The sequence below is a fragment of the Microbacterium sp. B35-04 genome (assembly GCF_010634885.1).
In the GTDB taxonomy this organism is placed as follows: Bacteria; Actinomycetota; Actinomycetes; order Actinomycetales; family Microbacteriaceae; genus Microbacterium.
In genome coordinates, this window is sequence record NZ_MWLP01000013.1 from 1 (window position 1) to 92,522 (window position 92,522).

Consider the following 92,522-nt stretch of genomic DNA (forward strand, 5'->3'; position numbering starts at 1 on the left):
CCTTTCGCGTATCCGGAATCGGTGAAGCCCTGGCGGGCGGTGCTCCTGACCGCGAGGATGACCCGCATGGGTCGGTTCCTGCTCATCGCCATGCCGTTCACCGGACACGTCGCGCCACTGACGGCGGTCGCGCGGCAGCTGGTGGAGCGCGGGCACGATGTGCGCTTCTACACGGGATCCCGGTTCCGCTCTCGGGTGGAGGCGTCGGGCGCGCGCCTCGTGCCGTGGCGCGAGGCGCCCGACTTCGACGAGAACGACGTGTCCGCCACCTTCCCGCGCCTCGTCGGCAAGAAGGGCATGCGGCAGCTGTTCATCAACGTGATCGACTGCTTCATCGGCACCGCCCCCGCGCAGGTCGCCGACCTCACGGCGGAGTGGGAGCGCGAGCCGTGGGACGTGCTCGCCGCCGACGAGATGTCGCTCGGCGCGGTGCTGTTCAGCGAACGCCATCGGATGCCGTGGGCCACGGTCGCCGTGCTCCCGCTGAACCTCCCGGGGCCGGCCGGGCCGCCGAGCGGCATGGGGCTGCGACCCGGCGCGAACCCGGTCACGAAGGCGCGCGACGCCGCGCTGCGGGGGCTGGTCCCGCTCGTCTCGCGGCCGCTCGTCGCCGCGATCGGTGACGCGGAACGCGCGGTGGGGCTGCAACAGAGCGGCCGGACCATGGACCGGATGGTGTTCTCGCCGACGCTGATCGCGGCGAGTGGTTCCGGGCTGCTCGACTATGGACGCACGGACCGCCCCACGCATCTGCATTTCGTTGGGGAGCTCGCGGAACAGACGGCCGCGTCGAAACCCGCCGACCTGCCTTCGTGGTGGGACGAGCTCGACGGCCGGCGCATCGTGCTCGTGACGCAGGGCACGGCGAACATCGATCCCGACGACCTCGTGCGACCGTCGGTGACGGCACTGGCCGACCGCGACATCCTCGTGGTCGCGACCACCGGTGTTCGCGGGAGAGACGCGTTCCCATTCGCGGTGCCGTCGAACGCGCGCGTCACCGGTTTCGCGCCGTTCGGCGCACTGCTTCCGCGGGTCGACCTGGCGATCACGAACGGCGGCTGGGGCGGCACGCTCGCGTCACTCGCCCGCGGTGTGCCGCTCGTGGTCGCGGGCGGCGACCTCGACAAGCCCGAGGTCGCGTCGCGGGTCGCGTGGAGCGGGGCGGGCGTGAACCTGCGCACCGGCACACCGAAGGCGTCGGCGGTCGCCGCGGCGGTCGATCGCGTCCTCGGGGAAGCGTCGTTCCGGGATGCCGCAGCCCGCGTCGGCGCGCAGCTCCGATCGCTGGGCGGCGCCGCCCACGCGGCGGAGCTCCTCGAGGGCATGCGCTGACCTTCGCGCTGTCGCTTCCGGCACTCGCTGCGGGGAGTCCGGACAGCGGATGCCGGTTCGGGGCGCGCAAGCGGAACGAATGGATGCCGCGCCCACGGGTTGCACGCCGCGCGCGGGTTGCGGCATCCGATGTTCGGACGTCGCTCACCCGCGCAGCGGCTGATCGTGGCACGCTGGCGTCATGGGTCAGAGCGACACGGGAACCATCTCGCACACCGTCACAGAGGAGATGCGCGCCACGATCGCGGCGGCGGGGATCACCGACAACGCCGATCTCATCGCACGGATCCTCGCGACCGGCATCGGGTTGGGGATCGACGGCGCCGACCGGCTCGATCTGAAGATCGCGAGCTCCGCGCTCACCGAGATGCGAGCGGCCTTCCGGCTGTTCGCACCCTATGAGGACGTGCCGAAGGTCACGATCTTCGGCTCCGCACGCACCCTCCCCGAGGACGCGCTCTACCGGCAGGCGTCCGAGGTGGCGGCGGCGCTCGCCGAGCACGGCTGGATGGTCGTCACGGGCGCCGGTCCCGGGATCATGCAGGCCGCGGCGGAGGGCGCGGGACCGCACAACTCGCTCGGGGTCTCGATCCGGCTGCCCTTCGAGGAGAAGCCGAACGCGATCGTCGGCGAGAACGCCCGCAACGTCGCGATGAAGTACTTCTTCACGCGAAAGCTCATGCTCGTGAAGGAATCCAGCGGCTTCGTCTGCGTGCCGGGCGGCTTCGGCACGCTGGACGAGATGTTCGAGCTGCTGACGCTCCAGCAGACCGGCAAGGCGGACCCCACGCCGATCGTGCTGTTGGATGCGCCCGGCGGCACGTTCTGGTCGGGGCTGCGGCGATTCATCGATGACCACCTCCGGCCGGGTGGCGTCATCTCCGAGGGTGACTTCGATCGGGTGCTCGTCACCGATTCGGTGACGGCAGCCGTCGAGGAGCTCTCCGGGTTCTACCGCAACTACTCGTCCTTGCGGTGGGTCGGCAAGCGGCTGGTGCTGCGGCTGAAGGCCGAGCCGACGGATGCCGAGGTCGAGGCGCTCAACGCCGCGTTCGGCGATCTCGTGATCGAGGGCCGCATCGAACGGCGTGGACCGCTGCGCGTCGAGGTCGAGGACGACGACCAGCTCGAGCTGCCCCGGCTGGTGCTGCGGCTCAACCAGTTCCGCGTGGGCGAGCTTCACCGCCTGATCCGGGCCATCAACGCGCTCGCGTCGGCGCCGAAGGACTGAGCTGCCGGCACGTTCACCTCTGCCTCGGCATCCGTCGTCGATGAGTCCGTTCTCATGCGCTGGTTGCCCGTCGTTCATCTGCGGTTACCGCGGGTGTCGCCCCACCGGAACAGGCTGGCGCCACCCCGACCGACCGTCATGCACGCAGAGAGGACGATCGTGAGCATCGTCGAAGGATTCCGCCGTCCACTTCCCATGGCCGACCATGTGCGCGGCAAGCGGCTGGCCGCGACCTGCCAGTACAAATGCGCCAACGCGTGCCTCGGCCCCGAGTGCAACTCGTCGCACAACGAGACCTTCCAGGAAGTCGCCTCGGCCGCACTGTCGCGCCGCGCGCTGCTCGGTCTCGGTGCGGCCGGTGCCGTTGCGATCGCCGTGGGCGGTCTGCGGCAGCAGGCCCCTCTGTCGGCCCCCGGCTCGGCCGGTGTCGGCGGCGCGGGAGCCGCGTTCGCGCGCCCGGCCGGCGGCAGCCTCCCGTTCGACGCCATCGCGCCGGTGAACCGCTTCGTGGACGACTTCGTCGTTCCTCAGGGGTACAGGTGGCAGCCCATCATCCGCTGGGGCGACCCGCTCTTCTCGAACGCCCCGGTCTTCGACTTCAACGGCCAGACCCCCGCCGCGCAGGCGCTGCAGTTCGGCTACAACGCCGACTACCTCGACATCGTCGCCGATCCGAGCGGCAAGACCGGCGTGCTCGTGAACAACCACGAGTACTGCAACCCCGGCATCATGTTCCCGCCGTCGAGCGACCCCGCCGAGCTCCAGCGGCGCGGAGACATCTTCAAGGCGGCGCAGGGCATGTCGGTGGTCGAGATCACGCGCAAGCGCACCGGTGCGCCCTGGTCGTACGTCGTCGACGGCAAGCGCAACCGCCGCATCACGGTCGAGACCGTGTTCGAGCTCACCGGCCCGGCCGCCGGCAGCGACCTCGTCAAGACCGCCGCCGACCCGGAGGGCCGCTGGGTGCACGGCACTCTCGGCAACTGCGCCGGCGGCACGACCCCGTGGGGCACGATCCTCTCGGGCGAGGAGAACTTCAACGGCTACTTCGCGTGGGCTGCCGACACCGCCGCGCAGAAGCGCTACCAGTCCACGTCCTCGACCTCCACCGAGACGGGCTGGGACAAGTACGACCCCCGCTTCGACGCGCACAACCCCGACTTCGTCAACGAGCCCAACCGCTTCGGATACATCGTCGAGATCGATCCGCAGGATCCCACCTCGACGCCGCGCAAGCACACCGCGATGGGTCGGTTCAAGCACGAGGGCGCGAACGTCATCGTCGCCGAGGACGGCCATGTCGTCGCCTACATGGGCGACGACGAGCGCAACGACTACCTCTACAAGTTCGTGTCGAAGAACAAGATCTCGGGCTCGCGCAAGAAGAACCTCGAGCTGCTGAGCGAGGGCGACCTGTACGTCGCGAAGTTCAAGGGCAACTCGCCGGCCGGTGAGATCCTCGGCACGGGCGCGCTCCCCGCCGACGGCGCCTTCGACGGCTCGGGCACGTGGATCCCGCTCACCCGCAACGGCGAATCCGTCGTCGCGGGCTTCACGACGGAGCAGGTGCTGGTCTACACACGTCTCGCAGCGGATGCCGTGGGCGCGACGAAGATGGACCGCCCCGAGGATGTCGAGCCCAGCCCCAAGACCGGCAAGGTCTACCTGGCGCTCACGAACAACTCGGCGCGCTCGGTCGCCACCCTCGACGAGGCCAACCCCGTCACCGGCAACCGCTACGGCCACGTCATCGAGCTGACGGAGACCGCCGGCCAGTCCGGCACGACGTTCGGCTGGAGCATCCTCCTCCTGTGCGGCGACCCCGCGGTGTTCGCGAACACGTACTTCGCGGGCTTCCCGAAGGAGCTCGTCTCGCCGATCTCGTGCCCCGACAACGTCGCGTTCGACTCCGCAGGCAACCTGTGGGTCTCGACCGACGGCGCGCCCAGCACGATCGGCTACAACGACGGCCTGTTCCTCGTTCCGCTCGAGGGTGCGGAGCGGGGACACGTGCAGCAGTTCCTCGCGGTCCCGCGCGAGGCCGAGACGTGCGGCCCCGTGATCCACGACAAGGACGGCATGGTCTTCGTCGCGGTGCAGCACCCGGGCGAGGGCGGCACGTTCGCCGCACCGACGTCGCTGTTCCCCGACTACGGGTCGGCAGAGCCCGGCGATGCGCCGAACGCGCCCCGCCCGTCGGTCGTGCAGGTCTATCGCGCCTGACCTCGCCTCGGCCGCACCTCGTGACGACGCCGCGCCGCCCCTCACCCGGGCGACGCGGCGTCGTTCGTCGGGACCCGGTCGCGAGGGAGGCGAAGTGCTTCGGTGTCGGCCGTGCGGGCGCAGCCCGGCGTCAGGACTCCGGGTTGGGATCCCCGAGGATCCACGGCGGGCCGAGGGGCACTACGCGGCGCCCGATGGTGCGCCAGTAGAACTTCTCGACCAGCAGGTACGCCGCGAGCGCCGACGCGACGAGGAGGATGATCGAACCGGTGATCGCGAGGGCTTCGGTGTCGGCGAATGCCGCGACGGACTGGAAGCCGAGCCCCAATGAGACGGCGAGCAGGGTCACGGGCAGCACGGTGTTGTGCACGGCGCCCGCGGGGGTGAACAGCAGGGCGAGGATTGCGAACACGAGCGAGAAGAGGCCCCGCGCCTGGGCGGTGACCTCGAAGAAGCCCAGCTCCTCGCCGAGGAGGAACCCCGGCACGACGATCCAATACCACCCGAACGCGTTGTAGACGATGAAGTGGAAGTTGTCGCCGGCGAAGTACGACAGCATGCCGGCCGTCACCTGCACGACCCCGCCGAACACGGCGCCCACCCAGAACACCGGGGCGTCGTCCTGCAGGCCGAGGTGAGCGAGCTGGGCGGTGACCGTGGCGATCACGAAGCCCAGCAGTCCGATCAGCCCCGGATCGGCGACCCGCAGGCCGCCGCCGGGAGGCACGCGCAGGGCGTCGGTGATGGCGATGTTGGTCGTGCCGTCGGTCATAGTGTGCCTCCCGTGCTCGCCACCCGCGTCTTCGCCCAGTATGGCGAGGACGCGCGGGGCTGCGCCACGTCCGATCGCGACGGCGGCTCGCGGCCGCCACCGGCGACGTCCGCTCGGTGTCAGCAGCTGACCCTGCCGTGCGACATCGTGTCGTCGGGCGTGTCCTTCGTCACCAGGGCCTTCAGCATGCCGGCCGCCGCGACGAGCTTGCCGTGCTTCGGCTCCCAGAACTCGCACTCCACCGGAGTCACGCGCAGCAGCACGATCCCGGGGGTGTCCAGGCCGTCCTCGAACCAGATGTCGAGGTCGGGGGAGTAGAGCTCCTTCATCTTCGCGTCGTCGCGGACCACCTCGGCGCGACCCGCGACCGAGACGTAGCGGTGCCCTTTGGCATCGAGGTAAGACAGGCCCACGTCGTGCTGCGGGTCGGCCTGAGCCTCGGCGACCTTGGCGGTTCCGGCGAGGGTGAAGAACCAGATGTCGCCTGCTTCGTCCATCTGTCGCGTGCTCATCGGCCGGCTCACGAGATTGCCGGCGGCGTCCCGGGTGGTCAGCATCGTGAAGTCGATGTCTTCGACGAGTTCCTTGACCCTGGCGATCGCCTCGGGACCGGTGACGAGATCTTCTTCTGTGTGCGTCATACCCCCAGCCTCGGTGCCGCCGCGTGCCCTGGCCAGACCATTGACAGCACGGATGCCGCGCCGTAACGCCGTTCGAGCGCGCGATCACATCTGCGCGAAGCGCGCGCGGGCGACTGTGAAGACGCCGTACGCGATGAAGCCGAGGCCGACCATCCAGGCGAGCGCAGGACCCAGGAACAGGTCGAGGAGCGCGTCCACCGCGCCGTCCAGCCCGCCTGCGGCGTCGGAGTCGGTGCCCACCGCGGCCACCAGGAGCAGCACGCCCACGATGATGAGCGCGATGCCCTTGGCGACGAAGCCGACGATCCCGAGCACCGTGATACCCCGTCCGAACTTGCCGTCGGGAGTGCGGATGCGGTTGCGGAAGCTCCGCCGCACCCCCATGACGACGAACGAGATCCCGCCGATGCCGATGCCGAGCCCGATGAGCCCGAGCACGATCGATCCGCCCCAGAGCCGCAGCAGCACCTGGCTGGCGCCCTCGGCGGCCTCCTCGCCGTTCGGGCGCGCGCCCATCGCCACCGCGGCCGAGATGGCCCCGAGCGCGACGAAGACGAGGGCCTGCCCCCAGTCGGCGAGTCGCCGCCCCCACTTGCGCGCGGCGCCCTTGACGTCGCCCGACAGGTCGCGGGCGAGGAGCCCCTCGGCCGCGCGCCACACGGCCAGCGCCCACAGCCCGATCGCGACGAGCCACAGGACGACGAAGCCGGCAGGCGCTCCGGCGACCGCCTTCATCGCACCCGCCTGGTCGCCCTCGCCGTCCCCTCCTGCCGCGACCACGATGACGATGACGCCGATCAGGATGTGGATGATGCCGTTCGCGACGTACCCCGCACGAGCCATCGCCTCGAAGACCGAGCTGGCCTCCGCTTCACGAGCCAGGTGCTTCGCGTTCGCTTTCACGCCCTCACGCTAGACTGCGCGGGCGCCGGAGAGAGGGGGTTGACGCGGACCGCGCGTGACGCGCGGGGGTCCGTGTCGGCACGTCCGGCCGGTGAAGGGCGTGCTCACGCGCCCCTCGAACGCGCATCTATGATGGGGCGGATGATCCGCGAGGGCCGTCGACCTCCCGTCTCCGGGTGGAGCGTGGTGCCGCGACTCGTGCGCGGGGCTCCTCCGGTCGTGCTCGTCGTGGTGGGTGCGCTGGCGCTGCTGGTCGGTCTCCTCATCGTCACCCGGCCCCTCACGTCGCTGGTCCTGCTGACGGTCTATGTGGGACTCAGCGCCATCTTCTCCGGCATCGCACGGATGCTGGCCGCCCCCGAGACCGCGCTGTGGTCGCGCGTCGGCTTCGGCGCAGTGTGGATCGCGCTGGGCCTCGCGATCCTCCTCGGCCTCGGCCGCACCCTGGAGCTGCTGCCCGAGATCATCGCGGTGCTCCTCGTCCTCGGCGGCCTGGCATCGATCTACGACGCGGTGCGTCGCGGGAGCGTCAGCCAGCGTGTGCTGGCCGGCGTCTGGGGCGGAGCGCAGATCGCGTTCGGCATCCTGTCGTACGCGTGGCCGGATGTGACCGTGCTCCTGGTCGCCCTCATCTTCGGCGTCCGCACCGTGATCTTCGGCGCGTCGCTGCTCGTCCGCGCGGTGCGGGCCTTCGTCGAGGGGCGGCGATCCGTCCCGGCCACCGGCGAGCCCGCTCGGGACACGGCGGGGACGGATGCCGCGGCATCCGCTTCCGGGTCTGCGGCAGCCGACGCAGCCCGGCGTGGTCGGGCGCGCGCCGGCTGGCTGGCCACAGGGCGCTACGCCCTCGCCTCGCTGCTCGTGGCGCTCGCCGTCGGCGGGTGGTGGGCGAACTCGTGGTTCCAGGACGGCGCCCAGGTCGTGGACGCGTTCTACGATCCGCCCTCCGTCGTGCCGTACGAGCACGGGCACCTCATCCGCACGGACGACTTCTCGGGGCAGAAGCCCGCCGGCGCCGACGTCCGGCGGATCCTGTACACGACCCGCGACGCCAACGGTCAGCCCGCGGTGGCGAGCGCGCTCGTGATCACGCCGCGAGAGGCGCCGCCCGGGCCTCGGCCGGTCGTCTCGTGGAACCACGGGACGACCGGCGTCGCGCGCGGCTGCGCGCCGAGCCTGCGTGACGCGTCGGCCACCAAGTGGGCGATCCCGGGCCTCGACGAGGCGATCGCCCGGGGATGGGTGGTCGTCGCCTCGGACTACTCCGGTCAGGGCGCACCGGGCGTGTTCCCGTACCTCATCGGTCGCGGTGAGGCGCGATCGTCTCTCGATGCGGTGCTGGCCGCGCGCGAGGTCGAGGGCCTCAACCTGTCCCGCCGCACCGCTGTGTGGGGGCACTCACAGGGCGGGCACGCCGCCCTGTGGACGTCGCAGATCGCCGGCGACTACGCGCCTGACATCGATGTGCGCGGCACCGCGCTGCTGGCGCCCGTCGCCGAGCCGATCGCGCTCGCCGAGGAGCTCACCAGCGGGGATGCGAACGCCATGCTGTCGATCCTCATCTCGTGGGTGCTGGTGCCGTACGCCGACACCTACGACGACATCGACCTCACGCGCTACATCGCGCCCGGCTCCGAGGCGATCGTCCGCGAGATGACGCAGCGCTGCCCGTCCGAGCCAGGCGTGATCGTGTCGGTGGCGACGGCGCTCGGCGTCTCGGAGGACCGCCCGCTGTTCGTGGGCGACCTCACCGCGGGCGCGCTCGGCCGCCGGCTGGCGGACAACACGCCGACCGGTCCGTGGGGCCAGCCGATGCTGATCGGCTGGGGGGACGAGGACGAGGTCATTCCGCCGCATCTCCAGCACGAGTTCGTCGAGCAGCTGTGCGCCGACGGCAACCAGGTCCGCTTCCTCGAGTACCGCGGCTACGACCACCTCGGCATCCTCCTGCCCGGATCGCACTTCGTCCCCGTGCTCATCGACTGGACCGATGCGAGGTTCCGTCACGCCGACACGCACGTCGACGACTGCCTGAACTGATCGCGACCACCGGCGCCTGCAGGGCCCGAAACCGTGCGCCGCGGCATCCGGTAATGTTGGAGGGTTCCGGCGTGCGTCGACGCGCCGGTGAGAGCTGAATACGGAGGCCACTGTGGACATCGATCTCGGACTGCTGCGGACTGTCGAGCGCGAGAAGGAGATCCCCTTCGAGGAGCTCGTACGCATCATCGAACAGGCGATCCTGACCGCCTATGCCAAGCACACCTCGCCCACCGGCGAGCTGCCCGACGGCGCGCGCTCGGAACTGGATCGCAAGACCGGTCACGTGGCCGTGTTCATCCCGCTGCTCGACGACGAGGGCGCGGTCATCGGCGAAGAGGAGTCGACCCCCGAGGACTTCGGCCGTATCGCGGCGTTCGCCGCGAAGCAGGTCATCAGCCAGCGGCTGCGCGACATCGCCGACGACGCCGTGCTGGGGGAGTTCCGCGGCAAGGAGGGCGACATCGTCGCCGGGATCGTGCAGCAGGGCCCCAACCCCCGAATGGTGCATGTCGATCTCGGCTCGGTCGAGGCGATCCTGCCTCCCGAGGAGCAGGTGCCCACGGAGGACTACGCGCACGGCGCCCGCCTCCGGGTCTACGTGACGTCGGTCGCCAAGGGCGCCAAGGGGCCCCAGATCACCGTCTCGCGCACCCACCCGGGTCTCGTGCGCAAGCTGTTCGCGCTCGAGGTTCCCGAGATTCCGGCGGGACTCGTCGAGATCGTCTCGCTCGCCCGCGAGGCCGGCCACCGCACCAAGATCGCGGTGAAGGCCAACGACCCGTCGATCAACGCCAAGGGCGCGTGCATCGGCGAACTCGGCCGCCGCGTGCGGGCCGTCACCGAGGAGCTCGGCGGCGAGAAGATCGACATCGTCGACTACGACCCCGAGCTGGCGAAGTTCGTCGCGAACGCGCTGTCGCCCGCCAAGGTGACGTCGAGCTTCGTGCTGGATGCCTCGAACAAGGCCGTCCGGGCGCTCGTGCCCGACTACCAGCTGTCGCTCGCCATCGGCAAGGAGGGCCAGAACGCCCGCCTCGCCGCCAAGCTCACCGGCGCCAAGATCGACATCCAGCCCGACAGCATCCTCGAGGAGAGCTGACGCGGCCGCGCCGCCCTCAGTAGCTCGGTGTGAGGAACGGGTCCGGGGCACAGGCCCTGAGGCGTAGACGAAGGAGGTCCGGGGCATCAGGCCCCGGGGTGTAGAATGGAACCTGTACGAACGTGCGTCGGATGCCGCACGCGTGCTCCCCGGTCCGCCCTCCTCAGGGTGGTATCCATCGATTCCGTCCTCGTCCTCGACGAGCGCGCATCGATGCCCGGACGAGGCGCGTGGGTGCACGAGACGCCGGAGTGCATGGATGCCGCCCTTCGGCGCCGTGCCTTCGTACGAGCATTGCGTGTGTCAGGCCCGCTTGACACGCAGACCATCGACCAGTACCTACAGCGAACAAAAGGCTGAACGGCTATGGAAACAAAGTGAACGGCTCGAAATGAGACCCGTCCGCGATTAACGGTCTGCCCTGTCTGGGTGGACCCAGACAGGAGAATTTGTGGCTGCCAAACCACGCGTGCACGAGATCGCTTCCGAGCTCGGCGTCGACAGCAAGGTCGCGCTCGAGAAGCTGAAGGCGCTCGGCGAATACGTCAAGAGCCCCTCGTCCACCATCGAACCCCCCGTGGCGCGAAAGCTTCGCGCTGCGCTCGAGGCCGACGGCCAGAGCAAGTCGGCTGACGCCGCACCTGCGGCCAAGCCCGCGGCGGCGCCCGCCGCAGGCGGAGCGAAGCCCGGTGCATCCGCGGCCAAGCCCGGTCCCGCGGTGAAGCCCGGTCCGGCGCGCCCGGCTGCCGCTCCGGCGGCGCCCGCCGCACCGGCGCCCGCCGCGGCACCCGCTCCGGCTCCCGCAGCGAAGGCTCCGGCCGCTCCGGCCGCTCCGGCGGCTCCGGCAGCGGACGCCCCCGCCGCTCCGGCTGCTCCCGGCGCTCCCAAGCCCGGCCCCGGCGCACCGACGCCGGCCACGCCCGCGTCGCAGGCGCCCCGTCCCGGTGGTGGAACGCCGCGCCCGGGCAACAACCCCTTCGCGTCGTCGCAGGGCATGGGTCAGCGTCCCGCCGGCCCCCGCCCGGGCAACAACCCCTTCGCGTCGGCGCAGGGCATGGGTCAGCGCCCGAGCCCCGGCAACATCCCGCGTCCCCAGGCTCCGCGCCCGGGTGCTCCTCGTCCCGGCGCTCCGCGTCCGGGTGGGGCGGGTCGCCCCGGTGGCGGCGGTCGTCCCGGTGCCCCGTTCCAGCAGCGTCCCGGCGGTCCCGGCCGTCCCGGCGGCGCCGGCGGCGGTGGCTTCCAGCGTCCCGGCGGCGCTCCCGGTGGAGCGCCCGCGGGCGGCTTCGCCGGTCGTCCCGGCGGTGGTGGCGGTCGTGGCCGTGGCCCCGGCGGTGGCACCGCGGGTGCCTTCGGCAAGGGCGGCGGCAAGTCGAAGCAGCGCAAGTCGCGTCGTGCGAAGCGGCAGGAGTTCGAGATGCGGTCGGCGCCGGTCGTCGGCGGCGTCAACGTCTCGAAGGGCAACGGCGAGATCATCCGCCTGCGCCGCGGCGCATCCATCGCGGACTTCGCCGACAAGCTCGAGGCGCTGCGCGGCTACACCGTGCAGCCCGGCACGCTCGTCACCATCCTGTTCAACCTGGGTGAGATGGCGACCGCGACCGAGTCGCTCGACGAGGCCACCTTCGAGGTGCTCGGCGCCGAGCTCGGCTACAAGATCCAGATGGTCTCGCCCGAGGACGAGGACAAGGAGCTCCTCGAGGGCTTCGGTCTCGATCTCGAGGCCGAGCTGGAGGCGGAGAACGAGGAAGACCTCGAGATCCGGCCTCCGGTCGTGACCGTCATGGGTCACGTCGACCACGGTAAGACGCGACTGCTCGACGCCATCCGCCAGACCAACGTGGTCGCGGGCGAGGCCGGCGGCATCACGCAGCACATCGGTGCGTACCAGGTGTGGACCGAGCACGAGGGCATCGAGCGCGCGATCACCTTCATCGACACCCCGGGTCACGAGGCGTTCACCGCCATGCGTGCCCGTGGTGCGCAGGTGACCGACCTCGCGATCCTGGTGGTCGCCGCCGACGACGGCATCATGCCGCAGACGGTGGAGGCGCTCAACCACGCCCAGGCGGCGAACGTGCCGATCGTGGTCGCGGTGAACAAGGTGGACAAGCCCGACGCCAACCCCGCCAAGGTGCGCCAGCAGCTCACCGAGTACGGGCTCGTGGCCGAGGAGTACGGCGGCGACGTCATGTTCGTGGATGTCTCTGCTCGTCAGAACACCGGCATCCAGGAGCTCCTCGACGCGGTCCTGCTGACCGCGGACGCGGGTCTGGACCTCACGGCGAACCCGAACAAGGACGCGCGCGGTGTCGCGATCGAAGCGAAGCTCGACAAGGGTCGCGGTTCGGTCGCCACGGTGCTCATCCAGTCCGGAACGCTGCGGGTCGGCGACGCGATCGTCGCCGGCACGGCCTACGGGCGCGTGCGTGCGATGGCCGACGAGAACGGCGACGCCGTCGAAGAGGCCTACCCGTCGCGTCCCGTGCAGGTGCAGGGTCTGAACTCGGTGCCGCGAGCCGGCGACACGTTCATCGTGACCGAAGAGGACCGCACGGCCCGCCAGATCGCCGAGAAGCGTGAAGCGGCCGAGCGCAACGCCCAGCTGGCCAAGGCCCGCAAGCGCATCTCGCTCGAGGACTTCACCCGTGCGCTCGAAGAGGGCAAGGTCGAGTCGCTCAACCTCATCATCAAGGGTGACGTCTCGGGTGCCGTCGAGGCCCTCGAGGAGTCGCTGCTCAAGATCGAGGTCGACGACTCCGTCCAGCTGCGGATCATCCACCGCGGTGTGGGCGCGGTCACCGAGTCCGACATCAACCTCGCGACGATCGACAACGCGATCGTCATCGGCTTCAACGTCCGTCCCGACACGAAGGCGCGCGAGCGCGCCGCACGTGAAGGTGTGGATGTCCGGTTCTACTCGGTCATCTACAACGCGATCGACGATGTCGAGCAGTCGCTCAAGGGCCTGCTCAAGCCGGAGTACGAAGAGGTCCAGTCGGGTGTCGCCGAGATCCGCGAGGTGTTCCGCTCCTCGAAGTTCGGCAACATCGCCGGTGTCATCGTCCGCTCGGGCACGATCACGCGCAACGCCAAGGCGCGCGTCATCCGCGACGGCGTGGTCCTGGCCGATGGCCTGGCCATCGAGTCGCTGCGCCGGTTCAAGGACGACGTCACCGAGGTCCGCACGGACTTCGAAGCCGGTATCGGCCTCGGCAAGTACAACGACATCCAGGTGGGCGATGAGATCGAGACCACCGAGATGATCGAGAAGCCCCGCGGCTGAGTCCGCGTGTCTTGATTCCGGATGCCTCTGTTCGAGGCATCCGGAATCATCCCCTTAAGGAGCAATCATGGCCAGCGAACGTCAGGCCCGGCTGGGCGACCGTATTCGCGTCATCCTCGCCGAGCGGCTCGAGAAGGGCCTGCGCGACCCGCGGCTCGGATTCGTGACCATCACCGATGTGCGCGTGACGGGTGACCTTCAGCACGCCTCCGTGTTCTACACGGTGCTGGGTTCCCCCGAGGAGCGCGAAGGATCGGCGGCGGCGCTGAAGTCGGCGACCGGGATGCTCCGCTCGGAGGTGGGCAAGCACCTCAACGTGCGTCTCACCCCGTCGCTCGAGTTCATCCCCGACGCGATCCCCGAGAACGCCGGTCACATCGCGGACCTGCTCCGCGAAGCGCAGGAGCGGGATGCCGCGGTGGCAGGTCTCGCCTCCTCGGCGACGTACGCCGGCGAGGCCGACCCATACGTCAAGCCGCGCGAGCTCGACGGCGAGGACTGACTCCTCGTCGCATTCGACACGCCGCGACCGGTCCGCCGGTCGCGGCGTCTGTCGTCTGCGGTACTCACGGCCCGCTGCTCAGTGCTCAGAGCGGCAGCCGCAGGAGACCGTCGGATGCCTCCGCCAGCCCGTCGGCGATGAGCGAGTCGATGGCGCGGTCACGCTGGAGGGGGTCCGGCCAGTCGGGCACCACCTCTGCCAGCGGGATCGCGTGGGCTGCGGCATCCCGCAGCGTCTTGAGCACCGCCCCGCGCGCCTGCCGGTCGCTGCCTTCGTAGCGTGCCTGCTTGCGGCGGTCATCGCCGGTGTCGGGATACCCCGCCGCGCGCCATGCGCACTGGTCGCCTAACGGGCACACGTCGCAGCGCGGTGTACGGGCGATGCAGACGACCGCCCCGAGCTCCATCGTCGCCGCGTTGACGACGGCGGCCGTCTCGCGCGCCCGGGGGAGCACCATCGTCATCGCCTCGAGGTCGCGCCGCGAGGGCGGGCCGGGCTGAGACCGGCCGTCGATCGCGCGTGCCAGCACCCGCCGGGTGTTCGTGTCGACGACCGGATGACGGTCGCCGTACGCGAAGACGGCCACCGCGCGTGCGGTGTAGTCGCCGATGCCGGTCAATGCGAGGAGCGCGTCGACGTCACGCGGCACGACCCCGTCGTGGCGGTCGCGGATCTCGACGGCCGCGCGGTGCAGCCACAGCGCGCGCCGCGGATAGCCGAGGTTCGCCCACTGCCGCACCGCGTCTGCGGGCGCGGCGGCGGCGAGGTCCGACGGCGTCGGCCACCGGGCGAGCCACGCCTCGAGATGGGGGATCACGCGGTTCACCGGCGTCTGCTGCAGCATGAACTCGCTCACCAGCACGCCCCAGGCCCCGAACCCCGGCCGCCGCCACGGCAGGTCCCGGGCATTCGCCCGATACCACTCCGCCAGTGGGCGGGCGAGATCGGGCGGGGTGGCGAGGTCGGGCCCCGTCGCGAGCTCGGGCGGCGTCGCGAGATCCGGATCCGGCGGCGTCGCGAGCTCGGGCATGCGCTCCAGCGTACGTGCGGAGATCTACCCTTTCGCGCCTCCGGGAACCGCGAAAGGGTAGATCTCCGCCGCGCGGGGCGTGCGGTCGCGGCCCGTAGGCTGGATTCATGCGCCTTCCCGTCACGCCGACCACGACGCTGTGGCGCGGACTGCGCGACCGTGTCCGGCGGCGCAATGCCGGGGGCCGCGTGATCGTGGCGATCGACGGGCTGGACGGCGCCGGCAAGACGGTGTTCGCCGACGGGCTCGCGGAGGTGTTCGCCGAGACCGGCGACGCGGTGTTCCGAGCGGGCATCGACGGCTTCCACCGGCCCCGGAGCGAGCGCTACCTCCGTGGCCGCAACAGCCCCGAGGGCTTCTACCGCGACTCGTTCGACTATGCGACGTTCCGGCGCGTGCTGATCGACCCATTCCGCGACGGCGCCCAGACCGCCGGGACCACCGGCTTCCAGCTGGCGGCCTTCGACGTCGTCCGCGATGCTCCCGTCGAGTCGCAGTGGGTCACCGCGCCGCTCGACGCGGTGCTGGTGGTCGACGGCATCTTCCTCCACAGGCCCGAGCTGCGAGGCCTGTGGGACTGGTCGGTCTGGCTCGACGTGCCTTTCGACATGACCCTCGCCCGCATGGCGTTGCGTGACGGCTCCGACCCCGACCCGGAAGCACCCTCGAACGGGCGGTATCGGCAGGGGCAGGAGATCTACCTGAGCGCGGCACGACCGCGGGAGGCGGCATCCGTCATCGTCGACAACTCGGATCTCGCTCACCCGCGGATCGTCGGAGGCGGCTGATGGCGGCACCCGGACTCCTCCTCGTCGACAAGCCCGGCGGCATCACCTCGCACGACGTCGTCGCACGAGCGCGCCGCGCGCTGGGCACGCGCAAGATCGGCCACGCCGGCACGCTCGACCCGATGGCGACCGGGCTGCTCGTCCTCGGCGTCGAGGGCGCGACGCGGCTGCTCACGTTCATCGTCGGGCTGGACAAGACCTACGAGGCGACCATCCGGCTGGGCGTCGCGACCGACACCGACGACGCGGAGGGGCAGGTCGTCGCGGTGACGGATGCCTCGTCCCTGGAGTCCCCGGCCATCACGGCGGGCATCGCGGCCCTGACCGGTCGCATCTCGCAGGTTCCCAGCACGTACTCGGCGATCAAGGTCGACGGGCGCCGGGCCTACGACCTCGCCCGCGCGGGGGAGGAGGTGCAGCTCAAGGCCCGGGAGGTGACGGTGTCGCGGTTCGAGGTCCTCGCCGAACGGCGCCTCTCGGCGGGCTCGCAGGCCACGGAGGCCGGGACCGCGACCGCAGGCTCGGCGATGCCGGGCGTCATCGACCTCGATGTCGTCGTCGACTGCTCGAGCGGCACGTACATCCGCTCGCTCGCCCGTGACCTGGGTGCCGCGCTGGGCGTGGGCGGGCATCTCACCGCGCTGCGGCGCACCCGCATCGGCCCGTTCGACGTGGCGGGGGCGCCCGGTGTCGCAGACCTCGCCGACGCGATGCTGCTGAGCCCCGCGACGGCAGCGGATGCGGTGCTGGGCCGGTTCGACGTGACCGCCGACGAGGCGCGGGACCTTCGTCACGGCAAGCGGCTGCTCGGCGCTGCCGGACGGCTTCCCGCGACCCCGGCGGCGGCGATCGACCCCGACGGCCGGCTCGTCGGCGTCGTCGAGCGCCGGGGAGATGACGTCAAGAGCGCGATGAACATGCCCGAGGAGGCCGCCCGATGATCCTGTGGTTCACGATCGTCCAGGTGGTCGTCGCGGTCGCGGCGGGCCTCTTCTGCGTCATCGCCGGACTCGCCGGCCGGCGCCCGAGCGACTGGACCGTCGGCTCGCTCGCCCTGGTCGAGCTCCTGCTCCTGGCCCAGGTCGTCATCGCGATCGTCGCGCCGTTCGCGGGCAATCCGCCATCGGGGAGTCTGCTGGAGTTCTGGGTCTACCTCGTCTCGGCCGTGCTGCTGCCCGTCGCCGCCGTCGCGTGGGCGCTGCTCGAGCGCAGCCGCTGGAGCACCGTCATCATGGGCATCGCCGCGCTCTCGATCGCGGTGATGGTGTGGCGCATGCAGGTGATCTGGACCGTCCAGGTCGCCTGAGGGCTGTCAGGCACGGCAAAGCGCCCCGCGGCAAGAACTAAACTCGTCTGGTTATGTCGTCTTCCGCCCGCCCCCGCATGACCGGCATCGGCCGCGTGCTCGTGATCGTCTACGCGATCATGGCACTCGGCGCCACCGGTCGGTCCTTCGTGCAGATCGTCGAGCGCTTCGACGAGGCGCCGCTCGCCTATACGCTCTCGGCGCTCTCGGCGCTGGTGTACATCGTCGCCACGCTCGCCCTGGTGTTCGCCGGGAGTCGCGGCTGGTATGTCGTGGCGTGGGTGGCGATCGTGTTCGAGCTCGCGGGCGTGCTGATCGTCGGCACCCTGAGCTTCGTGATGCCCGAGCTGTTCGCGCATCCGACGGTCTGGTCCTGGTTCGGCTCGGGCTACCTGTTCGTGCCTCTCGTGCTGCCGTTCCTCGGCATGTGGTGGCTGGCGACGCATCGTCCCGTCGCACAGCCCGTTGCGACGACGCCTGCGGCGGTGGCGTCGTGATCGTCTTCCGGGATCCCCGCGACGTGCCGGCGGGCTTCGGCCCGTCCGTCGTCGCGATCGGCAAGTTCGACGGCGTCCACTCGGGCCACCGCGCGGTCATCGACCGGGCACGGGTGGATGCCGAGGCCTCCGGCGCGCGCGTCGTAGCCGTCACGTTCGACCGCAACCCGCTGGCGCTGCTGCGCCCCGAACTGTGCCCCGAAAGCCTGGTCGGGGTCGACCAGAAGCTGCGACTCCTCGCCGATGCGGGCGTGGACGCGACGCTGATGCTGACCTTCGACCGAACGCTGGCCGACCTCGGTGCCCGGGAGTTCGTCGAGCATGTGCTCGTCGGCGCGCTGGGCGTGCGGATCGTGATGGTCGGCGCGGACTTCCGCTTCGGCCGCGGCGGCGCGGGCAACCCCGAGCTCCTGCGCGAACTGGGACGCGAGTTCGGCTTCGACGTCGATGTCGTCGACGATGTGCGTGCGATCGACGCCGGGCGCCGTGTGTCCTCGACGTGGGTGCGCGAGCTCCTCGACGCCGGAGATGTGGCCGGCGCCTCGCGCCTGCTCGGGCGCGCGCACGCCGTCCGCGGCGAGGTGGTGCACGGGCTCAAGCGCGGGCGCGAGCTGGGCTTCCCCACGGCGAATCTGTCGCCGGCGCTCGAGGGCTTCGTGCCCGCCGAGGGCGTCTACGCCGGCTGGCTGGTCGACGAGGGGATGCCGCAGGACGGCGCATCCACGCCGCGCAGCAGCGTGCGCTATCCGGCCGCGATCAGCATCGGCACGAACCCGACGTTCGACGACATCGACGTGCGCCAGGTCGAGGCCTACGTGCTCGACGAGACGGATCTCGACCTCTACGGACACGTCGTCGAGATCGAGTTCGTAGCGAGGATCCGCGGTATGGTCGCGTTCGAGGGGGTCGAGCTGCTCATCGAGACGATGACCGCCGACGTCGCAAAGGTGCGTGAGGAGCTGACATGACCGATCCGGCGGGCCGGACGCGCACTCCCGTGTCGCTCGCTCGCCGGGTCATCGTCGCCGTCATCGTCGTCTCGTTCAGCGCCGCCGCCATCAGCGGCATCGTCGTGCTGCTCGGCGCCGAGCTCGGGCCGACCGCGTGGCGGGTGCTCAGCACCACATCCGTCGTGGGTGCCTTCAGCGTCGCGGTGCTGTGCTGCGTCTCTCTCGTGGGGCGGCGGCTGCAGACGTTCGGGTACATCGGCGCCGGCGTGTCGGTCGTCGCAGCGGTGCTGGTGCTCATCGCCCTGTGGGGCCAGCCCACCTGGGAGGCCGAGGCGTTCTGGGACTCCCTGTGGACGGCGGTGGCGGCATCCGTCGCGTTCTCCTTCGCCTCGCTGCTCCTGCTGCTGGCGGACCGGCGCCGGACGGCGGTTCGCATCGGACTGATCGTGACGCTCGCGCTCTTCGCGATCGTCTTCGCGATGGTGATCTACCCCGTGTGGACCGACGAGTACGGCGGCGAGCCGTACTCCCGCGTGCTCGGCATCGTGTCGATCCTCGCCGCGCTCGGCGCGATCGTGCTCCCCGTGCTGTCGCTGCTGCTGCAGGAACGCCCGCGCCGAGACAGTGGGGAAGCAGACGACGCATCGCTGTCGCCGGCGTCCATCGCGCTGCTGCGGGCGGAAGCCGCGGAGCGCGGCGTCACGCCGGATGAGCTGGTGGACTCGCTGCTGCGACCAGTCTCCCTCGCCGCTCCTCCCGCGTATGACCTGCCGCCGGCGTATGAGGGGCCTCCCGCATACGAGCCGCCGCCGGCGTATGAGCCCCCCGCGCAACGCCCGTAGACCGGAGTACGCGGTCGCCCTACGATCGAGGCGTGCACGCGCTGGTCCTCATGGCTGCCGACGCAGCGGCCTCCGACTCCCCGAACCTGTGGGGCGCCCTCGGGTGCGCGGTCGCGTTCTCGGCCTCGCTGCTCGCGACGCTGGACGCGTTCGCCGACCTGATCCTTGCGCGCGGCGGCTCACCCGCCGGCCGGCTCACCCCCGGCATCGGGATGAAGTTCGCCTCGAAGCTGATCGCCGCGGCTATCGCGGTCGTGTCGGCGGCGATCGTCCTTGTGCTCGACAACAACTGGTTCGCGTTCACGACCCTGTCCATCGCCTTCGTCGTCGTCGTCGGCATCGGGGTCATCGTGCTGCTGCGGCAGGCGAAGTCGACCGCCGCGGCACCGGCTCCGGCCGAACCGGGTGGCTGAGATAACCGTGGTGGGACGCGCGGACCGTCGTCTGCTCATCTGAGCAAGATTCGTTCAGATGTTGGCGGCGGTCGCCCGCATATGTCAGCCTGGAGTGGACGACGAAGGGAGGATCGTGGACGCCGTCGACGAACTTCTCTCAATCCGGGCCGCCGAGCTCTACTACGAGGAGAACCTCACGCAGGAGGAGATCGGCCGCAACCTGCAGATCACCCGCTGGAAGGTGGGGCGCCTGCTGACCCAGGCCAAGGACGAGGGATTCGTCCGCATCGAGATCCTGCACTCCCGTGCCCGCCGTCCGCAGCTGGAGCGGCGCCTCCGCGACGAGCGCGGAGTCGCGGCGATCGTGGTCTCGCGCGCCGGGGTGCGCAGCGAGGACGAGCTGCAGCAGCGCGTGGCGCAGTCGGCGGCCGATCACCTCACGGCGCTGCGGCCGAGCCCGCGCGTTCTCGGGGTCAGCTGGGGACGCACGCTGTCCGACATCGCGCACCATCTTCGCGACGGCTGGTCGTCGGGCACCGATGTCGTGCAGATCAACGGCGGCGTCAGCATGAGCCAGCGCCCGGGCACCGCGGCCGCCACGGCGGTCAGCATCGCGCAGAAGGGCGGCGGTGCCGCGGCACTGCTGCCGAGTCCTGCGATCCTCGAGCAGCGCGCGACGAAGGAGGCGATCGAGGCGGATCGCGTCGTGGCCCGCATCCTCGAGACCGCGCGCTCCGCCGACGCGTACCTCTTCAGCGCCGGTGCAGCCGATCACCGCTCCGTCCACGTCGACAGCGGCTACCTCACGCCGAACGACATCGACCGCCTGGTCGCGGCCGGCGCCGTCGGCGACGTGGTCGGGCGCTACATCAGCGCCGACGGACGCATCGTCGACCACGACCTCGATGCCCGCACCGTGGGCATCTCCCTCGATGACCTCCGCCGCGCCGACGTGGCGATCGCCGTCATCGCGGGGGAGGCCAAGCGTGCGATCGCGGACGCCGTGGTCGCCTCCGGTCTGTGCTCGCTGCTCGTCACCGACGAGTCGACGGCACATCACCTGCTCGACCGGTGACGCCGAGCCGCGGCATCCGTTTCACATCCCTTCCCACGAAAGCCAGGTCAGCACATGTCAGGCACCTCCATCGTGACGCTCCCCGAGCGGGCCGTCGAGCTGCTCGGCGGGCAGCCCGACGACACCACACTCCGGCGCTATCTGCACGGCCTTCCCGGCGTCGACGCGGTCGGCCTGGAGCAGCGGGCCGCCTCGCTCGGCACCCGCTCGATCAAGACCACCTCGAAGGCGTGGGCGCTCGACAAGATCATCGAGCTGATCGACCTCACCACCCTCGAAGGCGCCGACACCCCCGGCAAGGTGCGCTCGCTCGTGGCGAAGGCACTGAATCCGGATGCCTCGGATCCGACCTGCCCGCGCGTGGCGGCCGTCTGCGTGTACGGCGACATGGTCCCGTACGCCGTCGAGGCGCTCGGGTCTGCCCACGGCGACCCCGACGAGGGCGGAGTGAGCGTCGCAGCCGTCGCCACCGCGTTTCCCAGCGGCCGGGCGTCTCTCGACATCAAGCTCGCCGACACCGCCGAGGCGGTGGCGCACGGCGCCGACGAGATCGACATGGTGATCGACCGCGGTGCCTTCCTCGCCGGGCGATACGGTCTCGTGTTCGACCAGATCGCACGGGTGAAGCAGGCATGCCGCCGTGAGGACGGCACGTATGCCTCCCTCAAGGTCATCCTCGAGACGGGCGAGCTCAACACCTACGACAACATCAAGCGCGCTTCGTGGCTCGGGATCCTCGCGGGCGGCGACTTCATCAAGACGTCGACCGGCAAGGTGCAGCCCGCGGCGACCCTGCCGGTGACGCTGCTCATGCTCGAGGTCGTGCGCGACTGGCACCGGGCGACCGGCGAGAAGGTCGGCGTGAAGCCGGCCGGCGGCATCCGCACGTCCAAGGACGCCATCAAGTACCTCGTCACCGTCGCCGAGACCGTGGGCGAGGAGTGGCTGCAGCCGCACCTGTTCCGCTACGGCGCCTCGAGCCTCCTCAACGACGTGCTGCTGCAGCGCCAGAAGCTGAAGACCGGTCACTACTCCGGTGCCGACTACGTGACCATCGACTGAGCCGGAAAGAAGACATGAGTTTCCTCGAATACGCGCCCGCCCCCGAGTCGCGCGCCATCCTGTCCCTCAAGCCCGAATACGGGCTGTTCATCGACGGCGACTTCCGTGCCGGGTCGGGCGAGCCGTTCGCCACGATCTCGCCCGCCGACGAGAAGCACATCGCCACCATCGCCTCCGCGAGCGAAGCGGATATCGATGCCGCCGTCGCCGCCGCGCGCCGCGCCTACGACAAGACGTGGTCGAAGATGAGCGGGCGCGATCGCGGCAAGTACCTCTTCCGGATCGCCCGGCTCGTGCAGGAGCGCGCGCGGGAGCTCGCCGTCGCCGAGAGCCTCGACAACGGCAAGCCGATCAGGGAGAGCCGCGACGTCGACGTGCCGCTCGTCGCCGCGTGGTTCTTCTACTACGCCGGGTGGGCCGACAAGCTCGACTACGCCGGCCTGGGCGCCGACCCGCGAGCCCTCGGGGTCGCCGGTCAGATCATCCCGTGGAACTTCCCCCTCCTCATGCTGGCGTGGAAGATCGCTCCGGCACTCGCCGCCGGCAACACCGTGGTCCTGAAGCCCGCCGAGACGACGCCGCTGTCGGCGCTCATCTTCGCCGAGATCCTGCAGCAGGCAGACCTGCCGCCGGGCGTCGTCAACATCGTCACGGGCGCCGGGGCGACCGGCGCGGCCCTGGTGCGGCATCCCGATGTCAACAAGGTCGCGTTCACCGGCTCGACCGCCGTCGGTCGCGAGATCGCGAAGGCCGTCGCCGGAACTGACAAGAAGCTCACGCTCGAACTCGGCGGCAAGGCCGCGAACATCGTGTTCGAAGACGCGCCGATCGACCAGGCGATCGAGGGCATCGTCAACGGCATCTTCTTCAACCAGGGGCACGTCTGCTGCGCCGGCAGCCGTCTGCTGGTGCAGGAGTCGATCCACGACGAGGTCGTCGACCGTTTGAAGTCCCGCCTGTCGACGCTGCGCCTCGGAGACCCGCTCGACAAGAACACCGACATCGGTGCGATCAACTCGCGCGAGCAGCTCGACCGCATCCGCGAGCTGAGCAAGGTCGGCGAGGACGAGGGCGCAGAGCGCTGGAGTGCGCCGTGCGTCATCCCCGACAACGGCTTCTGGTTCGCCCCGACGATCTTCACGAACGTCCAGGCGAGCCACCGCATCGCCCGTGACGAGATCTTCGGACCGGTGCTGTCGGTGCTGACGTTCCGCACGCCTGCCGAGGCGATCGAAAAGGCGAACAACACCCCGTACGGCCTCTCGGCCGGCATCTGGACCGACAAAGGCTCGCGCATCCTCGCCGTCGCCGACCGCCTGCGGGCGGGTGTGGTCTGGGCGAACACCTTCAACCGGTTCGACCCGTCGTCGCCGTTCGGCGGCTACAAGGAGTCGGGCTACGGCCGCGAGGGCGGTCGTCACGGCCTCGCCGCGTATCTCAAGGGCGCGGCGAGCGTCGGCCCCCGGTCGTTGAGCGAGCGCCGGTCGTTGAGCGAGCCTGCGAGTCGAAACGCAGAGACGAAACGCGAACAGGCCCGCTCGAAGAAGGAGGTCTCCGCATGAGCAAGCGACTGACTGTGCCGAAGACGTACAAGCTCTACATCGGCGGCGCTTTCCCCCGCAGCGAGTCCGGACGCACCTACGAGATCGCGACGCCGAAGGGCGACTTCCTCGCGAACGCCGCACTCGCCTCGCGCAAGGATGCCCGGGATGCCGTCGTCGCGGCCCGCGGCGCCATCAAGGGCTGGTCGGGGGCGACCGCCTACAACCGCGGCCAGGTGCTGTACCGGGTCGCGGAGGTGCTCGAGGGCCGTCGCGCGCAGTTCGCGGACGAGATCGTGCAGCAGACCGGGGCTTCGGCATCCGTCGCCGCCGCCGAGGTGGACGAGGCCATCGACCGCTGGGTCTGGTACGCCGGCTGGTGCGACAAGTTCGCGCAGGTCGTCGGCAACGGCAATCCCGTGGCCGGACCGTACTTCAACATCTCGGTGCCCGAGCCGACCGGCGTCGTCGGCGTCATCGCCCCGCAGGACACTGCGCTCGTCGGCCTGGTGTCGGCGATCGCGCCGGCTCTGGTGGCCGGCAACGCGGTGGTCGTGGTGGCATCCCAGCGCTACCCGCTGTCGGCGATCTCGCTCGCCGAAGTGCTGGCCACGAGCGACGTGCCCGGGGGAGTGGTCAACGTGCTGACCGGCTCACCCGCCGAGATCGCCCCGTGGCTGGCATCCCACCCCGATGTGCACGCGCTCGATCTCGTGGGCGCCGGCGACCTGGACTGGGTCGACCTGCAGATCGCCGCGGCCGAGACGCTCACCCGCGTGCTCCCGCCCGAGAACGGCCCGGATGCCGCGGCCCCGAGCCTCTCCCGCATCACGGCGTTCACCGAGACCAAGACGGTGTGGCATACCAAGAGCCTGGTCTGACCCGAGCTTGAGAGCCTGACGGAGCGCCTCGAACCCACCGCGTGCGGAAGTTCGGGGCGTTTCGTCTCGCTCGTTCCTCGCTCGCTCAACGACCGGGAGGGGGGAGCCGGGGTTCGTCGTGCTCGTTCCTCGCTCTCTCGACGACCGGGAGGGGAGCCGGGGGGTTCGTCGTGCTCGTTCCTCGCTCTCTCGACGACCGGGAGGGGGGAACCGGCGTTTCGACTCGCTCGCGCGACGACCGGGGCAAGGGGAATCGGTCGTTGAGCGAGGGAGCGCCAGCGACCGAGACGAAACGCCTCGGACGCGGCGCACACCTCGGCCCGCCGCCGCTCCTTACTCGAGCGCGAGCCCGCCCCACTTGCCCGGGTGCGCCAGTTCGCCGTAGTGGACGTCCACGTCGTCCGCCGACACGGACGCGACGCAGGCCAGGAGCGACAGCGTGGGGTAGCCGTACGGACGGTTGTCGCGGATGATGGCGCGGTCGTCGGTGGGCGGGAGCTCAGCGGATCGCTCGAGCACCTCGACCCACGGCATCCACCAGCGTCCTTCGTCCGAGGGCTCGGCCGACCGGAACTCGCCCAGCCACCGGGCGATGCGAGGGGTGCCGGTGTCGTCGACGTCGTCGTGGGCGATCATGTGGGTTCCGGGTTCGAGCTCGACCGTGCGCAGGGTGACGCCGTCCCACGTCAGCACGCGTGCGTGCGCGCCGTCGACCTCGACGAGATTGAAGCCGTGCGTCGGCGGTTCGCCCGCCGGTGAGCGACCCGCGACGGAGTCGAGCACGATGCCGCCCCGTGACACGAGCTCGGATTCCGGACGCGAGGACTCGTCCGCGCGGTTGAGGAGCACGGCGAGCCGGCCGGCTGCCGGGTCGGCCGCCAGCCAGGCCCCGCCGGCGCGGACGTCGCGCACCCCCACGACGCCGTCGTGCGCTTCGGGCCACCAGCGGCCGAGCGGATTCCACGGCCGTTCCGGATCCTCGTCACGGATCGCGAGGACGCGTGTGGGCTCGTCGGCCGATGCCGGGACGCGGATCACAACGGTGCACATGCGGAGAGCTCCTCGGGGGTGTCGTCCGGCTGTGGAGCCGGGGAGTCGGGCGGGCGTGCCAAGATCGGAGGGTGTTCGTCGTAGTCGGGGTCACCGGTGGCATCGCCGCCTACAAGACGGTGCAGCTCGTGCGCCTGCTGGTCAAGGCGGGGCATGAGGTGCATGTCGTCCCGACGGACGACGCCCTCCGGTTCGTCGGGCTGCCGACGTGGGAGGCGATCAGCCGTCATCCCGTGACGACCTCCGTCCACGACGACGTCGCGCGGGTCCGTCACGTCGCGCTCGGCCAGGCGGCCGACCTCGTGATCGTGGCGCCCGCGACGGCGAACACCCTGGCGAAGATGACCGCGGGACTCGCGGACGACCTCCTCGGAACGACCCTACTCGCCACCACGGCACCGGTCGTCGTGGCGCCGGCGATGCACACCGAGATGTGGCGCCACCCTTCGACCGTGCACAACATGGCGACTCTGCGCGAGCGCGGGGTCATCGTGGTCGGCCCCGAGAGCGGTGAGCTGACCGGCGGCGACAGCGGACCGGGACGGATGTCGGAGCCCGAGGCGATCCTCGACGCCGCGCTCGCCGCGGCCGGCGGACGGGCCGGCGACCTCGACGGGCTCCGCATCGTGGTGAGCGCCGGTGGCACGCGCGAGCCCATCGACCCGGTGCGCTACATCGGCAACCGCTCGAGCGGCCGCCAGGGCGTGGCCGTAGCGCTGTCTGCCGCCGAGCGCGGCGCCGACGTCGTGCTCGTCGCCGCCCATGTCGACGACGGCGTGCTGGCCGCGGCATCCGCTGTCCCGCGTGTGCGGGTGGTGCGCGCCGGTACCGCGGCGGAACTCGGCGCCGCCGTCGAGGCCGAGGCGGGCGACGCCGACGTCATCGTGATGGCAGCGGCCGTGGCCGACTACCGCGTGGCCGAGGTGTCGCCGCGCAAGCGCTCCAAGGAGTCCGCGGGGGGCGGCGGGATCACCCTCGACCTCATCGAGAACGACGACATCCTCGCCGGGCTCGTCCGTCGCCGTCGGGAGGGCCAGACCATCGTCGGGTTCGCCGCCGAGACGCCGGGCGACGGTGAGACGCTGCTCGACCGTGGACGACGCAAAGCCGCCCGCAAGGGCACGGACCTGCTGGCTGTGAACGAGGTCGGCTGGACGAAGGGATTCGAGGCCGCCGACAACGCGGTGACCGTCGTCGACGTCGGCGGCGAGGTCGTCGCGGCCCGCCGGGGCAGCAAGACCGACGTCGCCGAGGCACTCTGGGACGCTGTGCTCGTCGTGAGGCGAACCAGCGGGAATCCAAAGTAACGAAACAGTAACGGCGCATGTAGAGTGGTCCGCACCACGTCGACGGTGACGTGGTGTATGACCCTCGGAGGACATGCCCGATGCCCTACCCCGCGGCATCCGATCGCGCCCGCGACCGGATCCATGCCTTGTCCGTCATGTGTGTGCTCGCCATCGCGAGCGTCGTCATCGCCGTCCTCGGCGCCACGCCCGCACGCGTCAGCTCGAGCGAGCTCATGGGCGAGGAGCGGACGCCCGGCGATGCCGCATTCATCGCGAGCCATCGCGGCGGAGCCTCCACTGCGCCCGAGAACACGCTGTCCGCCGTCACCGCCGCGCTCGACGCCGGCTTCGACTACGTCGAGGTCGACGTCGCGCTCACCGCCGATCGCCACCCGGTGCTGATGCACGACAAGTCGGTCGACCGCACGACCGACGGCCGCGGGCGCCTCGCTTCACTCACGCTCACCGAAGTGCGCGCGCTGGATGCGGGGTCTTGGTTCGACGCCGCCTATGCAGGGACCCCCGTGCCGACCTTCACCGAGTTCCTGGACGTGCTCGTCGCGGCCGACGCTCGCGCCATCGTGGAGCTGAAGGGCGGATGGGATGCCGCCGCCATCGACGCGGCGGTCGCCGAGGTCGCGGCGCGCAGCCTCGAGCGGCGCATCGTGTTCGCCAGTTTCGACGCGCGCACCCTCGCCCTGGCGGCGGCGGAGTCGGAGGTGCTGTCGCGGCTGCTCATCCTGAAGCACCTGCCCTCCGACGTCGTGAGCGCGGTGGCCGAGTCCGGCGCCCGCGGCGTGCTGGTGAGCCGCAAAGCGGTGCTGGCGCGCCCGGGCATCGTGGACGAGCTGCACGCGGTGGGCGCGCGCGTCGTCGTGTACACGCTCAACAGCGACACGCAGTGGGACGCCGTCACCGCGCTCGGAGTCGACGGCATCGTGACCGACGACCCCCACACGCTCTCCGAGTGGCAGAGCGCCTACGCAGGACCCTGAGTCTCGGCGCGACGCCGTCCGCCCGGCGTGGGCACTGCCATCCGATCCTCCGCGTCGTTAGGGTCGAATCGCGGCGCCCTTCGGCGCACGAGAGGACGGGTCACGTGGGAACGGTCGAGCGGAGCCGGTGGAAGCGGGTCGTGGTCAGGTGCGCCGCGCTGGTCGTGCTCGCGTCGGTCGTCACCGGGTGCCGCCCCGAGCCCGCCGTCACTCCCTCCAGCAGCCCATCTCCCTCGCCCACGATGAGGGACACGACGCGCGGACCGTCGGTCTCGCCGATCGAGACCGAGAAGCCGCAGTCCGCGTTCGAGCTGCCCACCGCGTGCGAGCAGATCTACTCCGCGTCCATGCTCGCCGACCTGCAGTCGGCCAATCCGCCTCTCAACGACCCCGGCGTCACGATGCTGTCGACGGAGAACGCCGACCTGCTCGAGATCATCCACGGCGGTGCTCCGACTCTGCGGTGCTCGTGGGGGCAGCCCAGCGAGTACGGCCTGGCGACCAACGTGACCGAGATCGACGGCACTCAGGCGGCCGCCATCGTCGCGGCACTGCCGGCTGCCGGATTCGGCTGCGAGGCGCTGGGCGACGGCACCGTGTGCCGGATCGAGCAGAAGGGCATCACGCTCGACGACAACGAGTACACCCGCGGTGAGACGCACTACGTCGGCGACGGCGCCATGGTGACCACCGCGTGGATCAACTTCGCGCCCGAGGGCTACACCGAAGACGTGGTCGCGACCCTCTGGGGCTGAGGCCTGCGGTCCCCGCATCTCGAATCCGCATCCCTTCGGCGGGCCTACTTCCCCGGATGGGGGAGTCGTCCCGTAGAATGAGCCCAGGGAAGAACCACCGACGACGTCGCAGCTCGCAGAAGTGAGTGCCCGCGACCGCCGGCGGCGAGTCCCCGATCCCGCGTTCGCGACGGCGTTAGCGCCGCCCGCGGGAGCACGCACAACCATCGGTGTCATCCGATCCTCGCCGGTCCCGAGCCGGCACTCACGCTCAGGAGGAGCATGCCGCCCACGGCAACCGCCCAGACGGCGCAGCGTCGCCGCAAGACCTCGTCCGCACGTCGCGACGACGAGGCCCCCATCATCCCGATCCTCGCCCGCAAGGTGCGCGAGGTCGAGGCCAAGGCCCAGCGCGGAAAGCTCGGGCCGACCAACCGCGTCAAGTTCCAGGTCATCGCGTTCCTGGTGCGCGAGGAGCGGGCCCGCGTGAAGGGCGACACCGAGCTGACGGATGCCACCCGCTCGGAGCTGCTGAAGCGGCTCGACGGCGTCGCGACCATCCTGGCGAAGACCGCCGCCCGCGACACCTCGCTCATCCAGCTGCTCGAGGTCGACCAGGCCACCTCACCGGTCGCGCGCCGCATGCGCCGGGACTGGCTGCTGGAGTCGGGCGCCGAGCTCGCCCCTGACGAGCTCATCATCACCGACGTCGCGCCCGTCTCGGCGCCGGTCGTCCCTGCGGCGCTCGTCGAGCGCCAGGTGGTGCCGCAGCAGGTGGTGGCGCGACGCGAGGCGAACCCCTTCCTCGCGCCCGACCTCTCGGCTCGACCCTCCAAAGAGACGCCGCGTCGGCGCCTGGACAGCTGGGAGCTCATGGGCCCGCTGTACAAGGCGTTCGAGACCGGTGCCGGCGGCGGCAGCGCCACCATGGATCTGCCGCCCGTCCCCGAATTCGACCGTCTGTCGCCCAGGGGCCTCGAGGTCATGCCGCACCAGTCGAGGTTCCTCGAGTCCGTGCGCGCCGGGCACCGCGCCTTCCTCCTCGCCGACGAACCGGGCCTCGGCAAGACGGCGGAGTCGGTGCTCGCAGCATCCGTCGCGAACGCGTACCCGCTCCTCGCGGTCGTCCCGAACGTCGTGAAGATGAACTGGGCGCGCGAGGTGGAGCGCTGGACGCCCCAGCGTCGCGCCACGGTGATCCAGGGCGACGGCGAAGACATCGACGCGTTCGCCGACGTGTTCATCGTCAACTACGAGATCCTCGACCGGCATCTGTCGTGGCTCAGCTCGATCGGGCTGAAGGGCATGGTCGTCGACGAGGCGCACTTCATCAAGAACCTCGGCTCGCAGCGGTCGCAGAACGTGCTCGCGCTGGCGACCCGCATCCGCGAGCAGGTGCGCGACCCGTTGCTGCTGGCCCTCACCGGTACGCCGCTCATCAACGACGTCGAGGACTTCGACGCGATCTGGCGGTTCCTCGGATGGACCAACGGCGAGAAGCCGGGCCCCGTGCTGATGGAGAAGCTCGACGAGACCGGTCTGACGCCGGCCGACAAGGCGTTCTATCCCGAGGCCCGCGATGCGGTCATCTCGATGGGCATTGTGCGGCGCAAGAAGAAGGATGTCGCGGCCGACCTTCCCGACAAGCTCATCGCCGATCTCCCCGTGGAGCTCGACGACGAGTTCGGCCGGTCGATCCGGCAGGCCGAGCGCGAGCTCGGCGAGCGGCTCGCCGCGAAGTACCGTCGCATCATCCAGGCGCGTGGCGACCGGGGCCTCGCTCCCGGCGAGGTGGACGAGGACATCGTCCGGCTGGTCGCGCACAACGAGCTGGAGGAGTCGAAGGCCGCCGGCACAGGCTCGGAGAACGTCTTCACGATGGTGCGCAAGATCGGCCAGGCCAAGGCCGTGCTCGCCGCGGACTACGCGGTGCAGCTGCAGCGCTCGGTCGGCAAGGTCGTGTTCTTCGCCAAGCACATCGACGTCATGGACGCCGCCGAGGCGCACTTCGCCGCAGCGGGACTCAAGACGGTATCGCTGCGCGGCGATCAGGCCACGGCGGCCCGCCAGCAGGCGATCGACGAGTTCAACAACGATCCCGCCGTCGGCATCGCGGTCTGCTCGCTGACCGCGGCCGGTGTCGGCGTGAACATGCAGGCGTCGTCGAACGTCGTGCTCGCCGAGCTGTCCTGGACGGCGGCCGAGCAGACGCAGGCGATCGACCGCGTGCACCGCATCGGCCAGGACGAGCCGGTCACCGCGTGGCGCATCATCGCGGCGCACACGATCGACACCAAGATCGCCGAGCTGATCGACTCGAAGCAGGGGCTCGCCGCGCGGGCCCTCGACGGCGAGGCCGTCGATCCGCAGTCGAGCGACTCGGTGCAGCTGTCGGCGCTCATGCACGTGCTGCGGCAGGCGCTCGGCGCCGCGTAAAGCGCGTATGGGGGAGGGCGGCGCGAATTCGCGCCGCCCTCCGTCGTCGGCGCGGGCTCGGGCGGTGCGTGTGGCAGGCCGGCGCGTCCGGCACTAATGTCGGGGGAGGCAGCGTCGCCGACTCTCTTCACCGGACAGCGAGGAACACAGCTATGAAGATCGGCATCCTGACGAGCGGCGGCGATTGCCCCGGGCTCAACGCGGTCATCCGCGGCGTCGTGCTCAAGGGGACGACGACCTACGACCTCGAGTTCGTCGGCATCCGCGACGGCTGGCGGGGTGTGGTCGACGGCGACTTCTTCCCGCTCACGCGGCACGAGGTGAAGGGGCTGTCGAAGGTCGGCGGCACCATCCTCGGCACCAGCCGCACCAACCCGTACGAGGGTCCGCGCGGCGGCGCCGAGAACATCGCGAAGACGATGTACGGCCACCGCATCGACGGCATCATCGCCATCGGCGGCGAGGGCACTCTGGCGGCCGCCAACCGCCTCGCGAACGACGGCATCAACGTGCTGGGCGTCCCGAAGACGATCGACAACGACCTGCGCGCGACGGACTACTCGTTCGGCTTCGACACCGCCGTCAACATCGCCACCGACGCGATGGACCGCCTGCGCACCACCGGCGACTCCCACCAGCGCTGCATGGTCGCCGAGGTCATGGGGCGCCACGTCGGCTGGATCGCCCTGCACGCCGGCATGGCCGCCGGCGCGCACACCATCTGCATCCCCGAGGTGCCGATGTCGATCGGCGACATCTGCGCCCAGGTGACGAAGGCGCACGATCGCGGTCGCGCGCCGCTCGTCGTGGTCTCGGAGGGCTTCACGCTCACCGGCATGGACGAGGCGTTCAGCGACAAGGGCCTCGACGCCTTCAACCGTCCGCGTCTGGGCGGCATCAGCGAGGTCCTCGCGCCCGAGATCGAACGCATCACGGGCATCGAGACGCGCTCCACCGTGCTGGGCCACATCCAGCGCGGCGGCTCGCCCTCGGGCTTCGACCGCGTGCTGGCGACCCGCCTGGGCCTGCACGCCGCCGACGCCGTCGTCGACGGCGCCTGGGGTCAGATGGTCGCCATGCGCGGCACCGACATCGTGCGCGTGCCCTTCGCCGAGGCGCTGGGCGAGCTCAACACCGTCCCCCTCTACCGCTACGAAGAGGCCGCCGCGCTCTTCGGGTGACGTCTCCCGCGCCGGACGGGACGGTGAGCGGATGCCTCGCCCCGAGGCATCCGCTCACCTTCATCTCTTGATGTCCCGGTTTTGGCTCTTGATGTCCCGGTTTTTGGCCCCGATGTCCCGATTTCGTTCGTAGGCGGCAGGCTGAGCGATGGAAATCGGGACATGCTCGCTCGATCCGATGCCACGGGATGTTCGTGGTCGGCTCCGCAGGCTGCTCATCGCCTCCTCCCCGACGGCGCCTGGCGATCAGGTGCTCACAGATCGCCGATCAAGACCTATCCGTTCGGCGGTGCTGCGGGAAGGTGAACGGATGCCGCGCCGCTCGCCCCTGCCGTCAGAACTGCCCGCGCGATTCAGTGTGTCGACGGCCGTCGCGCTCGGCGTCGCTCCATCGAGGCTGAACCGCGGCGACCTGCGTCGGCCGTTCCACGGCGTCCGTGCACTGGGAGACACCCCTGAAGCGACGCTGCTGGCTTCGTGCCTCGACTATGCCCCCCGCCTCGCGGAATGGCAGTTCTTCAGTCATGAGACGGCGTTGAGCCTCATGGGCGCGCCGACTCCTGAGTGGCCCCACCGCCCCGCTGTGCACGTTTCCGCTCACCGACCCGCTCGGGAGCCACGGACCTCGGGGGTCACCGGCCATCGCCTGCAACTGCGCGAGTCGGCGACGCTGGTTCTTCCGAACGGGCTGCCGATCGAGCACCCGGTGCGAGCCTGGCGGCAAGCGGGCACGCTCTGGGGGCTCGACGATCTCGTCGCTGCGGCTGATTTCCTGATCAGCGACCGGGGGCGACGGCCGATCGCCGCCATCGAAGATCTCGTCGCCGAGGTCGAAACCCTAGGTGACATCCGCGGCGGCATTCTGCGGAGAGCGCTGGCCGAGTCTCGCGGGGGCGTGAGGTCCCCGCGTGAGACGCGCCTTCGCCTGCTGCTGGTCCGTGCTGGTCTTCCCGAGCCCGAGATCAACTGGACTCTGAGGACTCATCGCGGTGCTGCGGTCGCGGAGCTGGACCTTGCGTATCCCCGATGGCGCGTGGCACCGGAGTACGACGGACGGGTCCACGCCGAGGACGCGGAACAGTTCGCGAAGGATGCCGATCGCTGGGATCTCATCCGTGCTCTCGGGTGGGATCACGTTCGCGTCCTCAACCACCACATGCGCGGTGACGGCCGCTCAGCCGTTGCGAAGGTGCGTGACGCTCGCATCCAGGCAGGTTGGCGCCCCGGTCAGGGACGTCATGTCCCACTTTCGTTCGCCTAGCCGACGCTGTGCGGCAGAGAGTGGGACACGACGGCGAGAAAGTGGGACACGCTCACGCGTCGGCGACGTCCAGCACGTCCAGCAGCCAGGCGAGCTCGAAGGCGCGCTCGCGCCAGGCGTTGTAGCGTCCGCTGACGCCGCCGTGGCCGGCGACCATCTCGCACTTGAGCAGGGCGTCGGCGCCGACTTCGCGCAGGCGCGCCACCCACTTCGCGGGCTCGACGTACAGCACGCGGGTGTCGTTGAGCGACGTGACGGCGAGGATGCGCGGGTACGCGGCATCCGTCCGCACGTTCTCGTACGGCGAGTAGGACTTCATGTAGGCGTAGACGTCGGCGTTGTGCAGCGGGTCGCCCCACTCATCCCATTCGATGACGGTGAGCGGCAGCGACGGGTCGAGGATCGTGGTGAGCGCGTCGACGAACGGCACGTCGGCGAGGATGCCGGCGAAGAGCTCGGGCGCGAGGTTGGCGACGGCGCCCATCAGCAGCCCGCCCGCCGAGCCGCCCTCGGCGACGAGGCGATCGGGCGTCGTGTAGCCGTTGTCGATCAGGTGCAGGGCGCAGTCCACGAAGTCCGTGAAGGTGTTGCGCTTGCTGAGCAGCTTGCCGTCCTCGTACCACTGGCGACCCATCTCGCCGCCGCCCCGCACGTGGGCCACGGCGAACACGACGCCCCGGTCGAGCTCCGAGAGGCGGGCGACCGAGAAGCCGGGCTCGATCGAGTGCTCGTACGACCCGTAGCCGTACAGGTGCACCGGTCGCGGGGCGGCGCCGGCGTCGCCGAACGACCGCTTGTACACCAGCGAGATCGGAATCTGCGTGCCGTCCTGCGCGGTCGCCCAGACGCGTTCCTGGGCGTACTCCGACGGCTCGTAGCCGCCGAGCACGGGCTGGCGCTTGCGCAGGTGCAGCTCACCGGTCGCGACATCGAGGTCGTACACCGTGCCGGGCGTGACGAAGGAGCCGTAGCCCAGACGCAGCAGCGGGGGAGCCCACTCCGGGTTGCCGCCGGTGCCCACGGAGTACAGCGGCTCGTCGAACGCGATCTCGCTGACCTCGCTCGACGAGTATTCGAGCATGCCGAGTCGGGGGAGGCCGCCGCGGCGGTAGCCGACCACGCCCCAGTCTCGGAACGTCGACACGCCCAGCAGCCGCTCGCCCGGGCGGTGGGGGATCACGACCGCGCGCTCTCCGGACGGGTCGGATGCCGCCACCCGCACCAGTTCGAAGTCCAGGGCGCCGTCATTGTGGAGGATGAACAGCACGTCCTCGCCGTCGACGACGGCGTGCTCGGAGTCGTACTCGACCCCTTCGGTGCGCGGCCACACGATGCGCGGCTCGCCGCGCAGGTCGTCGGCATCCAGCAGCCACTCCTCCGAGGTGATCGACGAGCCCAGCCCGATCACCAGGAAGCGGTCGCTGCGGGTGAAGCCCGCGCCCACCCAGAACTTCTCGTCGGGCTCGTGGAAGAGCTTCGCGTCGTCGGCGACCGCGGTGCCCAGCTCGTGCAGCCAGACGGTGTCGGGGCGCCACGCGTCGTCGACGGTCGTGTAGACGATGAAGCGGCCGTCGGGCGAGAAGGTGGCGCCGGCGAACGTGTCGGGGATCTCATCGGCCAGCTGCTCGCCGGTCGAGAGGTCGCGCACCCGCACCGTGTAGCGCTCGTCGCCGGCGACATCCACGCCGTAGAGCATCAGGGCGCCGTCGTTCGAGACCTCGAAGCTGCCGAGCGAGAAGAACTCGTGACCCTCCGCCTCGATGTTGCCGTCGAGCAGGATCTGCTCGCCAGGCACCTCGACATCGGGGGAGAGTTCGGGCGGCGTCCAGTCGTCGGGCGACGCGAGCGGCGCGCGGCACTGGATGCCGTACTGCTTGCCCTCGACAGTGCGGCCGTAGTACCACCAGTCGCCGCGGCGCGTCGGCACCGAGAGGTCCGTCTCGAGCGTCCGGCCCTTGATCTCGCTGAAGATTCGCTCGCGGAGTCCCTCCAGATGGGCCGTGCGCTGCTGCGTGTAGGAGTTCTCGGCCTCGAGGTGGGCGATGACGGCGGCGTCCTCCTTCTCACGGAACCACTCGTAGCGGTCTTCGACGTCGTCGCCGTGGTGCGAGCGCACGGTGATTCTGCTGTCGGCGACGGGAGGGACTTGGCCGGCGTCGAGCGGGGGACGGATGCCGGTGGCCGGGGTGGACGCGGCGGGTACGGAGTCGCTGAGAGTCACCGTTCCACGCTAGTCGCCTCCGAGTTGACCGTCAGGGTCGCCGATGTAGGATTCTTCCTGGCCGGTTGCCGGTTCCTGAATTCTTGGTGAACTCTTCGTTCGTCGCGCCGATCTCGTCGGCACCATCTCTCCACTCCTCCTCACCGAAAGCGAACGGTGGAAACCGCAACCCTCATCATCGTTCTGGTGATCGCGCTGGCGCTGTTCTTCGATTTCACGAACGGCTTCCACGACACGGCGAACGCGATGGCGACGCCGATCGCCACCGGCGCCCTCAAGCCCAAGACGGCTGTGCTCCTCGCTGCGGTGCTCAACCTCGTCGGTGCGTTCCTGTCCACCGAGGTGGCGCAGACCATCTCGGGCGGGATCATCAACGAGGAGCAGATCTCCCACGACATCTTCCCCGAGATCATCCTCGCCGGGCTCATCGGCGCCATCACGTGGAACATGCTCACGTGGCTGCTGGGTCTTCCCTCGTCGTCGTCGCACGCGCTGTTCGGCGGGCTGATCGGCGCCACGATCGTCGGCGTCGGCTTCACGGCCGTGAACTTCGGCGTCGTCATGTCCAAGGTGATCCTCCCGGCGTTCATCGCCCCGGTCACGGCCGGGCTCATCGCCTTCACCGCGACGAAGCTCGCCTACGCGCTCACCCGGCGCTACGACAGCAAGCCCGACGGGCGCGACGGCTTCCGTTTCGGGCAGATCTTCACGTCGTCCCTCGTCGCCCTGGCGCACGGCACGAACGACGCGCAGAAGACCATGGGCATCATCACGCTCCTCCTCATCACGGCCGGCCTGCAGTCCGCCTCGAACCCCGAGCCGCAGACCTGGGTGGTGTTCGCCTGCGCGATCACGATCGCCCTTGGCACCTACATGGGCGGCTGGCGCATCATCCGCACACTCGGCAAGGGGCTGACCGAGGTCAAGCCGGCGCAGGGCTTCGCGGCCGAGGCGTCGACGGCCTCGACGATCCTCGCCTCGAGCGCCCTCGGCTTCGCACTTTCGACCACCCAGGTCGCGTCGGGCTCGGTCATCGGATCCGGCCTCGGACGCCGGGGTTCCCAGGTGCGGTGGCGCACGGCGGGCCGCATCATGGTGGGCTGGGTCCTGACGCTCCCGGCTGCCGGCGCGGTCGGCGCCGTCGCGGCGCTCATCGTCGTGTGGCTCCCGGTCTGGGGCGTCATCATCGACGCGGTGCTCGCGGTCGTCATCATCCTCTTCCTCTTCCTGCGCTCCCGCCGCGACGAGGTCACGGCGTCGAATGCGATGAGCGAGGTCGCCGACTCCGGCCGCGCCGTCAAGGTCAAGCGCAACCCGCCGCCGACCCGCCGTCAGCGCGCGATCGCGCGTGAGGAGGCACGGCGCGTGGCGGCAGCTCAGACCGCGGCGAAGAAGGCAGCCAAGGCCGCGGAGCGATCTGCGAACGGCCCCAAGAACGGCGGCCCGCGATGACCATCCACTGGGACTCGTTCGTGCTCGTCTTCGTCGCCGCCTTCACCGCGGCGGTGCTCGTCGTCGCCTTCTACGCGCTGGGCCTGCGACTTCTCGTGCGTGCCGGCCGGGCGCCGGTCGTCGCCCCCGCCGAATTCACCGACGCCATCACCGTGATCTCCGAGAAAGAGGCTCGGCGCGCCGAGAAGGCCGCAGCGAAGGCCGCCAAGCGCAGCCCGCTGACCGAGGGCCAGAAGCGCGTGGCGCTTGCGGCCGCTTATCTCTGCTTCGCGGTATGCGCGGCCGCCGTGCTCGGCGGGCTCCTGCTCATCGTCTTCAACCACTGAGGTCGTCCCACCCCAGTGAGGCCCGCTCCCGTGCGCCGCGTGAGGCCTGTCGGAGCGAGCGCTTAGGCTGAGGCCATGGCGTCCACGACCCCTGCCGGCGCAGCCGACGCGTCCCCCGGAGCATCCGGCCGGGTGAGCCCGGGCGTACCCATCCAGTTCGGTCAGCACCCGCCGGCACGGCGCACCCTGCTGCACGTGAGCGACACGCACCTGCTCGCCGGCAACGCGCTGCTCGGCGGACGCTTCGACACGGCGGCGAATCTCACCCGGACGCTCGCCGCCGCCGAGGCCATCGGCATCCGTCCCGACGCGATCGTGTTCACCGGCGACCTGGCGGATCTCGGTGAGCCCGAGGCGTACACCGCGCTGCGCGCGGCGGTCGAACCGGTCGCGGAGCGGCTCGGAGCGCCCATCGTGTGGCTGGCGGGCAACCACGACGAGCGGCCGGCGATGCGCCGCGACCTGCTCGGGCTCGAGCCGACCCAGCAGCCCGTCACCGGTGTGTGGGACCTCGGCGGTCTCCGTCTGATCGGCCTCGACTCGACGGTGCCCGGCTGGCACCACGGCGATCTGGATTCCGCGCAGCTCGAGTGGCTGCGGGACGCGCTCGCGACACCCGCCCCGCTCGGCACGATCGTCGCCCTGCATCACCCGCCGTTGCCGTCCCATGTGCCGCTGTTCGACATTCTGGAGCTCCGCGACCAGGGCCGCCTCGCCGAGGTGATCGCCGGCACAGACGTGCGCGCGATCCTCGCCGGCCACCTGCACTATTCGACCAGCGGCACCTTCGCAGGCGTCCCCGTGAGCGTCGCCGCCGCCACCTGCTACACGATGAACCTGGCGCGGGCCGCGGTCGACGTGAACGGCATGGACGCCGGCCAGTCCTTCCACCTCGTGCACGTGTACGACGACACGATCACCCACGCTGTCGTCCCGGTCGTCGATGCACCCACCGCTGACGTGTTCTCGGCGGAGTGGGTCGAGCGGATGTCGCGACTCACGCCCGAGCAGCGGCTCGAGGCCTTCTCGCGCAAGCCTCACTGAGCGCGCTCGAACACCATCGGCGGACCGCCCCCGTGTACGAGGCGACCCGTTTCGCTGTACGCCGCGTATAGGCGGGCGGGACCGCGTCGCGAGTAGTCTCGAAGCATCCCGGCACACCGCTGTGAACGACCCACGAGGACACCACACACATGTCACTGGACGCAATGACGCGCACCCGCATCGAGACCGATTCCCTCGGATCCCTGGAGATCCCCGCCGACGCGTACTGGGGCATCCACACAGCCCGTGCGCTGGAGAACTTCCCGATCTCGAAGAGGCCGATCTCGGTCTACCCCGACCTGGTGCGAGCGCTGGCGATGGTGAAGCAGGCCTCCGCCCGCGCCAACCGGGAGATCGGGGTTCTCGATCCGGCCAAGGCCGATCTGATCGACCGCGCCGCGCAACTCGTGATCGAGGGGCAGTTCCACGACCAGTTCGTCGTCGGCGTGATTCAGGGCGGCGCCGGCACGTCGACGAACATGAACGCGAACGAGGTCATCACGAATGTCGCCCTCGAGCTCGCCGGGCGGCCGAAGGGCGACTACGCGTTCCTGTCGCCGATCGACGACACCAACCGGAGCCAGTCGACGAACGACGTCTACCCGACCGCGGTGAAGGTGGGGCTCGGCCTCGACCTCAAGACCCTGCTCGAAGAGCTGGATCTGCTGCGACGGGCCTTCCTGGCCAAGGCGGTCGAGTTCCATGACGTGCTCAAGGTCGGCCGGACGCAGCTGCAGGATGCCGTGCCGATGACCCTCGGCCAGGAGTTCCACGGCTTCGCGACCACGCTCGGTTACGACCACCAGCGCCTCACGGAGAACGCGTACCTGCTCTACGAGATCAACATGGGCGCGACGGCCATCGGAACGGGCATCACCACCGACCCGTCCTACGCCCCGGCGGTGCTGCGGCACCTGCGAGAGATCTCGGGCCTCGACCTCGCGACAGCGAACGACCTCGTCGAGGCGACGAGCGACACCGGTTCGTTCATGTCGTTCTCGGCGTCGCTGAAGCGCAACGCGATCAAGCTGTCGAAGATCTGCAACGACCTCCGGCTGCTCTCGTCCGGCCCGCAGGCGGGCTTCGGCGAGATCAACCTCCCGGCCCGCCAGGCAGGCTCGAGCATCATGCCCGGCAAGGTCAACCCGGTCATCCCCGAGGTCGTGAACCAGGTCGCGTTCGCCATCGCGGGCGCCGACCTGACCGTGACGATGGCCGTCGAGGGCGGCCAGCTGCAGCTCAACGCGTTCGAGCCTGTCATCGCGCACTCGATCTTCCAGTCGATCACGTGGCTGCGACAGTCGATCCTCACTCTGCGGGTCAACTGCGTCGAGGGCATCACCGCGAACCGCGAGCGGCTCGGAGCCATGGTGGGCAACAGCGTCGGTGTCATCACGGCGCTGACGCCGTTCATCGGCTACGCCGCCGCCGCAGCGCTCGCCAAGACCGCGCTGCTGACCGGGCACAGCGTCGCCGACCTCGTCGTCGAGGCGGGCCTGATGTCGCGCGACGAGGTCGCCAAGCAGCTGTCACCTGCGCGGCTGTCGGGGCTCGAGACGGTGACGGCCGCCATCCCGATCCAGCAGGCGCCGGAAGACGTCGTGGTCGAGCAGCGCGCCGAGTCTCGTTGAGCGGTTGCCGCGGGCGGCTCCCGATCGATAACGTCAGGGAGACTCGAACGAAAGGCGAGAAATGACCGATCCGCAGAACCCGGCCGCACCCGAGCCGCCTCAGCAGCCCGTGGGGGAGCCGACTGCGCCTCAGCCGCCCGCCGACGCGTACCCCGCGCCCGCCGAGCCCGAGTACGCCGCCCCCGCCGCTGGGTCGGAGTACGCGGCGCCGGCGGCGGCCGCCCAGCCCACGGACACGACACCTCCGCCCGCGTACGAGGCGGCCCCGCCCGCGTACCCCGCAGCGGCCCCCGCGTACCCGACCGCACCGCCGGCGGCGTACGGCGCACCGGCCGACGGCCCCGTCCCGGGCAAGACGCTCGGTATCGTCGCGTTCATCCTGTCGTTCTTCGTCTCGCTGGTCGGCCTCGTCCTCGGCATCGTGGCGCTCGTGCAGAGCCGCAAGGCCGGCGTCAAGAACGGCTGGGCGGTGGCGGCGATCATCGTCGGTGCCGTGCTGCTGGTGCTCAGCATCATCTTGACCATCGTCATCGTGTCGCTCGTGGTGGGCGGCCTCGCCGCGGCCTGTGCCGAACTCGGCCCGGGCGTCTGGGATCTGGAGAGCGGCGGCACCATCACCTGCAACTGACGTAGGCGACAGCAATCAGCTGAAACCGGCGACGAGGGGCGGGTCCGCATCGCGGATCCGCCCCTCGTCCGTGCGCCGGTCGGCCTCAGCCGAGGATGCGGCAGTGGGTCGTGAGGGCGCCGATGCCGTCGATCCCCACGGTCACCGTCGAGCGGTCGCGCAGGAACACCTGCGGATCCCGGGAGTAGCCGGCGCCGCCCGGGCTGCCGGTCGAGATGAGGGTGCCGGGCAGCAGCGTCGCCGACTTCGACAGATGCGAGATGAGAGCCGCGACCGGGCGCACCATCTGGCCGGTGGTGGCGTCCTGCAGCGTGGCGCCGTCGAGCACCGTCCAGATATGGAGGTCCTGCGGGTCGGGAACCTCGTCGGCCGTGACCACGAACGGGCCCGTGGGCGTGAAGCCGTCGAACGACTTGCAGCGCGACCACTGTGCTTCGGAGTACTGGATGTCGCGCGCGGTGATGTCGTTGACCACGGTGTACCCCCACACGTGGTCGAGGGCATCCTCCGGTGCGACGTCCTTCGCCGGCGTGCCGATGATGACGCCGAGTTCCGCCTCGTAGTCGACGGATTCGCTCAGCGAGCGCGGCCAGGTCGTCGTGTTGTCGTGCCCGGCGAGCGAGTTCGGCCACAGCACGAACACGGTCGGCGTGGAGTCGGTCTTCAGTCCCAGCTCACTGGAATGCGCCGCGTAGTTGAGCCCGATCGCGAGGATCACGGGCGGGGTGAGGACCGCCGATGCGAAGCGCATCGAGTCGAGCGGATGCCGCGGCCCCTGGCCCGCGGCATCCCTGACGCGTGCGAGCAGCGCGTCGCCGCCGGCGATCAGCTCCTCCAGCACGCGGGGGGCCCCGTCGAACAGCGTCTCGACGATGACAGCCTCGTCGCCTTCGATCAGTGCGAGCCTCGGCCCGCCCGACTCCGGTGGCACGACATGGGCGAAGCGCATCCCCCCAACCTAGCCGGAGGGCCGCGCGGGAGTGCCACGGCAGCGTGCGCGACGCGTGAGTCCTGTGCAGCCTTAGGCTGTGCGCATGACGCACGACCCCGGTGCCGCCAGGCCACGGCCCTCGCTCACGCCGCCCGAGTTCGCGTCGGCGCTCGCGCAGCCCCGGCACGCCGCCGCGGCGCCGATCACGCCACCGGCGACCTCGCCCGCTCCCGTCCAGATCCCCACCGCCGCAGTACCGCGCGGGGGACGCACGGCGTCCATCTGGATCATCGGCGTCCTCGTGCTGATCCTGATCGGACTGGTCGGGTACTTCCTGAACGCCCTGGGTCCCGGTGCTTCGCTGATCGGGATGCTGCTGGCCCTGGTGCCGCTCGTCGGCGTGCTGTTCGCCGTGCGCATCGTCGACCGCTGGGAGCCCGAGCCGCGGGGACTGCTGGTGCTGGCGATCGCGTGGGGCGCCATCGCCGCCGTCGGCATCGCCCTGGGAGTCGACCTGCTCCTGTCGATGGTGTTCGGCCCCGCCACCGGCGCGCGTGAGGTGCTGCAGACCGTGGTGCAGGCGCCGGTCGTCGAGGAGTTCGCGAAGGGCCTGGGGGTGTTCCTCATCTTCGCGACCGCACGCCGGGCGTTCGACGGCCCGGTCGACGGCATCGTGTATGGCGCGCTGGTCGGCGCCGGCTTCGCGTTCACCGAGAACATCCAGTACTTCGCGGTGAGCTTCATCCAGGGGGGAGCCGCCGAGACGTCCATGACGTTCTTCCTGCGCGGCATCCTCTCGCCGTTCGCCCACGTCATGTTCACGAGTGTCACCGGCTTCGTCCTCGGCCTCGCCGCGCGGCGCGGGGTCTCGACAGGTCAGGCCATCGGACCGTGGCTCGTGGGGTTGGCCGGCGCGATCGCGCTGCACGCGTTCTGGAACGGCTCCGCGGTGTTCGGCGACTTCTTCGCGCTCTACCTCACGCTGCAGGTGCCGCTGTTCATCGGCTTCGTCCTGGGCATCGTCGCCCTGCGGCGTGAGGAGTCCCGGCTCACCCGGCGACGGCTGGGCGACTACGCCGCCGCGGGATGGTTCACCCCGCAGGAGGTCGACATGCTCGCCACGTCCGCCGGGCGCAAGGCGGCGCTGGCGTGGGCGCGCACGCTGCGGGGCGATCGCAGCGCGCTCATGAGGAGCTTCATCACCGACGCCACCGCGCTCGCCGCCACGCGCCAGCGCGCCATCACCGGCCGCGACCCGCACGCCGCAGCGGAGGAGCAGGATCTGCTGGCGAGGGCGGCGACGACACGCGCGGCGATGTTCGCGCCTTGACCGCAGAGGCACCTGGAACAAGACTCAGCGCTCGGTGCCGCGGCGATGCCTGCGTGTCTACCGAGCGCTGAGTTGGCCTGCGACCAGGATGCCGGGGGCCCGCGCGAGTGTCAAGAGAGCGCCGGTGGTTCCCCTGACGGCGAACTTCCTCGGCCTCCGGGAGCGCGGGATGGTTGGATGGTGTCATGACTGACGACCGCACCAAGCCCGAGATCGACGCACCTGCCGGCCCGGCGCCGGCAGATCTGGTCGTCCGCGACATCGTCGTGGGCGAAGGTGCCGAGGCGAAGCCCGGCGACACCGTGACCGTCCACTACGTGGGCGTCGAGTACGACACCGGCGACGAGTTCGACTCGTCGTGGAACCGCGGCGAGAGCATCCAGTTCCCGCTCCGCGGCCTGATCCAGGGATGGCAGGACGGCATCCCGGGCATGAAGGAGGGCGGTCGCCGCGAACTCGTCATCCCGCCCGACCTCGCCTACGGCCCCGCCGGCGGCCACTTCCTCGGCGGCAAGACGCTGATCTTCGTCATCGACCTCGTCAAGGTCGGCTGACCCCTCCACGTCGACGTTCACGGGGAGCGGATGCTGCGGCATCCGCTCCCTTCGTCATGTCCGGCGTCCGATCACCGGCCGCGGGGTGCGTGAGAAGTTTTTCATTCATGGGAATAGATCTCGACCTCTCGCGTTGTCGTCCATCAAGCCTCGCCGCGCCCCGCTGCGACCCATCCACCACGGAGGACGACCATGACCGACACCACCACGATCGACGTTCCCGGCTACAAGGCCGGCACCTGGGTGCTCGATCCCGCGCACAGCGAGGTCACGTTCAGCGTCCGCCACATGATGATCTCGAAGGTGCGCGGCACCTTCGGCATGAAGAGTGCCACCCTGATCGCCCCCGAGAACCCGCTCGACGCGCAGGTCGAGGCGAGCGTCGACGTGACCTCGGTCGACACCAAGGACGACGGTCGCGACAACCACCTCCGCTCCGGCGACTTCTTCGACGTCGAGAACCACCCGACCATGGAGTTCCGCTCGACCGGCGCGCGCATCGCTGACGGCGACTTCCTGGTCGACGGCGACCTCACCATCCGCGGCGTCACCAAGCCGGTGACCTTCGAGTTCGAGTTCGGCGGCTTCGGCACCGACCCGTGGGGCAACTACAAGGCTGGTGCGACCGCCAAGACCGTCGTGAACCGTGAGGACTTCGGCCTCACCTGGAACGCCGCGCTCGAGACCGGCGGCGTCCTGGTCGGCAAGGACGTCACCATCACGCTCGATCTGCAGGGCGCGCTCCAGCAGGACTGACACGCAACCCCCAGAGCGGATGCCTCGAATCGAGGCATCCGCTCTTCGCGGCTCTTCGGGCGTGCTGTGCGTCAACCCGAGACGGAGACCGTCTCGCGCGCCCGGCCGGAGCTCTCCACGAGCTCCGCGTGGACCTGCGCGACCCCGCGGCGGGCGACTTTGTTGCGGCGGATGCTGCCGTCGGTCGACGTGAAGTGCTCGGCGGAGTCGCCGTCGGTGAGGTACACCGGCTGCACGATGGTCCAATCGAGCTCCGATCCCCGCAGGACGCCCTCCTGGATCTCGGAGTCGATGATCTGCGGACGGATGAGCAGCGCGAACAGGATCCGGTCGGTGAGTCGCAGCAGGGCGCGCGTGTCGCCGACGCCATACGACGACTGCACGACGAGCCGACTCACGCCCGCGCGCCGCGCCGCCGCCACGATCGCCGCCGTGCCCTTCGAGCGCACGTCGTCGGCGGTGCCCTGAGCGCCGCGGAGCCGCACCCGGAGCGTGGGCTCCGAGATGCCGAGGGTCACGACGATCGCGTCGTGGCCGGGCACCACGCCGTCGAGGACGGAGGCGCGTGTCGCGTCGCCGTCGACGCGCTCGAGACCTTCGCGGCCCGGCAGCGAGGAGGCGTGGCGCGCGAGCGCCGTCACCCGGTGGCCGCGTTCGAGCAGGGCGTCGCAGACGGCGCGGCCGGATCCGCCGGTGGCGCCGATGACGAGGATGTTCATGAGGTTCTCCCTTCGGTGGTGATCCAACCCTTCCAGTCCCGCGCCGGATGATCTATCGTCAGAAGTACGTATTCCATGACCGATCGTCCGGGGGCTTCATGAGTGTCACCATGCCGTGGGACACCGAGGACGCCTTCACCGCCGCGCTCTACCGCGTCCGCATGCGCGGCGCGTTCTACTCGTGGACGGAAGCGTCTGCGGAGGGCGCCGTGGAGATGCCGCAGTTCCCGGGCACGCTCAGCTTCCACATCGTCGCGCACGGGACGGCACACCTCGAGGTCGAGGGTGCCGATGCTGTGCCGCTCGATGCTGGAATGCTCGCCCTCGTGCCGCGGGGGATCGGGCACCGCGTCTCTACGAGTCCGGGTGCGCAGATCGTCGGACGCGCCGACCTTCTGCCGCAGACGATGCTCGGCGATGCGTTCTCGGTGCTGCGGATCGGACCCGAGGTCGCCGATCCGCCGCTGGCGCTGCTGTGCGGCGTGGTCGCGTTCGACTCTCCCGCGGTCGATGACATGCTCGCGGTGCTGCCGTCGGTCGTCATCGTCGACTCGGCTCGGCATCCGGTGATGGCGGCGCTGCTGCCCCTGCTCGCGCGCGAGCTGCGGGAGCCGAAGCCCGGGGGAGACGCCGTCGCCACGCGGCTGGCGGACGTGCTCGTCGTGGAGACCGTCCGGGCGTGGCTGGCCGATCAGCAGTCGGAGTCCAGCGGCTGGCTCGCTGCGCTGCGAGATCCCCAGCTCGGCGCCGCGCTCGCTGCCGTCCACCATGATCCGGGCCATCCGTGGACTCTCGACGCGCTCGCGCGCCGCGCGACGATGTCGCGCTCCGTCTTCGCGGCGCGGTTCACCGCGGTGGTCGGAACGCCGCCGATGACCTACGTGTCGGCGGCGCGGATGCGCGCCGCGCGCGCGATGCTCGCCGAAGGGCGCAGCGTCGCGGCGGTCGCCGCTGCGCACGGGTACGGATCCGAGGCCGCGTTCAGCCGTGCCTTCGCCCGCGTCACCGGTGAGACGCCGGGGCGCGTCCGCCGGGCCGCGGCCTGACGCGAGCGGATCGGGCGGTCGTCAGGCGCGCGGTCGCCGGCGCAGGCGGTCTTGTGCGAGCAGGATGCCGAGGAAAACGACGAGCGCGCCCAGGGGCTCGTTCCACGAGATCGTCTCGCCCAAAATGACGATGCCCAGGATGACGCCGACCACCGGTGTGATGTAGGTCACGGTCGAGGCGCGGGTGGGTCCCCACGCTCGGACGGTGTTCTGGTTCCAGACGTACGCGATCCCGGTGCCGAGGCAGCCGAGCAGGACGAGGCTGACGACGATGGGCGCGTCGAGGCGCACCGGCGTCAGGACGAGGAAGGGCGTGAGCACGACCATCACCGCCCCCGCCATCGCGATGTAGCCGAACGTGAACGCCAGCGCCGACATCCCGGTGTTCGAGACGAAGCGCCGCATGTAGGCGAGGCTGAAGCCGTAGCTCGCGGTCGCGCCGAGGATGGCGAGTTCGGCGACCAGGCTGCCGTCGAAGGCGATGCCCTGCCACGGGGCGATGATGACGACCACGCCCAGGATGCCGACGCCGATGCCGGCGACCTGCACGTTCTTGAGCTTCTCGACGCGGAAGACGAGCCACGCCATGATCGCGGTCATGATCGGCGTGGTGGCGTTGAAGATGCTGGCGACGCCCGAGCTGACGTACTGCTGCGCCCACGAGAACAGCAGGAACGGGATGACGCAGAACGTGAGGCCCAGCACGAGAAGGTGGGCCCACACGCGGAGACTGCGCGAGAGCTGCTCGCGACGCAGGAGGACGAGCGCGCCGAGCGTGAGTGCGCCCAGCAGGATGCGGGTCCAGGCGACCTGCGCCGGCGAGATGCCGGTGAGCGACACCTTCATGAAGAGGAAGCTCGAGCCCCACACGATTCCGGCGAGCACGAACTGCACCGTGATCCAGCGCGCGGAGGGCAGTAGCTCTGCGCGTGTCATGGGAGTCGTGTCGGTCGTCGAAGCCACGTGGCCACCCTACGGTCGCCCTGCGACGGCGTGGCGCGCCGTCGCATGCGACGGCCGAAATCCGCCGGTCTGCGACGGTTCGACTACGGTGCGACCCCGGTCACGGAACAGGGTGCTCGGCGTCGTACGCGCGGAAGCGCGGGCTGGCGCGCACGAGCATCGCCACGAGCGCGATGATCACGAAGCCGCCGAGCAGTGGCGGGAACCACAGCGCCGTGAGGGTCGCGAGCGTCCCTGCGTAGAGGGCGCCCAAGCGCGGTCCGCCGGTGACCACGACGATGAAGATGCCCTGCAGCCGGCCACGGATCGCGTCGGGCACGGCCGCCTGCACCATGGTGTTGCGGAAGATCGAGCTGATGTTGTCGGCGGCGCCCGAGACGGCGAGCACGACGCACGCGAGTGCGATGAGAGCGACGTTCGGGGTGTCGGCATCGACTCCGACGGGTGCCAGCCACCCGAGTGCGGCCGCCCCGAGGACCAGGCCGAGAGCGGCGATCGAACCGCCGTACACGAGGATGGCGCGCTCGATGCCGAGACCCTGGCGGCGGATCCCGCCCACGCGGCCCGAGAACAGACTGGATGCGAAGGCGCCGGCCGCGACGGATGCGGTGAGGACGCCCGTGGTGATCGGCCCGCCGCCGAGCAGCACCGCACCGATGGCGGGGAACAGCGATAGCGGCTGGCCGAACGTCATCGCGATGATGTCGAGGATGAACTGGAGGCGGATGTTCGACGCGCGCCGGAGGAACCGCCAGCCGTCCCGGAGCGATTCGAGTCCGGGCCGGACGACCTCGCCCTCGGGACGCAGGGTCGGCAGTGTCCAGAGGCCGAGGAACAGCGAGGTCATCAGGATCACATCGAGCGTGTACGTCCAGGCGTAACCGGTCAGCGCCACCAGCACGCCGGCGAGCGCGGGACCCGCCATCACCATGATCCCGACGGTGATGCCGCCGAGGGCCGAGGCGGCCGGCAGCAGGTCGCGGGGGAGCAGGCGCGGCACGATCGCCTGGCGGGTCGCCAGCACGATCGAATTGGCCGCGGAGTTGACGATGCTGAGCGCGTACAGCCACCACACCGTCTCGAGGCTCGCCCAGGTGAGGACGGCGAGGAGCGCCGTCGAGCCGAAGGTGACCGTGGCGGCGATCAAAGCGACGGCCCGGCGGTCGAACGCGTCGGCCAGCATGCCGCCGTAGATGCCGGCGATGACCATGGGCACGAGCCCGGCGACGGCGATCATCGAGACGGCGAACGTGGACTCGGTGAGGTCGTACATCTGCAGCATGATCGCGACGATCGTGAGCTGGCCGCCCAGGCCTGCGAGCGTCGATCCGATCCACATCCGCGTGAACGCGGGACTGGTGCGGAACGGCCGCAGGTCGATGAGGTGGCTGCGATGCTGCTCGGTGCTCACTCGGCGACCTCGGCCGGCGCTCCACGGCGGCACTGCGGCTCGACGCGGAGGGGGTGGGGCACGGGTTCGAGCGTACCCGGGCTCAACGGGAGCGCGTTCGCCGCGGCATCCGTTCGCTGGTAGACTCTTCAGGTTGCCGTTAGATCGGCCGCGGATAAAGAGAGCTCGCGCATCAGGCGTCGGGCGCCGCGCAACGACGAGAAAGGGGATCCCATCTATGCCACTCGAATCAGACGCCAAGAAGGCGATCATCGAAGAGTACGCGACGCACCCCGGTGACACCGGATCCCCCGAGGTGCAGGTCGCGATGCTGACGCAGCGCATCAAGGACCTTACAGAGCACCTGAAGGAGCACAAACACGACCACCACTCGCGTCGTGGGCTGTTCCTGATGGTCGGTCAGCGCCGTCGTCTGCTCGGCTACCTCCAGGACATCGACATCAACCGTTACCGGTCGCTGATCGAGCGTCTCGGACTGCGCCGCTAATCGCAGCCAGCGTACAATCGCGCGAAACATTCTTGGAAGGCCTCCCCACGGTGTGGGGGGGCCTTCACCTTTTCCGCTCGCCGGCCCGCGCCCGCCCTCGCCGCCTCGCTACGTGCTGCTCACCGCCTCTTGCCGGTAGCTGCCTGTCATGACGTGCCGGGCGAGGCGCCCTGTGACAGGCGGGCGGATGCCTCGGCCGCCTCGAAGCCGAGCGGAAGCTGTGACACGGGATCGAGCCCGGTGAGGGTCACCCAGCCCTCGGCCAGGAGTGCGGCGTCGCTGCCCGGCTCCGGGGTGTTGGGCAGGTCCTCGACGGCAAGGCGGATGTGGCCGGCGTCCCGCTCGCTCAACGTCGTCTGCACGATACCGAACGGGGCGAGAGCTGCCTCCACGATGCCGCGGTTCGCCGGGGAGTTCGGCGCGTTGAGGTTCAGGACCGTTCCCCGCGGCCGCTCGAGCAGGAACGGCAGGACTCCGATCGTGGCCGTGGCTGCGGCATCCCAATGGAACTGCGTCGGATTCATGCCGACGTCCAGCGACACCGCGACAGCCCACGCGCCGTTGAGGCCGCCGGTCAGGGCGGCGCCGACCGTGCCGGAGTGCAGGATGGCGCGACCGACGTTCGCGCCGTGATTCACTCCCGAGAGCACGAGCTCGGCCGGGTCGCCGAAGGCGCCGTGCGCCGCGATGAGCGCGATGAGGCCCGGCCCGCCGCGCACCGCGTAGGCCGCGACGCCCTCGAGCCCGGTCAGCTCGCGCCGCTCGATGGCGATGCGTCCGTCCTCCTCGGCGGCGACGATCGATGCGCTGGATCCGCTGGACTGCCGCACGGGCGCCGCGATGGTGACATCGAGCCCGGCGTCGAGGGCGGCACGGGCCAGGACGTGCAGCCCCGGGGCGTCGATGCCGTCGTCGTTGGTGATCAGGGTGCGCATCATCGCTGCTCTCCTGGCTCGGCGGGCGCTGCCGGCTCCGCGAGTGCGGCGAGTCCGTCGGGGCTGACGTGTCCGGTCACCGGCTGCTCCATCCCCGCCTCGGCATCGTCGACGATCTCCCGCACCATCACCGCCGCCCGCAGCGCGGCGATCGTCTGGGGGTCGCCCGTGCCGAGGCCATGCCGGGTCACGTTCAGGGCCGCTGCGGCGGCACCGGTCACGATGGCGTCACGGAGGCTCTCGCCCCGTGCGATGCCGGCCGCGACGCCCGCGGTGAGCGAATCGCCGGCGCCGCGGGTGTCGGCGACCTCCATGCGGGGCGCGTTCACCTCCAGGATTCCGGCGGCGTCGAGCAGGAGCGTCGGCTCGAGCGAGCGCGAGACGATCACCGCGCCCGCTCCGCCGTCGTGCAGTCGACGCATCGCAGCGATGATCGCGACGGCGGAGTCGTCGTCGACCCGCCCGTCGTGCGCGAGCTCTTCGTCGCTCACCTTGAGCACATCGACGCCCCCTTCCAGCGCCGCGTCGAGCCGAGCGCCGGCGAGATCGACGACCACCTTGGCACCGCCGGCTCGCAGGTCGGCGGCGAGACGGCGATAGGTGTCGGCCGGGAGCGCTTCGTCGCCGGCCGGTCCGCTCAGGATCGTCAGGCCCGAGGCGAGCCCTTCCCGCAGGGTCACGCCGTAGAGCTCGTCGAGATCGTGGCGCGCGAGGGGCTCGCCCTCCGTCTCGGCGATGATCTGGCGCTCGCCGCCGCGGCGGTCGTGCACGTACGCGGAGCCCTTCCCGGGTCGCTCGACGCCCGCGACGGTGATGCCTTCGTCTTCCAGGAGGTGTTGCAGCATCCGTCCGATTTCTCCGGTGAGGCTGCAGCACAGCGTCACCGATACGCCGAGCCGCAGCAGCATGCGCGCCTGCCAGACGCCCTGGCCGCCCGCGTGCACGTGGACGTCCGGCTCGCCGTCGTGCTCCTCGACCGTGACGGTGAGCGTCGGGGAGGGCGCGAAGATCGTCACGTCGCTCATGCCGCCACGCTAGGCGGGGCGTCGAACGCTCCGGCACCCCCTTGCACCGGCGGGAGAGACCTGCAAGAAGTGCGTCACGCGGATGCCGCAGCCCGGGCCGCGACGAGATCCGCATGGTGGATCGCGGCGACGTCCGGGTGCGCGCGCAGGCGCGACTTCAGCGCGTTCTCGCCGTACAGCGCGTGAATCGGATTCGCCGGGTCCTGCGTGACACCTCGGGCCTGCACCGCGAGCTCGGCCGGGAGGTCGATGAGCGGCAGGCGCTTGTCGAGCGCGGGATTGAAGAAGAACGGGACCGAGATGCGGTCGTCGGGGTAGGTGGGGGAGATGACGCGGTGCTTCGTCGCGATCAGGTAGCCCTGAGTCGCGTACTCGAGCAGCTCGCCGATGTTGACGACGAACGCGCCGGGAACCGGGGGAGCGTCCACCCAGTGCTGATCTCCCGTGACGCCGTCTCTCCGCTCGACCTGGAGCCCGCCCTTGCCGGGCTCGACCCAGAGCAGCGTCAGCACACCGGAGTCCTTGTGCGCTCCGACGCCTTGCTGGGGCGTGGGGTCCTCCTTGCCGGGGTACCGGACGATCTTGATGAGGGTCGACGGCTCGCCGAAGTGCTCGTCGAAGTAGCTCTCCGGGGCGCCGAGCGACAGCGCCCACGCCCGCAGCAGCCTGCGTGCGACGCCCGACAGGTGGTCGTGCCACTCCGAGACGACCTCCCGCAGCTCGGGCTGCGCGTCGGGCCAGAGGTTCGGGCCGATGAGCCGCGCGAAGTCCGGGGCATCGGCATCCGACACTGCCGCTCGCTCCGGTCCGATGTCGATCTGCTCCCGCCAGTCGACTTTGCCCTGCGTGCGCTCGCCGCCGATGCGCGTGTAGCCCCGGAAGTGCGGGCTGTTGACGTTCTCGATGGCGAGCTTGTCGGCTTCGGGGAGGGCGAAGAAGTCGCGGGCGGCGCGGTGCAGGCGGGCTTCCAGCTCGGGTGAGATACCCGTCCCGGTCAGGTAGAAGAAGCCGACGTCGTGCGTCGCCGCGCGCAGATCGTCGCGGAACTGCGCGGCGGCCTCCGGTCCCTCGTCGAGCCGCGAGAGGTCGAGGATCGGCAGGTTCAGCTCGGTCATGAGGCGAGAGTAAACGGATGCCGCGGCATCCGCTCTGTTTGTTGCCTTCGGTTTCGCCCCGCTCTCGCGCACCCCGCCCGCGCTGTCCGACTCAACACGGGGAAGAGAGGCAGGGACGAGAGAGCGCGCGGGGGATCAGGGCTGGGCGAAGAAGGCGCGGATGTCGCCGACCACCAGCTCCGGGACCTCGAGGGCCGCGTAGTGGCCGCCACGTTCGAAGCGGCTCCAGTGGACGATGTTCGAGTTGTCGCGCTCGGCGAACACCTTGATGGTCTGGAAGTCGTCCTTGAAGACGGCGACGCCGGTGCGCGCGTCGCTCACCCGAGGCTCGGCCTCGGCCAGCGCGTTGTCGCGGTAGGCGCGGCTCATGCCCGCCGACGCGTTGGCGAACCACGCGACGCTCACCTCGGTGAGGATCGCGTCGAGCGGCACGAGGGCGGTGCCGTTGCCGAACGAGTTGAACAGCTCGGCGTAGGCGAGGTGGCCGACAGGGGAGTCCGACAGGGCGGCGGCGATCGTCTGCGGGCGGGCGGCGTTCATCGTGTTGTAGGCGCCCACCGACTGGAACCACTGCATGTGCTCGAGGCCGGCGTAGTCCTGCGGCCCGAGCTTCTCGAACTCGGCCGGATCGCCCGACGGGAACGAGAACAGCTGCAGCACGTGCAGGCCGAGGAACCCCTCCGGGTCGAGGAGGCCGAGCTCGCGGGCGACCATCGCGCCGTTGTCGCTGCCATGGATGCCGTAGGACTCGTAGCCGAGCCGGCGCATGAGCGTGTCGTATGCGGCGGCGACGCGGCCGACCGTCCAGCCGGAATCGGCGACGGGCTGGCTGAAGCCGAAGCCGGGGGCGTCGGGCACGACCACGTCGAAGGCGTCCTCGGCGCGGCCGCCGTGCGCGACCGGGTCGACGAGCGGGCCGATCATGTCGAGGTAGTCGACGAAGGATCCCGGGTAGGTGTGGGCAAGGATCAGCGGCGTCGCACCTTCGTGCGGGGAGCGGACGTGCAGGAAGTGGATCGTCTGCCCGTCGATCTCGGTGGTGAAGTGGGGGAACTCGTTCATGCGCGCCTCGGCGGCACGCCAGTCGAACCCGTCGCGCCAGCGCGCGACGGCTTCGGCGAGATACGAGATCGGCGTGCCCGAGTCCCAGTCGTCGGACGGCGCGGGCTGGGGCAGACGGGTGCGGGCGAGGCGGTCGGCGAGGTCATCGACCGCTGCTTGCGGCACGTCGATGCGGAAGGGGCGGATGTCTGCGGTGGAGGTGGTTGCGGTGTTCATGTCTTCGACGTTACGGTCAAAACAGGCACGTTCTCTTCCTCTTATCTACCCGTCGAATCGAGTTCGCGATGGCCGACACGTCCGCCCGGATGCTCGCCCTCCTGGCCCTGCTCCAGAGCCGCCCGCGGTGGCCGGGCCCCGAACTCGCCGCCCGTCTCGACGTGTCGGTGCGGACCGTCCGCAACGACATCGAGCGACTTCGCACACTCGGCTATCCGGTGGAGGCAGAGCGCGGCCGGGCCGGCTCATACCGCCTCGCGGCCGGCGGCAAGCTGCCGCCGCTCCTGCTCGACGACGACGAGGCGGTCGCGGTGGCGATCGGGCTTCGGGTGGCGCGCGGCGTGGCGGGCGTCGAGGAGGCCGGCGCCCGCGCGCTGGCGAAGTTGCTGCAGGTGCTGCCCGAGCGGCTGCGGCCGACCGTCGACGCGGTCGCCGCCACGGTGGACAGCGGGCCCGAGAACATCGGGACGGACGCCCCGGATCCGGAGGTCGACCCGCATGTGCTCAGCGCCGTCGCCCAGGCCGTGCACGCTCGGGAGTGGCTGAGATTCGACGATCGCGGCGTCCCGCGAAGGGTGGAGCCCTACCGCCTGCTCAGCTGGCAGCGTCGCTGGTACCTCGTGGCGCGCGATCCGGAGATCGACGAGTGGGAGACCTTCCGCCTCGACTGGATCGAGCCCCGGATGCCCACGCGCCGCCCCTTCGAGCCCGTCTCGGTGCCGGGCGGCGACTTCACCGCGTTCGCGCTGCGATCCATCGCGGCGGGCGGCTGGAAGGTGCACGCGCGCCTGCGCATCGCGGCGCCCGCCGACAGGGTGATCGCACGGATCAATCCGACGGTCGGCGTCGTGGAGGCGGTCGATCCGGCGACCTCGGTGCTCCTGACGGGTGCCGACAGCCTCGAGACGATCGCCGCGTACATCGGCATGCTCGGCATGGACTTCACCGTCGACTCGCCCGCCGAGCTGGTGCCGCACCTTCTTCGACTCGCCGACCGGTACACGCGGGCGGCCGGCTGACCGCATCGCCAGCCGATCCGATCGGCACAGCGACCGGACAGAGAGCGTCGTGGACCGGCCGCTCAGCCGTTCTGGCGCGGGTCGGGCCGAGGCATCCGCGGTTCCTCTCGCGGTCGGCGCGAGCCCGTGGGATCGCTCCGCCGGCCCTCGCGTCGGGCGAGCGTGGGATCGGCGAAGAGCCACGCGGGGCGCGGCTCGACCAGCGGGCGGAACAGCCGCCGCACCGGTCTGGTGGCCAGTCCCAGGGCGATGAGCACCGAGCCCACGATCACGAGCGGCAGCCACAGCCACGTGGGCTCGGCGTTGCGCAGCACGCCGCTCTCGCGGAAGGGATAGAGCACGAACGAGTGCAGCAGATAGACGTACATCGTGTACTGACCGAAGTGCGTCCACCAGTGCGTGCCGCGTGGAAGGAGGGCGAAGAACGCCGTCGACAGCAGCACCGCGACGATCATGAGGGTCAGCCTCACGCCACCGGCCCACCACTGCGTTCCGCCGATGGAGGCGTAGTTCTCGTCGTAGAAGAGCCATTCGCGCAGGTTCATCGCGCGCCACTCATCGACGAAGAACCAGGCCGCCCACGCGGCGACCGCGAAAAGGCCCAGGCCAGCGGCGAACACCCACCACGGGCGCCGATCGAGGAGGCGCAGGCGCGCGACGATGTCGTGTTCGCGCAGCCACCAGCCGAGCGTGAAGAACGGGAGCAGTCCGAGTGTCCGCGACAAGGAGAACGTCGAGTCGATGTTGGGCAGGTAGCCGGCGCCGATCGAGATGACGACCGTCCACAGGAGCGGCCAGCGCAGCAGCGCGAGGTAGGGCAGCACGACGCGGAAGATTCCGAGCGCCAGCAGGAACCACAGCGTCCACGACGGCTGGGTGAGGTTGGGGTTCGCCTGTCCCTCGACGAGCCACTTCGTGAGCGTCCACAGCCCCTCGAAGACGACGTACGGCACGAGGATGTCGGTGATGACGCGCGCCATCTGCCTTCTGGTCGGGGCGTCCGACTTCGAGAAGTAACCCGAGATCACGGCGAATGCCGGCATGTGGAAGGCGTAGACGACGAGATAGAGGCTGAGCGCGATATCGGAGTCGTAGGTCAGCCGCTGCACGGCGTGGCCGAGCACCACGAGGACGATGCACGCGAAGCGCGCGTTGTCCCAGAAAGGTGTGCGCCGTCGCGGGCGGGCGACCTGTCCCGCCGGGGTGGTCGCCGTGGGGGGAGCGCTGCTGCCGGTCATCGTCACCTCTCGCCGGGGCGCTGACCAGACTAGCCGGGCCCACCCGTACCCACCCTCGCTTGACACTGAGTCCCGCGCTGGCTGAGTCTGAGTGCGAGCGTACGACGGTGCGCGCCAGAGGGGATGACATGACGGATGCCGCGACCGAAGCCCGTTCAGCCACGCCCGCGTCGGCTTCGCCGGTGGTGACGGTGAGCGCGGGCAGCATCCGCGGCACCCGCGAGGGCGGCATCGACCGCTTTCTCGGCATCCCGTACGCGGCGCCGCCGGTCGGTGAACTCCGGTTCGCTCCTCCGGCGCCCCCACCCGCATGGGACGGCGAGCGGGATGCCTCGTCCTTCGGTCCGACGGCGCCGCAGCGCCCGTACGCACCGGCGGTCGCCACCTACCTCTCCACCGTGGAGGTGCCGGGCGACGAGATCCTGACGGTCAACGTGTGGACGCCCTCCGACCGCGCACCGCAAGCGGCGCTTCCGGTGCTGGTGTTCGTGCACGGCGGCGCGCTGACGCGCGGCACGGCCGCGCTGCCGACCTATGACGGCGAGCGGTTCGCCCGCCACGGCATCGTATTCGTGTCGATCCAGTACCGCCTCGGCCAGGAGGGCTTCGCGGTGCTCGACGACGTGCCGCAGAATCTCGGCGTCCTCGACCAGGAGGCCGCCCTGCGCTGGGTGCGCCGCGAGGTCGCGGCGTTCGGCGGGGACCCGGCTCGGGTCACCGTCATGGGGCACTCAGCCGGGGCCAACACGCTGACCGCGCTCCTCGCCCAGCCGCACGCAAGCGAGCTGTTCGACCGGGCGATCCTGCAGTCCGGGCCACTGGTGGCGCAGCCCTCGAAGAGGGCGGGGCGCATGACGCGCGAGATCGCGAAGCGGCTCAAGGTCGCCGCGACGCGTGCGGGGTTCGCCGCCGTGCCCGCGGCCGACCTCGTGGCGCAGCAGACGGCCGTGGCGGCGGGAGGATCGCCGCTCGGCGGCGGTCCGACTGTCGCGCTCGCGATCGGCGGCGAGGCCGTGCCGCGCAATCCGCTGGACGCGCTGCTGGCGGGGGCGGGCCGCGGCATCCCGGTCCTCATCGGCTGCACGAGCGAGGAGTACCGGCTGTGGCTCGTGCCCTCGGGTGCGGTCGACAAGGCGACGTGGCTCACCGTGGCCGCGGCGCGGCTCGCCGCCCGTGTCCCCGCGCGGATCGTGCGTGCCCATCGCGCGCGGCGGCCAGGCGCCTCCGCGGGCGAGGTGATCGGCGAAGTGGTCACCGACCTGCTGCTGCGGGGGCCGATCACGCGGTTCGCCGACAGTCGCGTGTCGGCGGCCGATTCGGCGACCTGGGTCTACGAGTTCCGGTGGCGGAGCCCCGTCGACCGACTCGGCGCCGCGCACGTCATGGAGCTCGGGTTCGTCTTCGACCGCCTCGGGCAGCCGGACGCGATCGGCATCGGCGGTCCGAACGGCCCGCAGGCGCTCGCCGACGCGATGCACGGCGCCTGGGTCTCGTTCGTCGTGAGCGGCGATCCGGGCTGGGAGGTGTGGTCGCCCCGCCGGCCGGTGCAGGCGTTCGACGCCGACGGCGGCCACATCGACTACGCGCCGCGGCAGGACGAGCTCGACGGCCTTCCCGAGCGGTAGTCTCACAGTCGCGATGACGACGATCGACGACGCGCTCGAGCGCGACCAGGGCATTCCCGACCTCGACTGGCATGTGTTCCCCGCGGGCACCGAGCGGGATACGTTCCCCGCCCCCAGCGGCGGCCTCGCGCGGGTGCGCCTGGGCGACGACGGCGCGCCGCGGGTCGTGCTCGTCCCCGGCGTCGTCGGGTCCAAGGAGGACTTCGTCCTCCTGTTCCCGCTGCTCGCCGCGGCCGGCTATCGCGTCGAGTCCTACGACATCGCCGGTCACTACGAGTCCGTCGGCGCCGGGCCGCAGCAGCTCGATCCGCCGCGCGCGTCCTACGACTACCCGCTTTTCATCGACGACCTCATCGCCGTGCTTGAAGACGGCGGGCCGGCACACGTGCTCGGCTACAGCTTCGCGGGTCTGGTCACCGAGCTCGCGCTGGTCGCGCGCCCCGACCTCTTCCGCAGCCTCACTCTGATGGCGGCGCCGCCGGCGACGGGCCAGGTGTTCCGCGGGGTCAAGCACATCGGGCCCATCTCCGACATGACGCCCCACCGGGCGGCGGGGCTCATCCTGTGGGGCATCCGCTACAACCTCAACCGGACGCCCCCCGGGCGCATCGCGTTCGTGCGGGAGCGACTCGCGGTCACCGGGCGTGACTGCATCGACGACGTCGTCGGGCTGATGATGGCGACGCCCGACTTCGCGGACGACGTGGCGGCGATCGACATCCCGAAGCTCATCGCCGTCGGAGAGCACGACCTCTGGCCGCAGGCGCAGCACGACGAGTACGCGGCACGCATCGGCGCCCGCGTCGCCACGTACGTGACGGGGCATGCGCCGTGCGAAACCGCGCCGCACCAGCTGGTGCGGGACATGCTGCAGCTGTTCGCCGCCGCGGCGTAGTGTGACGGGATGGCAGCGGCCGAGACTCCGAACGACCCGCCCGCCTGGTGGACCGGCGCCGTCGTCTACCAGATCTATCCGCGCTCGTTCCAGGACTCCGACGGCGACGGCGTCGGCGACCTGCGGGGCGTGCTGCGGCGCATCGACCATCTCGTGGAGCTCGGCGTCGACGTCGTGTGGCTCTCGCCGATCTATCGCAGTCCGCAGGACGACAACGGCTACGACATCAGCGACTACCGCGACGTCGACCCGCTGTTCGGCACATTGGCAGACCTCGACGATGTCATCGCCGCGCTGCACGAGCGCGGCATCCGCGTCGTGATGGATCTGGTGGTCAATCACACGAGCGACGAGCATCCGTGGTTCGTCGAGTCGCGGTCATCGCGGGACTCTCCCCGGCGCGACTGGTACTGGTGGCGCCCCCCGAGGGAGGGCATGGCGGCCGGCGCGTCCGGCGCCGAGCCGACGAACTGGGCCTCGGCCTTCTCAGGACCCGCGTGGGAGCTCGACGAGGCGACAGGGGAGTACTACCTGCACCTGTTCAGCCGCAAGCAGCCCGACCTCAACTGGGAGAACCCGGACGTCCGTGCGGCCGTCTACGACATGATGCGCTGGTGGCTCGACCGCGGCGTCGACGGCTTCCGCATGGATGTGATCAACCTCATCTCGAAAGTGGTCGGCGCGGACGGATCGCTGGCCGACGGCGTGGTCGTGGACGGGCGCTTCGGCGACAGCCGCCTGCAGACGGTCAACGGCCCGCGCCTGCACGAGTTCCTGCAGGAGATGCACCGCGAGGTGTTCGAGGGCCGCCGGCAGGCTCTGCTGCTGGTGGGGGAGACGCCCGGTGCCAGCGTCGAGGACGGCCGCCTGTTCACCGACCCCGCGCGCCTCGAGGTCGACATGGTGTTCACGTTCGAGCATGTGCACATCGACCACGGCCCCGGCGGGCGCTTCGACCTGCGACCGCTCGACCTGCGCGAGCTGAAGGCGACGATGGCCCGCTGGCAGCATGGGCTCTTCGACGCCGGCTGGAATTCGCTGTACTGGGAGAACCACGACCAGCCCCGCAGCGTCTCGCGCTTCGGCGACGACGGGGCGTATCGCCGCGAGTCGGCGACGATGCTCGCCACGGTGCTGCACCTGCACCGCGGCACGCCGTACGTCTACCAGGGCGAGGAGCTCGGGATGACGAACGCGCACTTCCGCGAGCTCTCGGATTATCGCGACATCGAGTCGCTCCGCTTCGCGGCCGAAGCGCGCGCCCATGGCCGCCTGACCGACGCGCAGCTGGTCGACGCGCTCGGCAGCGGAAGCCGCGACAACTCCCGCACGCCGGTGCAGTGGGACGCGACCGCGGCCGCCGGGTTCACGACCGGCGAGCCGTGGATCGGGGTCAACCCGAACCACGTGACCGTCAATGCCGAGGCCGAGCGTGCGGATGCGGCATCCGTGTTCCATCACTACCGCCGGCTCATCGCGCTGCGCCACGACGACCCGGTCGTGCGGCTCGGCGACTTCGCCCTCGTCGCGCCGGAGCACCCGCATGTCTACGCGTTCACCCGGTCCGGTGGGGGGCCGACGCTCTTCGTCGCCGGCAACTTCACCGGTGACCCGCAGCAGGTCGAGATCGCGGGCGTCGAACCTGCCACGGCCGAGCTCGTCATCGGCAACTGCGACGGTGCACCCGATGTCGCCGGCGGCCTGCTGCGGCTGCGGCCGTGGGAGGCCGTGGTGCTGCGTGCGGGGGCCGCTGGGTAGGGGTGATCATTGAGGGAGCGGTGCTGAGTCTGCGGCATCCGCTCGGGAATAACATCGGTGCGCACGCGTTGCACGAGATACATTCATTTGCATAGATTCGCCCGCGACGGAGATCCCGCACGGCGAAAGAGCGGAGAAGCGATCGTGAGCGACAGCACCACGTGGTCGGGAATGCAGTTCGGCATCTTCACGGTGAGCGACATCACCCAGGACCCGACGGACGGCACCACGCCCAGTGAGGCGGAGAGGATCCAGGCGACGCTTCGCATCGCCAAGCACGCGGAAGAGGTGGGCCTCGACGTCTTCGCGCTCGGCGAGCACCACAACCCGCCGTTCTGGTCCTCCTCGCCGACCACGACCCTCGCGTACATCGCCGCGCAGACCGAGCGCCTGATCCTCTCGACCGCGACGACCCTCATCACCACGAACGACCCGGTGAAGATCGCCGAGGACTACGCGATGCTCCAGCACGTCTCGGGCGGTCGCACCGATCTCATGATCGGCCGCGGCAACACCGGCCCGGTGTACCCGTGGTTCGGCAAGGACATCCGCCAGGGCCTGCCCCTCGCGATCGAGAACTACAACCTGCTGCACCGCCTGTGGCGCGAGGACGTCGTCGACTGGGAAGGCCAGTTCCGGACGCCCCTGCAGGGCTTCACCTCGACCCCGCGTCCCCTCGACGGCGTGGCGCCGTTCGTGTGGCACGGCTCGATCCGCACGCCCGAGATCGCCGAGCAGGCGGCTTACTACGGCGACGGCTTCTTCGCGAACAACATCTTCTGGCCGAAGGAGCACTACCAGCGCCTGATCCAGCTGTACCGCCAGCGCTACGCGCACTACGAACACGGCACGCCCGAGCAGGCGATCGTCGGTCTCGGCGGCCAGGTGTTCATGGCGGCGAAGTCGCAGGACGCGGTCAAGGCGTTTCGCCCGTACTTCGACAACGCGCCGGTCTACGGCCACGGTCCGTCGCTCGAGGACTTCAGCGAGATGACCCCGCTCACCGTGGGCTCGCCGCAGCAGGTGATCGACCGCTACGCCGCCATGCGCGACACCTACGGCGACTACCAGCGCCAGCTGTTCCTCATGGACCACGCCGGCCTGCCGCTGAAGACGGTGCTCGAGCAGCTCGATATCCTCGGCGGCGAGGTGGTTCCGGTGCTCCGCAAGGAGCTGCAGAAGAACCGTGCACCGGAGGTTCCGGATGCCCCGACCCACGCGAACCTCGTGGCCGCGGCCTACGGCGACCAGGCGCCGCGCCAGGCGGTGCCCGGTGCGAACCGCGGCGACAACCTCGTGGGCGCGAGCCCGTACCAGGACAGCCCTGCCCCCGCGGGCGCCGCGTTCGGCCTCGGCCGGAAGGAGGCGTGACATGACCGCGCGCCGCATCGCCGTCATCTCGGCCGGTCTGTCCAACCCGTCGTCGACCCGCATGCTCGCCGACCGGCTCGCCGCCGCGACGGCGAAGCAGCTGTCGGAGCGCGGCATCGAGATCGAGGTCGACGTGTTCGAGCTGCGCGACTACGCGCACGACATCACCAACAACCTCCTGACGGGGTTCGCCCCGCCGGCCCTCGAGTCCGTGATCAACGCGGTCGTCTCGGCCGACGCCGTGATCGCGGTCACGCCGATCTTCTCCACGAGCTATTCGGGACTGTTCAAGTCGTTCATCGACGTGCTCGACCCCGATGCGCTGACCGGCAAGCCCGTGCTGATCGGCGCGAACGCCGGCACGGCCCGCCACTCGCTCGCGATCGACTACGCGATCCGGCCGCTGTTCACGTACCTGCACGCCGAGCCGGTCTCGACCGGCGTGTTCGCCGCGTCGAGCGACTGGGGGGCATCGGCCGACAACATCGCGCCGCTCGGCGAGCGGATCGACCGCGGGGCGCGGGAGCTCGCCGAGGCGATCGCGCGTCGCGAGCCGGCGACGGACTCCGATCCGTTCGACCCCGCCAACTACCTCGGCGAGGGCCGCTCGTTCGGCCACTTGCTGGGCGGTCTCGCGGGCGAGTAGCCCTCAGCCCAGCACGATGTCCTCCGGTGCGCGGAGGGGACGCCAGGCGTCCTCTCCGCGCACCGCTCGGCCGTTGAGCCTGTCGAAGCGCGGCAGCACGTCGGCCTCGACGAGCGCCCCGAAGTCGACTCCGGCGAGGGCTTCGATGTCCGCGATCGGCACCTGGAAGGTGCGGAAAGCGCCGAGCGAGGGCACCGCGAGCGCCCCCTGGCTCACGTCGATGAGCTCCGACTGGTCGAGGAGGAAGCCGGCGGCCGCAAGGCTCGGGGATGCCGCATCCCCGGTCATCCACGCGGCGACCTTGAAGAAGCGACGGGGGACGCGGATGCCGCGGTACGGCGGGTCGTCGTCGGCGAGCACCGGTGCGGTGAACACGCTGATCCGCTCATCGGTCGTGTCGGCGAACCCCAGCACGTGGTCCTCGAGGCCGAGCCACAGCTCCTTCGACTGGTTGAACCCGCTCGCCTGCGGGGCTGCGTTGGGGTACGTGAAAGTGGCCTCCATCGCGCGGCGGGCCTCGGCCGTCGAACCCCAGCCCGGATCGCGGCGGCGCACCAGGTGCCCGCGGTCGAGGTCGTTCGAGGCGTAGACGGCCGGTCCCGCCTGCTCGGCAGCGGGGATCCGGGCGTCCAGCTCCCACTCGCCTGTGCGCGGCAGATCGTGCAGCGCCGAGCCGTCGATGTTCACCGCCGTAACGATGGCGAGCCGCCGCTCCGGCTCGAGCAGCACCGTGAACCGCGGGTACGTCAGATCCCGCACCTCCCGGCCGTCCGCGGGACGGGGGAGCGGGAGGGGGATGCCGAGGAAGAGGTCGTCGTATGCGTCCGGGTTCGCGTCTGCCACGCCTCCATCCTGACCGCAGTCCGGCCTGCGCCGCGCACGATCGGTCCCGTTGGCGCGCGGATCCCCGCCGACACGCGGCTGCGGGCTGCCGCGCCCCGGCGTGTCGCGGACCCCGTCCGTCCCTGCGGATCCGATGTCGTGCACCACGCCGTCGGTCACCGGCCACTGCGCAGGCGCCGGGCGAGCACCGCGTCGATCGCGAGGCCGATCCCGACCGCCAGCGCGACCGAGGCGACCACGGCGACCACCGGTCCTCCCGGGAGGATCGCCGCCACCGCCGCGCCGATCAGCGCCTGGTACGCCGACCACGCGAGGGCCGCGAGCCCCGCGATCGTCAGGAAGCGCGGTGCGGCGACCTCGGTCGCGCCCGCGGTGAGGTTGACGGCGAGCCGTGCGAACGGGATGAACCGCGCGGTGAAGAGCACGAGCGCGGCGCGCCGCTCGAGCCGTGCGCGCGCCCAGGCGAACGCTGTGCGCACGCGGGGCGTCCGCATCCAGCGCCAGCGTTCGAGTCCCATCGTCCGCCCGACGAGGTAGCACGCCGCGTCGCCGGTGACCGCCGCCACCGCGGCGACGAGGATCACTGCTCCCACTGCGGGCTCACCCTGCGACACCGCCAGTGCGCCCAGCCCCGTCACCGCCACCTCGCCGGGAACGACGACGAGGAACGCGTCGCCCAGCACGAGCACGAAGAGCAGCGGCAGCGCCCACGGACTCCGCGCGACCTCGGTCAGCAGTTCCTCGACCACCCCTCCTTGGTAGCCGCCCGGGGTGAACGGCGACGGAACGGGGCACGTCCGGTGACCTGCCGCGGTGCATCGGGTGAACAGTTGCGCGCGGGCGCCGGTTCGCGGCATCCGTCCCTGTCAGCGCCGTCACCCTGGAGGCGTGAGAGTCGCACTGCTCGCCGAATCGTTCCTGCCCCACATGAACGGGGTGACAGGGTCGGTGCTCCACGTGCTGCGCCATCTCGCGGCCGAAGGCCACGAGACGCTCGTCATCGCGCCGCGCGCCGGAGAGATCACCACAGACCTCCACGGCGCCCGCACGGAGCTGCTGCGGTCGACGCCGCTGCCGTCGTATCCCGAGGTGCGCATCGTCTTCGCCCGGGCCGCCCGACTGACGACGATCCTCCGCGAGTTCCGGCCGGACGTCGTGCACCTGGCATCACCGTTCGTGCTGGGCTGGCAGGGCCTCGCGGCGGCCGATGCGCTTCGCGTCCCCGCCGTCGCGGTCTATCAGACCGACGTCATCGCGTATGCCGAGAAGTACGGCATGCCGCAGGCCGCGGCGCTCGTCGGTCGCCACGTCGCGCGCCTGCACCGGCGGGCCACCCTCACCCTCGCCCCGTCCACGGCTTCGGTGCAGCAGCTCGAGGCCCTCGGCGTCGACAGGCTGCGTCGATGGGGGCGCGGGGTCGACACCTCCCGCTTCGGCCCGGAGCGGCGCAGCGACGCCTGGCGTGCACGTGTCGCGCCGGGCAAGACGATCGTCGGGTACGTCGGCCGCCTGGCGCCCGAGAAGCAGGTCGAAGACCTCGCGGCGCTCGCCGGTCTCGACGGCACGCGACTCGTGATCGTCGGCGACGGCCCGGCCCGCCCGGCGCTCCAGCGAGCGCTGCCCGAGGCGGTGTTCACGGGCCACCTCACCGGCGGTGCGCTCGCCGAGGCGCTGGCCGGCTTCGACGTGTTCGTCCACCCGGGCGAGAGCGAGACGTTCGGCCAGACGATCCAGGAGGCGCTCGCCAGCGGCGTCCCGGTGGTGGCCACCGGGACCGGGGGCCCGGTGGACCTGGTGCGCTCGAGCGTCGACGGCTGGCTCTACCGCCCCGGCGATCTGCGCGACCTGCGCGCGCGTGTCGCCGACCTCGTCGGCGACACGGGCAAGCGGCGTGCGTTCGCGGCATCCGCTCACGAGTCGGTGCGGGACCGCACGTGGGACGCCCTGTGCGGCCAGCTGGTCGATCACTACGAGGACGCACGGATGCTGCGCCCCATCGACGACGCGCTGCGCCGGCGCGCCGGCATCCGGCCGTCCACGCCGACCGCCGCGGCCGGCGTGAGACCGCGGTGGTCGCGGTACGTCGCCCTCGGCGACTCGCTCACCGAGGGACTCTGCGACACCTCGCGGATGCCGGCGGGGCGGTACCGGGGATGGGCGGACCGCCTGGCTCAGCTGCTCGCGCACGAGGCATCCGGCCGTGAGCCGTTCCAGTACGCGAACCTCGCCGTCCGCAGCCGCCGCGTGCGTCACCTGACCGCCGAGCAGCTTCCGCAGGCGCTGGCGCTGCGGCCCGACCTCGTGTCGATCCTCATGGGGGCCAACGACCTGGTCGGCCGGCGTGTCGACATCGCCCGGCTCGCGGCCGAGCTCGAGGCATCCGTTCGCGCGCTGCGGGACGCCGGCATCGACGTGCTGCTGGTGACGCCGTTCCTGCCACGCCGCCGTGCCGCGGTGCTCTTCGAGCGGAGGTTCGCCGCCTTCGCCTCCGAGCTCCGGCGGATCGCCGCCGGCACCGGTGCGATGCTGCTCGATCTCGACGCCATCCCCGCGATCGGAGACCTCGACCTCTGGGCGTCCGACCGGGTGCACCTTCGCTCGCGGGGGCACCGGTTCCTGGGCTATCGTGCCGCCGAGGTGCTCGGCGTCCGCGACGCCGAGGCACTCGGCGGACTCGATGCCGCCCTCCACGCCGACGACGACCCCGTGGCGTATGGAACCTGGCTCAGCAGGGACGTGCTGCCCTGGGCCTGGCGGCGCCTGCGCGGACGCACCGCCGGGGACGGCATCGCGCCGAAGCACACCGGCTACGTGGCCATCGGCGGCCGCGGCGACGTCCGTGCGACGACCCGGGCATAGCGCCGTCCGTCCATCGATGGGAGCGGGCCCGTCCCGACGGTACGCCTCATGCCTCGTCGCGCCAGGCGTACTCCGACTCCGGTCGTCCGGGAGCGCCGTAGCGCGGCGAACGGCTGAGGCGCCCGGCCTCGACGAGATGCTCGAGGTACCGGCGAGCGGCGACCCGCGACATCCCGAGCCGTGCGGCGCATTCCACGGCCGACACGGGCCCGTGCGCGCGGACGTCCGTCGTCACCTTCGCCAGGGTCTCGGGCGAGAGGCCCTTGGGCAGCGCCACCGGGACCGAGGGACGGAAGGCGCCGAGGAGCGCGTCGATCTCGGATTGGGTCGGCGTCCCCGCTGCCTCCGCCGCGCGCTCCCGGTAACCGCGGTACTGCTCGAGCCGTTCCCTGAAGACGCTGAACGGGAAGGGCTTCACGAGGTACTGGAAGACGCCGAGGCTCACCATCTGCCGCACGACGTCTGCATCGCGCACCCCCGTGACGGCGATGACGTCGACGTCCGACGCCCGCGCGCGGAGGTGCCGGAGCACGTCGAGGCCTGAGCCGTTGGGCATCGTGACGTCGAGCAGGACGAGGTCGATCTCGCCCGGTCGTTCCAGGATCGCGGCGACCGCGGCCCTCGCCCCGCTGCACTCGGCCACCACGCGGAAACCCTCCAGCCTCTCGACGTACGTGCGATGCAGTTCGAGCGTCAGTGCTTCGTCGTCGACGAGCAGCACGCCGATCACGGTCGCCTCGCGGGGAGGAGGACCGTGAACGTCGTCGGCGCGGAGGCGATCGAGATGCCGCCGCCCGCATCCCGAACGATCGAGCGTACGAGGGAGAGCCCGACGCCGCGGCCGTCAGCTCCCGCCGGCTTCGTCGAGAACCCGTGCTCGAACACGCGCTCGAGGAGCTCATCCGGGATGCCGGACCCGCTGTCCGACACGACGATCCGAAGCGCGTCGGGCCCGGCCGGCTCAAGCGCGACGCGCACCCAGCGCGGCGGCTCATCCGCTGTCGCGGCATCCAAGGCGTTGTCGATCAGGTTCCCGACCACCGAGACCGCATCCACGGGGGAGAGCACGCTGCGCGGCGCGGCGGGATCGATCTCGGCGCTCCACTGCACACCGTGCTCGCGGGCCTGGGCGGCCTTGCCCAGCAGCAGCGCGCCCACGGTGGGATCGCCGTCGCGCCGTGCGGCGACCTGGTCGACCAGGGCCTGACTCTGCCGCGACGTCTCGGTGAGGATGTCGATGGCCTCGCGCGTGCGCCCGAGCTCGAGCAGTGACACGGCCGTGTGCATGCGATTTCCGTGCTCGTGGGTCTGCGCGCGGAGCGCCTCGCCCAGGGTACGGATGGACTCGTACGATGCGACGGCATCGCGGATGCTGCCGGCCGGCAGGTCACCGGCGAGCCGGCGTGTCGTGCGCCTGGCGAAGAGCGCCCCGGCGAGACCGGCCACGAGCACCGCCAGCGCGAGCACGACGATGAACGGCAGCCGGGGAACGAGATCGGACGCGATGCTGCCCACCGTGCGGCCCACCGACACCCAGCCGACGAGCTCACCGTCGGCCTCGATCGGCACGATCGTCCGCACCGACGGACCCAGCGTTCCTGTGAACTCCTCGGTCAGCGGCATACGCTCCGCGGGGATCGTGCCGAGGTAAGCCCGTCCGATCTCGCCAGGATCGCGATGGGCGACGCGGATGCCGTCCGGCGTCATGATCGTGACGAAGTCCACGCCGGCATCCGTCGTGATCTCCTGGGCGAGCGGCTGCAGGATGGGGGTCGGCTCGTCATCGCCGAGTGCGGCGGCGACGGACGGCGTCACGGCGATCGAGGTCGCCACGCCGCGGGTCACCTCCTCGGCCTCGACGCGCGCGGACCGCTGCGCGTCGAGCACGAGGAGCACGGCGAGCACCACCACCAGGATCGCCACCGCGGCGGCCACGGCGAAGAAGACGAGCGAGGCGGCGCTCGCTCGGCGGGCATCTGCGCGCATGCGACCTCCTCGTGGCTGTGCTGGCTCCATCCTCGCCGGTCGAGGGTGAGTCCGGGCCGGGCCCTCCTGCGACCAATACGACCACAAATCGCCCGCTGTCGAGGCGGCGAGCACTCTGAGGACATGGCCGACCCGATCGGGTTCGGCATGGACAACGGCTGTTCACCTCAGGAGGCGATGATGGCTCTTTCGACCCGGACGACTTCGTTCACCCTTCCCGGCTTCAACTGGCGCCGAGGCAAGCAGGCATGGGACAAGCACACCTGGCTCTACGTGTCGGTGATTCTCGCGGTCGTGCTGGGCGCCGCCGTGGGGCTCATCGGCCGGACGTCGGCGTCGCGCTCAAGCCCCTCGGCGAGGCGTTCGTGGGCCTCATCAAGATGATGATCGCCCCGATCATCTTCTGCACGATCGTCGTGGGGGTCGGCTCGATCGCCAAAGCTGCGACCGTCGGCAAGATCGGCGGGCTGGCGCTGCTGTACTTCATGGTGATGTCGACCTTCGCGCTCGCCATCGGCCTCGTCGTCGGCAACCTGCTGCACCCGGGCGAGGGCCTCAACATGGCGAACTCCACCTATGAGGCGACCGCGGAGGCCAAGACGACCCAGGAGTTCGTCCTCGGGATCATCCCGACCACGTTCTTCTCGGCCTTCACCGGCGAGAGCGTGCTGCAGGTGCTCTTCATCGCCCTGCTCGTCGGCTTCGCGCTCCAGCAGATGGGCGACAAGGGCCAGCCGATCATGAACGCGGTCAAGCACCTGCAGGCGCTGGTATTCCGCATCCTCGGCATGATCCTGTGGCTCGCCCCGGTCGGTGCCTTCGGCGCCATCGCCGCGGTCGTCGGGAACACCGGGATCGCCGCGATCTGGGCGCTCGGCGCGCTCATGATCGCGTTCTACATCACCTGCGTCGTGTTCATCGTCGGCGTGCTCGGCACGCTCCTGTACGCCGTCACGCGCGTCAACATCTTCAGCCTCGTGAAGTACCTGGCCCGCGAGTACCTCCTGATCGTGGGCACGTCGTCGTCGGAGTCGGCGCTGCCGCGCCTCATCGCCAAGATGGAGCACCTCGGCGTCTCCAAGCCGGTCGTGGGCATCACTGTGCCGACCGGCTATTCGTTCAACCTCGACGGGACGGCGATCTATCTCACGATGGCCTCGCTGTTCATCGCGAGCGGTATGGGCGCGCCGATGTCGATCGGCGAGCAGATCGGACTGCTGGTCTTCATGATCATCGCGTCGAAGGGCGCGGCGGGCGTCACCGGCGCCGGCCTGGCCACGCTGGCCGGGGGCCTCCAGGCCTATCGTCCCGACCTCGTCAACGGCGTGGGGGTCATCGTGGGCATCGACCGCTTCATGTCCGAGGGCCGGGCGCTGACGAACTTCACCGGCAATGCCGTCGCGACGGTGCTGATCGGATCGTGGACGAAGGAGTTCGACGCGGGGCGCGCCCGCCGGGTTCTCGCGGGCGAGCTCCCGTTCGATGAGAACACGCTGTCAGGCACCGATCATGACGGCATGTCGGCGGCGCCCGAGGCCGTCGGCGTCCAGGGGCTCGAGGAGGCCGCCGTCGCTGAGGCCGAGGCCAAGGAGCGGCGTGCGCTCGAGCGCGAGGCGCAGTTCACCCGCTGACCGCCACGTCTGCGCCCCGTCGCCCCGGCGTCGGGGCGCAGACGCGTCGGCGGCGGGGTAGGATGGAGGTGATAGGCGAACTCTCATTCGTCTCGCCCCGGCTGTGTGGTAACGGTCGGGGCTTCTTCTTTGCCCTCGCACGCCCGCCGCCGGGCTCGGATCAGGCCGCTATCGCCAGCTCGCCCGGGCCGGTCGACCCGCACCCCCGGCGGAGTAGCCTGGGCCCGTGCGCAGGGGTGCCGATGACGACCGACTCCGGTCGCGAGGGGAAGGACGCCGATGCTGAGACGCGTCGCTGAGGGTGTCCTCGTCCACGAGAGCGAGTTCATCCAGAGCAACTCGGTCATCGTGCAGGGCGCGACGGGCGTGCTGCTCATCGACCCCGGGATCACCGTCGCCGAGATGGCGGACCTCGCGAACGACCTCCGCGAGCTGGATCAGCCCGTCGTCGCGGGCTTCTCGACGCACCCCGACTGGGACCACGTCCTCTGGCACGCGGAGTTCGGCGATGCGCCCCGATACGGCACGGCGCGCTGTGCGGCATCCATCCGCGACCAGCTGTCGCACACGGACTGGAATGACCGCATCGCCGAGGGACTCCCGCCGGAGTACGCCGACGAGATTTCCATGGAGCTGCTCGGACTGATCACCGCTCTGCGCCCGGACGCGGAGTTCGTGCCCTGGGACGGCCCGCGCGTCCGGGTCATCGAGCATCGGGCCCATGCGCCCGGCCATGCGGCGCTGTTGATCACCGAGCGGGGCGTTCTCGTGGCCGGTGACATGCTGTCCGACATCCTCATGCCGTTCCTCGATCTGGAGGCCGCGACGCCGATCGACGACTATCTCGCCGCGCTGCAGCTGTTCGACAGCGTCGCAGACGACGTAGATGTCGTCGTTCCCGGCCACGGCTCAGTGGGCAGGGGCGAGGAGGTGCGCGCGCGCATCGAGCAGGATCGCGCGTACGTGATAGCCGTGCGAGACGGCGCCGACAGCGACGATCCGCGCGTCGGTCCGTCGGCCCCGCTGGAATGGCTGCCGGACATCCACCGCTGGCAGGTGGAGCGGCTCACCGGCTAAGCCGCGCGAGGCCCTTGGTCAGGCGTCGGTATCGATCTCGCCGGACTCGATCGCCGACTCCCGCTCCTCGAGGTCGAGCTCGTCGACCTGCTCCTCGACCGACTCCATGGGGTCGAGGGTGGCAGGAGGCAGCTCGAACTCGGCGTCGTCGTCGAGCGGGACGTCGCGGTCGTCGTCCGGGATCCGCTCACGGAACTCGCTCATGCCGGCCTTCGATCGTCAACCGCTCTTGCGGCGGAACTCGCGTTTGGTCACGGCCCCGTGGGTCCCGTGGATCGAGGAGTCGCCGTCGAGGTGCGATTCTCCTTCGCGGTGCTGCGCGTTCTTCTTGTCGAGTGCTTCCTTGAACTTGCGCTTCATCTCATCGGATGCCGCGCCCGCCGGCTTCTCGTCGGTGCTCATGACTCCCACCCTACGCACGCCCGACGACGATGTCATGCGGTGTTTCCCGGCGTCCCACCGGCAGTGGGGGCGGGAGGGGCACCACTGATAGGATCGGACAGGCTGCCCTCGGGCATCCGCTCAATTCAACATGAGCTCACGGAGCAGGCCGGCAGCTAGCTGGTCCCCTGTGGTGGTCTCCTCGTCGCGTCGGCGCCGGGTGGATTTCTACTGGTGGCCAGTGCTGGCGCGAATCGCGGCACAGCCGCGCGCCGAGATCTGCCTGTTCCTGCTCCTTCGCACAAGCTCGTGCGCGAAACGCGCGTGCGAGCCTAAACAAAGAAGGAGAGACCTCTTGGAAGGTCCTGAAATCACCGCCGCTGAAGCCGTTCTCGACAACGGCCGCTTCGGCACCCGTACCGTCCGGTTCGAGACCGGGCGACTCGCGCAGCAGGCACAGGGTGCCGTCGCCGCGTACCTCGACGAGGAGACGATGCTCCTCTCGGCCACCAGCGCCGGCAAGCACCCACGCGAAGGCTTCGACTTCTTCCCGCTGACCGTCGACGTCGAAGAGCGCTCGTACGCCGCGGGCAAGATCCCCGGCTCGTTCTTCCGTCGCGAGGGTCGTCCCTCGACCGAGGCGATCCTCGTCTGCCGTCTCATCGACCGCCCGCTGCGTCCGTCGTTCGTCGACGGCCTCCGCAACGAGGTGCAGATCGTCGTGACCGTGCTCTCGATCGCACCCGGCGAGTTCTACGACGCGCTCGCGATCAACGCGGCCTCGCTGTCGACGCAGATCTCGGGTCTGCCGTTCTCCGGCCCGATCGCCGGTGTGCGCCTCGCGCTCATCCCCGGTCACGGCGACAACGCCGATCAGTGGATCGCGTTCCCGACCGTCTCGCAGCTCGAGGACGCCGTCTTCGACCTCATCGTCGCCGGCCGCGTCATCACCGACGCCGACGGCAACGAGGATGTCGCGATCATGATGGTCGAGGCCGAGGCCACTGAGGGTTCGTGGAACCTCATCAAGGGCGGCGCCGTCAAGCCGAACGAGCAGGTCGTGGCCGAGGGCCTCGAGGCCTCGAAGCCCTTCATCAAGCAGCTCGTGGCCGCGCAGAACGTCGTCGCGAACACCGCGGCGAAGGAGATCAAGGAATTCCCGGTCTTCCTGCCGTACAGCCAGCAGACCTACGACTTCGTCGCCCACCGCGCGTACGACAAGCTCGTCCCGATCTACCAGATCGCCGACAAGCAGGACCGTCAGAACGCCGACGACGAGCTGAAGGATGCCGTCAAGGCAGAGCTGCTCGCCGCCGTCGAGTCGGGTGAGCTCCCGGCCGTCGCGACGCTCGAGTTCTCGGCCGCCTACAAGTCGGTCACCAAGACGATCGTCCGCGGTCGGATCCTCGCCGAGGGCGTCCGCATGGACGGCCGCGGCCTGGCCGACATCCGTCCGCTCGACGCCGAGGTGCAGGTCATCCCGCGCGTCCACGGCTCGGCGATCTTCCAGCGCGGCGAGACCCAGATCCTGGGTGTCACGACGCTGAACATGCTCAAGATGGAGCAGCAGATCGACTCGCTGTCGCCGGTCACGCACAAGCGCTACATGCACCACTACAACTTCCCGCCCTACTCGACCGGTGAGACCGGCCGTGTCGGTTCGCCGAAGCGTCGCGAGATCGGGCACGGCTTCCTCGCCGAGCGCGCGCTCGTGCCGGTGCTGCCCAGCCGCGAGGAGTTCCCCTACGCGATCCGTCAGGTGTCCGAGGCTCTCGGCTCCAACGGCTCGACGTCGATGGGCTCGGTCTGCGCGTCCACGCTGTCGCTGCTGAACGCGGGTGTGCCGCTGCGCGCGCCCGTCGCCGGCATCGCGATGGGTCTCGTGTCGGACGAGGTGGACGGACAGACGCGCTACGCCGCGCTGACCGACATCCTCGGCGCCGAGGACGCCCTCGGCGACATGGACTTCAAGGTCGCCGGCACGAGCGAGTTCGTCACCGCGATCCAGCTCGACACGAAGCTCGACGGCATCCCGTCGTCGGTGCTCACCGCCGCGCTGCAGCAGGCCCGCGAGGCCCGCCTGACCATCCTCGGCGTGCTCAACGCCGCGATCGACGGTCCCGACGAGATGGCGCCCACCGCGCCCCGCGTCATCAGCGTCCAGATCCCGGTCGACAAGATCGGCGAGCTGATCGGCCCGAAGGGCAAGACGATCAACGCGATCCAGGACGAGACCGGCGCCCAGATCTCCATCGAGGAGGACGGCACCGTCTACATCGGCGCGACCGACGGTCCGTCGGCCGAGGCCGCCCGCGCCCAGGTCAACGCGATCGCCAACCCCACCAACCCGGAGGTCGGCGAGCAGTTCCTCGGAACGGTCGTGAAGATCGCGACGTTCGGCGCGTTCATCTCGCTCCTGCCCGGCAAGGACGGCCTGCTGCACGTCAGCGAGGTCCGCAAGCTCGCCGGCGGCAAGCGCGTGGAGAACGTCGAAGACGTGCTCGGCGTCGGTCAGAAGCTCCTCGTGAAGATCACGAAGATCGACGACCGGGGCAAGCTTTCGCTCGAGCCCGTGCTCGAAGAGGCCGCCGACCAGGAGGGTCGCGCCGCGGCCAGCGAAGGCCCGGAGGCTCCCGCCGAAGGCTGAAAGCTCCCGCCCCACGGCTCTTCCGCCCGCTGAATCCGCTTCAGCGGGGATGAGACCCGCAGGTTCACGGATGCCCGCCCCTCACCGAGGGGCGGGCATTCGTCGTCCGGTCCGCAGATCGCTCAATCTGTCCCCCGAAAGGGGGACAAAACCGCAAGGTTCGGCGGTCCGTGATCAAAGCGTTATGTAATGTTTATCGGCAGTTCGCCTCAGTGACCGGACTGCTGTCCGGACTGTCCTAGCCTGTGAGTACGCGCCGGGGGGCGCGTGGACAGTGATCACGAGGCCCCGCGGGGAATCGTGGGGGGTGGCACATGGCTTACTTCGGCGTTGACTCGACGCTTCCGCCGACGAGCCCGGATGCTGCCGTCACCGCTGCTGCGCCGCAGGCTCCCGCAGCGCCGAGCCTGCACCCGTCCGCGCCGATCCCGGTACAGGGCCCCGGAGTCGGCAGCAGCATTCGCGTCGCACTCGGCGAGAGCGGGGCTGACGTGTTCCCGCTGATCCTGGGCGGCGCCGAGTTCGGGTGGAACGTGGACCTCGAGTCGAGCCACGCGATCCTCGATGCCTACGCCGAGTTGGGCGGCAACGTCGTGCACACCGCCGACAGCTACTCGAGCGGCAGAAGCGAGCACATCATCGGCCAGTGGCTGCAGTCGCGCGGGCTGCGCGACGACATCGTGCTCGCGGTACGGGTGGGCGGTCACGCCGACAATCCAGGGCTCGGTCCGGTCAACCTCGTCCGCGCCGTCGAGGCATCCCTGACGCGGCTGCACACCGACCGGATCGACGTGCTCTACCTCGATGCGACGACCGACCCCGGCTCATCGCTGGAAGACACCCTGGCCACCGCCGAGTGGCTCGTGGGCGCCGGCAAGGTCCGAGCGATCGGGGTGATCGGCTACAGCGCCGCGCAGCTGGTCGAGGCGCGGATCTTCGCGTCGGCGGGCTATCCGCGAATCACGGTGCTCGACGTCCCCTTCAACGTGCTGCGCCGCCACGAGTTCGACGCCGACCTGCGCCTCGTCGCGGGTGCGCAGGGGATGGCGGTGACGCCGTCGCATGCGCTCGAGCATGGGTTCCTCGCGGGCCGGCAGCGTTCCCGGCTCCGTGGCGCCCTCTCGGTGCGCGGCGCGCAGCTGGCGGCGAATCTCAACCGCCGCGGCAACCGCACGCTGCGGGCGCTCGACGCCGTCGGCGCCGAGCTCGGTGTCCCCGACGCGGCCGTCGCCCTGGCGTGGCTGCTCGCACAGAGGCTCGTCGTCGCACCGATCGTGAACGCGTACGCTCCGCAGCACGTCGAAGAGCTCGTGCAGGGCGTCGGGGTCCGCCTCAGCCGCAGCCAGCTGTCCGACATCGCTCGCGCGTCGGAGTAGGGTTCCCGCGCACGGACCTCGGGCGACGCGCCCGTCCCACGTTCATCGGCGGCGGCGACGCGGTGTCGTAGTGTGGAGGAGGTGCCTTCCCCGGGCACGTGACCCCGACGGAGTGAGCTGCGTGACGCACTACATCTATCTCGTGCGGCACGGCGAACATCAGGACGCGCAGCACGGACTGGTCGACGGACCGCTGTCGCCCCGCGGACGCCGGCAGGCGGCACTTCTCGCGGATCGACTGTCGGGAGTGCCGTTCGACGCGGTGTGGCACTCGCCGCTCGAACGGGCCAGCCAGACCGCGCGCGCCGTCGCCGAGCGGATGCCGTCGCTGTCGCCTGAGCCGTCGGCGCTGCTGTTCGACTGCGTGCCCACCGGCATGACCGACGAGACGCCGGCGGCGTTCGAGCCGTTCTTCGGCTCGGTTACGGAGGCCGAGGTCGAGGCCGGTCGCGCGCAGATGTCGGACGCGACGAGCGAGTTCCTCGCGCGCAAGCGCGGGGACGTGCACGAGCTGCTCATCACCCACAACTTCGTGATCGCGTGGTTCGTGCGCGAGGTGCTGCAGGCGCCGGAATGGCGCTGGATGACACTGAACCAGGCGCACTGCGGCCTGAGCGTGATCGCGCAGAAGCAGGGGCGGCCGTGGACGCTGCTGTCGCACAACGACATGGGCCACCTGCCGGTCGAACTGCGCACCGGTCTGCCCGAGGTCTACCCGGTCTGACCGACGAAGCCGCTCAGAGCCTCCTGCCGTACCAGCGGGAGGCGTTGGGGTTGTCGTTGTAGGGCTCGATCGCCTCGAAGCCGGTGCGCGCGTAGAGGGCACCGGCCGCCTCGAGAGAGTGGTGCGTGTCGAGCACGAGTTCGGCCGCACCGAACTCGCGGGCGCGCCGCTCGAGGTCTTCGACGAGCAGGCGTCCCCAGCCTCGGCCGCGTGTCGCGGGGCGGAGGTAGAGATGCTTGAGCTCGTAGCGTGTGCCGAGCGGCCCGTCGGGGATCAGACGGATGCCGCCGCAGCCCTGTGCAACCCCCTCGTCGTCGTCGAGCACGACGAACACGCCCGCGGGCGGCACGAACGCGGCCGGGTCGGGGAAGGTCGTGCGATACGTGACGCCCTGCACCGCGAATCCCTCGGTGCGGATCTGGAAGTACTCGGCCAGCAAGACGTGAGCATCGGGTGCGTCGACGGGGGAGGAGCGCAGTTTCACCACCCCTCCAGGGTAGGCGGCCACGCGGGTGCCACCGGCCGGGAGGCGCCTGCGGGCGCCGCCTAGGATGGATCCATGACGACACGCGTGGCCATCGTGGGCGGCACCGGCAAGCTCGGCGCGATCATCCGCGACGCGGTCGAGGCCGAGCCGGGGTTCGAGGTCGCCGGCGTCCTCTCTTCGCGGTCCGAGTTGTCCGAGCTCGACGGCGCCGACCTGGTCGTCGACGCCTCTACGCCGGCGGTATCGATCGACGTCGTGCGCGCGGCGATCGAGCGGGGCATCAATGTGCTGGTCGGCACCTCCGGCTGGTCGGCCGAGCGCATCGCGCTCGTGCGCCCGCTCGTCGAGGCCGCCGGCAGCGGCGTGGTGTTCATCCCCAACTTCTCGATCGGCTCGGTGCTCGGCTCTGCCCTCGCCGCGGCCGCGGCCCCGTTCTTCCCCTCGATCGAGATCGTCGAGGCCCACCGCGAGACCAAGATCGACTCGCCGAGCGGCACGGCCGTCCGCACGGCGGAGCTCATTGCGGCCGCACGGACGTCGGTCGGGCCGGTCGAATCGCCCCACGTCGACCAGCGTGCCCGCGGTCAGCAGGTCGCGAGCGTGCCGATCCATTCGCTGCGCCGCCCCGGCGTCGTCGCCCGTCAGGAGACGGTTCTCTCCGGGGCGGGGGAGTCGCTCACGATCGTGCACGACACGGTGGAGCCGGCCCAGGCGTATGGCCCCGGCATCCGTCTCGCCCTCGCGGCAGCGCGCGACGCCACGGGCGTGGTCGTCGGCCTCGACAGCCTGATCGACATCGGGATCGGCCGCCGCACGGCACCTGCCGACGCTGCTCCTGTCGACGAGGGCGGAGTGCCGGGCCAGGTCGCCCGCACGACCGGCGCATGACCGCCCGCATCGGCGTCGTCGTCATGGCGGCGCTGCTCGCGCTGTACATCGTGCTCGTCGGGCAGCGGGCGTGGCTGCTGATCATGAGCGGAGACCCGGTCGGCGTCGCGATGGGCATCGCGCTCATCGTGCTGCCGTTCATCGCCGCGTGGGCGCTCGGTCGCGAGCTGTGGTTCGGCGTACGTGCGCAACAGCTGGGCCGGAGGCTGGAGTCCGAAGGCGGGCTGCCCTCCGACGAGGTGACGGTGCGCCCGAGCGGGCGCGTGATGCGCGAGGACGGGGATGCCGTGTTCCCGGCGTACCGCGCCGATGCCGAGGCCCACCCCGACGACTGGCGGGCGTGGTACCGGCTGGGCCTCGCCTACGACGCGGCGGGCGACCGGCGCCGCGCGCGCGAGGCGGTGCGCACCGCGATCCGTCTCGAGCCCGCCGACCGCTCTCCCGACGCCGGCTGACGCGTCGTCCGCGAGGCGCCGCGTGCAGAAACACGGCTCCGTGACGACGGTGCGCGGCTGAGGGTGGGAATGAGCCGGCGTGTCGGGTGACCGGCCAGGCTTTTCGCACGCATAGGCGCGCGGAGAACAGCGGGGCCACCCGTGTATCGCCGGCCGAGGGGGATCAGGAGGCGGCGGGCACGACGGCCGTGACGGCGTCCTCGACGGTCGGGTGCGTGAACACGAAGCCCGACTGCTGGAGCACCTCAGGGACGACATGCGCGTCGGTGGTGAGGAGAGCATCGGTGGCGTCGGGACCGAGCACGAGCTTCATGCCCCAGACCGGCGCGCGCAGCAGGAACGGTCGGTTCATCCGCACCGCGAGGGCGAAGCCGAGGTCGTTGGCCGTGGCGCGGGTCGGGCCCGTGAGGTTCACGGCGCCGGTGAGGCGTGCGGCGATCACGTGGCGGATCGCGCGAACCTCGTCGTCGAGCGAGATCCACGGCCAGACCTGCGTTCCCCGTCCGATCGGCCCACTGAGCCCGGCCTTCGTGAGCAGGAGCAGCGGTTTCAGCACGCCCTCCGGATGCACGATCGGGGCGGTGCGGAGCACGGCCACCGCGGCATCCTGGCCCGCGCTGAACGCTGCGGCTTCCCACTCTCCGCACAGATCCGCGAGGAACGACTCGCCGCGGCGAGCGTTTTCGTCGAGCCGCACGCCGGGCCGCGAGCCGTAGTAGCCGACGGCCGAGGCCGACACGAAGTGCGGGGCATCCGTTCCCAGTTCACGCACCGCGCGGGTGAGGGCGCGGGTCGGCGCGATGCGCGACCACAGCAGCGTGTTCTTATACGAACCTGTCCAGGGGAGGCGGCCGATGCTTGCGCCGTTGAGTCCGACGACGGCGTCGGCGCCGGCGAGTACCGCGGGGTCGAGCGGCTCGGCCGTCGTCAGCCACTCGACTTCGTCGGCGGCTTCGGCCGGCCGGCGCACGAGGGTGGTCACCGAGAAGCCGTCGGCGCGGAGGCTCTCGACGAGCGCGCCGCCAGTGAGTCCGGACGCCCCCGCGACGACGACCCGCCGGCCGTCGTCAGCGGGCGGTCGGCTCTCAGGCGAGCGGCCTTCAGGCAAGCGTCGCCTCGAGGGTGATCTCGATGCCGGCGAGCGCCTGCGAGACCGGGCAGCCGACCTTCGCGCCCTGCGCGATGCGCTCGAAGTCCTCGGGCTCGAGGCCCGGCACGACGGCGTTGACGTTGAGGTGGCTGCCGGTGATGCCGGTGCCCGGCTTGAAGGTCACCGACGCGGTGGTGTCGATCGACTCCGGGGGAGTGCCGTTCTCGGCCAGCGCGAGCGACAGCGCCATGCTGAAGCACGAGGAGTGGGCTGCGGCGATGAGCTCCTCGGGCGTGGTGACCGAGGTCGATCCCTCGCTGCGCGCCTTCCAGTTGACGGGATAGGTGCCGAGGCCCGACGACACGAGGCTGACCTCGCCGGATCCGTCGAACAGGGCGCCTTTCCAGGCGGCGGTGGCTTCGCTGGTGACGGTCATGAGGGCCTCCTCGCTCGCGGTGCGCCCGGGTGGTGGGCGTCTCGCGTCAGCCTAAAGCGTCGGATGCCGCGCCGCGACGGTTCGAGACGCTCGTGTCGCGACCTTCTCACCCTTCTCGGCGCAGGGCGTCAGGCCGCGGCGGGACGCGCGCGTCCGACGATCCCCGCGCGCTGCAGCAGCAGGTAGAGCTGGCAGCCGAGGCACAGCCCGAACACGGCGTTGAGGAAGGCGGCGACGAAAGCGGCCGCGGCGGCGATCGTGAGACCCCAGGGAACGCCGAGCAGGTGCAGCACGAGCCCGATGACGGAGACGAACAGGCCGACGCCCTGCGCGAAGCGCGGCGGGCGCGGATCCTCGAGCTCGGTCGGGGGTGCGAGACGCGGCGCGATCACCTTGCGGTACAGGACGCCCCACGGCGCGGTGCGCGGCGACAGCACTCCCCACAGGAAGAGGAGTGCGACCAGGAGCAGGAGGAGGAAGGCGGGGTCGAGGAAGCGCTCGAGCGGTGTGGCGAGGCTGATGAGCCACGGACCGCCGATGACGCATCCGGGATCGATGTCGGAGACGCGGCTCGTCGACAGTCCGGTCAGTCCGAGGAACACCACGACGAGCAGCAGCACCGAGGTGATGGCAGCGCCGAAGCGGGGGCCGCGGGGGTCGATACCGCGCGGGGCTGCGGCTGCGGTTTCAGACACTCGCATCCTCCGCGATCAGCCGGTTGAGCTCGAGCTCGAGCACGTCGCGGCTGGGGGCGCCGCCGAAGCGGGTCTGCACGACGCCGTCACGGTCGAGCACGAGCGTTGTCGGCGTCTGCAGCACGTGGAAGTGCTTGGCGATGTCGGGGCGATGCGTGAGATCGACGTCGAGGTGGCGCACGCCGTCGTGACCGTCGGCGATGTCGGCGAGCGTGCGGTGCACCCCGGGGCAGCGCGCGCACATCTCGGTGCTGAACTGCAGGAGCGTCGCGACTTCGCCGAGCCCGTCGGCGCCGAGGCGGGCAGGCTCGATGACCTCGTGCTCGACGTTGTGGCGCGCGTGGGACTGGCGCCAGTTCAGGAAGACGCCGAGCGCCACCGTCGCCGCGAGCAGCACGGCGAGGGCGATGAGGGCTCCGACCAGGGTCACAGCAGATCAGGCTAACCCTTTTCGGCTGTCAAGGGGCCGTATGTGTGTGAATAAGTCGCGTTCGCCGCAACACGCAGGTCGTGTCGGCCGGCCGCGGCGCGGCCCCGGCCCGCACGTCGCGGGCCGCGGGTATCGTGGCAGCCGTGACGACGCCGATCCCCACCCCGTACGAGGACCTGCTGCGAGACGTGCTCGAGAACGGCACGCACAAGGACGACCGCACCGGCACCGGCACCACGAGTGCGTTCGGCCGGCAGATCCGGTTCGACCTGTCCGAGGGGTTCCCCCTCATCACCACGAAGCGCGTGCACTTCAAGTCGATCGCGTACGAGCTGCTGTGGTTCCTTCGGGGCGAGTCCAACGTCGCGTGGCTGCAGGAGAACGGCGTCTCGATCTGGGACGAGTGGGCGGATGCCGCGGGCGAGCTGGGCCCGGTCTACGGCGTGCAGTGGCGCTCCTGGCCGACGCCGTCGGGTGAGCACATCGATCAGATCGCACTCGTGCTGGATCAGATCCGCGCGAACCCGGACTCCCGGCGGCTGATCGTCTCGGCGTGGAATCCCGCCGACATCCCCGACATGGCGCTCGCACCCTGCCATGCGCTGTTCCAGTTCTACGTCGCCGACGGCAAGCTGTCGTGCCAGCTCTATCAGCGCAGCGCCGACCTGTTCCTCGGCGTCCCGTTCAACATCGCCTCCTACGCGCTTTTGACCGTCATGGTGGCGCAGCAGGCCGGGCTCGAGCCGGGCGACTTCGTCTGGACGGGCGGCGACTGCCACATCTACGACAACCATCTCGAGCAGGTTCGCGAGCAGCTGACCCGTGAGCCCTACTCGTACCCCACTCTGCGCATCGCCCGCACGCCCGACTCGATCTTCGACTACCGCTACGAGGACTTCGTGGTCGAGGACTATCAGCACCACCCCGCGATCCGCGGCGCCGTCGCGGTATGACGACTCCCCTCACGCGCGGCGGCGGTGCGGGTGCCGGCGGTGTCCGCATCCGCCGGATCGGCATGATCTGGGCCGAGGCGCACCACGGGGTCATCGGCGCGCAGGGCGGCATGCCGTGGCACGTCCCCGAAGACCTCGCGCACTTCAAAGCCCTGACGCTCGGGGCGCCGGTCGTCATGGGCCGCCGCACCTGGGAGTCGTTCCCGGACCGATTCCGCCCGCTGCCGGGCCGGCGCAACATCGTCGTCACCCGACGGGCTGACTGGAAGGATGCCGGTGCCGAGCGCGCGGCCTCGCTCGAGTCCGCACTGGCGCTGGCCGCCGAGGGGCACCCGGATCGGATCTGGGTCATCGGCGGGGGCGAGCTGTTCCGCGAGGCGATCTATCTGGCCGACCTGCTGGAGGTCACCGAGCTCGATCTCGAGATCCAGGGCGACACGCAGGCGCCCGAACGCACCGACTGGCGCACGATCTCGACGGACCCGGTCGAAGGGTGGCACACCTCGAGTTCGGGCATCCGTTATCGGTTCCTGCGACTTGCGCCGCCTGAGCGCTCCGAAGGCCCACGCCAATAGGCTGACGCGCATGGCGAAGACGGCGCTCATCACCGGTGCGAGTTCGGGACTCGGCGCGGAGTACGCGAGACAGCTGGCGGCGAGGGGCGCGCACCTGGTGCTCGTCGCCCGCGACAAGCAGGCGCTCGATCGGCTCGCGGTAGGGCTGCGATCGACCTACGGCGTGGAGGTCGAAGTCGTCGTCGCCGACCTGTTGAAGCCCCGCCAGCGCGAGCGGGTGGAGGCACGCGTCGCCGATGAGGTGAGGCCGATCGAGATCCTCGTGAACAATGCCGGGTTCGGCCTGCCGCTGGCATTCGAGCGCAACGACGTCGAGGACGAGGTCCGCCACCTGCAGGTGCACGTCGAGGTGCCGATGCGGCTGACCCATGCCGCACTCGGCCCGATGCTGGCGCGCGGCCACGGCCGAATCGTGAACGTCGCATCGGTCGCGGCATTCATCCCGCGGTCGACGTACGGCGCCTGCAAGGGCTGGCTCGTGAGCTTCAGCCGCTGGGCGAACGGGCGCTACGGCCCGCGCGGCGTGACGGTCACTGCGGTGTGCCCGGGGTACACCCACACGAACTTCCACGAGCGCCTGGGGCTGGCCCCAGGCGAGGAAGGTGTGGCGGACGCCATGTGGCTCGACGCCCGCGACGTGGTGGCGGAATCGCTGCGCGACGTCGCCCGCGGCAGAGCCGTGTCGATCCCGTCGCGCCGCTACAAGGCCCTCGTCACCTTGGCACGATTTGCGCCGCCGTCCCTGGCGGCGCGCATCGGCGAGCGCGGCCGGTAGATCACGCGGCGTCCTCTGCAGCGTCGTCGGTGCGCGGCCGCCGCTGTGAGCGACGCAGGGCGTCGGAGAGGGGGGTCGGCACCGACGACGCGCCTCCCACCATCAGGCGGTAGCCGACCCCGCGCACGGAGACGATCCGAATCCCTGGACGCCCGGCGAGACGGCGACGGAGCCTCTTGATCGCGGAGTTGACGTGCTCGCGATCTCCCAGGTAGTCGGTTTGCCAGACCTGTGCCGTGAGGTCCTCGAACGACCAGACACGGTGGGTGTCGGAGGCGAGGGCGGCGAGCAGGTCGAATTCCTGCGCCGACAGGTGCACGCGGATGCCGGCCACCGAGACCTCGCGGGAGGCCGAGGCGATCCGCAGTGTCCCGATGATCAGCGGTGCCGCGGGGCCGACGGCGTGGGCGTCGAGCGCCGAAGCAACGACCGCGCGCGGCGGCTGAGCCGGATCGTCCTGGCCTGCGTGGACGTCACGCAGCAGCGTGAGTGCGCCCTCAACGTCCGGCGCCGCGACGACGACCGCCAGATCGCGGAGCAGCTTCGCGAGCTCACCCACATGCCGCAGCGGCATTCCCACGCAGAGCACCAGCACCTCGTCAGCCTCCTGCACCACTCCGCTCGACACGCCACGTCCTTTCGCCGCCGATGAAGACCTGACCTGTCTAGCAGTCGAGTGTTTCATCTGCCTCATGCCACATTCCCGCGGGTTAACGATTCCGTGAGAGCGCTCTCATGGACCGGCGGCAACAGAAAGTTTTCGCCCATGAGCTGACCCCGAAGCGCCCTTGTCGCTCGACTCGCGGGGGGCCCAGCATGAGCCTCATCCCCTCAACCGGATTCGCCGTCGGCGCCGCGCATCGTCGGCGCCCCGATCGAAGGACCCTCGTGCGTCATTTCCTCCAGCGCAGACCCCGCACTGTCGCCGCCGTCCTCGCCGCCGCGACGCTCGTCGCCACCCTCCTCGGATCGCCGCCGGCCGCGGCGACCGAGCCACCCCCACCAGGACTGCCGGAAGGTCACATGGGGGAGGGCGCATGGCGGCACGGCATCCTCCCCGGCGCCGGCACGCCGACGGAAGAAGCGGCGCGCGAGAAGCTGACCGACGAGGCCGAGTCGCAGCTCACGGAGGCGGCGACCGCGTCGTTCTGGGTGCGCTTCGCCGATCGGGCAGACCTCGCAACGGCCTCGGCCATCGCGGACTGGGACAAGCGGGGTGCCGCGGTGCGGGACACGCTGCGCGCGCACGCCGAGGAGTCTCAGGCCGGGGTGGTCGCCGAACTGGATGCGGCCGGCGCCGCCTTCACGTCGTTCTGGGTGTCGAATGCGGTGCTGGTCACGGGCGGCGACCTGGCGCTCGCGACGATGCTCGCGGCGCACAGCGAGGTGTCGCAGATCCGCGAGGTCACGACCTATAGCAACGCCGAGCCGGTCGAATCGGTGCCGGCCGCGGCAGGCGAGGGCGCGAACGCCGACGGCGTCGCATGGGGCGTCGACGAGATCGGCGCGCCCGCCGTCTGGGCGCAGGGCATCACCGGCGAGGGGATCGTCGTCGCCAACATCGACAGCGGCGTGGATGTGACGCATCCGTCGCTGCACGACCGCTTCCGCGGGCTGCAGGCCGACGGCTCGCTGGAGCTCGACTACAACTGGCTCGACATCGACCGCTGGTGCGGCTGGGCCGACGGGCCGTGCGATGTCGACGGCCACGGCACGCACACGATGGGGACGATCACGGGCGACGCGGGCGACGGCGAACGCATCGGCGTCGCACCCGGCGCCACCTGGATCGCGGCGAACGGCTGCGTCAAGTGCTCGCAGACGGGTCTCATGCTCTCGGCGCAGTGGATGCTCGCCCCGACCGATACTTCCGAGGACTGGGCGAACGGCGACCCGTCGAAGCGTCCGCACATCGTGAACAACTCCTGGGGCGACCCCGCGTCGAAGGACCCGTTCTTCGACGACATCATCGCGGCGTGGGATGCTTCCGGCATCTTCAGCGCGTGGTCGGTCGGCAACTCCGGCCCGGCGTGCGACACCGCCGGCAACCCCGGCTCGCAGCATGTCACCTACTCCGTGGGCGCGTACGGCGAAGACGGCGACATCGGCTACTTCTCTTCCCGTGGCCCCGGGCAGGACGGCGAAGTGAAGCCGAACATCTCCGCGCCGGGTGTGCGGATCCGCTCGGCTTCTGCGGGAGGCGGCTACCGTCTGGAAACGGGCACGTCGATGGCCGCACCACACCTGGCGGGCGCCGTCGCGCTGCTCTGGAGCGCGGCCCCGGCGCTCGTGGGCGACATCCCGGCCACTCGCGAACTGCTCGACCGCACCGCGCGTGACGTCGACGACACCCGCTGCGGCGGCGACGCCGACGACAACGCGGTGTGGGGCGAGGGCAAGCTGGACGCCGCGGCGCTCATCGCCGCCGCCCCGACCGGCGCCGGCACACTCGCCGGCACGGTGACGGATGCCGACGGCACGCCGCTTGTCGGCGTCGACGTCGTCGCCGACGGTGAGTTCGGCCGCTCCACCAAGACGGAGTCCGACGGCACCTTCGCACTGCCGCTGGTGCCGGGTGCGTACGACGTCACCCTCGCGTCGTTCGGGTTCGCCGCCCGCTCCCTCGAGGTCACCATCGCCGACGGCGAGACCTCGGACGCCTCGGCGAGCCTCGCCACCGCGACCCGGCACACCGTCTCGGGCACGCTGACGGATGCTGTGGGTGACCCCATGGCAGGGCTCACGGTCGCTCTGAACGGGCCGCTCCCTGCTGCGACGACCGACGCCGCCGGCCGGTACCGGATCGACGACGTGCCTGCCGGTTCGTTCACGCTCACCACGACGGGCGATCGCTGCGTCGCGCCGCTGGAGCGGACTGTCGTCGTCGACGGCGAAGAGACGGTGGATGCCGCACTCGAGCGGGTCGCCTTCTCGGGCGGGTACTCGTGCACGTCCACCGACGCCCCGCTCCCCGCCGGAAGCCAGGTCCTCGACATTCGGGCGAATGGGGGTGCTGCAGCGATCGAGCTGCCGTTCGCCTTCCCGTCGTTCGACGACCGCTACTCGACGGCCTACGTGTCTGCGAACGGATTCGTCTCGTTCGCATCCTTCGAGGGGCAGTGGCCCGGGCAGCGACCGATCCCGTACCCGGGCGGCGTGGTTCCCGGCGGTGTCATCGCGCCGTTCTGGATGCTCCTCGATCTCGACGGCACCTCCGCGATCCTCGCGGCCGAGACGACGGTCGACGGCATGCCCGCGGTGACGATCGAGTGGCGCAACGTGTTCCTCATCTTCTCTCCCGACCAGCGGCTCACCTTCTCGACGACCTTGGTCGCGAACGGCGACGTCCTGTTGTCGTACGGGGACGGTGTGGGAGCCGACGCCGACCGCGCCGGGTGGAACGCGTCGGTCGGGATCGAGGCCGAGGGATCCGAGGTCGGCGCCCAGTACTCGCGGTACGAGCCCGTCCTGCAGGCGGGGCGGCAGATCCGGTTCACGCGCGACGAACGGGCGTGGCTCACGGGGACAGTGACCGACGCGAACGACGGCGCCGCCGTCGCGGGCGCCACCGTGGCCGCTGCGGGCGCGGACGGAACGACGCGAACCACGTCGACCTCGGGCGACGGCACGTACGAGCTCGCCGTTCCTGTCGGCACCGCGCAGGTGACCGTGACCGCACCGAACTACGCGACCGCCTCGCAGACCGTCGAGCTGGCCTCGTGGATGGATGCCGCGTCGTTCTCGCCGGCGCTGAAGACCGGGGTCGCGAGCCTGTCGACGTCGCAGCTGTCGCTCACCTCCGACGGGCGCGGAAGCGAGTGGGTCGAGGTCACCGTGACGAACTCGGGCTCCGCGCCGCTGCACCTGTCGTTCGACGAGATGCCGCGCAACCCGCAGCTCTCGGCGCCGGAGGCGGGCATGCCGGTCCAAGGCGTCTGGAGCACCATGCCGGTGTCGAGCGTGTTCGGCGTCGGGTACGACGGACGGCTCTGGGTATCGGACTGGATGGAACAGCGCAATGGGCTCTACTCGGTCACGGGGGAGCGCCTCGGCGACGCCCCGCACGTCGCCGAGATGGACGGCGCCGACCGGCTCGAGCTCGCCTTCGACAGTCGATCGGGCGACATGTGCCAGATCGTGAACGGCGGTGATTGGAGCATCCACTGCTTCGATCGTGAATCCGGCGTCCAGACACGGGTCATCACGGGGTACTGGGCCGACCAGCAGGCCTACAGCGCGCTCGCCTACAACCCGGTCGACGACGTGTTCTACCTCGGAAGCGCCTATGTCGGCACCGTGCTCACGGTGGCCGGGTCCACCCACGCCCAGCCGGGCAAGGTGGTGAACGCCTGCGCCGTGCCGGAGGCGGCGCTCGGGTTCGCCTACAACGTCGGTTCCGACACACTCTGGTACTCCACCTTCGGAGGAGAGGCACCGCAGCTGGTGCAGGTCGACCCGGACTCGCCGGCGACGTGCACGCGGTACCGCACCGTCGACACCTACCTGTCTCCGCAGGGTGCTGCGGGCATGGAGTTCGACGAGGCGGGCAACCTCTGGGTCGTCGATATGAACAACGGCCTCATGTGGCGGCTCAACGTGGAGGATCCCACGTTCGCGGACATCCCCTGGCTGGATGCGAACCAGGACGCCGCGACCCTCAAGCCCGGCGGCAGCAAGACGTTCAAGGTCAAGGTCCAGGGATCCCTCGCGGCGACGGGCGCCAACGCGGCGACCCTGCTCGTCGACTCGGACGCGGGCCGGGCGAGCCGCACCTATCTGCCGGTCGACCTCACCCGGTCGGCTCGGTGACGGCCGGCGAACCCGCCGGCAGCTTCCACCCCACAACTGGAGGAAAAATGCAACGCCCCGCGAAACTCGCCGCGTGCTCGGCGCTGGTGGGCACGGCTCTCGTGCTCGCCGCCGTCGTCCCCGCCGCAGCATCCGGTCCCGCCCCGTCCGCGGCCGCCGCTCCGGTCGCCACCGCGCCGGAGTCCGACACGCCGACGCTGATCGACGGCATCGCCGAGCCGACCGACGCCAAGGCACCCGCCGACAAGGCCGCCCTGGCACACCTCAAGGCGAAGAAGGAGCGGTACCACATCCCGTCGGTCGAGACGAATCTCGTCGTCACCGACGTGACAGAGGTCGGCACCGACGAGACCGTGCGCTTCACACAGCAGCACGGAGGCGTCGAGGTGCTCGGCGGACAGTACATCGTGCGCATGAAGAAGAAGGATGCCGAGCGGATCGTCACGGGAACCTCGGGGCAGTACTTCACCGACCTGACCGTCGACGTCGAGCCGAAGATCTCCTCGGAGCTCGCCGTGGAGCGTGCGGTTCAGGCGGTGCAGTACGGCGGGAAGGCCGCAGGCACCGTCGGCGGCGAGACGAAGGCCGCGCTCACCGGGTCGGACCAGGGTCTGGTCGTCCTGCCGCAGGGTGCGGGCGTCCTCACGCGACACGTGACCGTGCGCGGCACGGATGCGACGGGCGCCCCGGTCGTGCAGGAGGTGTACATCGAGGCGACCACCGGCTTCCCGACGCTGCAGTACAGCGGCATCCAGACCTTCGGGATCGCGGGGGCCGCCACCCCCGCCGCCGCCGCAGCAGCGATCGACGAGGGCACCGGAGCGGACGGCACGGGGACGCTGCTCACCGGTGTCGATGTGCCGGTCAACCTCACGCAGGACCCGGCGAGCGGCGCGTTCCTGCTGCGCGACACGACCCGCCCGGGCACCCCCATCGAGACGTACGACGCCTCGGGCGTCGTGGGCTACTCGTACCCGAACGGAACGATCCCTGCCGGTGCCGAGCTCGCCTCGTCGCCGACGGCAGCGCTCGGGGCCGAGCTGACCACCATGGGGGCCGTCGATGCCCACTGGGGCGCCGGTCAGGTGTACGACTACTTCAAGAACCGCCTCGGGCGCGACAGCATCGACGGCAAAGGACAGGAGATCCGCTCGATCGTCGGCCTCGTCGAGTGGGAGGGCGGGACGACCTGGAACCAGGCCTACTGGGACGGCTACCAGATGGCCTACGGCGCCGGTGACGGCTGGAGCTTCAAACCGTTCACGGCCGACCTCGACGTGCAGGGCCACGAGCTCACCCACGGCGTCGTCCAGCACACGGCGGGACTCGTGTACGTCGGTCAGTCCGGTGCCTTGAACGAGGCGTTCGCCGACTACTTCGGCAATGCGATCGACGTCGATGCCACGGGCACGCCCCTCAGCGACCCGAACGCGAGCCTCCTCGGCGAAGACCTCTGCTACGCCGCGTCGCCGACGGCGTGCGCGCTGCGCGACCTCGACGACGGCGCCGGCATCGCCAACTTCGCCGGCTACCCGTACTTCTACGACGCGGGCGGCGTCCACCTGAACTCGACGATCTTCGGCGGCGCGCTGTGGGACATCCGTGAGTCGCTCGGCGGCGAGACGGCGGACCCGATCATCTACCGCGCCCTCACGGACTACCTGACTCCGCTCGACGGATTCACTCAGGCCCGCGACGCCGTGCTCGCCGCGGCGAAGGCTCAGGGGCTCAAAGGCAAGCAGTTGAAGTCTGTGCAGGCGGCATTCGACTCCCGGGGCATCGTGACCGGGTGGGAGAAGCAGCTCGGTGGCGACGGGACCGTCCTGTTCGAGAACCTCACCGACTTCAACGGCGTCTCGTGGGCAGGGGCCGGGGGTGGCTGGTGGACCATCGCGGACGTCCCGAGCATCGACGGCTCGGGCTACTTCGCCATCTACGCGGGCACGATCGACCGCAAGGTCGAGCCGACCCTCGTGAGCACACCCGGGGAGTGGACCGATGTCTACCCCGACACCGACGGCAAGACGGTCGTGTGGATCCGGTTCTCTCCGGTGGGATCCCAGGTGATGGCGAAGTCGCTCTCGGGCGGCCCCGAGCAGGTCGTGTACACGACCCCGGCGAACCTGTTCAACGTGCGCGTGTCCGACGGTGTCGTGACGTGGGACGGCCTCGACGCAGAAGGATCACGCCGGGTCGGCTTCGCGGAACTCGGCAGCGGCACCGCCACGCTTCTGCCGGGCACGGCCACCGGAGTGCCCGACATCACGGGCGACAAGCTCGCGTACGCTCGCGAGTTCCCGACCGAGGTGTCGTTGCCCGACGGCACCTACACGCGGATCTTCACCGCGGTGGAGGTGCTCGACGTCAACACCGGCGCGGTGATCGAGGTCGGCCCCCGGACGCAGGGGTCGATCATCCGTCCGACCATCGCGGGCGGGTCGGTCGTCTGGGGTGCCGACGACCGCAACGACCCCTACAGCGCGATCCGCAAGGCCCCGGTCGCGGGCGGCGCGTGGAGCGACATCGTGCCGGAGAGCAACGTCGGCGGACTCCACATCCACGATCTCGTCGCGACGTCGACGACGATCACGGTGACGTCCGAGGGCGACAGCGAGCGCCTGGGCGGCGGGGTTCCGGCGCTGCTGCAGTACACGCTCGACGGAAAGTCGCTCGGCAAGGTGACGTGCAGCTCCGGCTTCACCGACCGTGCCGCCGCCGACACCGGCTCGACGGTCGTCTGGGTCGACACGGCCACGTCGTACGACACGCTCGTGATGCGGGCCACTCCGGCGGGCACCTGCTCCTGATCCGCTGACACCGGAGGGGACGGATGCCGCGTCGCGCGGCATCCGTCCCCTCCGCGTGCGTGCGGGCACGCATACGGGGAGGAGTGGCGAGCCTCCGAGCCGATAACCTGAAGGCATGACGCATACGGGAAACCCATTCGGACAGGTTCTCGTCGCGCTCGTCACTCCGATGACGGCCGACGGCGAAGTCGACTGGCCCGCTGTCGAGAAGCACATCGACGACGTCATCGGCGCGGGCGCCGACGGCATCGTCGTCACCGGCACCACGGGCGAGACGTCGACCCTCACCGACGCGGAGAAGATCCGTCTCGTCGAGGTCGGAAAGGATGTCGCAGCTGGGCGGGCCAAGATCATCACCGGCGGCGGCTCCAACGAGACGGCGCACGCGATCGACCTCTACAAGGCCAGCGAGAAGGTCGGCGCCGACGCCATCATGATCGTCACGCCGTACTACAACAAGCCCACGCAGGCCGGAATCCTCACGCACTTCCGCCTCGTCGCCGACGCCACCGATCTGCCGGTGATCCTCTACGACATTCCGGGCCGCACGGGCGTGCCGATCCGGTACGAGACGATCCTGCGCCTCGCCAAGCACCCGAACATCCTCGCCATCAAGGACGCCAAGGGCGACTTCAGCGAGGTCAGCCGCGTGCTCAACCAGACCGACCTGATGTACTTCTCGGGCGACGACCCGAACGTGCTGCCGCACCTCGCGATCGGCGCGGTGGGTCTCATCGGCGTCACCGCGAACATCGCCCCCGCGCCGTACCGTGCCATCGTCGACGCCGTGAACGCCGGAGACCTGAAGACCGCGACCGCGGCGCACATGCAGCTCGAGCCGCTCGTGCGCGCCGTCATGACGCACGTGCCCGGCACCGTGTCGGCGAAGTACATCCTGCACGGCCTCGGCCGCATCGGCAGCCCGCGCGTGCGCCTGCCGCTCGTGGGGCCGGAGGAGTGGGAGGCCGCCAAGATCGAGGACGAGCTGGCCCTCGTGACGGGTGTCCCCGGCGCAGATTTCTCGAATTTCCGTCCCGACCGCAACGCCGCCGCCGGCGGTGCGCTGCCGAAGGTCTCAGGCACGACGAGATGACGAAGTGCCGTCGCCGATCGGGCGACGGCACGCTGATGAACGGATGCCGCGGCATCCGGAGGAGGCTTCACAATGCCCACCAACCCGTACGACCCGCCGGAGCTCGAAGCGGGCACCCTCCGGGTCGTCCCGCTCGGCGGCCTCGGCGAAGTCGGCCGCAACATGACCGTCTTCGAGTACGGCGGCAAGCTGCTGGTGGTCGACTGCGGCGTGCTGTTCCCCGAGGAGCACCAGCCCGGCGTCGACCTGATTCTGCCGGACTTCGAGCCCATCAAGGGGCGCCTCGACGACATCGTCGGCGTCGTGCTCACGCACGGTCACGAGGACCACATCGGCGCCGTGCCGTACCTGCTGAAGCTCAAGAGCGACATCCCCATCGTGGGCTCGGGCCTGACCCTGGCGCTGACCGAGGCGAAGCTCAAGGAGCACCGCATCCGGCCGTACAGCCTCACGGTGGCCGAGGGGCAGCGTGAGAACCTCGGCCCGTTCGAGCTCGAGTTCATCGCGGTGAACCACTCGATCCCGGATGCGCTGGCCGTCGCGATCCGCACCCCCGCGGGCACCGTGCTCGCGACCGGCGACTTCAAGATGGACCAGCTGCCGCTCGACGGCCGCCTCACCGACCTGCGCGCATTCGCACGGCTGGGGGAAGAGGGCGTGGATCTGTTCCTCGTCGACTCCACGAACGCGGACGTCCCCGGCTTCACGCCGCTGGAGCGCTCGATCGGGCCGGTGCTCGACCAGGTCATCGGCAAGGCGCCGCGCCGCGTGATCGTGGCGAGCTTCTCCAGCCACGTGCATCGCGTGCAGCAGGTGCTCGACGCCGCGGCGGCCCACGGCCGGCGCGTCGCGCTGCTCGGCCGCAGCATGCTCCGCAACATGACGATCGCCGAGGACCTCGGCTACCTGCACGTGCCCGAGGGCGTGCTGATCGACTACAAGAAGGCGCGCGACCTCCCCGACGATCGGATCGTCTACATGTCGACCGGCTCGCAGGGCGAGCCGATGGCCGTGCTCAGCCGCATGGCGAACCTCGACCACGCGATCGAGCCCGGTCCGGGCGACACCGTCATCCTGGCGTCGAGCCTCATCCCGGGCAACGAGAACGCGGTCTACCGCGTCATCGACGGCCTGACCAAGCTCGGTGCGAACGTCGTGCACAAGGGCAACGCCAAGGTGCACGTCTCCGGCCACGCGGCCGCCGGCGAACTGCTGTACTGCTACAACATCCTGAAGCCGAAGAACGTGCTGCCCGTGCACGGCGAGTACCGCCACCTCATGGCGAACGCGCGCCTCGCCCAGGACACCGGGATCGCCCCCGAGCGCACGCTGCTCGCCGAGAACGGCACCGTCATCGACCTCAAGGGCGGCGAAGCCCGTATGGTCGGCCAGCTCGACCTCGGGTTCGTCTACGTCGACGGGTCGACCGTCGGCGAGATCACGGATGCCGACCTCAAGGATCGCCGGATCCTCGGCGAAGAGGGCTTCATCTCGGTGATCGTGGTGGTCGACGCCTCTACCGGCAAGGTCATCTCGGGCCCCGAGATCCACGCGCGCGGGTTCGCCGAGGACGATGCGGTGTTCGAAGCCGTCAAGCCGAAGATCGCCGCAGCCCTCACCGAGGCTGCCCAGTCGGGCGTCCGCGATCCGCACGCGCTGTCCCAGATCGTGCGCCGCACGATCGGCCGCTGGGTCAACCAGTCCCTGCGCCGCCGGCCGATGATCGTCCCGCTCGTGATCGAAGCGTAGCGAGATC

At 70.5% G+C, this 92,522-nt stretch carries 83 protein-coding genes and 1 pseudogene; 56 read left to right on the forward strand and 28 right to left on the reverse strand.

What is annotated here, in order from left to right:
* From B1729_RS03745 to B1729_RS03755, 3 genes are all read left to right on the forward strand, one after another.
* Positions 1 to 1,335 (forward strand): nucleotide disphospho-sugar-binding domain-containing protein (locus B1729_RS03745; protein ID WP_204318851.1); only part of this gene is annotated, 1,335 nt, incomplete at its 5' end.
* Positions 1,336 to 1,516: 181 nt separating this feature from the next.
* Entirely contained in the window at positions 1,517 to 2,566 is a 1,050-nt protein-coding gene (locus B1729_RS03750; protein WP_163617950.1) for a TIGR00730 family Rossman fold protein, read from the forward strand.
* A 195-nt stretch (positions 2,567 to 2,761) separates the two neighbouring features.
* On the forward strand, positions 2,762 to 4,789 hold the full coding sequence (locus B1729_RS03755; RefSeq protein WP_163630855.1) for a PhoX family phosphatase: 2,028 nt from the start codon (positions 2,762 to 2,764) through the stop codon (positions 4,787 to 4,789).
* 130 nt (positions 4,790 to 4,919) lie between these two features.
* Here B1729_RS03755 and B1729_RS03760 read toward each other — a convergent pair whose 3' ends face one another.
* From B1729_RS03760 to B1729_RS03770, 3 genes are all read right to left on the reverse strand, one after another.
* Positions 4,920 to 5,561 carry a GPR1/FUN34/YaaH family transporter gene (locus B1729_RS03760; RefSeq protein WP_163617949.1) on the reverse strand — a complete coding sequence of 214 codons (642 nt, stop codon included), beginning with the start codon at positions 5,559 to 5,561 and terminating at the stop codon, positions 4,920 to 4,922.
* A gap of 119 nt (positions 5,562 to 5,680) precedes the next feature.
* Positions 5,681 to 6,202, reverse strand: a complete 522-nt coding sequence (locus tag B1729_RS03765; protein WP_163630773.1) for a pyridoxamine 5'-phosphate oxidase family protein — start codon at positions 6,200 to 6,202, stop codon at positions 5,681 to 5,683.
* An 84-nt stretch (positions 6,203 to 6,286) separates the two neighbouring features.
* Positions 6,287 to 7,105, reverse strand: a complete 819-nt coding sequence (locus B1729_RS03770) for a DUF1206 domain-containing protein (protein ID WP_239539395.1) — start codon at positions 7,103 to 7,105, stop codon at positions 6,287 to 6,289.
* 141 nt (positions 7,106 to 7,246) lie between these two features.
* Here B1729_RS03770 and B1729_RS03775 point away from each other — a divergent pair, with 141 nt between their 5' ends.
* The 5 genes from B1729_RS03775 (at position 7,247) to rbfA (ending at position 14,032) form a co-directional block, all read left to right on the forward strand.
* A complete protein-coding gene (locus B1729_RS03775) occupies positions 7,247 to 9,145 on the forward strand; it encodes a lipase family protein (RefSeq protein WP_163630775.1) in 1,899 nt (632 codons plus the stop codon).
* 112 nt (positions 9,146 to 9,257) lie between these two features.
* The gene (nusA, locus tag B1729_RS03780) at positions 9,258 to 10,247 is read left to right on the forward strand and encodes a transcription termination factor NusA (RefSeq protein WP_163617946.1); all 990 of its coding nucleotides are present in this window, start codon (positions 9,258 to 9,260) and stop codon (positions 10,245 to 10,247) included.
* 105 nt (positions 10,248 to 10,352) lie between these two features.
* Positions 10,353 to 10,607 carry a YlxR family protein gene (locus tag B1729_RS03785; RefSeq protein ID WP_163617945.1) on the forward strand — a complete coding sequence of 85 codons (255 nt, stop codon included), beginning with the start codon at positions 10,353 to 10,355 and terminating at the stop codon, positions 10,605 to 10,607.
* Between the two features lie 91 nt (positions 10,608 to 10,698).
* Positions 10,699 to 13,530, forward strand: a complete 2,832-nt coding sequence (gene infB, locus B1729_RS03790) for a translation initiation factor IF-2 (RefSeq protein ID WP_239525875.1) — start codon at positions 10,699 to 10,701, stop codon at positions 13,528 to 13,530.
* A 67-nt stretch (positions 13,531 to 13,597) separates the two neighbouring features.
* Positions 13,598 to 14,032, forward strand: coding sequence for a 30S ribosome-binding factor RbfA (gene rbfA / locus B1729_RS03795; protein ID WP_163617944.1), 435 nt, complete (start codon positions 13,598 to 13,600; stop codon positions 14,030 to 14,032).
* A gap of 85 nt (positions 14,033 to 14,117) precedes the next feature.
* Here rbfA and B1729_RS03800 read toward each other — a convergent pair whose 3' ends face one another.
* Entirely contained in the window at positions 14,118 to 15,062 is a 945-nt protein-coding gene (locus tag B1729_RS03800; RefSeq protein WP_239539397.1) for an A/G-specific adenine glycosylase, read from the reverse strand.
* Between the two features lie 107 nt (positions 15,063 to 15,169).
* Here B1729_RS03800 and B1729_RS03805 point away from each other — a divergent pair, with 107 nt between their 5' ends.
* The 11 genes from B1729_RS03805 to B1729_RS03855 all read left to right on the forward strand — a co-directional run bounded on the left by B1729_RS03805 (position 15,170) and on the right by B1729_RS03855 (position 24,399).
* Positions 15,170 to 15,850, forward strand: a complete 681-nt coding sequence (locus B1729_RS03805; protein WP_163630777.1) for a uridine kinase — start codon at positions 15,170 to 15,172, stop codon at positions 15,848 to 15,850.
* Positions 15,850 to 16,791 carry a tRNA pseudouridine(55) synthase TruB gene (truB, locus tag B1729_RS03810; RefSeq protein WP_163630779.1) on the forward strand — a complete coding sequence of 314 codons (942 nt, stop codon included), beginning with the start codon at positions 15,850 to 15,852 and terminating at the stop codon, positions 16,789 to 16,791. The genes B1729_RS03805 and truB overlap by 1 nt, the downstream gene beginning before the upstream one ends.
* Positions 16,788 to 17,156: a hypothetical protein gene (locus tag B1729_RS03815; RefSeq protein WP_163617941.1), complete on the forward strand. Its 369-nt coding sequence runs from the start codon at positions 16,788 to 16,790 to the stop codon at positions 17,154 to 17,156. Before truB ends, B1729_RS03815 begins: the two co-directional genes overlap by 4 nt.
* A 53-nt stretch (positions 17,157 to 17,209) precedes the next feature.
* Complete coding sequence (locus B1729_RS03820) at positions 17,210 to 17,653, forward strand: hypothetical protein (protein WP_163617940.1); 444 nt, start codon at positions 17,210 to 17,212, stop codon at positions 17,651 to 17,653.
* Positions 17,650 to 18,621: a bifunctional riboflavin kinase/FAD synthetase gene (locus tag B1729_RS03825; protein ID WP_163617939.1), complete on the forward strand. Its 972-nt coding sequence runs from the start codon at positions 17,650 to 17,652 to the stop codon at positions 18,619 to 18,621. The genes B1729_RS03820 and B1729_RS03825 overlap by 4 nt, the downstream gene beginning before the upstream one ends.
* Positions 18,618 to 19,445 carry a hypothetical protein gene (locus B1729_RS03830; RefSeq protein WP_163630780.1) on the forward strand — a complete coding sequence of 276 codons (828 nt, stop codon included), beginning with the start codon at positions 18,618 to 18,620 and terminating at the stop codon, positions 19,443 to 19,445. The genes B1729_RS03825 and B1729_RS03830 overlap by 4 nt, the downstream gene beginning before the upstream one ends.
* 32 nt (positions 19,446 to 19,477) lie before the next feature.
* Positions 19,478 to 19,858, forward strand: coding sequence for a hypothetical protein (locus B1729_RS03835; protein ID WP_163617937.1), 381 nt, complete (start codon positions 19,478 to 19,480; stop codon positions 19,856 to 19,858).
* Between the two features lie 115 nt (positions 19,859 to 19,973).
* Positions 19,974 to 20,915 carry a sugar-binding domain-containing protein gene (locus B1729_RS03840; protein ID WP_163630782.1) on the forward strand — a complete coding sequence of 314 codons (942 nt, stop codon included), beginning with the start codon at positions 19,974 to 19,976 and terminating at the stop codon, positions 20,913 to 20,915.
* Between the two features lie 54 nt (positions 20,916 to 20,969).
* Positions 20,970 to 21,977: a deoxyribose-phosphate aldolase gene (gene deoC / locus B1729_RS03845; protein ID WP_163617935.1), complete on the forward strand. Its 1,008-nt coding sequence runs from the start codon at positions 20,970 to 20,972 to the stop codon at positions 21,975 to 21,977.
* Between the two features lie 14 nt (positions 21,978 to 21,991).
* On the forward strand, positions 21,992 to 23,539 hold the full coding sequence (locus B1729_RS03850) for an aldehyde dehydrogenase family protein (protein ID WP_239539400.1): 1,548 nt from the start codon (positions 21,992 to 21,994) through the stop codon (positions 23,537 to 23,539).
* Entirely contained in the window at positions 23,536 to 24,399 is an 864-nt protein-coding gene (locus B1729_RS03855; protein ID WP_163630784.1) for an aldehyde dehydrogenase family protein, read from the forward strand. The genes B1729_RS03850 and B1729_RS03855 overlap by 4 nt, the downstream gene beginning before the upstream one ends.
* A gap of 333 nt (positions 24,400 to 24,732) precedes the next feature.
* Here B1729_RS03855 and B1729_RS03860 read toward each other — a convergent pair whose 3' ends face one another.
* Positions 24,733 to 25,449 (reverse strand): NRDE family protein, encoded by a 717-nt coding sequence (locus B1729_RS03860; protein WP_163630786.1) that lies wholly within the window; start codon positions 25,447 to 25,449, stop codon positions 24,733 to 24,735.
* A gap of 71 nt (positions 25,450 to 25,520) precedes the next feature.
* Between B1729_RS03860 and coaBC the strand changes: the two genes are divergently transcribed.
* Together coaBC and B1729_RS03870 are read left to right on the forward strand one after the other, a co-directional pair.
* On the forward strand, positions 25,521 to 26,756 hold the full coding sequence (gene coaBC / locus B1729_RS03865) for a bifunctional phosphopantothenoylcysteine decarboxylase/phosphopantothenate--cysteine ligase CoaBC (protein WP_163630788.1): 1,236 nt from the start codon (positions 25,521 to 25,523) through the stop codon (positions 26,754 to 26,756).
* 80 nt (positions 26,757 to 26,836) lie between these two features.
* Positions 26,837 to 27,733, forward strand: coding sequence for a glycerophosphodiester phosphodiesterase family protein (locus B1729_RS03870; protein WP_163630790.1), 897 nt, complete (start codon positions 26,837 to 26,839; stop codon positions 27,731 to 27,733).
* A 100-nt stretch (positions 27,734 to 27,833) separates the two neighbouring features.
* On the opposite strand, the gene B1729_RS20695 is transcribed toward B1729_RS03870, so the two are convergent.
* A complete protein-coding gene (locus tag B1729_RS20695) occupies positions 27,834 to 27,986 on the reverse strand; it encodes a hypothetical protein (RefSeq protein WP_239539403.1) in 153 nt (50 codons plus the stop codon).
* Between B1729_RS20695 and B1729_RS03875 the strand changes: the two genes are divergently transcribed.
* The 4 genes from B1729_RS03875 (at position 27,976) to B1729_RS03890 (ending at position 33,345) form a co-directional block, all read left to right on the forward strand.
* On the forward strand, positions 27,976 to 28,488 hold the full coding sequence (locus tag B1729_RS03875) for a hypothetical protein (RefSeq protein WP_239539405.1): 513 nt from the start codon (positions 27,976 to 27,978) through the stop codon (positions 28,486 to 28,488). The genes B1729_RS20695 and B1729_RS03875 overlap by 11 nt on opposite strands.
* Positions 28,489 to 28,749: 261 nt before the next feature.
* Positions 28,750 to 30,903 (forward strand): DEAD/DEAH box helicase, encoded by a 2,154-nt coding sequence (locus B1729_RS03880; protein WP_163617929.1) that lies wholly within the window; start codon positions 28,750 to 28,752, stop codon positions 30,901 to 30,903.
* A 152-nt stretch (positions 30,904 to 31,055) separates the two neighbouring features.
* Entirely contained in the window at positions 31,056 to 32,084 is a 1,029-nt protein-coding gene (locus B1729_RS03885; protein ID WP_163630794.1) for a 6-phosphofructokinase, read from the forward strand.
* Positions 32,085 to 32,394: 310 nt separating this feature from the next.
* The gene (locus tag B1729_RS03890; RefSeq protein WP_163630796.1) at positions 32,395 to 33,345 is read left to right on the forward strand and encodes a hypothetical protein; all 951 of its coding nucleotides are present in this window, start codon (positions 32,395 to 32,397) and stop codon (positions 33,343 to 33,345) included.
* Between the two features lie 52 nt (positions 33,346 to 33,397).
* Here B1729_RS03890 and B1729_RS03895 read toward each other — a convergent pair whose 3' ends face one another.
* Positions 33,398 to 35,518: a S9 family peptidase gene (locus tag B1729_RS03895; protein WP_163630861.1), complete on the reverse strand. Its 2,121-nt coding sequence runs from the start codon at positions 35,516 to 35,518 to the stop codon at positions 33,398 to 33,400.
* 204 nt (positions 35,519 to 35,722) lie between these two features.
* Between B1729_RS03895 and B1729_RS03900 the strand changes: the two genes are divergently transcribed.
* From B1729_RS03900 to B1729_RS03920, 5 genes are all read left to right on the forward strand, one after another.
* Positions 35,723 to 37,018 (forward strand): inorganic phosphate transporter, encoded by a 1,296-nt coding sequence (locus B1729_RS03900; RefSeq protein WP_163630798.1) that lies wholly within the window; start codon positions 35,723 to 35,725, stop codon positions 37,016 to 37,018.
* Entirely contained in the window at positions 37,015 to 37,344 is a 330-nt protein-coding gene (locus tag B1729_RS03905; protein WP_163617925.1) for a peptidase, read from the forward strand. The genes B1729_RS03900 and B1729_RS03905 overlap by 4 nt, the downstream gene beginning before the upstream one ends.
* 132 nt (positions 37,345 to 37,476) lie before the next feature.
* A complete protein-coding gene (locus tag B1729_RS03910) occupies positions 37,477 to 38,388 on the forward strand; it encodes a phosphodiesterase (RefSeq protein WP_239525879.1) in 912 nt (303 codons plus the stop codon).
* A gap of 149 nt (positions 38,389 to 38,537) precedes the next feature.
* The gene (locus tag B1729_RS03915) at positions 38,538 to 40,019 is read left to right on the forward strand and encodes an aspartate ammonia-lyase (RefSeq protein WP_163630800.1); all 1,482 of its coding nucleotides are present in this window, start codon (positions 38,538 to 38,540) and stop codon (positions 40,017 to 40,019) included.
* Between the two features lie 61 nt (positions 40,020 to 40,080).
* Complete coding sequence (locus tag B1729_RS03920) at positions 40,081 to 40,647, forward strand: DUF4190 domain-containing protein (protein ID WP_163617922.1); 567 nt, start codon at positions 40,081 to 40,083, stop codon at positions 40,645 to 40,647.
* 85 nt (positions 40,648 to 40,732) lie between these two features.
* Here the strand turns inward: B1729_RS03920 and B1729_RS03925 are convergent, their stop codons facing one another.
* Positions 40,733 to 41,596, reverse strand: a complete 864-nt coding sequence (locus tag B1729_RS03925) for a fumarylacetoacetate hydrolase family protein (RefSeq protein WP_163630801.1) — start codon at positions 41,594 to 41,596, stop codon at positions 40,733 to 40,735.
* Between the two features lie 85 nt (positions 41,597 to 41,681).
* On the opposite strand from B1729_RS03925, the gene B1729_RS03930 reads away from it, so the two are divergent.
* The 3 genes from B1729_RS03930 to B1729_RS03940 all read left to right on the forward strand — a co-directional run bounded on the left by B1729_RS03930 (position 41,682) and on the right by B1729_RS03940 (position 44,218).
* Entirely contained in the window at positions 41,682 to 42,908 is a 1,227-nt protein-coding gene (locus B1729_RS03930; RefSeq protein WP_163630803.1) for a PrsW family intramembrane metalloprotease, read from the forward strand.
* Positions 42,909 to 43,093: 185 nt separating this feature from the next.
* A complete protein-coding gene (locus tag B1729_RS03935) occupies positions 43,094 to 43,462 on the forward strand; it encodes an FKBP-type peptidyl-prolyl cis-trans isomerase (RefSeq protein ID WP_163617919.1) in 369 nt (122 codons plus the stop codon).
* Positions 43,463 to 43,654: 192 nt separating this feature from the next.
* Positions 43,655 to 44,218 (forward strand): YceI family protein, encoded by a 564-nt coding sequence (locus tag B1729_RS03940; protein WP_163617918.1) that lies wholly within the window; start codon positions 43,655 to 43,657, stop codon positions 44,216 to 44,218.
* 71 nt (positions 44,219 to 44,289) lie between these two features.
* Here the strand turns inward: B1729_RS03940 and B1729_RS03945 are convergent, their stop codons facing one another.
* Entirely contained in the window at positions 44,290 to 44,937 is a 648-nt protein-coding gene (locus tag B1729_RS03945; RefSeq protein ID WP_163617917.1) for an NAD(P)-binding oxidoreductase, read from the reverse strand.
* Positions 44,938 to 45,035: 98 nt separating this feature from the next.
* On the opposite strand from B1729_RS03945, the gene B1729_RS03950 reads away from it, so the two are divergent.
* Positions 45,036 to 45,983 carry an AraC family transcriptional regulator gene (locus B1729_RS03950; protein ID WP_163630805.1) on the forward strand — a complete coding sequence of 316 codons (948 nt, stop codon included), beginning with the start codon at positions 45,036 to 45,038 and terminating at the stop codon, positions 45,981 to 45,983.
* Between the two features lie 21 nt (positions 45,984 to 46,004).
* On the opposite strand, the gene B1729_RS03955 is transcribed toward B1729_RS03950, so the two are convergent.
* Positions 46,005 to 46,919, reverse strand: a complete 915-nt coding sequence (locus B1729_RS03955; RefSeq protein WP_163630863.1) for a DMT family transporter — start codon at positions 46,917 to 46,919, stop codon at positions 46,005 to 46,007.
* Positions 46,920 to 47,046: 127 nt separating this feature from the next.
* Positions 47,047 to 48,357, reverse strand: a complete 1,311-nt coding sequence (locus tag B1729_RS03960) for an MFS transporter (RefSeq protein ID WP_163617915.1) — start codon at positions 48,355 to 48,357, stop codon at positions 47,047 to 47,049.
* A 217-nt stretch (positions 48,358 to 48,574) separates the two neighbouring features.
* Between B1729_RS03960 and rpsO the strand changes: the two genes are divergently transcribed.
* A complete protein-coding gene (gene rpsO / locus B1729_RS03965; protein ID WP_056121136.1) occupies positions 48,575 to 48,844 on the forward strand; it encodes a 30S ribosomal protein S15 in 270 nt (89 codons plus the stop codon).
* A 146-nt stretch (positions 48,845 to 48,990) separates the two neighbouring features.
* Here the strand turns inward: rpsO and B1729_RS03970 are convergent, their stop codons facing one another.
* The 4 genes from B1729_RS03970 to B1729_RS03985 all read right to left on the reverse strand — a co-directional run bounded on the left by B1729_RS03970 (position 48,991) and on the right by B1729_RS03985 (position 53,197).
* Positions 48,991 to 49,782: a 5'/3'-nucleotidase SurE gene (locus B1729_RS03970; protein WP_163630807.1), complete on the reverse strand. Its 792-nt coding sequence runs from the start codon at positions 49,780 to 49,782 to the stop codon at positions 48,991 to 48,993.
* Positions 49,779 to 50,804 carry a PfkB family carbohydrate kinase gene (locus B1729_RS03975; RefSeq protein ID WP_163630809.1) on the reverse strand — a complete coding sequence of 342 codons (1,026 nt, stop codon included), beginning with the start codon at positions 50,802 to 50,804 and terminating at the stop codon, positions 49,779 to 49,781. The genes B1729_RS03970 and B1729_RS03975 overlap by 4 nt, the downstream gene beginning before the upstream one ends.
* A gap of 74 nt (positions 50,805 to 50,878) precedes the next feature.
* Positions 50,879 to 51,919 carry a 2-oxoglutarate and iron-dependent oxygenase domain-containing protein gene (locus tag B1729_RS03980; protein WP_163617912.1) on the reverse strand — a complete coding sequence of 347 codons (1,041 nt, stop codon included), beginning with the start codon at positions 51,917 to 51,919 and terminating at the stop codon, positions 50,879 to 50,881.
* Between the two features lie 135 nt (positions 51,920 to 52,054).
* On the reverse strand, positions 52,055 to 53,197 hold the full coding sequence (locus B1729_RS03985; RefSeq protein ID WP_163630811.1) for an epoxide hydrolase: 1,143 nt from the start codon (positions 53,195 to 53,197) through the stop codon (positions 52,055 to 52,057).
* A gap of 68 nt (positions 53,198 to 53,265) precedes the next feature.
* On the opposite strand from B1729_RS03985, the gene B1729_RS03990 reads away from it, so the two are divergent.
* Positions 53,266 to 54,216, forward strand: coding sequence for a WYL domain-containing protein (locus tag B1729_RS03990; protein ID WP_163630813.1), 951 nt, complete (start codon positions 53,266 to 53,268; stop codon positions 54,214 to 54,216).
* A gap of 62 nt (positions 54,217 to 54,278) precedes the next feature.
* On the opposite strand, the gene B1729_RS03995 is transcribed toward B1729_RS03990, so the two are convergent.
* Entirely contained in the window at positions 54,279 to 55,454 is a 1,176-nt protein-coding gene (locus B1729_RS03995; protein WP_163630815.1) for an acyltransferase family protein, read from the reverse strand.
* A gap of 128 nt (positions 55,455 to 55,582) precedes the next feature.
* Here B1729_RS03995 and B1729_RS04000 point away from each other — a divergent pair, with 128 nt between their 5' ends.
* The 5 genes from B1729_RS04000 (at position 55,583) to B1729_RS04020 (ending at position 61,749) form a co-directional block, all read left to right on the forward strand.
* Positions 55,583 to 57,079, forward strand: a complete 1,497-nt coding sequence (locus B1729_RS04000) for a carboxylesterase family protein (RefSeq protein WP_163630817.1) — start codon at positions 55,583 to 55,585, stop codon at positions 57,077 to 57,079.
* 13 nt (positions 57,080 to 57,092) lie between these two features.
* Positions 57,093 to 57,974, forward strand: coding sequence for an alpha/beta hydrolase (locus tag B1729_RS04005; protein ID WP_163630819.1), 882 nt, complete (start codon positions 57,093 to 57,095; stop codon positions 57,972 to 57,974).
* A gap of 9 nt (positions 57,975 to 57,983) precedes the next feature.
* A complete protein-coding gene (locus B1729_RS04010) occupies positions 57,984 to 59,732 on the forward strand; it encodes an alpha-glucosidase (RefSeq protein WP_163630821.1) in 1,749 nt (582 codons plus the stop codon).
* Between the two features lie 171 nt (positions 59,733 to 59,903).
* Positions 59,904 to 61,103: an LLM class flavin-dependent oxidoreductase gene (locus B1729_RS04015; protein ID WP_163630865.1), complete on the forward strand. Its 1,200-nt coding sequence runs from the start codon at positions 59,904 to 59,906 to the stop codon at positions 61,101 to 61,103.
* Between the two features lies 1 nt (position 61,104).
* Positions 61,105 to 61,749 (forward strand): FMN reductase, encoded by a 645-nt coding sequence (locus tag B1729_RS04020; protein WP_163617905.1) that lies wholly within the window; start codon positions 61,105 to 61,107, stop codon positions 61,747 to 61,749.
* A gap of 3 nt (positions 61,750 to 61,752) precedes the next feature.
* Here the strand turns inward: B1729_RS04020 and B1729_RS04025 are convergent, their stop codons facing one another.
* The gene (locus B1729_RS04025) at positions 61,753 to 62,592 is read right to left on the reverse strand and encodes a DNA/RNA non-specific endonuclease (protein WP_163630823.1); all 840 of its coding nucleotides are present in this window, start codon (positions 62,590 to 62,592) and stop codon (positions 61,753 to 61,755) included.
* A gap of 155 nt (positions 62,593 to 62,747) precedes the next feature.
* On the reverse strand, positions 62,748 to 63,341 hold the full coding sequence (locus tag B1729_RS04030; RefSeq protein ID WP_163630824.1) for a VTT domain-containing protein: 594 nt from the start codon (positions 63,339 to 63,341) through the stop codon (positions 62,748 to 62,750).
* A 139-nt stretch (positions 63,342 to 63,480) separates the two neighbouring features.
* On the opposite strand from B1729_RS04030, the gene B1729_RS04035 reads away from it, so the two are divergent.
* Positions 63,481 to 65,451, forward strand: coding sequence for a glycosyltransferase (locus B1729_RS04035; RefSeq protein WP_163630826.1), 1,971 nt, complete (start codon positions 63,481 to 63,483; stop codon positions 65,449 to 65,451).
* Between the two features lie 46 nt (positions 65,452 to 65,497).
* Here B1729_RS04035 and B1729_RS04040 read toward each other — a convergent pair whose 3' ends face one another.
* Positions 65,498 to 66,181, reverse strand: a complete 684-nt coding sequence (locus B1729_RS04040) for a response regulator (protein ID WP_163630828.1) — start codon at positions 66,179 to 66,181, stop codon at positions 65,498 to 65,500.
* A complete protein-coding gene (locus tag B1729_RS04045; RefSeq protein ID WP_163630830.1) occupies positions 66,178 to 67,437 on the reverse strand; it encodes an ATP-binding protein in 1,260 nt (419 codons plus the stop codon). Before B1729_RS04045 ends, B1729_RS04040 begins: the two co-directional genes overlap by 4 nt.
* Positions 67,438 to 67,617: 180 nt before the next feature.
* Between B1729_RS04045 and B1729_RS04050 the strand changes: the two are divergent.
* Positions 67,618 to 69,068, forward strand: a pseudogene (locus B1729_RS04050) (cation:dicarboxylase symporter family transporter).
* Between the two features lie 279 nt (positions 69,069 to 69,347).
* On the forward strand, positions 69,348 to 70,145 hold the full coding sequence (locus B1729_RS04055) for an MBL fold metallo-hydrolase (RefSeq protein ID WP_163630832.1): 798 nt from the start codon (positions 69,348 to 69,350) through the stop codon (positions 70,143 to 70,145).
* A gap of 18 nt (positions 70,146 to 70,163) precedes the next feature.
* Here the strand turns inward: B1729_RS04055 and B1729_RS04060 are convergent, their stop codons facing one another.
* Together B1729_RS04060 and B1729_RS04065 are read right to left on the reverse strand one after the other, a co-directional pair.
* Positions 70,164 to 70,349, reverse strand: a complete 186-nt coding sequence (locus B1729_RS04060) for a hypothetical protein (protein ID WP_163617897.1) — start codon at positions 70,347 to 70,349, stop codon at positions 70,164 to 70,166.
* 15 nt (positions 70,350 to 70,364) lie between these two features.
* The gene (locus tag B1729_RS04065) at positions 70,365 to 70,547 is read right to left on the reverse strand and encodes a DUF5302 domain-containing protein (RefSeq protein WP_163617896.1); all 183 of its coding nucleotides are present in this window, start codon (positions 70,545 to 70,547) and stop codon (positions 70,365 to 70,367) included.
* Between the two features lie 334 nt (positions 70,548 to 70,881).
* Here B1729_RS04065 and B1729_RS04070 point away from each other — a divergent pair, with 334 nt between their 5' ends.
* From B1729_RS04070 to B1729_RS04080, 3 genes are all read left to right on the forward strand, one after another.
* A complete protein-coding gene (locus B1729_RS04070) occupies positions 70,882 to 73,173 on the forward strand; it encodes a polyribonucleotide nucleotidyltransferase (protein WP_163630834.1) in 2,292 nt (763 codons plus the stop codon).
* A 314-nt stretch (positions 73,174 to 73,487) separates the two neighbouring features.
* Entirely contained in the window at positions 73,488 to 74,549 is a 1,062-nt protein-coding gene (locus tag B1729_RS04075) for an aldo/keto reductase (RefSeq protein ID WP_163617894.1), read from the forward strand.
* Positions 74,550 to 74,670: 121 nt separating this feature from the next.
* On the forward strand, positions 74,671 to 75,273 hold the full coding sequence (locus tag B1729_RS04080) for a histidine phosphatase family protein (protein ID WP_163617893.1): 603 nt from the start codon (positions 74,671 to 74,673) through the stop codon (positions 75,271 to 75,273).
* Between the two features lie 13 nt (positions 75,274 to 75,286).
* Here B1729_RS04080 and B1729_RS04085 read toward each other — a convergent pair whose 3' ends face one another.
* Positions 75,287 to 75,760, reverse strand: a complete 474-nt coding sequence (locus B1729_RS04085; protein WP_163630836.1) for a GNAT family N-acetyltransferase — start codon at positions 75,758 to 75,760, stop codon at positions 75,287 to 75,289.
* Positions 75,761 to 75,832: 72 nt separating this feature from the next.
* Here B1729_RS04085 and B1729_RS04090 point away from each other — a divergent pair, with 72 nt between their 5' ends.
* Both B1729_RS04090 and B1729_RS04095 read left to right on the forward strand, forming a co-directional pair.
* Positions 75,833 to 76,648, forward strand: a complete 816-nt coding sequence (locus B1729_RS04090) for a dihydrodipicolinate reductase C-terminal domain-containing protein (RefSeq protein WP_163630838.1) — start codon at positions 75,833 to 75,835, stop codon at positions 76,646 to 76,648.
* The gene (locus B1729_RS04095; protein ID WP_163617890.1) at positions 76,645 to 77,103 is read left to right on the forward strand and encodes a tetratricopeptide repeat protein; all 459 of its coding nucleotides are present in this window, start codon (positions 76,645 to 76,647) and stop codon (positions 77,101 to 77,103) included. Before B1729_RS04090 ends, B1729_RS04095 begins: the two co-directional genes overlap by 4 nt.
* A gap of 163 nt (positions 77,104 to 77,266) precedes the next feature.
* Here the strand turns inward: B1729_RS04095 and B1729_RS04100 are convergent, their stop codons facing one another.
* The 4 genes from B1729_RS04100 to B1729_RS04115 form a co-directional block, all read right to left on the reverse strand.
* A complete protein-coding gene (locus B1729_RS04100; protein ID WP_163630840.1) occupies positions 77,267 to 78,211 on the reverse strand; it encodes a TIGR01777 family oxidoreductase in 945 nt (314 codons plus the stop codon).
* Positions 78,204 to 78,629: an OsmC family protein gene (locus B1729_RS04105; RefSeq protein WP_163617888.1), complete on the reverse strand. Its 426-nt coding sequence runs from the start codon at positions 78,627 to 78,629 to the stop codon at positions 78,204 to 78,206. The genes B1729_RS04100 and B1729_RS04105 overlap by 8 nt, the downstream gene beginning before the upstream one ends.
* Positions 78,630 to 78,757: 128 nt before the next feature.
* The gene (locus B1729_RS04110; RefSeq protein ID WP_163630842.1) at positions 78,758 to 79,330 is read right to left on the reverse strand and encodes a DUF4395 domain-containing protein; all 573 of its coding nucleotides are present in this window, start codon (positions 79,328 to 79,330) and stop codon (positions 78,758 to 78,760) included.
* Positions 79,317 to 79,754 (reverse strand): thioredoxin family protein, encoded by a 438-nt coding sequence (locus tag B1729_RS04115; RefSeq protein ID WP_163617886.1) that lies wholly within the window; start codon positions 79,752 to 79,754, stop codon positions 79,317 to 79,319. Before B1729_RS04115 ends, B1729_RS04110 begins: the two co-directional genes overlap by 14 nt.
* Before the next feature lie 143 nt (positions 79,755 to 79,897).
* On the opposite strand from B1729_RS04115, the gene B1729_RS04120 reads away from it, so the two are divergent.
* The 3 genes from B1729_RS04120 to B1729_RS04130 are packed head-to-tail and all read left to right on the forward strand — an operon-like array spanning position 79,898 to position 82,057.
* Positions 79,898 to 80,707: a thymidylate synthase gene (locus B1729_RS04120; RefSeq protein WP_163617885.1), complete on the forward strand. Its 810-nt coding sequence runs from the start codon at positions 79,898 to 79,900 to the stop codon at positions 80,705 to 80,707.
* Positions 80,704 to 81,282, forward strand: a complete 579-nt coding sequence (locus tag B1729_RS04125; protein ID WP_204318853.1) for a dihydrofolate reductase — start codon at positions 80,704 to 80,706, stop codon at positions 81,280 to 81,282. The genes B1729_RS04120 and B1729_RS04125 overlap by 4 nt, the downstream gene beginning before the upstream one ends.
* A gap of 10 nt (positions 81,283 to 81,292) precedes the next feature.
* The gene (locus tag B1729_RS04130) at positions 81,293 to 82,057 is read left to right on the forward strand and encodes an SDR family oxidoreductase (RefSeq protein ID WP_163630844.1); all 765 of its coding nucleotides are present in this window, start codon (positions 81,293 to 81,295) and stop codon (positions 82,055 to 82,057) included.
* Between the two features lies 1 nt (position 82,058).
* On the opposite strand, the gene B1729_RS04135 is transcribed toward B1729_RS04130, so the two are convergent.
* Positions 82,059 to 82,685, reverse strand: coding sequence for a winged helix-turn-helix domain-containing protein (locus tag B1729_RS04135; RefSeq protein WP_163630847.1), 627 nt, complete (start codon positions 82,683 to 82,685; stop codon positions 82,059 to 82,061).
* A gap of 260 nt (positions 82,686 to 82,945) precedes the next feature.
* On the opposite strand from B1729_RS04135, the gene B1729_RS04140 reads away from it, so the two are divergent.
* The 4 genes from B1729_RS04140 (at position 82,946) to B1729_RS04155 (ending at position 92,515) form a co-directional block, all read left to right on the forward strand.
* Complete coding sequence (locus B1729_RS04140) at positions 82,946 to 86,866, forward strand: S8 family serine peptidase (RefSeq protein WP_163630849.1); 3,921 nt, start codon at positions 82,946 to 82,948, stop codon at positions 86,864 to 86,866.
* Between the two features lie 47 nt (positions 86,867 to 86,913).
* A complete protein-coding gene (locus B1729_RS04145) occupies positions 86,914 to 89,673 on the forward strand; it encodes a M4 family metallopeptidase (protein WP_163630851.1) in 2,760 nt (919 codons plus the stop codon).
* 115 nt (positions 89,674 to 89,788) lie between these two features.
* A complete protein-coding gene (gene dapA / locus B1729_RS04150; protein WP_163630853.1) occupies positions 89,789 to 90,766 on the forward strand; it encodes a 4-hydroxy-tetrahydrodipicolinate synthase in 978 nt (325 codons plus the stop codon).
* Positions 90,767 to 90,838: 72 nt separating this feature from the next.
* Positions 90,839 to 92,515 (forward strand): ribonuclease J, encoded by a 1,677-nt coding sequence (locus tag B1729_RS04155; RefSeq protein WP_163617879.1) that lies wholly within the window; start codon positions 90,839 to 90,841, stop codon positions 92,513 to 92,515.
* Positions 92,516 to 92,522 lie beyond the last annotated feature (7 nt).

Coding starts and splice junctions, on each gene's coding strand:
- B1729_RS03750 (WP_163617950.1), top strand. CDS start 1,517: ATGGGTCAGAGCGACACGGGAACCATCTCGCACACCGTCACAGAGGAG.
- B1729_RS03755 (WP_163630855.1), top strand. CDS start 2,762: ATGGCCGACCATGTGCGCGGCAAGCGGCTGGCCGCGACCTGCCAGTAC.
- B1729_RS03760 (WP_163617949.1), bottom strand. CDS start 5,561: ATGACCGACGGCACGACCAACATCGCCATCACCGACGCCCTGCGCGTG.
- B1729_RS03765 (WP_163630773.1), bottom strand. CDS start 6,202: ATGACGCACACAGAAGAAGATCTCGTCACCGGTCCCGAGGCGATCGCC.
- B1729_RS03775 (WP_163630775.1), top strand. CDS start 7,247: ATGATCCGCGAGGGCCGTCGACCTCCCGTCTCCGGGTGGAGCGTGGTG.
- B1729_RS03785 (WP_163617945.1), top strand. CDS start 10,353: ATGGAACCTGTACGAACGTGCGTCGGATGCCGCACGCGTGCTCCCCGG.
- rbfA (WP_163617944.1), top strand. CDS start 13,598: ATGGCCAGCGAACGTCAGGCCCGGCTGGGCGACCGTATTCGCGTCATC.
- B1729_RS03800 (WP_239539397.1), bottom strand. CDS start 15,062: ATGCCCGAGCTCGCGACGCCGCCGGATCCGGATCTCGCGACGCCGCCC.
- B1729_RS03805 (WP_163630777.1), top strand. CDS start 15,170: ATGCGCCTTCCCGTCACGCCGACCACGACGCTGTGGCGCGGACTGCGC.
- truB (WP_163630779.1), top strand. CDS start 15,850: ATGGCGGCACCCGGACTCCTCCTCGTCGACAAGCCCGGCGGCATCACC.
- B1729_RS03815 (WP_163617941.1), top strand. CDS start 16,788: ATGATCCTGTGGTTCACGATCGTCCAGGTGGTCGTCGCGGTCGCGGCG.
- B1729_RS03820 (WP_163617940.1), top strand. CDS start 17,210: ATGTCGTCTTCCGCCCGCCCCCGCATGACCGGCATCGGCCGCGTGCTC.
- B1729_RS03830 (WP_163630780.1), top strand. CDS start 18,618: ATGACCGATCCGGCGGGCCGGACGCGCACTCCCGTGTCGCTCGCTCGC.
- deoC (WP_163617935.1), top strand. CDS start 20,970: ATGTCAGGCACCTCCATCGTGACGCTCCCCGAGCGGGCCGTCGAGCTG.
- B1729_RS03850 (WP_239539400.1), top strand. CDS start 21,992: ATGAGTTTCCTCGAATACGCGCCCGCCCCCGAGTCGCGCGCCATCCTG.
- B1729_RS03855 (WP_163630784.1), top strand. CDS start 23,536: ATGAGCAAGCGACTGACTGTGCCGAAGACGTACAAGCTCTACATCGGC.
- B1729_RS03860 (WP_163630786.1), bottom strand. CDS start 25,449: ATGTGCACCGTTGTGATCCGCGTCCCGGCATCGGCCGACGAGCCCACA.
- B1729_RS03870 (WP_163630790.1), top strand. CDS start 26,837: ATGCCCTACCCCGCGGCATCCGATCGCGCCCGCGACCGGATCCATGCC.
- B1729_RS03875 (WP_239539405.1), top strand. CDS start 27,976: ATGAGGGACACGACGCGCGGACCGTCGGTCTCGCCGATCGAGACCGAG.
- B1729_RS03880 (WP_163617929.1), top strand. CDS start 28,750: ATGCCGCCCACGGCAACCGCCCAGACGGCGCAGCGTCGCCGCAAGACC.
- B1729_RS03885 (WP_163630794.1), top strand. CDS start 31,056: ATGAAGATCGGCATCCTGACGAGCGGCGGCGATTGCCCCGGGCTCAAC.
- B1729_RS03890 (WP_163630796.1), top strand. CDS start 32,395: ATGCCGCGCCGCTCGCCCCTGCCGTCAGAACTGCCCGCGCGATTCAGT.
- B1729_RS03905 (WP_163617925.1), top strand. CDS start 37,015: ATGACCATCCACTGGGACTCGTTCGTGCTCGTCTTCGTCGCCGCCTTC.
- B1729_RS03915 (WP_163630800.1), top strand. CDS start 38,538: ATGTCACTGGACGCAATGACGCGCACCCGCATCGAGACCGATTCCCTC.
- B1729_RS03920 (WP_163617922.1), top strand. CDS start 40,081: ATGACCGATCCGCAGAACCCGGCCGCACCCGAGCCGCCTCAGCAGCCC.
- B1729_RS03925 (WP_163630801.1), bottom strand. CDS start 41,596: ATGCGCTTCGCCCATGTCGTGCCACCGGAGTCGGGCGGGCCGAGGCTC.
- B1729_RS03930 (WP_163630803.1), top strand. CDS start 41,682: ATGACGCACGACCCCGGTGCCGCCAGGCCACGGCCCTCGCTCACGCCG.
- B1729_RS03935 (WP_163617919.1), top strand. CDS start 43,094: ATGACTGACGACCGCACCAAGCCCGAGATCGACGCACCTGCCGGCCCG.
- B1729_RS03940 (WP_163617918.1), top strand. CDS start 43,655: ATGACCGACACCACCACGATCGACGTTCCCGGCTACAAGGCCGGCACC.
- B1729_RS03945 (WP_163617917.1), bottom strand. CDS start 44,937: ATGAACATCCTCGTCATCGGCGCCACCGGCGGATCCGGCCGCGCCGTC.
- B1729_RS03950 (WP_163630805.1), top strand. CDS start 45,036: ATGAGTGTCACCATGCCGTGGGACACCGAGGACGCCTTCACCGCCGCG.
- B1729_RS03955 (WP_163630863.1), bottom strand. CDS start 46,919: ATGACACGCGCAGAGCTACTGCCCTCCGCGCGCTGGATCACGGTGCAG.
- rpsO (WP_056121136.1), top strand. CDS start 48,575: ATGCCACTCGAATCAGACGCCAAGAAGGCGATCATCGAAGAGTACGCG.
- B1729_RS03970 (WP_163630807.1), bottom strand. CDS start 49,782: ATGATGCGCACCCTGATCACCAACGACGACGGCATCGACGCCCCGGGG.
- B1729_RS03975 (WP_163630809.1), bottom strand. CDS start 50,804: ATGAGCGACGTGACGATCTTCGCGCCCTCCCCGACGCTCACCGTCACG.
- B1729_RS03980 (WP_163617912.1), bottom strand. CDS start 51,919: ATGACCGAGCTGAACCTGCCGATCCTCGACCTCTCGCGGCTCGACGAG.
- B1729_RS03985 (WP_163630811.1), bottom strand. CDS start 53,197: ATGAACACCGCAACCACCTCCACCGCAGACATCCGCCCCTTCCGCATC.
- B1729_RS03990 (WP_163630813.1), top strand. CDS start 53,266: ATGGCCGACACGTCCGCCCGGATGCTCGCCCTCCTGGCCCTGCTCCAG.
- B1729_RS03995 (WP_163630815.1), bottom strand. CDS start 55,454: ATGACCGGCAGCAGCGCTCCCCCCACGGCGACCACCCCGGCGGGACAG.
- B1729_RS04000 (WP_163630817.1), top strand. CDS start 55,583: ATGACGGATGCCGCGACCGAAGCCCGTTCAGCCACGCCCGCGTCGGCT.
- B1729_RS04005 (WP_163630819.1), top strand. CDS start 57,093: ATGACGACGATCGACGACGCGCTCGAGCGCGACCAGGGCATTCCCGAC.
- B1729_RS04010 (WP_163630821.1), top strand. CDS start 57,984: ATGGCAGCGGCCGAGACTCCGAACGACCCGCCCGCCTGGTGGACCGGC.
- B1729_RS04015 (WP_163630865.1), top strand. CDS start 59,904: ATGCAGTTCGGCATCTTCACGGTGAGCGACATCACCCAGGACCCGACG.
- B1729_RS04020 (WP_163617905.1), top strand. CDS start 61,105: ATGACCGCGCGCCGCATCGCCGTCATCTCGGCCGGTCTGTCCAACCCG.
- B1729_RS04045 (WP_163630830.1), bottom strand. CDS start 67,437: ATGCGCGCAGATGCCCGCCGAGCGAGCGCCGCCTCGCTCGTCTTCTTC.
- B1729_RS04055 (WP_163630832.1), top strand. CDS start 69,348: ATGCTGAGACGCGTCGCTGAGGGTGTCCTCGTCCACGAGAGCGAGTTC.
- B1729_RS04060 (WP_163617897.1), bottom strand. CDS start 70,349: ATGAGCGAGTTCCGTGAGCGGATCCCGGACGACGACCGCGACGTCCCG.
- B1729_RS04065 (WP_163617896.1), bottom strand. CDS start 70,547: ATGAGCACCGACGAGAAGCCGGCGGGCGCGGCATCCGATGAGATGAAG.
- B1729_RS04075 (WP_163617894.1), top strand. CDS start 73,488: ATGGCTTACTTCGGCGTTGACTCGACGCTTCCGCCGACGAGCCCGGAT.
- B1729_RS04090 (WP_163630838.1), top strand. CDS start 75,833: ATGACGACACGCGTGGCCATCGTGGGCGGCACCGGCAAGCTCGGCGCG.
- B1729_RS04095 (WP_163617890.1), top strand. CDS start 76,645: ATGACCGCCCGCATCGGCGTCGTCGTCATGGCGGCGCTGCTCGCGCTG.
- B1729_RS04105 (WP_163617888.1), bottom strand. CDS start 78,629: ATGACCGTCACCAGCGAAGCCACCGCCGCCTGGAAAGGCGCCCTGTTC.
- B1729_RS04110 (WP_163630842.1), bottom strand. CDS start 79,330: ATGCGAGTGTCTGAAACCGCAGCCGCAGCCCCGCGCGGTATCGACCCC.
- B1729_RS04125 (WP_204318853.1), top strand. CDS start 80,704: ATGACGACTCCCCTCACGCGCGGCGGCGGTGCGGGTGCCGGCGGTGTC.
- B1729_RS04130 (WP_163630844.1), top strand. CDS start 81,293: ATGGCGAAGACGGCGCTCATCACCGGTGCGAGTTCGGGACTCGGCGCG.
- B1729_RS04145 (WP_163630851.1), top strand. CDS start 86,914: ATGCAACGCCCCGCGAAACTCGCCGCGTGCTCGGCGCTGGTGGGCACG.
- dapA (WP_163630853.1), top strand. CDS start 89,789: ATGACGCATACGGGAAACCCATTCGGACAGGTTCTCGTCGCGCTCGTC.
- B1729_RS04155 (WP_163617879.1), top strand. CDS start 90,839: ATGCCCACCAACCCGTACGACCCGCCGGAGCTCGAAGCGGGCACCCTC.